At 62.2% G+C, this 114,601-nt stretch carries 100 protein-coding genes and 1 pseudogene; 49 read left to right on the plus strand and 52 right to left on the minus strand.

Annotation, left to right across the window (positions count from 1 at the left end):
* Positions 1–513: 513 nt before the first annotated feature.
* Entirely contained in the window at positions 514–1,497 is a 984-nt protein-coding gene (locus DC522_RS10655; protein ID WP_116528692.1) for a calcium-binding protein, read from the minus strand.
* Positions 1,498–1,787: 290 nt separating this feature from the next.
* Positions 1,788–3,659: an alpha/beta hydrolase gene (locus DC522_RS10660; RefSeq protein ID WP_116528693.1), complete on the minus strand. Its 1,872-nt coding sequence runs from the start codon at positions 3,657–3,659 to the stop codon at positions 1,788–1,790.
* Positions 3,660–3,834: 175 nt separating this feature from the next.
* On the opposite strand from DC522_RS10660, the gene DC522_RS10665 reads away from it, so the two are divergent.
* The gene (locus tag DC522_RS10665; RefSeq protein ID WP_116528694.1) at positions 3,835–4,668 is read left to right on the plus strand and encodes a universal stress protein; all 834 of its coding nucleotides are present in this window, start codon (positions 3,835–3,837) and stop codon (positions 4,666–4,668) included.
* Positions 4,669–4,701: 33 nt separating this feature from the next.
* The gene (locus tag DC522_RS10670; RefSeq protein WP_116528695.1) at positions 4,702–4,944 is read left to right on the plus strand and encodes a hypothetical protein; all 243 of its coding nucleotides are present in this window, start codon (positions 4,702–4,704) and stop codon (positions 4,942–4,944) included.
* Positions 4,945–4,956: 12 nt separating this feature from the next.
* Here DC522_RS10670 and DC522_RS10675 read toward each other — a convergent pair whose 3' ends face one another.
* The 3 genes from DC522_RS10675 to DC522_RS10690 all read right to left on the minus strand — a co-directional run bounded on the left by DC522_RS10675 (position 4,957) and on the right by DC522_RS10690 (position 9,761).
* Positions 4,957–5,199 carry a hypothetical protein gene (locus DC522_RS10675; protein ID WP_116528696.1) on the minus strand — a complete coding sequence of 81 codons (243 nt, stop codon included), beginning with the start codon at positions 5,197–5,199 and terminating at the stop codon, positions 4,957–4,959.
* 928 nt (positions 5,200–6,127) lie between these two features.
* Positions 6,128–7,024: a pirin family protein gene (locus tag DC522_RS10685; RefSeq protein WP_116528698.1), complete on the minus strand. Its 897-nt coding sequence runs from the start codon at positions 7,022–7,024 to the stop codon at positions 6,128–6,130.
* 997 nt (positions 7,025–8,021) lie between these two features.
* A complete protein-coding gene (locus DC522_RS10690) occupies positions 8,022–9,761 on the minus strand; it encodes a M2 family metallopeptidase (protein ID WP_205769601.1) in 1,740 nt (579 codons plus the stop codon).
* 711 nt (positions 9,762–10,472) lie between these two features.
* Here DC522_RS10690 and DC522_RS10695 point away from each other — a divergent pair.
* From DC522_RS10695 to DC522_RS10720, 6 genes and pseudogenes are all read left to right on the plus strand, one after another.
* Positions 10,473–11,182: pseudogene (locus DC522_RS10695) on the plus strand (murein L,D-transpeptidase family protein); the annotation flags it as partial.
* 65 nt (positions 11,183–11,247) lie between these two features.
* A complete protein-coding gene (locus tag DC522_RS10700) occupies positions 11,248–11,619 on the plus strand; it encodes a hypothetical protein (protein WP_116528699.1) in 372 nt (123 codons plus the stop codon).
* 215 nt (positions 11,620–11,834) lie between these two features.
* Positions 11,835–12,227, plus strand: coding sequence for a FixH family protein (locus DC522_RS10705; RefSeq protein WP_116528700.1), 393 nt, complete (start codon positions 11,835–11,837; stop codon positions 12,225–12,227).
* A complete protein-coding gene (locus DC522_RS10710) occupies positions 12,227–13,717 on the plus strand; it encodes an efflux RND transporter periplasmic adaptor subunit (protein ID WP_116528701.1) in 1,491 nt (496 codons plus the stop codon). Before DC522_RS10705 ends, DC522_RS10710 begins: the two co-directional genes overlap by 1 nt.
* Positions 13,714–16,890, plus strand: a complete 3,177-nt coding sequence (locus tag DC522_RS10715) for an efflux RND transporter permease subunit (RefSeq protein ID WP_116528702.1) — start codon at positions 13,714–13,716, stop codon at positions 16,888–16,890. The genes DC522_RS10710 and DC522_RS10715 overlap by 4 nt, the downstream gene beginning before the upstream one ends.
* A 7-nt stretch (positions 16,891–16,897) precedes the next feature.
* A complete protein-coding gene (locus DC522_RS10720; protein ID WP_245444087.1) occupies positions 16,898–17,383 on the plus strand; it encodes a c-type cytochrome in 486 nt (161 codons plus the stop codon).
* Here the strand turns inward: DC522_RS10720 and DC522_RS10725 are convergent.
* From DC522_RS10725 to DC522_RS10770, 10 genes are all read right to left on the minus strand, one after another.
* On the minus strand, positions 17,368–20,145 hold the full coding sequence (locus tag DC522_RS10725) for a galactose oxidase-like domain-containing protein (RefSeq protein ID WP_165820121.1): 2,778 nt from the start codon (positions 20,143–20,145) through the stop codon (positions 17,368–17,370). The two genes, DC522_RS10720 and DC522_RS10725, sit on opposite strands and share 16 nt — an antisense overlap.
* A 346-nt stretch (positions 20,146–20,491) precedes the next feature.
* Positions 20,492–21,862, minus strand: coding sequence for an adenylate/guanylate cyclase domain-containing protein (locus DC522_RS10730; RefSeq protein ID WP_116528704.1), 1,371 nt, complete (start codon positions 21,860–21,862; stop codon positions 20,492–20,494).
* A gap of 847 nt (positions 21,863–22,709) precedes the next feature.
* The gene (locus DC522_RS10735) at positions 22,710–24,353 is read right to left on the minus strand and encodes an adenylate/guanylate cyclase domain-containing protein (protein ID WP_245444088.1); all 1,644 of its coding nucleotides are present in this window, start codon (positions 24,351–24,353) and stop codon (positions 22,710–22,712) included.
* 255 nt (positions 24,354–24,608) lie between these two features.
* Positions 24,609–25,055 (minus strand): DoxX family protein, encoded by a 447-nt coding sequence (locus DC522_RS10740; RefSeq protein ID WP_116528706.1) that lies wholly within the window; start codon positions 25,053–25,055, stop codon positions 24,609–24,611.
* A 268-nt stretch (positions 25,056–25,323) separates the two neighbouring features.
* Positions 25,324–26,280 (minus strand): MurR/RpiR family transcriptional regulator, encoded by a 957-nt coding sequence (locus DC522_RS10745; protein ID WP_116528707.1) that lies wholly within the window; start codon positions 26,278–26,280, stop codon positions 25,324–25,326.
* On the minus strand, positions 26,277–27,254 hold the full coding sequence (locus DC522_RS10750) for an ABC transporter ATP-binding protein (protein WP_116528708.1): 978 nt from the start codon (positions 27,252–27,254) through the stop codon (positions 26,277–26,279). Before DC522_RS10750 ends, DC522_RS10745 begins: the two co-directional genes overlap by 4 nt.
* Positions 27,251–28,249 (minus strand): ABC transporter ATP-binding protein, encoded by a 999-nt coding sequence (locus DC522_RS10755; protein ID WP_116528709.1) that lies wholly within the window; start codon positions 28,247–28,249, stop codon positions 27,251–27,253. The genes DC522_RS10750 and DC522_RS10755 overlap by 4 nt, the downstream gene beginning before the upstream one ends.
* A 2-nt stretch (positions 28,250–28,251) precedes the next feature.
* Positions 28,252–29,100, minus strand: a complete 849-nt coding sequence (locus DC522_RS10760; RefSeq protein ID WP_116528710.1) for an ABC transporter permease — start codon at positions 29,098–29,100, stop codon at positions 28,252–28,254.
* A 2-nt stretch (positions 29,101–29,102) separates the two neighbouring features.
* The gene (locus tag DC522_RS10765) at positions 29,103–30,044 is read right to left on the minus strand and encodes an ABC transporter permease (RefSeq protein ID WP_116528711.1); all 942 of its coding nucleotides are present in this window, start codon (positions 30,042–30,044) and stop codon (positions 29,103–29,105) included.
* Between the two features lie 75 nt (positions 30,045–30,119).
* Positions 30,120–31,685: an ABC transporter substrate-binding protein gene (locus DC522_RS10770; RefSeq protein ID WP_205769602.1), complete on the minus strand. Its 1,566-nt coding sequence runs from the start codon at positions 31,683–31,685 to the stop codon at positions 30,120–30,122.
* A 230-nt stretch (positions 31,686–31,915) separates the two neighbouring features.
* On the opposite strand from DC522_RS10770, the gene DC522_RS10775 reads away from it, so the two are divergent.
* A complete protein-coding gene (locus DC522_RS10775) occupies positions 31,916–33,049 on the plus strand; it encodes an amidohydrolase/deacetylase family metallohydrolase (RefSeq protein ID WP_116528787.1) in 1,134 nt (377 codons plus the stop codon).
* 14 nt (positions 33,050–33,063) lie between these two features.
* A complete protein-coding gene (locus tag DC522_RS10780; protein WP_205769603.1) occupies positions 33,064–33,522 on the plus strand; it encodes a RidA family protein in 459 nt (152 codons plus the stop codon).
* A gap of 294 nt (positions 33,523–33,816) precedes the next feature.
* Here the strand turns inward: DC522_RS10780 and DC522_RS10785 are convergent, their stop codons facing one another.
* The 3 genes from DC522_RS10785 to DC522_RS10795 form a co-directional block, all read right to left on the minus strand.
* Positions 33,817–33,999 carry a hypothetical protein gene (locus DC522_RS10785; protein WP_116528714.1) on the minus strand — a complete coding sequence of 61 codons (183 nt, stop codon included), beginning with the start codon at positions 33,997–33,999 and terminating at the stop codon, positions 33,817–33,819.
* A 44-nt stretch (positions 34,000–34,043) separates the two neighbouring features.
* Positions 34,044–34,511, minus strand: coding sequence for a cupin domain-containing protein (locus DC522_RS10790; protein WP_116528715.1), 468 nt, complete (start codon positions 34,509–34,511; stop codon positions 34,044–34,046).
* 218 nt (positions 34,512–34,729) lie between these two features.
* Positions 34,730–35,275, minus strand: coding sequence for an FAD-binding oxidoreductase (locus tag DC522_RS10795; protein ID WP_205769604.1), 546 nt, complete (start codon positions 35,273–35,275; stop codon positions 34,730–34,732).
* Positions 35,276–35,509: 234 nt separating this feature from the next.
* On the opposite strand from DC522_RS10795, the gene DC522_RS10800 reads away from it, so the two are divergent.
* Positions 35,510–36,121: a hypothetical protein gene (locus DC522_RS10800; protein ID WP_116528717.1), complete on the plus strand. Its 612-nt coding sequence runs from the start codon at positions 35,510–35,512 to the stop codon at positions 36,119–36,121.
* 1,040 nt (positions 36,122–37,161) lie between these two features.
* Here DC522_RS10800 and DC522_RS10810 read toward each other — a convergent pair.
* Entirely contained in the window at positions 37,162–39,147 is a 1,986-nt protein-coding gene (locus DC522_RS10810; RefSeq protein WP_116528719.1) for a M10 family metallopeptidase C-terminal domain-containing protein, read from the minus strand.
* Positions 39,148–39,447: 300 nt separating this feature from the next.
* Positions 39,448–40,911: a sensor domain-containing diguanylate cyclase gene (locus DC522_RS10815; protein ID WP_165820122.1), complete on the minus strand. Its 1,464-nt coding sequence runs from the start codon at positions 40,909–40,911 to the stop codon at positions 39,448–39,450.
* Between the two features lie 352 nt (positions 40,912–41,263).
* Between DC522_RS10815 and DC522_RS10820 the strand changes: the two genes are divergently transcribed.
* The 5 genes from DC522_RS10820 (at position 41,264) to DC522_RS10840 (ending at position 45,893) form a co-directional block, all read left to right on the plus strand.
* Positions 41,264–42,127, plus strand: coding sequence for a MurR/RpiR family transcriptional regulator (locus DC522_RS10820; protein ID WP_116528788.1), 864 nt, complete (start codon positions 41,264–41,266; stop codon positions 42,125–42,127).
* A gap of 51 nt (positions 42,128–42,178) precedes the next feature.
* Positions 42,179–42,940: an ABC transporter substrate-binding protein gene (locus DC522_RS10825; protein WP_116528721.1), complete on the plus strand. Its 762-nt coding sequence runs from the start codon at positions 42,179–42,181 to the stop codon at positions 42,938–42,940.
* A 201-nt stretch (positions 42,941–43,141) separates the two neighbouring features.
* Positions 43,142–43,855, plus strand: a complete 714-nt coding sequence (locus DC522_RS10830; RefSeq protein WP_116528789.1) for an ABC transporter permease — start codon at positions 43,142–43,144, stop codon at positions 43,853–43,855.
* 4 nt (positions 43,856–43,859) lie between these two features.
* On the plus strand, positions 43,860–44,642 hold the full coding sequence (locus DC522_RS10835; RefSeq protein ID WP_116528722.1) for an ABC transporter permease: 783 nt from the start codon (positions 43,860–43,862) through the stop codon (positions 44,640–44,642).
* Between the two features lie 12 nt (positions 44,643–44,654).
* The gene (locus DC522_RS10840) at positions 44,655–45,893 is read left to right on the plus strand and encodes an FAD-binding oxidoreductase (RefSeq protein WP_116528723.1); all 1,239 of its coding nucleotides are present in this window, start codon (positions 44,655–44,657) and stop codon (positions 45,891–45,893) included.
* Between the two features lie 242 nt (positions 45,894–46,135).
* On the opposite strand, the gene DC522_RS10845 is transcribed toward DC522_RS10840, so the two are convergent.
* Both DC522_RS10845 and rocF read right to left on the minus strand, forming a co-directional pair.
* A complete protein-coding gene (locus DC522_RS10845; protein WP_116528724.1) occupies positions 46,136–47,194 on the minus strand; it encodes an ornithine cyclodeaminase in 1,059 nt (352 codons plus the stop codon).
* On the minus strand, positions 47,191–48,144 hold the full coding sequence (gene rocF, locus DC522_RS10850; protein WP_116528725.1) for an arginase: 954 nt from the start codon (positions 48,142–48,144) through the stop codon (positions 47,191–47,193). The genes DC522_RS10845 and rocF overlap by 4 nt, the downstream gene beginning before the upstream one ends.
* 124 nt (positions 48,145–48,268) lie before the next feature.
* On the opposite strand from rocF, the gene DC522_RS10855 reads away from it, so the two are divergent.
* Positions 48,269–48,706, plus strand: coding sequence for an Lrp/AsnC family transcriptional regulator (locus DC522_RS10855; protein ID WP_116528726.1), 438 nt, complete (start codon positions 48,269–48,271; stop codon positions 48,704–48,706).
* Between the two features lie 72 nt (positions 48,707–48,778).
* Here DC522_RS10855 and DC522_RS10860 read toward each other — a convergent pair whose 3' ends face one another.
* From DC522_RS10860 to DC522_RS10870, 3 genes are all read right to left on the minus strand, one after another.
* Positions 48,779–49,210 carry a hypothetical protein gene (locus tag DC522_RS10860; RefSeq protein WP_116528727.1) on the minus strand — a complete coding sequence of 144 codons (432 nt, stop codon included), beginning with the start codon at positions 49,208–49,210 and terminating at the stop codon, positions 48,779–48,781.
* 159 nt (positions 49,211–49,369) lie between these two features.
* Positions 49,370–49,651, minus strand: coding sequence for a hypothetical protein (locus tag DC522_RS10865; RefSeq protein WP_116528728.1), 282 nt, complete (start codon positions 49,649–49,651; stop codon positions 49,370–49,372).
* 170 nt (positions 49,652–49,821) lie between these two features.
* Positions 49,822–50,553, minus strand: coding sequence for a Crp/Fnr family transcriptional regulator (locus DC522_RS10870; RefSeq protein WP_116528790.1), 732 nt, complete (start codon positions 50,551–50,553; stop codon positions 49,822–49,824).
* A 325-nt stretch (positions 50,554–50,878) separates the two neighbouring features.
* On the opposite strand from DC522_RS10870, the gene DC522_RS10875 reads away from it, so the two are divergent.
* From DC522_RS10875 to DC522_RS10895, 5 genes are all read left to right on the plus strand, one after another.
* On the plus strand, positions 50,879–52,288 hold the full coding sequence (locus DC522_RS10875) for an amidase (protein ID WP_245444089.1): 1,410 nt from the start codon (positions 50,879–50,881) through the stop codon (positions 52,286–52,288).
* Positions 52,289–52,468: 180 nt separating this feature from the next.
* The gene (locus DC522_RS10880) at positions 52,469–53,227 is read left to right on the plus strand and encodes a rhodanese-related sulfurtransferase (RefSeq protein WP_116528730.1); all 759 of its coding nucleotides are present in this window, start codon (positions 52,469–52,471) and stop codon (positions 53,225–53,227) included.
* Entirely contained in the window at positions 53,220–53,441 is a 222-nt protein-coding gene (locus DC522_RS10885) for a SlyX family protein (protein WP_116528731.1), read from the plus strand. Before DC522_RS10880 ends, DC522_RS10885 begins: the two co-directional genes overlap by 8 nt.
* A gap of 66 nt (positions 53,442–53,507) precedes the next feature.
* A complete protein-coding gene (locus tag DC522_RS10890; RefSeq protein WP_116528732.1) occupies positions 53,508–53,873 on the plus strand; it encodes a helix-turn-helix transcriptional regulator in 366 nt (121 codons plus the stop codon).
* Positions 53,870–54,403 carry an SRPBCC family protein gene (locus DC522_RS10895; RefSeq protein WP_116528733.1) on the plus strand — a complete coding sequence of 178 codons (534 nt, stop codon included), beginning with the start codon at positions 53,870–53,872 and terminating at the stop codon, positions 54,401–54,403. The genes DC522_RS10890 and DC522_RS10895 overlap by 4 nt, the downstream gene beginning before the upstream one ends.
* Positions 54,404–54,649: 246 nt before the next feature.
* Here the strand turns inward: DC522_RS10895 and DC522_RS10900 are convergent, their stop codons facing one another.
* Entirely contained in the window at positions 54,650–54,871 is a 222-nt protein-coding gene (locus DC522_RS10900) for an alkylphosphonate utilization protein (protein WP_205769608.1), read from the minus strand.
* Between the two features lie 235 nt (positions 54,872–55,106).
* On the opposite strand from DC522_RS10900, the gene groES reads away from it, so the two are divergent.
* Positions 55,107–55,421, plus strand: coding sequence for a co-chaperone GroES (groES, locus tag DC522_RS10905; protein WP_116528734.1), 315 nt, complete (start codon positions 55,107–55,109; stop codon positions 55,419–55,421).
* 55 nt (positions 55,422–55,476) lie between these two features.
* The gene (groL, locus tag DC522_RS10910) at positions 55,477–57,105 is read left to right on the plus strand and encodes a chaperonin GroEL (RefSeq protein ID WP_116528735.1); all 1,629 of its coding nucleotides are present in this window, start codon (positions 55,477–55,479) and stop codon (positions 57,103–57,105) included.
* 271 nt (positions 57,106–57,376) lie between these two features.
* Here the strand turns inward: groL and DC522_RS10915 are convergent, their stop codons facing one another.
* Complete coding sequence (locus DC522_RS10915; RefSeq protein WP_133239259.1) at positions 57,377–58,084, minus strand: hypothetical protein; 708 nt, start codon at positions 58,082–58,084, stop codon at positions 57,377–57,379.
* Positions 58,085–58,438: 354 nt separating this feature from the next.
* Between DC522_RS10915 and DC522_RS10920 the strand changes: the two genes are divergently transcribed.
* Positions 58,439–59,527, plus strand: coding sequence for a TRAP transporter substrate-binding protein (locus tag DC522_RS10920; RefSeq protein WP_116528737.1), 1,089 nt, complete (start codon positions 58,439–58,441; stop codon positions 59,525–59,527).
* Between the two features lie 163 nt (positions 59,528–59,690).
* The gene (locus DC522_RS10925) at positions 59,691–60,689 is read left to right on the plus strand and encodes an LLM class flavin-dependent oxidoreductase (protein ID WP_116528738.1); all 999 of its coding nucleotides are present in this window, start codon (positions 59,691–59,693) and stop codon (positions 60,687–60,689) included.
* On the opposite strand, the gene DC522_RS10930 is transcribed toward DC522_RS10925, so the two are convergent.
* From DC522_RS10930 to DC522_RS10945, 4 genes are read right to left on the minus strand one after another with little or no spacing between them, the layout of a single operon-like run.
* A complete protein-coding gene (locus tag DC522_RS10930) occupies positions 60,686–61,528 on the minus strand; it encodes an ABC transporter permease (protein WP_116528739.1) in 843 nt (280 codons plus the stop codon). The genes DC522_RS10925 and DC522_RS10930 overlap by 4 nt on opposite strands.
* A complete protein-coding gene (locus DC522_RS10935; RefSeq protein ID WP_116528740.1) occupies positions 61,525–62,472 on the minus strand; it encodes an ABC transporter permease in 948 nt (315 codons plus the stop codon). Before DC522_RS10935 ends, DC522_RS10930 begins: the two co-directional genes overlap by 4 nt.
* A gap of 4 nt (positions 62,473–62,476) precedes the next feature.
* The gene (locus DC522_RS10940) at positions 62,477–62,932 is read right to left on the minus strand and encodes a hypothetical protein (protein ID WP_116528741.1); all 456 of its coding nucleotides are present in this window, start codon (positions 62,930–62,932) and stop codon (positions 62,477–62,479) included.
* A complete protein-coding gene (locus tag DC522_RS10945; RefSeq protein ID WP_116528742.1) occupies positions 62,920–64,401 on the minus strand; it encodes an ABC transporter substrate-binding protein in 1,482 nt (493 codons plus the stop codon). The genes DC522_RS10940 and DC522_RS10945 overlap by 13 nt, the downstream gene beginning before the upstream one ends.
* 172 nt (positions 64,402–64,573) lie before the next feature.
* Between DC522_RS10945 and DC522_RS10950 the strand changes: the two genes are divergently transcribed.
* Positions 64,574–64,867, plus strand: coding sequence for a DUF2218 domain-containing protein (locus tag DC522_RS10950; RefSeq protein WP_116528743.1), 294 nt, complete (start codon positions 64,574–64,576; stop codon positions 64,865–64,867).
* 212 nt (positions 64,868–65,079) lie between these two features.
* Here the strand turns inward: DC522_RS10950 and DC522_RS10955 are convergent, their stop codons facing one another.
* From DC522_RS10955 to DC522_RS10970, 4 genes are all read right to left on the minus strand, one after another.
* The gene (locus tag DC522_RS10955; protein WP_116528744.1) at positions 65,080–65,826 is read right to left on the minus strand and encodes an SDR family oxidoreductase; all 747 of its coding nucleotides are present in this window, start codon (positions 65,824–65,826) and stop codon (positions 65,080–65,082) included.
* A gap of 76 nt (positions 65,827–65,902) precedes the next feature.
* Positions 65,903–67,375, minus strand: coding sequence for an aldehyde dehydrogenase family protein (locus DC522_RS10960; RefSeq protein WP_371679321.1), 1,473 nt, complete (start codon positions 67,373–67,375; stop codon positions 65,903–65,905).
* Positions 67,372–69,129 (minus strand): ABC transporter ATP-binding protein, encoded by a 1,758-nt coding sequence (locus tag DC522_RS10965; RefSeq protein ID WP_116528793.1) that lies wholly within the window; start codon positions 69,127–69,129, stop codon positions 67,372–67,374. The genes DC522_RS10960 and DC522_RS10965 overlap by 4 nt, the downstream gene beginning before the upstream one ends.
* A 59-nt stretch (positions 69,130–69,188) precedes the next feature.
* The gene (locus DC522_RS10970; protein WP_116528745.1) at positions 69,189–71,234 is read right to left on the minus strand and encodes a sensor histidine kinase; all 2,046 of its coding nucleotides are present in this window, start codon (positions 71,232–71,234) and stop codon (positions 69,189–69,191) included.
* Between the two features lie 113 nt (positions 71,235–71,347).
* Between DC522_RS10970 and DC522_RS10975 the strand changes: the two genes are divergently transcribed.
* The 3 genes from DC522_RS10975 (at position 71,348) to DC522_RS10985 (ending at position 75,514) form a co-directional block, all read left to right on the plus strand.
* The gene (locus DC522_RS10975) at positions 71,348–73,159 is read left to right on the plus strand and encodes an ABC-F family ATP-binding cassette domain-containing protein (protein WP_116528746.1); all 1,812 of its coding nucleotides are present in this window, start codon (positions 71,348–71,350) and stop codon (positions 73,157–73,159) included.
* Positions 73,160–73,292: 133 nt separating this feature from the next.
* Positions 73,293–74,258: a DUF6454 family protein gene (locus tag DC522_RS10980; RefSeq protein WP_116528747.1), complete on the plus strand. Its 966-nt coding sequence runs from the start codon at positions 73,293–73,295 to the stop codon at positions 74,256–74,258.
* Between the two features lie 140 nt (positions 74,259–74,398).
* On the plus strand, positions 74,399–75,514 hold the full coding sequence (locus DC522_RS10985; RefSeq protein WP_116528748.1) for an NADH:flavin oxidoreductase/NADH oxidase: 1,116 nt from the start codon (positions 74,399–74,401) through the stop codon (positions 75,512–75,514).
* A 24-nt stretch (positions 75,515–75,538) separates the two neighbouring features.
* On the opposite strand, the gene DC522_RS10990 is transcribed toward DC522_RS10985, so the two are convergent.
* Positions 75,539–75,757 carry a dodecin gene (locus tag DC522_RS10990; RefSeq protein ID WP_116528749.1) on the minus strand — a complete coding sequence of 73 codons (219 nt, stop codon included), beginning with the start codon at positions 75,755–75,757 and terminating at the stop codon, positions 75,539–75,541.
* A 69-nt stretch (positions 75,758–75,826) separates the two neighbouring features.
* Positions 75,827–76,846: a fumarylacetoacetate hydrolase family protein gene (locus tag DC522_RS10995; RefSeq protein ID WP_116528750.1), complete on the minus strand. Its 1,020-nt coding sequence runs from the start codon at positions 76,844–76,846 to the stop codon at positions 75,827–75,829.
* 73 nt (positions 76,847–76,919) lie between these two features.
* Between DC522_RS10995 and DC522_RS11000 the strand changes: the two genes are divergently transcribed.
* On the plus strand, positions 76,920–78,008 hold the full coding sequence (locus DC522_RS11000; RefSeq protein ID WP_165820123.1) for a TRAP transporter substrate-binding protein: 1,089 nt from the start codon (positions 76,920–76,922) through the stop codon (positions 78,006–78,008).
* A 77-nt stretch (positions 78,009–78,085) separates the two neighbouring features.
* On the opposite strand, the gene hmgA is transcribed toward DC522_RS11000, so the two are convergent.
* Positions 78,086–79,453 carry a homogentisate 1,2-dioxygenase gene (gene hmgA, locus DC522_RS11005; RefSeq protein ID WP_116528752.1) on the minus strand — a complete coding sequence of 456 codons (1,368 nt, stop codon included), beginning with the start codon at positions 79,451–79,453 and terminating at the stop codon, positions 78,086–78,088.
* A 126-nt stretch (positions 79,454–79,579) separates the two neighbouring features.
* On the opposite strand from hmgA, the gene DC522_RS11010 reads away from it, so the two are divergent.
* The 4 genes from DC522_RS11010 (at position 79,580) to DC522_RS11025 (ending at position 83,834) form a co-directional block, all read left to right on the plus strand.
* Positions 79,580–80,080, plus strand: a complete 501-nt coding sequence (locus DC522_RS11010; RefSeq protein WP_205769609.1) for a MarR family winged helix-turn-helix transcriptional regulator — start codon at positions 79,580–79,582, stop codon at positions 80,078–80,080.
* Positions 80,077–80,703 carry a maleylacetoacetate isomerase gene (gene maiA / locus DC522_RS11015; protein WP_116528754.1) on the plus strand — a complete coding sequence of 209 codons (627 nt, stop codon included), beginning with the start codon at positions 80,077–80,079 and terminating at the stop codon, positions 80,701–80,703. Before DC522_RS11010 ends, maiA begins: the two co-directional genes overlap by 4 nt.
* Positions 80,704–80,790: 87 nt before the next feature.
* Complete coding sequence (hppD, locus tag DC522_RS11020) at positions 80,791–81,906, plus strand: 4-hydroxyphenylpyruvate dioxygenase (protein ID WP_116528755.1); 1,116 nt, start codon at positions 80,791–80,793, stop codon at positions 81,904–81,906.
* Positions 81,907–82,547: 641 nt separating this feature from the next.
* Complete coding sequence (locus tag DC522_RS11025) at positions 82,548–83,834, plus strand: porin (protein WP_116528756.1); 1,287 nt, start codon at positions 82,548–82,550, stop codon at positions 83,832–83,834.
* A 150-nt stretch (positions 83,835–83,984) separates the two neighbouring features.
* Here DC522_RS11025 and DC522_RS11030 read toward each other — a convergent pair whose 3' ends face one another.
* Both DC522_RS11030 and DC522_RS11035 read right to left on the minus strand, forming a co-directional pair.
* Positions 83,985–84,866: an alpha/beta fold hydrolase gene (locus tag DC522_RS11030; protein WP_116528757.1), complete on the minus strand. Its 882-nt coding sequence runs from the start codon at positions 84,864–84,866 to the stop codon at positions 83,985–83,987.
* Between the two features lie 41 nt (positions 84,867–84,907).
* Positions 84,908–86,950 carry a lytic transglycosylase domain-containing protein gene (locus DC522_RS11035; protein ID WP_116528758.1) on the minus strand — a complete coding sequence of 681 codons (2,043 nt, stop codon included), beginning with the start codon at positions 86,948–86,950 and terminating at the stop codon, positions 84,908–84,910.
* 185 nt (positions 86,951–87,135) lie between these two features.
* Here DC522_RS11035 and dapA point away from each other — a divergent pair, with 185 nt between their 5' ends.
* The 3 genes from dapA to DC522_RS11050 all read left to right on the plus strand — a co-directional run bounded on the left by dapA (position 87,136) and on the right by DC522_RS11050 (position 89,173).
* A complete protein-coding gene (gene dapA, locus DC522_RS11040; RefSeq protein ID WP_116528759.1) occupies positions 87,136–88,020 on the plus strand; it encodes a 4-hydroxy-tetrahydrodipicolinate synthase in 885 nt (294 codons plus the stop codon).
* Between the two features lie 8 nt (positions 88,021–88,028).
* On the plus strand, positions 88,029–88,502 hold the full coding sequence (gene smpB / locus DC522_RS11045) for an SsrA-binding protein SmpB (RefSeq protein ID WP_116528760.1): 474 nt from the start codon (positions 88,029–88,031) through the stop codon (positions 88,500–88,502).
* 140 nt (positions 88,503–88,642) lie between these two features.
* A complete protein-coding gene (locus tag DC522_RS11050) occupies positions 88,643–89,173 on the plus strand; it encodes a glycine cleavage system protein R (protein ID WP_116528761.1) in 531 nt (176 codons plus the stop codon).
* A 118-nt stretch (positions 89,174–89,291) separates the two neighbouring features.
* On the opposite strand, the gene DC522_RS11055 is transcribed toward DC522_RS11050, so the two are convergent.
* From DC522_RS11055 to rpoZ, 6 genes are all read right to left on the minus strand, one after another.
* A complete protein-coding gene (locus DC522_RS11055; protein ID WP_133239260.1) occupies positions 89,292–89,618 on the minus strand; it encodes a hypothetical protein in 327 nt (108 codons plus the stop codon).
* 329 nt (positions 89,619–89,947) lie between these two features.
* Complete coding sequence (locus DC522_RS11060; RefSeq protein WP_116528763.1) at positions 89,948–90,610, minus strand: NYN domain-containing protein; 663 nt, start codon at positions 90,608–90,610, stop codon at positions 89,948–89,950.
* Positions 90,611–90,851: 241 nt separating this feature from the next.
* Positions 90,852–91,436, minus strand: a complete 585-nt coding sequence (pyrE, locus tag DC522_RS11065; protein ID WP_116528764.1) for an orotate phosphoribosyltransferase — start codon at positions 91,434–91,436, stop codon at positions 90,852–90,854.
* Positions 91,437–91,527: 91 nt separating this feature from the next.
* Positions 91,528–92,226, minus strand: coding sequence for a gamma-glutamyl-gamma-aminobutyrate hydrolase family protein (locus DC522_RS11070; RefSeq protein WP_116528765.1), 699 nt, complete (start codon positions 92,224–92,226; stop codon positions 91,528–91,530).
* A 6-nt stretch (positions 92,227–92,232) separates the two neighbouring features.
* Positions 92,233–94,404 carry a bifunctional (p)ppGpp synthetase/guanosine-3',5'-bis(diphosphate) 3'-pyrophosphohydrolase gene (locus tag DC522_RS11075; protein ID WP_116528766.1) on the minus strand — a complete coding sequence of 724 codons (2,172 nt, stop codon included), beginning with the start codon at positions 94,402–94,404 and terminating at the stop codon, positions 92,233–92,235.
* 189 nt (positions 94,405–94,593) lie between these two features.
* Positions 94,594–94,998: a DNA-directed RNA polymerase subunit omega gene (gene rpoZ / locus DC522_RS11080; RefSeq protein ID WP_047192071.1), complete on the minus strand. Its 405-nt coding sequence runs from the start codon at positions 94,996–94,998 to the stop codon at positions 94,594–94,596.
* Positions 94,999–95,388: 390 nt separating this feature from the next.
* Between rpoZ and fabD the strand changes: the two genes are divergently transcribed.
* From fabD to gmk, 7 genes are all read left to right on the plus strand, one after another.
* Positions 95,389–96,336: an ACP S-malonyltransferase gene (gene fabD, locus DC522_RS11085; protein ID WP_116528767.1), complete on the plus strand. Its 948-nt coding sequence runs from the start codon at positions 95,389–95,391 to the stop codon at positions 96,334–96,336.
* A 13-nt stretch (positions 96,337–96,349) separates the two neighbouring features.
* Entirely contained in the window at positions 96,350–97,087 is a 738-nt protein-coding gene (gene fabG, locus DC522_RS11090) for a 3-oxoacyl-[acyl-carrier-protein] reductase (RefSeq protein ID WP_116528768.1), read from the plus strand.
* Between the two features lie 236 nt (positions 97,088–97,323).
* Positions 97,324–97,560 (plus strand): acyl carrier protein, encoded by a 237-nt coding sequence (locus DC522_RS11095; RefSeq protein WP_009764365.1) that lies wholly within the window; start codon positions 97,324–97,326, stop codon positions 97,558–97,560.
* Positions 97,561–97,626: 66 nt separating this feature from the next.
* Complete coding sequence (gene fabF / locus DC522_RS11100; RefSeq protein ID WP_116528769.1) at positions 97,627–98,889, plus strand: beta-ketoacyl-ACP synthase II; 1,263 nt, start codon at positions 97,627–97,629, stop codon at positions 98,887–98,889.
* 95 nt (positions 98,890–98,984) lie between these two features.
* Positions 98,985–100,382: an endolytic transglycosylase MltG gene (gene mltG / locus DC522_RS11105; RefSeq protein WP_116528770.1), complete on the plus strand. Its 1,398-nt coding sequence runs from the start codon at positions 98,985–98,987 to the stop codon at positions 100,380–100,382.
* Positions 100,383–100,678: 296 nt separating this feature from the next.
* The gene (locus DC522_RS11110; protein ID WP_116528771.1) at positions 100,679–101,566 is read left to right on the plus strand and encodes a YicC/YloC family endoribonuclease; all 888 of its coding nucleotides are present in this window, start codon (positions 100,679–100,681) and stop codon (positions 101,564–101,566) included.
* Between the two features lie 4 nt (positions 101,567–101,570).
* Entirely contained in the window at positions 101,571–102,221 is a 651-nt protein-coding gene (gene gmk / locus DC522_RS11115) for a guanylate kinase (protein WP_116528772.1), read from the plus strand.
* A 146-nt stretch (positions 102,222–102,367) separates the two neighbouring features.
* Here the strand turns inward: gmk and DC522_RS11120 are convergent, their stop codons facing one another.
* The 6 genes from DC522_RS11120 to lptF all read right to left on the minus strand — a co-directional run bounded on the left by DC522_RS11120 (position 102,368) and on the right by lptF (position 110,268).
* The gene (locus tag DC522_RS11120) at positions 102,368–103,480 is read right to left on the minus strand and encodes a D-alanine--D-alanine ligase family protein (protein ID WP_116528773.1); all 1,113 of its coding nucleotides are present in this window, start codon (positions 103,478–103,480) and stop codon (positions 102,368–102,370) included.
* A gap of 95 nt (positions 103,481–103,575) precedes the next feature.
* Positions 103,576–104,427 (minus strand): 16S rRNA (adenine(1518)-N(6)/adenine(1519)-N(6))-dimethyltransferase RsmA, encoded by an 852-nt coding sequence (gene rsmA, locus DC522_RS11125; protein ID WP_116528774.1) that lies wholly within the window; start codon positions 104,425–104,427, stop codon positions 103,576–103,578.
* Entirely contained in the window at positions 104,424–105,440 is a 1,017-nt protein-coding gene (gene pdxA, locus DC522_RS11130; protein ID WP_116528775.1) for a 4-hydroxythreonine-4-phosphate dehydrogenase PdxA, read from the minus strand. Before pdxA ends, rsmA begins: the two co-directional genes overlap by 4 nt.
* The gene (locus DC522_RS11135; RefSeq protein ID WP_116528776.1) at positions 105,440–107,980 is read right to left on the minus strand and encodes an LPS-assembly protein LptD; all 2,541 of its coding nucleotides are present in this window, start codon (positions 107,978–107,980) and stop codon (positions 105,440–105,442) included. Before DC522_RS11135 ends, pdxA begins: the two co-directional genes overlap by 1 nt.
* 39 nt (positions 107,981–108,019) lie before the next feature.
* Positions 108,020–109,105: an LPS export ABC transporter permease LptG gene (gene lptG / locus DC522_RS11140; protein WP_116528777.1), complete on the minus strand. Its 1,086-nt coding sequence runs from the start codon at positions 109,103–109,105 to the stop codon at positions 108,020–108,022.
* 2 nt (positions 109,106–109,107) lie between these two features.
* The gene (lptF, locus tag DC522_RS11145) at positions 109,108–110,268 is read right to left on the minus strand and encodes an LPS export ABC transporter permease LptF (protein WP_116528778.1); all 1,161 of its coding nucleotides are present in this window, start codon (positions 110,266–110,268) and stop codon (positions 109,108–109,110) included.
* A gap of 192 nt (positions 110,269–110,460) precedes the next feature.
* Between lptF and DC522_RS11150 the strand changes: the two genes are divergently transcribed.
* The 4 genes from DC522_RS11150 to DC522_RS11165 all read left to right on the plus strand — a co-directional run bounded on the left by DC522_RS11150 (position 110,461) and on the right by DC522_RS11165 (position 114,567).
* Positions 110,461–111,951, plus strand: a complete 1,491-nt coding sequence (locus DC522_RS11150) for a leucyl aminopeptidase (protein ID WP_116528779.1) — start codon at positions 110,461–110,463, stop codon at positions 111,949–111,951.
* A 147-nt stretch (positions 111,952–112,098) separates the two neighbouring features.
* The gene (locus tag DC522_RS11155) at positions 112,099–112,551 is read left to right on the plus strand and encodes a DNA polymerase III subunit chi (protein ID WP_116528780.1); all 453 of its coding nucleotides are present in this window, start codon (positions 112,099–112,101) and stop codon (positions 112,549–112,551) included.
* An 84-nt stretch (positions 112,552–112,635) separates the two neighbouring features.
* The gene (locus DC522_RS11160) at positions 112,636–114,183 is read left to right on the plus strand and encodes a S10 family peptidase (protein WP_116528781.1); all 1,548 of its coding nucleotides are present in this window, start codon (positions 112,636–112,638) and stop codon (positions 114,181–114,183) included.
* Between the two features lie 3 nt (positions 114,184–114,186).
* Positions 114,187–114,567 (plus strand): hypothetical protein, encoded by a 381-nt coding sequence (locus DC522_RS11165; RefSeq protein WP_116528782.1) that lies wholly within the window; start codon positions 114,187–114,189, stop codon positions 114,565–114,567.
* The last annotated feature ends 34 nt before the right edge of the window (positions 114,568–114,601 follow it).

Consider the following 114,601-nt stretch of genomic DNA (forward strand, 5'->3'; position numbering starts at 1 on the left):
CCTCGATGAAGCGCGTCATCTTGGCCTCCCACGTCGGAGAGCAAGTCTACCAAATCAGCCTGTTTCCACACAGCCTCAAGCGGTAAGCAGACGTCCCCGCGGGGCGGGGAAGTTCAGAGTCCGACCCATAACTGCCATTCAGTGTGTCCGCTTTTGGCGGCTCACTCCATGCACCGACATTCGGCCATTGTACACGCGACTGGACGATGTGCTCTGAGTAGGTAAGTCGTGATCAAAGTACCTTCGGCAACTCCTCCCGGCAGAAGCACCAATGTTTAACGTTACGGCAGACGACATCGCGTCATTGAACGGCCAGGACCCCCGCGCGCTTGCTGGTCTTCTATGCGAAGCGGAGCTAGAGCAGCACGGATCCTCATCAGCAGCAGCAACATGGGACGGCAGCAACCTCAGGTATCACAATCCAGGCCGAATGTGACGCTGGCCCAAATAGCTAAAACAAGGCGGTCGCCTAGGCCTTGCCGCGTGCCAAGTTCATGGGCCGCCAGACCTGATCTAGATGATGTTCGACCAGTCCAGTGCAGCGGCCGATCCTGCCTGGGCAAGGACAACACCGGTCTCGAAGGTATCATTGTTGTCGAGGTCCGAGAGAAGATAGCCCGTGCTCGTCGCTGCATTGAACAGGAACACGTGGCTGATGGACGGGCTCGTGAAGAGGTCATCGGCTACCACAGCAGCAGCTTCGATGGAGATTGCGTCTGTGGCGGCCTCGCCGTAGTTCACCTCCGTTCCGGCGATGGGCGTATCGATCCAGTCAAACGCGTCCCAATCGCCGACGACGTCGGTCGTCGCAGTGGTGATGCCAGAATCGCCTAACTGGAAGCGGAACGTGTCTCCCCCACCGCCGCCGGCCAGAGTGTCGCGTCCGGATCCACCATTTAGGGTATCGTTGCCGTCCCCGCCATCCAGGATGTCATTGCCGATACCGCCGCTGAGAGCATCAGCGCCGGATCTACCCGCCAGGAAGTCGTCGCCGTCGCCGCCGGTCAGCGTATCATGGCCGCGCCCACCATCGAGGCTGTCATCGCCGCCCCCGCCAATCAGGGTATTCCTGTCCGATCCACCATTCAGGATGTCATTGCCCGCCCCGCCATCAAGAGTGTCGAAGCCGAACCGGCCGCCGCTCAAGGTGTCGTTGCCGGCCCCGCCATCCAGGAAATCGCTGCCGATCGGGTCGAAGCCGCTGTCGCCGATCAACTGGTCGTCGCCGGCCCCGCCAATCAGGACGTCGCTAACGTCTCCTCCTGTCAGAGTGTCGTTGCCGCCGCCGCCATTCAAGGTGTCAGGGCCAAACCCGCCGCCGCTTAAGTTGTCGTTGCCGCCGCCGCCATTCAGAAGATCGCGGCCGCGCTCCCCACGCAGGGCGTCATTGCCACCCAGGCCACTCAGGGTGTCGTTGCCGTCTCCGCCGGAGATAGAATCGTCGTCAGCCGTGCCGTGTAGGGTGTCATCGAGAGGGGTTCCAATGATCACGGCCATGGTCTCGATCTCCTAGTCATTGGGCGGCTGAACGGCGAGCAAACTTTCATCTCGTCACGCCTTCAACGGCCGCGGCCAGCTTGGACAGAACGCAACAGCCTACGATCCATGTCTGACATCACTGACCAACTGTGCCCCCGGGTGAACTCACGGACGACCAGCATCGAGCGGCTCGTGTCGAGTCTACAGCCTCGGACGTGAAAAGTGGATTTGCACTTTTGGGACCCCTCCGATGCTGTCTCCTTGAATGAGAGCATCGCTGACGCGGACCTTCGGTTCCGCACGATGCTCTAGGTTTGCTGGACGTACGTGCCGGGGGCGTCGCACAGCGCAGGATAGCCACGGGATGGCGCTCCCATCGCCGATGGCATAGTGGGCTCTCCTGAGCGCGAGGCCAGCCAGCGGGTCCATTCCGGCCACCAGGAGCCCTCGAAGCGGGGGGCAATCCTGCTCCAGGTGTCCGGATCGAGGTAACGGCCGCTGGCGGATCTCGTCAGAACCTGGAAATTCGCTTTCGCGTTCTCGGGTCCAGCCACGATGCCCGCATTGTGGCCTCCCGTGGAGAGCAGGAATGTCACATCGGTATCCGCGAGAAGGTGGATCTTGAACGCCGAGCGCCAGGGTGCCACGTGGTCCCGCTCGGTGCCGACGGCGAAGATCGGCACGCGGATGTCGCTGACGGCGATGGGGCGACCGTCGACTTGGAAGCGGCCCTCGGCGAGGTCGTTGTTGAGGAAGAGCTTGCTCAGGTACTCGGAATGCATGCGGTACGGCATGCGCGTCGCGTCGGCGTTCCAGGCCATGAGGTCGTTCAGCGGCGTGCGCTCGCCCATCAGGTAGTGGCGGACGAGCCTCGACCAGATGAGGTCGTTCGAGCGCAGGAGCTGGAAGGCGCCGGCCATCTGCCGGGTGTCGAGATACCCCTGGCTGCGCATCAGGTCTTCCAGGAAGTGGACCTGGCTGTGGTTGATGAACAGGGTGAGCTCCCCGGCCTCCCGGAAGTCCGCCTGGGCCGCCAAGAGGGACATGGTCGCGAGACGCTTGTCGCCGTCACGCGCCATGGTGGCCGCGGCGATGGACAGGAGGGTGCCGCCGAGGCAATAGCCGACTGCATGAACCTTGCGGTTCGGGGCGACGGCGTTGACCGCATCGAGCGCGGCCATCACACCGAGCTTTCGGTAATCGTCCAGGCCGAGATCCCGGTCCTCCGCGGTCGGGTTCTTCCAGGAGATGATGAACACCGTGAAGCCCTGATCCGTCAGGTACCGGACGAGGGAGTTCTCGGGCGACAGGTCGAGGATGTAGTACTTCATGATCCAGGCCGGCACGATCAGGATCGGCTCGGGCCAGACCTTGTCAGTTGTCGGCGCGTACTGGATCAGCTCGATGAGACGGTTGCGGTAAATCACCTTGCCTGGCGTGACAGCAACGTCGCGACCGACCTGGAAGGCCTCGGTGCCGGCCGAAGGCTTGGAGCGAACGATCCGCTCCCAGTCCTCCACGAGATTGCGGAAGCCCTGCACGAGGCTCTGGCCGCCCGTCTCCAGGATGCGCCGCTGCACGGCCGGGTTCGTGGCGATGAAGTTCGACGGCGACACCACATCGAGGATCTGGCGCGAGACGAATTCGACCACGGCCTCATGCTGTTTGGTGACGCCGTCGATGTCGGTCGTGGCGTTGTGCCACCACTGCTGCTGCAGCAGAAAGGCCTGATGAATGATGTTGAAGGGCCATTGCTGCCACTCGCTCCCGGCGAAGCGCCGGTCCTGGGGCAGCGGCTCAATGCATGGCTCGCAAGCCCCTCCGGTCATGGCGCAGCGGGAGCCAAACTGCGCCAGCCGGGCCCATTTGCGGGCGGCCTTTGCCGCGAGTTCGACCTGCTTTCCCGGAGAGACCGCGAGATGAACCGCCCAATCCATGTAGGCGTCAGCAAGCGCGGCTGGTGACAATCCGCCCGTGAGGCGTGCCAGGCCGGCATGGGCGGCGTGATCAAGGGCATCCCGGAGCCGGTGGAGTTCGGCATCATCCGACAGATTGGCCGGGAGGGCGGGCGAGGGCACGATGGGAGAGGAGGGCAGATCGGGCTCCCGCGCGGGAAGCCGGACGACCGAGGCCTTGGGCGCGCGACCGCCTGCGAGAGCACCGGATGGACGGGACGGCATTGCAGCCTCCAAGACTTGCCTCGTATGCCGAGGCCGATGGATCATTTGACACTAACCCGAGGCATTCTCAGGCGAATTGCTCCAGGTCAAAGTATCCATTCCGGTTTCGGCCACATGATGATCAATAATATTGGGCGCGGATCATCTGTGTCCGCGCCCACGGAGGGAGAGAGCGATGATTAGGGACATCATGGTGCATCTCGATGGAAGTCCCGAGGACGAGATCCGGCTGGAGCATGGGCAGGCCATCGCGTCCGCCGGGCGGGCCCATCTGATTGGAATCTTTACCAACCTGCTGCCCAACTTCACGGCCGCCATCGGGATAGACGGCGGCGCGGCCGCAATGCAGGTGCTGACCGAGCTTGAGGACAAGGCCCGCCAGGACGGCGACGCCACGGCCAAGCGTCTGACGGAAAGACTTGCCGGCCTTCAGGTGCCAAGCGAGCTGCGCCGGTTCGACGCGACCCGCGGCACCCTGTCGGCGGGTGTGGCGGAGCAGGCGCGCTGCGCCGATCTCTTCATCGCCACGCGGCCCTATGGCGAGACCGAGACGCCGGTCTGGTCGGACTTGGTCGAGGCGGTGCTTTTCGGCAGCGGACGCGCGCTCCTGCTTGTTCCGCCCGGCCAGCACCGGCATGGGCCGATCCAGACCGTGCTGGTCGCCTGGAATGGCAGCCGCGAGGCGGCCCGCGCCCTGCGCGAAGGGTTGGACTTGATCGAGCAGGCGTCGCGCACCGTCGTCCTCGTCGTGGATCCCCCGCCGGACACCATGCCCTGGCTTGAGGTGGAGGTGCATCTCGCCCGCCACGGCGTGGTCGCGGAGGTCACCACGGCCGAGAGCCAGGACCGCCGCGTCGCCGACGTCATCCTCGACGAGGCGCGCCGCCTCTCCGCGGATCTCGTCGTCATGGGAGGCTACGGCCATACCCGCCTGAGGGAGCAGGTGTTCGGCGGCGTGACTCTCGACATGCTCAGCGCTGCGGAAAGCCCGCTGCTGGTGGCCCATTGAGGCCGGCCGTGCCGACCGCCCAGGGAGCAGGACATGCCCGTGCCGGCGCACGCCTCATCGAACGGCAATGAGACGGGCGCTGCAGCCGTTATGCCTGCGGGGCTGACGGGTCTCGACGTGGCCGAGGTGCGGCGCCGGCTAGAGCATCGTGCGGAACCGCAGGTCCGCGTCAGCGAAAAGTGGATCCGGTTTTCCGCTCTCAACGATGCTCTCATTGTAGGAGAAAGCATCGGAGCGGTCCCAAAAGTGCAAATCCACTTGGGTCCGATGCTGTAGCCCAGCATGGGCCTAATGCCGTCCTGGACAGACTGGAGGGTAAGCTGCTGCTCTCGGATCTCCTACCTGCTCCGCTGCTGTAGCCTTCTCCAGAGCGAGAAGAAGAACGCCGATGTCCTCGCCCAGCAGCTTGATGGCGTTGCGGGCATATTCCCGGAAGCGCTCCCTGCGGATCATAGGCTCGTTGTCCCACAGGCATGTCTCTTGCTCGGCTTCATGAAGTGCCCGGGCCACGAGCTCGACCTTGAAATCCATCTGCGCCTCAGGGATGAGAACAGCTTCTGTTCTCGCTGCGGAAAATGTGAAGGTTGGAGGCTTGTCAGATGCTAGCCAGCAGGAGGCTGGCTCCGATCAGCGCCCCAACGGAGACAATAAATTTAACTGCCGCGGTAGTGAGTTCTGCCGTAAGTAGAGGGGCGCCGGCGGATGCGGAGACTTCTGTCTGCTTCATGGCAAATACCTTGACTATATTCAGGATAGTTGGAACATAAACTTACATTACTATCGATAAGTTCAGATAACGGGCCGCTATCTGACTGATTCCAACGGCAATGGCTGTATCGGAAAGGACACAGAGGAGAAGCCTTGGCTGGCCTTGCCTTCCACGAACAAAAAGAAGCGCCCCGTTTGCGGCAGGGCGCCTGAAGGTCCCAGGGAGAATAAGCCCCCGCAGCCTCCCATTCTGGACATCAGGAGTTGTGCCTCCTTCACTTCCCGTTGGCTGTAACCTGATGGGCACACTGGCAGGCGAAACGTGCATTGAATTGCGCGCATAGGTGCATTGACGACACGGAATTCCAGAATCAGCCGCCGCAGTATCACTATCTTTCGCATCGGCGCGTTCTGGACGATGGACGCAACGGTTCTCTGGAAAAGAGGGCTAGTCCCTCTCAACTTTGGGCCGCTGGGAACAGCGGTCTTTTCTTTACCGGGCACCACGTCAGGGCGTGACTTGAATGGCGAGCATCGGACCAGATCAAGTGGAAGCGGAAGCGCGCGCGCTGCTGAAGGAAGCGATCGAGCGCTCCGGCTGGTATCCCATCCTCTCCCCCGCAGAGCGAGACAAGCGCATCGAGCAGGATGTCGAGCGCTATTGGCATGTCATGGCACAGGAAGCCGCACGGCGCCTCCTCGACCGCTTTGATGCGTGCTCTCGTGTCGCTCATCACAAAGCGGGTTTGGCTCAGGACATCGGTTCTGGAGCAGGTCTCGGGTCTTTGGGCAGGGGGATGAACTCCTGATCATCATTCAGGGGCAGATGAATGCGCCCGTTCTGCCAGTCAGCTTTGGCCTGCTCGATTCTCTCCTTGCGCGATGACACGAAGTTCCACCAGATGTGCCGCGGTCCAAGAGGCTCGCCGCCCAGCAGCATGACCGTCGAGGCCTCAAGAGCGGTCAGAACGGGATCCGAGTTCCCGGTGAAGACCAGCATTTGCCCCGGACCGTATTCCTGGCCATCCGCCTCCAGCCGGCCCGTCACCACGTAAGCGGCTCGCTCCGGATAGTCACTGGGAAGGCCGATCCGGCCGCCCGGCTGCAACTCGACATGAAGGTAGAAGAGAGGGGACTGCGTCCTGACCTGGTTTGTCAGTCCGAAGGCCCGTCCCGCAATCAGCCGCGCCAAGACACCAGGTTCATCGAACACTGGCAGTTCGTCGGCACCATGATGGACGAAGCTCGGCTCCATCTCCTCCTGGGCTTCTGGGAGGGCCACCCAGGCCTGGATGCCGTGCACCCGCCCGCCGCGCTGCCGGATGGGACCGTCGAACCGCTCGGAGTGACTGATGCCGCTGCCGGCCGTCATCCAGTTCACGGCCCCGGGCCGGATCGCCTGTTGCGCGCCGGTGCTATCCCGGTGCGTGATCTCGCCGTCGAACAGGTAGGTGACGGTTGAGAGCCCGATATGGGGATGGGGGCGTACGTCGGTTGTGCGGGGTACATTGGGAGGCAGGTCTACGGGACCCATGTGGTCGAAGAAGATGAACGGCCCGACCATGCGGCGCTTCATGAAGGGAAGCACACGGCCGACTTCGAAGCCGCCGAGATCCTTTCGCCTGGCGGCAATAACCAGATCCAGCATCCGACTCTCCGCTCTGCTGTGCCAACTCCGGCCCGATAGGGATGGTTGGCCCGCAGGGCGGCGTAAATATGTTCGAGGACCTCACAGGCCCACTCAATCCGCTTGGACCGATGATGAAGGACGACACCCGGGCATCTTGCCAGGGGCATTGCGGTAGGATCGTCCCATGCGCCGATGAGCATTGAGCTTACTTGCGCCTGAAGAGCACGGCCCGTGTGAGCAGGAGAGAGGCAGCCAATTTCGTCTACAAACGGAAGGGGTTATCTCCTGCTGTCCCTCAGCTCGTAAAGGGGCTGCGACAGGTCGGGCAGTTCAGCCCCGGCGGCACGCGCATCTGGCCTGATTGGCTTGCTCGATTGTCTGCTCCACGCCTCGTCGAGCGGATTACTGTTTTCTTTCGACCTAGCGCATCGTGCGGAACCGAAGGTCCGCGTCAGCAAAAAGTGGATCCGGTTTTCCGCTCTCAACGATGCTCTCATTCAAGGAGAAAGCATCGGATCGGTCCCAAAAGTGCAGATCCACTTGTGGGTCCGATGCTGTAGACCCATGCTACTTGTCCAACGAGGCCAAGGCTCGGCCGCTAGAGATCGTGCTGGCCCACCGACCCCTGCCTCAGGCAGACACCTTCCGAGAGATTCGTTCCGCCGGCGGCGCTTTCGGCTCTCGCCCCACGAAAGAACTCCCTCTCCAGCGACCGGCGAAGAGGGAAAGGGATCCAGAGGGAGGTACAACTCTGAAGTCTCTGCTGCCTACCAGATGGAGAAGCCTGGGCTATCATCTACGTTAAGCCCAGCGGCTATTCCCTGAGCGGTGGCAGGTCCGGTGCCGAGCTATCTTCCACGCCATCAGCAGAATGAGCGGCCGATTACAAGGATATTCCCGCGACACTCGTGGCATTGTCTCAACGGGTATGAGCGCCTGCGCTTAAGCCGTTGGAGCGCTTCATCGGGGGAGAAATCGAAGACCGCCTGACCGGCTGCAGCCATCAAGGGAATGATCACCAGCCGCATTGCCGTTGCGCATTCTGCTCCCGAAGCCACGCGGCCAGTGGGCGAAAGTATTCCACCAGCGCGTCGGCCGACATCTCGCGGGTGCCGGTGAAGGCTTCAACGACATCGGGCCATGGCTTGGATGCCCCCAGTGTCAGCATCACATCGAGCCGTTGCCCCACCTTTCGGTTCCCGTAGAAGGAGCAGCGATGAAGCGGCCCTGTCCAGCCGGCCTGATCGCAGGCGGCCTTGTATAGCTGAAACTGCAGAATTCCAGCGAGGAAGTAGCGGGCATAAGGTGTATTGTTCGGGATGTGGAATTTGGCGCCAGGGTCAAATTGCGCCTCGGTCCGCTCGACCGGCGCCCTGACGCCCTGATACTGCCGGCGCAGGTCGTTCCAGGCCGTGTTGTAGGACGAAGCCGGAATGCTGCCGTCGAACACGCCCCAGCGCCACCGGTCGACCAGCAGGCCGAACGGCAGGAACGCGATCTTGTCCAGCGCTTGGCGGAGCAGAAGGCCGATGTCCCTCTCGGGCGGTGGAACCCGGTCCTTGTCGAGGAGCCCGATCTGGACGAGGTACTCGGGCGTGACCGACAGGGCGACCATGTCGCCGATGGCCTCGTGGAACCCGTCATTCGCGCTGTCCCGGTACAGGTAAGGCTGCCGGTTGTAGGCCCGCTGATAGTAGTTGTGGCCGAGCTCGTGATGGACGGTCAAGAAATCCGTGGCGGTGATCGCGGTACACATCCTGATGCGCAGGTCCTCCTGGCTGTCCAGGTTCCACGCCGAGGCGTGGCAGACCACGTCCCGGTCGGCGGGCTTGGTGAACATCGAGCGCTGCCAGAAGGTCTCGGGAAGCGGCGCGAAGCCCAGCGAGCTGAAGAAGTTCTCCGCCGTCTTGACGATCCGGCGGGCATCGTAGTTGTGGCTGACGAGCAGATCCGTGAGGTCATAGCCGAGGTCGCCGGTCCCCTTCGGAGCAACGATGTCGTAGATCTCGCTCCATTCCTGCGCCCACATGTTCCCAAGAAGGTCGGCGCGGATCGGGCCGGCAGCCGGCTGGACGGCGTCGCCATGGTGCTCGTGGAGCTTGGCTCGCGTGTAGCAGTGGAGCTGCTCATAGAGCGGCCTCACCTGAGCCCAGAGCTGATCCGTCAGGGCGACGAACGCCTCGGGTGTAAGGTCGTACCGGGAACGCCAGAGCGCCCCGATATCGGCATAGCCCAGTTCCCGCGCTCCCTGGTTGGCGATCTCCACCAGACGCGTGTAGTCCGTCCGCATCGGTGCCCCGACACTGTCGTGCCAGCTCGCCCACATCTCCTGGAGTTCGGCCGGATCGCGGTTGGTGCCCATCGCGAGCTCGAGATCTTTGCCGGGGATGGGCTGACCGCGCAGGCTGCCGCGGCCCCGGCCATAGGCTGATGTCAGACGCGTTGCGATGGTGCTGAGCTCGGCGGCGGCTCCTTTGCCGGTTGGTGCCGGCAGATCGAGGCCGCTGCGCAGGATGTTGAGCTTGCGTCTGGCGTCGTCGCTCAGGCCTTCCATCTTGAGATGCTGGGCTGCCTCAAGGGCGAAGCGGACGCTCATCTCGGTTCCGAGAGCTCCGAAATAGGCGGCGAGCGCATCCGTATCGTCGGTGATATAGGTGCTGTTCACCCAGCCGGCGCGGGATTGGAGCACGGAGAGGTCCGCCAGCTGCTGCTCGGCGCGGGCCAGAAAGGCCTCAGCCTCTGCCGCAGGGGCCACCGGAGCGGCGGCAGCCGGAACTCCTGCCGCTTTTCCATGGCACGCGAGGCTGCAACGGCTGTCATCGGTAGCAATGACGTGCTGGTGACGAGAAGGACGACGAGCGCGGACACAGTGGATTGCATTGAGGGCTGCCTTGACTGTTCGTGCCCGCCACGGCTCGAGGTTCGCCCCGAACCCGAAGCTGGTCAAGCAGCTGGGGAGGTTCGGTTCGAAGAGCCATCCACCCCCCTGTCAGCCTCACCGGGTCTTCCGCTCGGCTGCCGCGTGATCAACATCCTGCAGGGCTCGGGTCATAAATCCCAGGCAGCCGCCGCAGGTCAGGCCGGGCACGTGGAAGAGATGCATGGCCGGGATCCTCGGATTCGCTCAGGTCCCAACCTGTCTGGACCTTCCCATGACGGCAAGGTCAGGCCCGTAGTGCTTGTGCAGATGGCGTGGGCGAACCAGAGTGGGGGCACAGGATCCCTGCTTGGTCCGCTCTGTGGATCGTGGGTGAACCCGAGCCGAACGCCTCAATCCTTCCGGACTTGGCGGCAAGCTCTGTGTCGGAGTGGCGAGGGCCCGGCACGGCGGATCCGAAGCCAACGAATACCGGAAAACGGGGAACTGTCCGGCACTCACCGGGCGGATCGGAATGCGGGATCCCATGATGAAGCGTATCGCATTGGCTGCGGGGCTCGCGCTCACGGCCTGCCGGGCCAGAACATGTCCACGCGCCACCTGGTGCCGATCCCGCCGGCGACCATGGCGCTGATGGCCAGCAAGGGCATGTCCCAGAACGACCCGATCCTGATGCGGGCTTTCAAGAAGGAAGCCGAGATCGAGGTCTGGAAGCGCGGCTCCGACGGCCGGTACGCGCTCCTCAAGACCTATCCGATGTGCCGCTGGTCGGGCCAGCTCGGGCCGAAGCTCCGCGAGGGCGACCGCCAGGCACCGGAGGGCTTCTACACGGTCACGCCCGCTCAGATGAACCCGAACTCCAGCTTCCATCTCTCCTTCAACCTCGGCTACCCGAACGAGTACGACCGCGCCCATGGCCGGACCGGAGCGCACCTGATGGTGCACGGCTCGTGCTCGTCGAGCGGCTGCTTCGCCATGACGGACGAGGCGATCTCCGAGGTCTATGCCCTGGCCCGCGAGGCGTTCGCCGGCGGCCGGCGCGGCTTCCAGTTCCAGTCGTATCCGTTCCGGATGACGGCCGAGCCTCCGCGATGGCGGCGGTCGCTCAGAAACGCCGGAACGATGAGCGGGCGATTGCCACGCTGGTGACCAAGGGCGTGCAGCCGGTCAGACTGGTCTATGCCGACGGCGGACAGCACCAGAGCTTCCGGCAGGCGCCGTCCACGGAATCCGTGGACGGCGCCTCGCTTGCGGTCGACGCCAGCGCCCGCAACCGCCTCGGCGACGTCAGCCGCCCGATAGGTCACGCCCTCGTGACGGTGTCACGCTTTGCAATTCGGGCTTCGTGTGAGAGTTTGGTCATATGAAGCTGTGGTTTGCCATCACGCGTCTGCTCTCGGTCATCGCGATCGTGGGGCTCGTGCTTGCTCCGTTCACCGCCCCCGCGGTGGCCGGCGGGATGGCTGCGCCCATGCATATGACGGACATGACGTCCTTGGATGGCGACATGGCGATGACAGACATGCCGTGCTGTCCGCCTGAGCAGCCGACCGTGCCGGACTGCCAGAAGGCTTGTCCGCTCGCGACCCTTTGTCTGGCCAAGATCGTCCAGGGCATCATGCCGATCGGCGCCGTTCCGGCCCGGCTCAGCGTCGCTCGAGCACTCCTGCCCGGAAATGATGCCAGCCTGGACACGCTCGACCCGATTCCGCCGCCTCGCCCTCCGCAAGCCTGAATTCAATACTGGCCCCTAGCGCATCGTGCGGAAAAGTGGATCCGGTTTTCCGCTCAAAACGATGCGCTCCTCTCAAGGCTGAGCATCGGATCGATCCCAAAAGTGCAAGTCCACTTTTCACGTCCGATGCTCTAGGCCGCATGGCACCGCGTGGCCTGTTGCCGCGCCTGCCGCAAGTCGCATCCGCGACCCTGTTGAATTGAGGAGAGTACCCAATGCCCCTGTCCACCCCTGCACGCGCCCTTGGGGCAGCGCTGCTTGGCTTTGCCCTTGCCGCACCGGCTTCGGCCGATATCACGGATTATGAATTCCAGCTCGTCCAGACAGAGATGCCGCAAGGCGGAGCGGTTGTGGCCGTCCGGCTCGTCAGCAAGCGCTCGGGCCAGCCGGTTCCGGATGCGGTCATCTTCGCCAAGCGCATCGACATGGCCCCGGACGGGATGCCGACGATGACATCCCCCATCGAGCAAGTGCCCTCGGCGGAACCGGGGACTTACCGGTTCAAGACCAACCTGACGATGGAGGGGAACTGGCAGCTCTCGCTCGCCGCCAAGATTCATGGGGAGACCGGGACGATCGTGACCAAGCTTGTTCTGAGGGCGCAGTGATGAGCCGGGTCGGATGGATGCTGGGGGCGCTGGCCATCGCAGTCATCGCCGGGGGTGGCGGCTACTGGGCGGGACAGAGCGGGCTGAAGCTGCCTGCGCTCGACACGTCGGGGATCGACCTCCATGCGCTCGCCGAGAGTGCGCGCACCTCCTTGGGAATGGAACAGCCAGCACCGGTGCGCGCGTCGGCGGCTAAGACCGCCCCGATTGGCCCGGTCGTCTATTATCAAGATCCGGACGGGAAGCCCTTGTACTCGCTCGAGCCGAAGCAGACCGAGGATGGGCGGGACTACCGCCCGGTCCATGCCAGCGAGGACGTAAGCTTCGAGGACAAGCCGGCGGCGACAGCGGATGCCCCCGCTGCGCCAGACAAGGGAGCCAAGCGAATCCTCTACTACCGCAACCCGATGGGTCTGCCTGACACATCGCCGGTGCCGAAGAAGGACTCGATGGGGATGGACTACATCCCGGTCTACGAGGGCGATGCCGATGCTTCGACCGTCACCGTCTCCCCGGGCAAGCTCCAGCGCACCGGGGTGCGGTCCGAGGCCGTCGGGCGACGCATCCTCACCATGCCGGTGCGGGCCCCGGGAGCCTTGGCCGAAGACGAACGCCGTATCTCGGTGGTCTCGGTTCGGTCGGAGGCCTTCGTCGAGAAGGTCGAGAACGTGACCACGGGCGACCCTGTCCGCAAGGGCGAGCCCCTGCTGCGGCTGTATTCTCCCGAAATCGCAGCCGCGGGCGCCCAATACCTGAGCACCTTCATGGATGGGGGCATCCAACCCGGCGGCCGTCTGGTGCTGGACGGGGCGCGTCGGCGTTTGGAGAATCTGGGTGTGTCGGCCGATGTGCTCGCCGAGATCGAGCGTACCCGCAGGGTTCCGCTCACAATCATTTGGACGGCTCCGCGGGACGGGGTGGTGGTCGAGCGCAGCGTGGCGGACGGCATGCGGGCCATGCCCGGCGACGTGCTGTTCCGCATCGTCGACCACTCGGTGATGTGGGTGCTGGCCGACGTGACAGAACGCGAGTTGGCCCTGATCCGCGAGGGCCAACCGGCCACCGTGCGGGTCCGAGGTTTTCCCGGCCGCGAGTTCACCGGGATGGTGTCACGGATCTACCCGCATCTGGCCACGGAGACGCGCACGGCCCGTGTCCGGATCGAACTCGCCAACCCGGACGGGATCCTGCGCCCCGCCATGTATGCCGATGCCGAGTTCGCCGCCGGGCCGCAGGACGCTGTCGTGGCTGTGCCCGACAGCGCCGTGATCGACACCGGCACCCGCCAGGTCGTGATCCTCGACAGGGGCGAGGGGCGGTTCGAGCCCCGTGAAGTCAAGGCCGGAGTGCGGGGAGCCGGCTTCACCGAGATCCGGGACGGCGTGGCCGAGGGCGATCGGGTGGTCGTGGCGGCGAACTTCCTGATCGATGCCGAGAGCAACCTCAAGGCCGCCCTCCAGGGCATGGCCTCGTCAGAGGGCAAGCCATGATCGCCCGCCTCATTGCCTGGTCGGCCCGCAACCTGCTGCTGGTCCTCATCGGCGCGGCGTTCGCCGTCGCGGCCGGCGTCTACGCGCTGCGCACCCTGCCGCTCGATGCCATTCCCGACCTCTCGGACGTGCAGGTGATCGTCTACACCGATTACCCGGGACAGGCGCCCCAGGTGGTCGAGGACCAGGTCACCTACCCGCTGACCACGTCCATGCTGACCGTGCCCAAGTCGAAGGTCGTCCGCGGCTTCTCGTTCTTTGGGGTGTCCTTCGTTTACGTGATCTTCGAGGACGGCACCGATCCGTACTGGGCGCGCAGCCGGGTGCTCGAATACCTGAATGCAGCCTCCCGTCGCCTGCCGGCTGGTGTGACCCCGAGCTTGGGACCCGACGCGACCGGGGTGGGCTGGGTGTACCAATACGCCGTCGTCGCCAAGCAGATGACCTTGGCGGAGCTGCGCTCGCTCCAGGACTGGGTCGTGCGCTATGCCGCCTCCAAGGCCGAGGGCGTCGCCGAGGTCGCGAGCGTCGGCGGCTTCGTCAAGCAGTACAACGTCGTCGTCGATCCGCGCCGGTTGCGAGCGCAAGGCATCCCGCTTCAGAAGCTGCGGGACGCGATCCGCACCAGCAACATGGACGTCGGCGGACGCACGGTCGAGCTCTCCGAGTTCGAGTTCATGGTCCGCGGCCGCGGCTATCTCAAGAGCATTCAGGACATCGAGGCCGTCGTCCTGAAGACCGACGCCGGCGTTCCCGTCCGTGTCGGCGATGTGGCCCGTGTCGAGCTTGGGCCCGACGAGCGCCGCGGCATTACCGAGTTGAATGGGGAAGGGGAGGTCGCGAGCGGCATCATCCTGCAACGGTTCGGTGCCAACGCCCTCAACGTGATTGACAGTGCCAAGGCGCGTCTGTCGGAGATCGCGTCCAGCCTGCCCAAGGGCGCCGAGATCGTCCCCGTCTACGACCGCTCACAGCTCATCAACGATGCCATCGCGACCCTCAAGAACACGCTGTTCGAGGAGAGCATCGTCGTCGCCCTCGTGTGCATCGTCTTCCTCCTGCACGTCAGGAGCGCATTGGTTGCCATCCTCATGCTGCCGGTCGGCATCCTCATGGCGTTCGGAGCCATGAAGCTCTTGGGGCTAGGCTCCAACATCATGAGTCTCGGCGGCATCGCCATCGCCATCGGGGCGATGATCGATGCGGCCATCGTGATGATCGAGAACGCCCACAAGCACTTGGAGCGGGCGCCCAAGGACAAGCCGAGGGTGGAAATCCTGATTGAGGCCGCGAGCGAGGTCGGCCCAGCGCTGTTCTTCAGCCTGCTGATCATCACCGTGTCGTTCCTGCCTATCTTCACCTTGGAGGCTCAGGAGGGACGGCTCTTCGGTCCGCTTGCCTTCACCAAGACCTTCGCCATGGCGGCGGCGGCGATCCTGTCGGTGACACTCGTCCCGGCCCTGATGGTGATCTTCGTGCGCGGGCGCATCATCCCGGAGCATCGGAACCCCATCAACCGCTTGCTGATCTGGATCTACCGCCCGATCATCCGAGGTGTCCTGAAGGCCAAGACCTTCACGATATTGGTTGCCTTGGTGGCGCTGGCCGCCACAGTCTGGCCGGCCCGCCAGCTCGGCTCGGAGTTCATGCCGGACCTGGACGAAGGCACGCTGATGTACATGCCGACGACCCTGCCGGGCCTGTCGGTGACCAAGGCGGCGGAGCTTCTCGCCACGCAGGACCGGATCATCAAGTCCTTCCCAGAGGTGGCGTCGGTCTACGGCAAGGCGGGACGGGCGGCGACCGCGACCGATCCGGCGCCGACCGAGATGTTCGAGACGATCATCAACCTGAAGCCGAAGAGCGAATGGCGGCCGGGCGTGACGCTGGCGAGCCTGAAGGCCGAGATGGACCAGGCGCTCCAGTTCCCCGGCGTGTCGAACGCCTGGACGATGCCGATCCGGGCCCGCATCGACATGCTCTCGACCGGCATCCGCACGCCCGTCGGCATCAAGGTGTTCGGGACGGACCTCGCCGAGATGGAAAAGGCCGCCCGCCAAGTGGAGGCCGTGGTCAATGCAGTGCCTGGCACCACGAGCGCCTATGCCGAGCGGGTGATCGGGGGCTACTACCTCGACGTCGTGCCGGACCGGATCGCACTCGGCCGCTACGGCCTGACCATCGGCGATGTGCAGGACGTGATCTCGACGGCGATGGGTGGGGAGGTCGTGACGACCACAGTCGAGGGCCGGGAACGCTACGGCGTGACCATCCGCTACCCGCGAGACCTGCGCTCGGACCCGCAGGCCATCGCGAGCGAGGTGCAGGTACCCTTGCCCGCGGGCGGCACGGTGCCGCTCGGCGAGGTGGCGGAGGTCAAGCTCACGCGGGGCGCCACCTCGATCCGCACGGAGAACGGGCAGCTCGTGACCTACATCTTCGTCGACATTGCCGGACGCGATCTCGGCGGCTACGTCGCCGAGGCCCGGCGGGCGGTCGCCAGCGAGGTGAAGCTCCCGGCGGGCACGTACGTCCAGTGGAGCGGGCAGTTCGAATACCTGGAACGGGCAGAGGCGCGCCTGAAGATCGTCGTACCCGCCACGCTCCTGATCATCTTCCTGCTGCTGTACCTGAACTTCCGCCGGATCACCGAGACGCTGATCGTCATGCTGTCACTGCCCTTCGCCCTCGTCGGCGGCGTGTGGCTGATGTGGTGGCTCGGGTTCAACCTCTCGGTCGCGGTGGCGGTGGGCTTCATAGCCCTCGCAGGCGTCGCCGCCGAGACTGGGGTGGTGATGCTGATCTACCTAGATCAGGCGCTGGAGCACCTGAGGGCGGAGCGTGTGGCTCAGGGACGGCCGTTCACCCGGGCCGACCTCTACGAGGCCATCATGGTCGGCGCGGTCGAGCGCGTCCGGCCCAAGATGATGACGGTGGTCGCGATCATGGCGGGCCTGCTGCCGATCCTGTGGAGCACCGGCACTGGCTCGGAGGTCATGCAGCGGATCGCCGTCCCGATGATCGGCGGCATGGTCTCATCGACCCTGCTGACCCTGATCGTGATCCCGGCGATCTATGGCCTGATCAAGGGACGCGGGCTTCCACGAAGGGCGGACGCGGAGACCCATGCAGCCGACATTGGTTTGGTGGAAGGCAAGCTGGCTGCGGAGTGATCAGGTCATGGCACTCAACATGATCGGGAAACCCCAACAGACAATCCTTCTGGCCGGAATGGTGGCGGTGGGAGGGGCCGCGGCGGTGCTCGGGTACTTATCCGGTGCCCCCTCCCGCCTCGACAACAGCGCCCAGGTTGCGTTGGGGCGCAGCCTGTACGGCCAGCATTGTGCGTCCTGCCACGGCGCGAACCTCGAGGGACAACCGAACTGGCAGGAACTCTTGCCGAGCGGTCGTCTTCCGGCGCCCCCTCACGATGCAACCGGCCATACCTGGCACCATTCGGACCACGAGCTTTTCACGATTACCAGCAAGGGGCTTGCCGCCGTCGTGCCCGGTCATGAGAGCAACATGCCTGCATTTGCCGGAATGTTGTCCGACGAGGAGATCCGGGCGGTCATGGCATTCATCAAGAGCACATGGCCCGAGAAGGAGCGCGAATATCAGGCGGCTCGCACCAAAGCTCAAGAGCCGCATTACCCCAAACGGTAGAATGGGTTCCAGGGACCGTTCCACCACACCCCGTGAACGGTCCGCATGAACGGACGCGGATCATCAGGGGCTACGCACCAGACCTCCATGTGGTCGTCGTTGCGAGACAGGGTTGCAAGCGGTGTCCGCTCCGGAATGGGCATCGGACCGACCGTGTACCAAGGTTCCCATGATCCATTCCACCACACGCCGTGCAGCCGATCATCGTCGCCGACACACCAGACCTCCATATAGTGTTCGTTGCGGGACAGGACCCCCAATGGAGCGCCCGGCGGGAACGAGAACGGTCCTGGGAGGGTGTACCAAGGCTGCCAGTTGTCATGCCACCAGACCCCGTGGAGCCGGTCGTCGGTGCCGATGCTCCAGACCTCCATGTGGTCTTCGTACCGACCCAGCATCGCAAGATGCCCACCAGGCACCAGGCCGAAGCCCCCGGGCGGCGTTGGTAGCGAATACCATCCGTTCCAGTTCCCGTTCCACCAGTTGCCGCGCAGCGTCCCGGTCCCGTCGATGCCCCAAATTTCCATGTGGCGGTCATGACGGCAGTGCGAGGCAAGCGGCGCACCCGCCGGGAAGGTCGCCCCAGGCAGCGCATACCAGCCCTGCCAGTTGGTGCCGTCCCACCAGATCGCATGGACCTGCCCATCGGCCGCCACGACCCACACCTCCATGTGATCCCTGACGCGGGAGCGGACGGCGAGCGGGGCTCCGGGGGGCAAGCCGGCGGCGGGCGCCCCGAGCGTGCCCCACTGCTGCCAGTTGCTGCCGTCCCACCAGATGTGTCGGAGCACGCCGTCCTCGGAGATGCCGAACACCTCCATGTGGTCCTCGTGCCGCCCGAGCACTGCAAGGTGCCCGCGCGGCGGGAACCGGACCCCTGGGTTAGGCAGGGAGTACCATTCGTGCCAGGCGCCGTTCCACCAGTTGCCGCGGACCGTGCCGGAGGCGTCCACCACCCACAGCTCCATGTGGTCATCATGGCGCTTGTGTGATGCGATCGGCGTGCGGTCGAGAACGGTGAACCGATGGGGGGAGATCAGGGCGATCCAGCTCGCCTCGGACGGGACGCCGTCGCGGTTCAGGATGAACAGCATGTAGTATCCCTGGGGCGCGAGGGAATGGGGGAAGCCTCCGTCCGGTGCCGTCACCTCGAGCCTGCCGCCGTGGCCGGGAATGCGCGAGAAGGACAGCTCAATGACCCGCTGTTCCGTGTCGGTCTGGTGCGTGACGGCCATGGGCCTCACCAGCACGACCTTCGCAATGGTGTCGGCCTGCCGCGTATCGATGTGGAAGGTTTCCCCATGGTGAACCGCTTGCGGGGCGGAGGAGATGACAGGTCTCGGACCATGAAACAGATACGGTGGACTGAAGATCTCGATCTGCGGAGTGCCGTCGCCCCCAGCCACCATCACTTTGCCGCTAGGGAGCAGGAGCGAAACCGAATGGTAGGTGCGGATGTAGAGCATCCTCTCCATCGGGAGCCAGTCGTCCTGATCCGGAAGGTACAGGGCGCAAGGCGAGAACTGCGTATCGATCCCGCCGCTGACGAACACGGTGCCGTCCGGGAGAAGTACCGCATTGCACTGCCGCCTGGATTGCTTGTCCGGCATCGGCTTCGGCATGTTCCAAGCGGACGATGGCGTTAGGTTGGAGACATCGATGATCTCGTAGGTGTCGTTGTCCGTGCTGCTGGCGCCACCGACGACGAGAATCCGGACATTCGTCGACATCGCCCGCAAGAGCATGACCGACATGCCCTTCACACGGTTGGTCGCTGCCGGCGTGATGTTTGTCCACGTGCCCGACTGCGAACCCGCGACAGGCGCTGAGAATGCGAAGAAGCCCGACTCGTTGTCCGGGGTGGCAGGCTGGGCGCCGGCGCTTCCCCATCCCGTGCGCGAGTAGAACACGGTGTGGTTGGGCAGCAGGTGGAAGCCGGGGTACAGGTTCGGGAAGCCACGGGAGTCGCCGGTGATGTCATCAAAACGGTCCCGCGCCTCGTTGTAGACCTCCATGTCGCCGTCGCCGTCGCCGCAGGTGATGAGACACCGGAAATCGCCAAGCGTCACGACGGTAGGATACCAGCGGTACCCGTGATGCATGTCTCCCGCCGTCCGGGTCCAGGACCGTGCCACGGGATCGAACTTGAAGCCTGCCACCGCGCCGGGGGTCACGTTCCGATCACCGCCGCCGCCGACGACCAGCAGCCTGCCGTCGGACAGGAACGAGTGGCCGCCGCAGAAGAGGGCATAGTCGGGATTCGAGACTGGATACTCGAACTTGGGACTCGACTCGTCGGTTGGATCCCAGATGGGAGTAGGCCATCCCTCGCTGTCATAGTCGGCGGGAATGAACAGGACCTTGCCGGTGTGCAGAAGGGCAGCGTGGGCCACATCCATGGCACGCCCGTCGGGGTGCCGTGTGTTGTAGTCGAGAATGCGCCACTGCCCGTAGGCTGCGGGCCCGAAGTGCTCATGAAGCGTGTGAATGTGCGCCGAGGTCAGTCCGTCGATCTCGAGAAGCTGACGAAGGTCGTGAAAACCATAGGCGCCGAGCGACTCCCTATGGTCGAAGACCGTTCTCGCGAGGCGCTCGTCGAAGATCGGCTGAGCTATGCGACGTCGACCCCGGCCGTGCGAAACCGATTGGATGGCCTCCATGAGATCGCTGGGTCGACCGGCCGAGTTGAGGAACTCCAGTATCCTGCGATGGACGCGCGGCGGGATATCGAGGCCCGCGAGGGCCTTCACCTGCATTTCCATGATCATCAGCTCCTCTGTGGCGGTCTCTTCGCGGTTGATGCCTCCTCGTCGGGATCATCGAGCCAGCGGCGGCGACGAGCCCCGGGTCCGAATCGAGCTGATGTTTGGGCCAGTGTGCCGCCGAATGGGTGCGGAATTGTGATTGAAAGCCAGCAAGGAGGAAGATATGCGACCGCTGCTGGTCAACGCTCCGCAATCCACGCCGTGGGTTCGCCTGCCAACGTCCCTCGCTTGCCGCGTGGAACGCGATTGCGGCTCCGGCAGGGGTATGGGCGATCCCGCCGTGGCCGGTCACGACCGCTGCCGAAGGTGCAATCTCATGACTTGCCCAATGAGGGTCGTTGCCTCACCTGCACCAGACCCCGACCGGGATGCTTCGGCCCCTCAACGTGCGTAGCCCAGCGAACCGAAAGGCATCGACAACGGACGGATCACCTGCCGCCTCGCGAGCTTTTGCCATGAGGGCCTCGCTGGCGACGACGTCACAGCCCAGTTCACGCGTGACGCCCTGGAGGCGGCTGGCCGTGTTGACCGTGTCGCCCACGACCGTGAACGCCATCGAGCGCTCGGAGCCGATGTCGCCCATAACGACCGGACCATAGTGAAGGCCGACGCCGATCTCGATGTCCTCTTGGCCACGGCGCGAACGCTCGTCATTCCACCGCTCGACCTCAGCCAGCATGGCCTGGGCGCAGGCGAGCGCCCGGACGGCGTCGTCCGAAGCGGGATCGGGAACGCCGAACGTGACCAGCAGGGCATCGCCGATGAACTTCTCCAGCGTCCCGCCGTGCGCGAAGACGATGCTCTCCATCCGGGCATGGAACCCGCGCAGGAGCTGCATGACCTCCTCGGGAGCAAGCCGCTCGGAAAGTGTCGTGAAGCCCTTGATGTCCGCGAAGAGCACGGCCACCTCCTGCCGCCGGTCCCCGCCGAATGGCTGGTCGGAACGGGCAAGCCGCTCCACGACGCGGGGCGAGAAGTAGCGGGCGAGGTTGGCTTGCCGACGCTCGGCGCTGGCACGGGTGAGCGCCAGACGGCGTGAGCGTTCGACCGCCGCCGTGAGCGCCGCCGCCACCAGAAGCAGTACGAGGGCTTCGGAGTACCATTGCCCGATATGCACAAAGGCGAGATCGCGAAACGCTTCGACGGAGTTCGCGACGATGCTCCCCGACATGCTCGGAACGCCGATGCGGATGTCGGGGTCAAGGAAGGCAACGACGAGGGGAATGGACCAGCCCAGCACCGCACAGACCCCGGACCACATCAACAGGAGGGGATCGAGAGCAAAGGCGCGCAGGGCCAGCAGGAACACGAACCAGAGGACCAGTCCCCCCTTGAGAGTCATGGTGATCGGGATCGTGCCTTCGAGCCAGGGGTTGGGCAGGGTCAGGACGACGCCAAGAATCACGCTGTCGAGCAGGGCAAACGCCATGGCAATGCCGCGTGGATGGCGGTGTCGCTTCAGGATCGCGAACTCGGCCAAACCGGAGGCGAGGACGGCTCCCACCGCCGCGAGGTTGAACACGGCGGCCCAGCCGACGTGGAACAGGTCGTGCCCGAGCCAAAGGAATGCCACCGCGAGAAGCCCGATGCGGACCTTGGCGGCAAGGCGGAGCCCTTCCTGCTCCTCGAGGCGCAGATAGGCAGCCACGCGATCCGGCAGGGGCGCAGCTCTGAATGTGCCCAGGAATGGCACCGCACCGGCGAGATTGATCATTGTGACGTCCTTACCTCGTTCGCCTCTGGAAGCATGGCTCCAGTACCCTGGATAGTACCTGAAGGCTGTGGTGTTCGTTCAGTTTTCGCCGGACGAAACCATTGCTTGCCTGGCGGAAAAGGGGCCCCGAACGACGCAAAGCCTGGGCTAGTTGCGTGTCCACTTCTGCGCCGACCCTCGACGTGCGGACGTAACTGTTGCCAGGCGGCTGACGCCAGAGGGCGATATCCTCTTCGTTCGCATGACGACACCAGGACTTCTGTCCGCCATCCGCCGTCCCGCCCCGGTTTCAAGGCTTCCGTGTAATCTATGAAACCGTAGCCGCGCTGAAAGTCGAATAGCCTGGACCTAGGCTTTGCCGAAGGAACCGCTAGGAAGGTTTTCGTGCTCTCTGTAAGAATTTCTCTTCAGAAGCACGATAAGGGCGCACGATATGTCTGAGACTGGACCTCATCGGCTGTTCAATCGGGCCAGGAGGATGATCGCCAGAGCATTTTTCGGTGAAGTGGCTCCGGTTCACCGTCAAAAAAAGCGGCCCGGCAAAGACGAGAGCTGATTCGAGGCCAATGGAAACAGCTCTACAGCCTCGGACGTGAAAAGTGGCTTTGCACTTTTGGGACCCATCCGATGCTTTCTCCTTGAATGAGAGCATCGTTTGCGCGGAAAACCGGGTCCACTTTTCGCTGACGCGGGCCTTCGGTTCCGCACGATGCTCTAATGTCCCTGAAGCGCGTCACAGGGGACCGCGGGCGCCTCTATGGATCTTGAACGAAATCGGGGACTTAAGCGGAAAATGAGAGAGACCCCTCCGTCTCCGCCACTTCCTTCTTTTAAGCTATGGCAACCTTCAGCCGGAACGTGGGCTCGAGAGGGGCCGCGTGTCGGGGATGATCCATACATCGAGGGGCGCCGTGCGCCCTCTCATGGTGAGCGTCCGCCGCTTGTACCCGACCAGACGGAGTGCGGCCAGCCTGGCTAATTCATCGGATATGACGAGTTCGGCATCGAGCTCCTTGGCCAACTCCTCCAGCCGGCTTGCAGCATTGAGCGTATCCCCAACGGCTGTCAGGTTCGTCGCGTTGCCGTAGCCCATCTCGCCGACGATGGCAGGCCCGGCATGAAGGCTCATTGCGATCTGAAGGGGCTCATCGAGCTCACTGCCATAGGCTGCATTCAGATCCGCGACTCCTTGGCGGACGCGCAGGGCAGCCTCGACCGCCTGTCTTGATGCCTCCTCCGGATCCGTGGACAAGCCGAATAGTGCAAGCGCCCCGTCGCCGATGAACTTGTCGAGATGCCCACCGGTCTCGTCCACCGCGTGACCGACCACCTCGAAGTAGCGGTTGAGGAGGAAAACGGTGTCGAAGGGCAGGCGCCGTTCCGTTAGGCTGGTGAACCCGCGCAGGTCGCAGAACAGGACGGCGATCTCGCGTTCCTGCCCACGCGCAGCCCGGCTGCTCCCCTCGGTCATGGTAAGCCTGGTGCGCGCGGCGGACAGGACGGGCACGACAGAGACGTCGCGGGCAGGCCGGAATTGGCACCCGAGCCTGACATCCGGACCGGCCTTAATCCGGGCCAGAGTTGCTCGCTCTTGAGGTGTCGGGTCGGGCTGACCCTCGAGGCCTTCAAGAACCCGGACACGGCAGGTCGAGCACCGGCCCCGCCCACCACACACGGACGGGTGCATGATCCCTGCTGTCCGGCTGGCTTCGAGGACGCTGAAGCCGCGCGGGACGCTGACAACCCGCCCTCCCGGATAGGTGATGCGAAGCCGCTGTGACCAGTTCCATGCCACACGGATTGCCCGTGCCGCGAGGGCTGCCCCAATCAAGGACCCAAAAGCGAGATAGAGGCTGGAGCGGATGGCGGACAGGCTCGCGTGGGCTGATGGCGGCCCCGGCGCGTTCAGCAGATCCGGATCGGCCGCAATGGTCTTGCCGGCCTCGGCGAACCCGAGCAAGGCCAGAAGAGGCACGAGAAGGGCGCCTGTGTAGGCTCCAAGAGCATATCGGTGGAACCAGGGCTTGGGGCGGAGCCAAAAGTAGACACCCAGGCATCCGTGCAGCCACGCGATGACGAGAGCGACCGCCTGACGAGCGCCGCTTTCGGGAGAAAGGGTCCACAGGTTCCGGATGACCTCAGGGTAGTCGGCTTCCCGCCCCGTGAGCGCCAGTTCGATCCGGGTCCCGGTCACGTGGGGAATGAGAAGAAACGGCAGCACCAGGCCGAGCGTCAGTTGCGCCGCCTCCCGGAACGGCATGCGCAGCGTCCGGCGGCGGTAGAGCGCCTGGAGCGCTAGCACGAAGTGCAGAAGGAGAGCGCCGTAAAGCAGGATTGTGCCGAGGGGGTTGCGCCAGAGCAGGTTGAACCACCGCCGCGCCTCCTCCATGGCGCCGACCGAGACGAGGCCGAGGGCATGGTTGCCGAAGTGGGTCACAAGGAATGCCCCGAGGATCAGGCCCGAGACCAGGCGCACCTCGCGCAGACGCACGGGGCTCTCGAAGGGGGGCGGGCTGGAGATTGGTCGCGTTGGGTTCAAACTCATGGGGCAGCCACGCGAGGAAACAAAGGAGACATAGTCTGCCGCTGTGGCCTGATCAGGACGGAGCCGTGCGTCGTGCGGCCTGGCGCCGGTTTGGCCCCCCAGCCGAGGCCCCTGGCTCTTTGCCGTGACATTGATGCCAAGGAACTCGAAATGGGCAGAGACCCGAAGCGCCTCTGCCCTTTTGGCCGGGGCTCGCCCGGCTCACTCCGCCGGAGCCACGATCCCGCGGGATGAACCTCGGGAACCGACAAAGCGTGAAATGCTGAACACGCCGGCGCCGCTGACAAAATAGAACAGCAGGCCGCCGATGATCGCCACGTTCTTGAAGAACTGGGTCTGCTGGGCCGCCTGAGCCTCTGCCGGGAACGTCCAGAAACTGTGGCTGATCAGAGTGGCAACGAGCGTGAAGGCGATCAGCAGCAGTGCGGTCAGGCGTGGAGCGACGCCCAGGATCAGCGCGATAGGCCCCAGGACCTCGGCCGCGACACCGAGGACGGCCAGGAGATCGGGATAGGGCAGCCCCTTGCTGGCCAGCATCGCCGTAAAGCCGGACAGACCGAACAATTTGCCGATGCCGGCGGGCAGGAAAAGGGCCGCGACAGCCAGGCGGGCGGCAAGCAGCGCCACATCGTTCGTACGGGTGGTCATGAGTTCTCCGTCACTTGTAGAAAATCAAGGCACGATGCCTAAAAGGGACAATCAGCGTCGCTGCATTGCAGCAAGGCACCTCTTGGGTAGCATACGGTGGCTGGTTGGCCAGACATCTGGGGAGACACGTTTGCGTGAGACAACGGTCTGCGCTGCCAATCCTCCTTTGCAAGGCTGCAAACACAAAGGACCGGCTCTGAGAGCTCCTCTTCTATTACGGACCGCTAGAGCATCGGCACAGCTCGCCTCAGAGTTTGATCGATGCGCTTCAACTCCTGTCGGGATTCTTGTTGCTCAAGACCTGCTTCCAGCCCCAATGCAGCAACGAAGGATCGTCACTATCGACGCCGTGGGTCAGCAGAATATCATGGATCTCGCCAAGGCGGCTCAGTGTTGCCGGGCCGCGCTTGAGACCGATGATCACCATCAGAATCTCGATCATCAGCAGCTGAACCACATAGGCATCACTCCCGACACGCATGGTCGCATCATGCGGAACGTCGATACCCAGCACGATGTCCGCCATGGAGGCGAGGGGAGTGTTTGTCTGGGTCAGCGCGATCACGGTCGCCCCATGCTCCTTGCCGACAGCGACAGCCTCCAGAAGGGCAGGCATGCGCCCGACATAGGAAATGGCGAACAGCACATCCTCGTCGGTCTGGGTGGCACCTGCGACCAACTGGAGATGCGCGTCCGAGAAGGCATTCGCAGTGATGCCGAGCCTGAACAGGCGCGCCTGCATGTCGACCGCAAGGAAATTCGAGGTCGCCCCGGTTCCGAAGCAATCGACCCGACGGGCACGATGCATGGCCTCCGCTGCCTGCTCAACGTGGGCCGGGACGATTTGATGTTGCCAATCCGCCAGAACGGAGGTCACGCTGCCGACAACGTTACGAACCACGTCTGCGGTGCTGTCGCTCGCGGTCACGCTGCGATGCAGGTATGGTGCGCCGACTGCAAGGGCTCCCGCCAGTTTCAGCTTCAGATCACGCAGTCCGTCGCAGCCGATCATACGGGCGAAACGCACGATGGTAGGGGCGCTGACGCCAGCCTTCGAGGCGAGTTCCTCCACATTGGCCTGCATAGCCCAATGCGGGTCTTCGAGGATCATTGCGGCGATGCGGCGCTGCCCGACCGACATGGCGCCGATATTGGCGTTGATGGATCGCAGAATATCGAAGCCCGCATCTGACGGTAGACCGGGGAGGGTGTCGGCGTGAGTCATGCGGCAGCAGGTCTTTCGTCATTTTCCATGTCATAGTGGCAGGCGAATTTGTGGTCGCCCTCCGCCGAGCGCAGCCTGGGAACGCTGCGGGCGCACTCCTCCGTCGCCATCGGGCATCGTGTGCGGAACACGCAGCCCGAGGGTGGGGCCATGGGAGAAGGAATGTCACCCTTCAGCATGCGTCGGATCTTGGGGGCGTCGGGATCGGCCTTTGGCGAGGCTGCGAGAAGAGCTCGCGTGTAGGGGTGGCGAGGTCGCGTCGAAATCTCTTGCGCCGACCCGATCTCCATGATGCGGCCGAGATAGAGCACAGCAATGCGGTCGCACATCAGCTCAACGACATCGAGGTCGTGCGAGATGAACAGCATCGCCAATCCGAAGCGTTGGCGCAGGTCCTGCATCAGGTTGATCACCTGGGCCTGAACGGACACGTCGAGCGCGGAAACGGGCTCGTCCGCGACGATCAGCCTCGGCTCCACGGCCAGGGCGCGAGCTATCCCGATACGCTGACGCTGACCGCCGGAAAACTCATGCGGGAAGCGCGACATGTGTGCGGCCGGCAGGCCGACGGTCTCCAACAGTTCTCCGATCCGTTCGGTGCGCCGGGCGCCGGTGGCGAGCCGATGGGCATCGAGCGCCTCACCGATGATGTCGCGCACGCGCAATCGGGGATTCAGGCTCGCATATGGGTCTTGGAAAACCATCTGCGCGTCGCGGCGGAGCGTTTTCAATTGCCGTTCGGGTTGCGTCGCGATGTCCTTGCCGTCAAACCGGATCGCACCGGAAGTCGAATCGATGAGCCTCATGACAAGGCGACCGATGGTGCTCTTGCCCGAGCCGGACTCGCCAACCAGCCCCAGCACTTCACCGGGTGCCACATGGAAGCTGACATCCTCGACCGCGCGTACGAGATGCGGCGCCCGGCCAAAATGTTTCGTCAGGCCTTCAACGGCCAGAAGCGGCAAGGCGCTCATGCGAGGGTCTCCCTCCATCTCAGGCAGCGCACGCTGCGATCCATCTCGGCTTCCAGCATGACCGAGCCGATACGACAGGGATCGGCTGCCTGGCTGCAGCGGGGCGCGAAGGCACAACCTTCGCTGACCTTGCCGATCGAGCCGGGAATCGACTGCACCACACGGCGCCCGTCCTCTCCACGCCGGGCGCGGGCCGGAAGGCAGTTCAGCAGCGCACTTGTATAGGGGTGGCGTGGCGTGCGGAAGATCTCTCCAACCGAGCCGGTCTCGACTACTTGCCCGGCATACATCACGGTCACCCGGTCGGCGATCTCGGCGACGACGCCGAGATTGTGCGTAATGAACAGAACGCCCATGCCGATCTCCCGCTGCAGCCGTTGGATGAGCGCGAGAATCTGGGCCTGAATGGTCACGTCGAGCGCCGTGGTCGGCTCGTCCGCAATGAGCAGCGAGGGATTGCAGGACATGGCCAGCGCGATCATTACCCTCTGGCGCATCCCGCCGGACATCTGGTGCGGATACTCGTGGACGCGCCGCCGGGCATTCGGGATCTCTACGAGATCAAGCATTTCTTCGGCTCGCTTAAGAGCGGCCGAATGGCCGAGGCCCATGTGCAGGCGAACGGATTCGGCGATCTGCTCACCCACGGTCAGAACCGGGTTGAGGCTCGTCATCGGCTCCTGGAAGATCATCGCGATCTCGGCGCCGCGCAGCTTGCGCAGGTCCGGCAGGGGCAATGTTGCGAGGTCGACGGTCTTTCCGGACCGCTGGCGAAACAGAATTTTGCCTCCCGAGACACGTCCGGCTGGGCGAGGAAGCAGGCCCATGGTGGCGAGGCTCGTCACTGATTTTCCGGAGCCGGACTCTCCCACGAGAGCAACGGTTTCTCCCGCGGAGACGGAAAGCGTTACGCCACGCACCGGAGCGATTTCTCCGCCCTCGGTGCGAAAGCGGACTTCGAGGTCCTGGATGGAGAGAAGAGAAGGCGCATCCATGCTCACAATGCCTTCCGCAGCTTGGGATCGAGCATATCGCGCAACCCGTCGCCGACGATCTGGAGTGAAAGGGCAGCCAGCACGATGGCCACCCCCGGGAAGAGCACAACCCAGAAGGCCTGGTCCGCATATTGCTGACCGGAGGCGATCATGGTTCCCCAGGTCGGCAACTCAGGCGGCACGCCCGCGCCCAAGAAGGACAGACCGGCCTCGGCCAGGACCGCATAGGCGAAAATGAAGGTCGCCTGCACCAGAACCGGGGAGGCGACGTTCAGGAGAATATGCACGGACAGGATCCGGCGTGTCGAAACACCCAACGCGCGGGCTGCCTCGACGAAGGGCAGTTCGCGGATCACCAGGGTCGATGCGCGCACCACACGGATCACACGCGGCGTGTAGACGATGGAGAGGGCCAGCACGACGTTGAAGGCGGAGGCCCCGAGGACGGCCACTAGGAAGATCGCCAGCAGAATGTCAGGGAGCGCCATCAACGCATCGACCACACGCATGATGATACTGTCGAGGGTCCGGAAGTAACCTGCCAGGAGCCCGCAAAGAGTGCCGACCGTCATCGAGGCAACCACCACGGCGAAGCCGATACCGATTGAGGCGCGGGCGCCATAGATGATGCGGGACAGAATATCCCGGCCAAACTCGTCGGTGCCCAGCCAGTTCAGTTCGCCCGGCGGCTTGAGACGGCGAATGACTTTGATCGCGGTCGGATCGTAAGGAGCGACCCACGGAGCCAGGAGCGCCATCAGTGCGATGGCGCACAGCACGATGAAGGCGACGAAGACGAGCTTGCGCCGGAACATGCGGCGGAAGAACAGGAGAAGGGTGGATTGTTCCATGTTCAGTACCGCACGCGAGGATCGACGAAGGTGTAGATGATGTCGATCAGCAGATTGATCAGCACATAGATCGCGGCCACGATGATGAGCGCTCCCTGGATGACCGGGTAGTCCCGCCGCAGCACGGCCGAGACCACGAGGTTGCCGATACCGGGAAGCCCGAACACGGTCTCGGTGACGATGGCGCCGCCGACGAGAAGGGCTGCCGTGAGACCCACGACGGTGATGATCGGCACGAGCGCGTTGCCGAAGGCATGGCGCAGAACCACACGTGCTTCGGACAGACCCTTCGAGCGTGCGGTGCGGACATAATCGTCGCTCAGCACGTCGAGCATGCTGGCTCGTGTGAATCGAATAATCAGGGCTGAATTGACGATCCCGAGAACGGTTGCGGGCAGTGCCAGATGAAGGATGCGTTCCATGAATGGCGCGCCCGGCTCACCATATCCGGCGACGGGAAACCAACCAAGGCGGACGGCGAAGAGTTGAATGAATATGAGACCGAGCCAGAAACTCGGGATATTGGCCGCCAGCATGGCGAGACCGCTGACGATCTGGTCCGCCAGACGCCCACGCCACACGGCCGAGACAATGCCGGCCGGAATACCGACCAGGGTGGCGATGGAGACGGAGAAGAGCGCCAGAAAGAAGGTGGGCTCGGCGCGTTCTGCGATGGCCTGAATGACAGGACGCTGCAGGAATATCGACTCTCCCAGATTGCCGGATGCGATTTCCTTGAGCCACAAGACAAACTGAACAAGAATCGGTTTGTCGAGTCCGTAGACCTGACGCAAGCGGGCGATATCCTCAGCCGTCGCCTGATCTCCAAGCATCAATGCCGCTGGATCACCAGGCGCGAGCCGCGTCAGAAAAAAGACCATTGTGGCCACCAGGAACATGACGATGAGAAGACTTCCAAGGCGTCGACCAAGCTTCAGCCACATTGCTTCCGGCTCCGAAAAAGAGGCAGAGGCGCATCTTTCGCCTCTGCCGATGCCTATTCGAGGAATGTCTGCCGCCTATTTGGTCAGTTCAACGTTCCAGAAGGCGGGCATCATCATCGGCGTATAGCCTTTCATCTTCTTCGAGAGGCCACTCAACGAGGCGAAGTTCCCAGCCCGGATGTAAGGGACTTCATCATAGATAACCTGCTGCACCTTGCCCCAAAGCGCACCCCGCTTTGCTGTATCCGGTTCGCTGTTGAAGGCCGAAAGGGCCGCATCCTTCGCAGGGGTCTTCCACCAGCCCGGAGCACCGTCGCCGAGTTGCGGAGGCGAGAGCATTGGATCCGGCATGAATGCCGAGTGGGTGATATAGACATCCCAGAGAGCCGGATCGCCGCGGCGCTGGACCAAAGTAGCCCAATCGACAACGTCGAGCGTGACGTTGAAGCCCGCTGCCTTCAACTGCTCGGCCATGACGAGCGCCATGCGGTTGTGGAAGTCATACTGCTTGGAATTGAGGATTCGAATGGGCGTGCCGTCGTATTTGGCCTCGGCCAGGAGCTTCTTGGCACCCTCGGCATCGCCTTTGTTGTACTTGTCGGCGCCCGCGGTGGAGTAGAAGGGAGACCCTTTCGGGAAATGCTCGCCGGCGACCTGATAGAATTTCGGATCGCCAAAGCCTGCGAGCAGAAGCTCCTCCGCGTTCAATGCCATCTGAAACGCCTGACGGATCTTCACGTCCGCCATTGGACCCTGTTTGGTGTTGGTCGGGAAGTAAGGAAACCCGTAAGGCATTGTCAGCACGGCCGTCGCGGATGGAGCCGTCGAAACTTTCTTGAAGCTCTCGACCGGAAGCTGGTCGGCAAATTGGTATTGTCCCGCCAACACGCCCTCGACGCGCGTATTTGCGTTCGGGACAGGGATAAAGCGCAGTTCGTCGATCTTCGCTTCGCGCTTGCCGGCATAGCCACTCGCAGGCTCGCTGCGCGAGGAATACGCGTCGTTCTTCACGAGAACCACGTACTGATCCGGCTTGCGCTCCCGGAATTTGTAGGGACCGGTGCCGATGAACTCGACGAGGGGATTGGCGATCGATTCCTTCGCCATAATGACGGCAAACCCCGAGGGCAGGGCGAGGTGTGCCAGCAATGCGGGCTGAAGCTCATTCAGCTTGATTTCGACTGTTGAGGGGCCTTTCGCGGAGATCGAGTCGATGCTCTTGGCGAGCGCCTTGCCGCGTGGGGTCATATCGACCCAGCGTTTGAGGGAGGCGACAACGTCTTCGGAAGCGAGTTCGCGGCCGTTATGAAACTTTACGCCTTTTCGCAGCTCGACGGTGTAGGTTTTGCCGTCTGGCGAAATGGTCGGCATGCCGGCAGCCAGCATGGGCTGGACTGCAGAATTGCTGTCGAAGGTGAACAGCGGCTCGTAGACATGCTGCATGATGATGCTGACGAGGTCAGCCGTCGATGCCATGGGGTCGAGCGACTGGGGCTCACCGATCATGGCGAGATTGGCGCTTGTCGTCGTTTGCGCCCAAGCCGGGAACGTCCCAAACAGTGTTGCCGCGGCCAGCCCTGTTGCAGCCAGTCCGAGCCCGCGGCGCGTGAGAGCGCCCGTGCAATGCCGACGATCCTTCATACAGTCCTCCATTGATCCCACGCCCACGATTGCGTTCCCTTATGGTTCATGCAGGCGGCGTTGAAAGTTTATTAAGCGATCTTTTCTGGTGTCAATTCCCTTGACCCAAAATACCGCGGATACTAGGCATTATTACTGGTGGATTGAGAGTGGAATTACGTGGCGGGCCGTCCTTCATGTAATTTTTTTTCAAAACCAACGACAAATATGCCGAAAGGGGCTTGCTCGCCATGAGTTTTGATCTGGTTCTGCGCGGAGGGCGCGTCATCGATCCGTCGCAGTCGATCAATCGAGTGACGGATGTTGCGTTTTCCGCCGGGAGGGTCGTTGCGACCGGCGACAATCTTGCAGAGAGTGCTCGTACGGTTCAGGACGTCGGCGGCAAGATTGTTACGCCTGGTCTGATTGATCTGCATACTCACGTTTATTGGGGCGGAACTTCGCTGGGCGTCGATCCGCTCGTCCTGGCCCGCGGCGGATGTACGACCCTCGTCGACACGGGAAGCGCCGGCCCAGGCAATTATCCGGGTTTTCTCGAGCATGTGATCAAGCCCTCGCCGGTGCGCATCGTCGCTTATCTCAACGTTTCCTTTGCCGGGATCTACGGCTTCTCCAAACGTGTCATGGTAGGAGAGAGCGGTGATCTGCGCCTCATGGCGCCCATCGACGCAGCCGAAGTCGCCGAAGCGAACCGCGATACGCTCGCGGGCATCAAAGTCCGGGTCGGCTTCCACGCCTCAGGTAATTCAGGGGTCGTTCCGCTGGATATCGGCCGCCAGGTGGCGGAGCGCGTGAACATGCCCATGATGGTGCATATTGATCACCCGCCACCGACGTTGCCCGAGGTGCTTGAGCGTCTGCGTGAGGGCGATGTTCTCACCCATTGTTTCCGTCCATTCCCGAACACGCCCGCCACTGCCGACGGCAAGGTGCACCCAGCCGTGATCGACGCCCGTCAGCGAGGCGTTATCTTCGACATTGGACACGGCATGGGATCCTTCTCATTCCAGACAGCACGGATCATGCTGGAGAATGGCTTCATGCCGGACTGCATCTCCAGTGACGTGCACGCCCTCTGCATCGACGGACCGGCTTTCGATCTGTTGACCACAATGTCGAAGTTCCTCTGTCTGGGCATGCCTCTGGACGAAGTGATCAGGGCCGCAACTCAAAATCCAGCCCTGGCTCTCAGGCGTCCGGAACTTGGCACCTTCAAGTCCGGCAGCGCGGGCGATGCCTCGATTCTGGAGCTTCAGGACGGCGCATTCGATTATGTGGATTCCGTCGGGGAACATCTTCCTGGAACGATGCGCTTGGCTGCACGAGGCGTCGTCATCAACGGCCAAATATGGCATCAAGCATGAGAGGAGCTTCAATCATGACGCCTGAAGAGAAACTTGCGTCTCTTGGTCTGGTGCTGCCGGACGCGCCGGTGCCGGTGGCCAACTATGTTCCTTATCGCCTGGCCGGCAATCTTCTCTACCTCTCCGGCCAGGGTCCCAAGCGCGTCGACGGCACCTACCGGCCGGGCCGCCTGGGGCGGGACACGACGATCGAGGAGGCTTATGAGGACGCCCGCCTGACAGGGCTCAACCTGCTGGCCGTCGCGAAATCGGCCCTTGGCGAATTGAGCCGTATCGAGGCGGTGGTCAAACTGCTCGGCATGGTCAACGCCGAACCGGATTTCTCCGACCATCCCAAGGTCATCAACGGTTGCTCCGATCTTCTCGTCGAGGTGCTGGGCGAGGCGGGCCGGCATGCCCGTTCGGCCGTCGGCATGGGCTCGCTGCCCAACCGCATGACGGTCGAGATCGAAGCCATCCTTGTTCGCGACTGATTGGGTGCCGTCAGCATTAAAACCCTGAAAGCAGAGGTCGCACGGCAATTCGGGACGCCCGCCCGGGGCGGTTCGAGTTCGACCTGACCGCCATCTGTGTCCACCCGCAGCTCTAACTGCGGGCTCTTCTCAGCCGTAGCGCCTGATCACTTGTGCCGCGTCTCTCCAGTTCTGTGATGAGGGGAGATGCTGGTGGAGGACAAGCCTCTTGGCGCCTGAAAAGATGGTACCCCGCTCTGGCGGGGTACCGTACCTGCATTCGCTTTGTAAGGGAGCAGGCACAAGGGGTAGTTCCTACTTTGCCGGGATGCTCTCTCTGACCGGAGCGGGGCTGGAGTTTGCCTTCAGGGCCTCCTTGTCAGCCTCGTGCAGGAGCTTGTCGACGGTCTGTGTCCGCTTGGCCTCAAGCTCCTTCTGGCGATCAGCCTCGGCCTTCATCCTGTTCTCGGATGTATATGATCCGCGATAGTAGCACATCGTTCCCTCCATCTCTTGGACATTCAGTAACCCGGCAGGATGGGCTATTGAGATTTGCTCGGGTCATCTGCAGGGTTCGCATACTTGATGGCAAACGGCCCTTCCGAGTCGATCTGCACCACAGAGTCCATGCTCGTAAAGGCAAAGTGATTCATGTTGGCCGGGAGATCGACAAATCCGCCGCTGCCGAGTTTCTCAGCTTTGGCTTCATCCAGCTTGTCGCCCATGCCAAAGTGGAAATCACCCGAGATGACTGTTATGCGCTCGGCCGTGGGATGGCTGTGGGCCGGAACCTTATAGCCTGCGGGCGTCTTCAATCGGATCGTGAACGGGCCCGCCTTGTGGGGATCGCCTGACAAGACAGCAATCTGTGCCCCTTTTGGCAGAACGGGCGGGGCCGGCTCCCACCGGAGTTGATCTGCTCTCATGGCCTGCACGGCCTTGTGGTCCTGAGCCAGCAGCGTGCCGGTGGCAGCAAGGAGAAGCGCAGTGGTGGCAATGATTGGGCGCATGACGAAAACTCCCTTGTTCTGAGACGAAGGGCTTGGCCCTGATGAAGCCTCGGAGCGGATGCTGGGAGGGGCTGAGTGGAGTCTTGCCTTACTGCTGCGGCTCCTGGACTCGCTCCCAACCCGCCGTTCGTGGGGAAAGCCGCTCTGCTGCAGCCCGTTCGGATGCCGCAGCGGTCATCGCGGCAAAGGTCGGAGGTGGTGCCATGGCGGACCTCCTCTCAGCTGGTCGTGCGCACCTCTCGAAATCGGCACGCTGCCATCAAGAGCAACGCCTCAAGGCTCTGCCTATGTCGGCAATCTGTCAAGCGGAAGAACGGACGTGGAGCAAAGGAATTGACGAGCCTCTTTGCTCCTCGACGGATTGTTCCATGGAGCCAGCAGGAGAACGTGACGATATTCGCCACGGGTACGACCGGAACAGTTGGACGAAAGGTGGCGTGCTTAGGCTCGTAATCGCAGTCGATATCGAACTTTTTGACCCATTCCTTGATCGTTGCGACGGCATTGCGGTTTGCATCCGCATAGGCTTGAGCAATTTCTTCGCCAGCTATATCGGCGAGATATCTGTAGATCAGGCTATGCTGAGTTGTGACCTTAGCTGATGAGCGCCCCGTGACCTGTCGTCCTACCCGACGCGCTTCGAGCACCACGACCGACTTGCCTGCATCAAGAAGGCATAAGGCAGCTGTCAAGCCGACTATATCGGCTCCTACGATTACAACGTCACAATCCTGTACGCCCTCGAGTTCCGGATAATCGGTCATCGGAGCATTGGCTAACCAGCAGCAATCAGGTGTCCCGGCTAGTTCCGCCACGGCAAAACCTCCATGAGGGCTTCGGCAAGCCTGCTCCACAGGCAGCCCATCGGAAGAAAATGCCCAAGCTCTGATCAGGTTCTCCCTTTCGGCCTTATTACAGCGCCTCTGGGCGTCAGGAGCTCTGACCGGAACTATTCCACTTGGGATGCGATTGCTCTGTAAAGTTTGACGGAGGTTCCGATGCCTGACGACAAGATCGATCAGAAGCGCCCGGCTGAGGCGGAGAACGAGCCCAAGCCGATCCAGCAGCGGCACGTGGATGACACGGTCGACGACAGTTTCCCGGCGAGCGATCCTCCTGCCTGGACTACGTCGGGGACAAAGAGTGTTGCCGCGGAATGCGAGCCTGACGCCTTGAACGAGATTCCCACACCGCCCGGACAGGGGCTTGAAGGCAAGTCCCCAAATACTGCACAATCCAAAGCCGAGCAGGCTACAGATCTCGCCCGTGATCTCTACCGTCGCGGCCAAACATACCTGGAGCAGGGCAGGCGTTATCTTCCAGAGGCCGAGCGTTACTATCGGCAAGGGGCTGATGTCGTGAGCCGGCCTGTGCAGGAGCATCCTCTCGCCACCGTTTTGGCCGTGGGAGCGCTGGGCTGTATGTTGGGCTGGATGCTGGGCCGCCGGATGGCAGGTCATGCTCCGGCGCGGCAGTGGCATCCTGGCTCAAACCAACGGTCGACAGAGATTGAGACTTGGCGGCCTACTCCGAATAGAGTCCGTCGAGCAGGGCACTTTTCCGCTCGCGATGAGATTGATGCGGCAAGTCACACGAACAATAGCTTCTGATCAGCTCACGCTCGCTACCACGCGAGCCTGATTTTGCGCGAGGGGTATGCGTGTTGAACTCGCCTCATGGATGATCGCATCGTGCCCGATGATGCGATCCTCCGGCGCGGCGGAGATCGACGCCTCCAGCAATACGTTGGTGAGACGCTCATGCAGTACGATACGGTAGGGAATGGTTTAGCCAACGGAAGCGGACCTTCTTAAAGGCAGCGCTTAAGGACCGGGTTACCTGGGCTGACACGGTTACGAGCACGTCATCCTCGAGCGACACGGAGTCGCGGAACGATGGCGGAGTCAACATTGGGAAACACTGGTCTTCCGGCCTCCCAATTGGACCCGGCAGCTGCCAGGCTACGGCTATCAGAGATCAGACCCAGATGGATTCCCGCCTCTCGATGAGGCCGTTCGCTTGATCGGGGCGCTAGCGCATCGTGCGGAACCGAAGGTCCACGTCAGTGAAAAGTGGATCCGGCTTTCCGCTCGAACGATGCGCTCTCTAGAAGGGAGCATCGGCCCCAAAAGTGCAGGTCCACTTGTGGGTCCGAGACTCTAGCCGATTTTGTCCGGGCGCCATTGCGCTGCGGTACCTCCGTGATCGCCCTACGACAGCAAGCAGGATCTCCTCGCTCCCTGATCAAGACAGAGACGGCAACCATTGAGGCGCAAGTGTAGTGATCGCGACGGGTCCTTATCAATGCCCGGCCGTTCAACAGGTCGCCTTTCGGCAAGGTGAACAAACGCGCGCAGACCATCAATAAGCAGCATCCTCTGATCAGCCGCCAGGTTCCTGCCCTCGGTCAGGGACGCTGGGGCTTTGGGATCGGTGCAGAGTGGCGTGGCTTGGGCTCTTGCACAAGCCGAAACTGCACCGGGGCTGAGGTCCAGTCCCAAGGTGTTTGCAGCGGATGAATGCAGCGTGTGATCAGGCTCTGCCCAGCCGCATTCTTCACTTCAAAAACAATGCCAGGCCGCTCCATCCGGGCGCAGTCTTTCCACTGATCGAAATCTATCCACTCACTCATCGAGACACCCTCACTCGCTCAGAGATAGAAATCATCTTTAGCGAGGGCCGACAGGCCTGAGACATTGATCTGGAAATCAGCCACCTTGTCGCCATTGAAATCTCCAGCCAGGACACCGCTGGCAAACTTCAGCTGACCCGCTTGGCCAGTGAATGCGTTGCTGCCGATGAAGACAAAGGCCTGATCTCCAGCGGCTACAACGTTGGCGTCGATCGTGCGCAGATCAATGTGATCAAGCCCGCGTACAAAATCCTTGATCGTATCCCGCGCGCCTGGCAGCGAATCCTTGCTGATGTCGAAGTCGAACACATCCGCGCCAGCACCCCCGAACAGCATGTCGGCGCCGACGCCGCCACGCAGCACATCGTTGCCGCCGCGCCCGTACAGGGAATCATTCCCTGCGCCACCCCGGATCACGTTGGCTGCATCATTGCCGCGCAGGGAATCGGCATAGCCGCTCCCCGTCAGGTTTTCGATGTTCGCATAGGTGTCACCGTACGCGTCTTGGGTATTGTTGGATGCAAACATCAGATCTGCGACAAGGCCCTTCACGGCTGTCGCATAACTGGCCGTGTCCGCGCCAGCACCGCCGTCGAGATAGTCGCGGCCAGCCCCGCCCGCCAGCACATCGGCGCCGTCCTTGCCGTAGAGCTTGTCGCTGCCACCTTTGCCGTCGAGTGTATCATTCCCGGCACCGCCAGAAAGTGTGTCGTTTCCCGCTCCGCCACTAATGCTGAGGTTCTGTGGGGCGGTGGCGATCGAGCTGCTGGTCATCTCGGACAGGGAGTAGGTTTTGTCAGAGAACTGGAACCACTCGGCGCTTTTGACGAGATCCTTGCCGTCCGGTGTGCCGGAGCGCAGATCCGTGACCTGGAGCGAGCCGTCCGGTAGCGCTGAGACGCTGTAATTCGAGCGCGGGCCGCTAAACACAATGGTATCGATTCCGACACCGCCATCCAGGGCATCGTTGCCCTTTCCGCCAGTGAGTCGGTCATTGCCGGCCCCGCCGGTCAGTGAGTTAGCTGCTTCGTTTCCGGTCAGGGTATCGCTGCCCGAGCCACCGACGGCGTTCTCGATGAGTGAGCGAACATCACCCTTGTAGAGCAGCGCGTTGGCAATGTTACCAACAGCAACCTTCGAGCCGTCATAATGCAGCTTCGCGAGCTGGGCCGTCGAGGTAGTGGTCCATTGTCCCGGCCGAAGATCAACCTTCAGGTTGCTGGTGTAGTTCGAGAAGTCGTACGTGTCGGCGCCGCCGCCGTCCCACACGGTCAGCAGGATCTTGTTGCCGCCGGGCGCGCCCTGGCCGACACCATTCACCATCATCTCGCCGGTGGCCGGGTTCCACTTGTAAGTGGTGTTGCCGCTGTTGGTCGTGAAGTTGGCGCCGTACATATGCTGGAGAGCAGCAATGTCGTACATCATCAGTGACTGCGCATAACCCCAGGTCTCATTGACATAGCCGCTGGTGGTGGAGGCGCCCACGTATGAGCGGTAGCTCATCACCGTGTACTCCATCGAGTCCCGGTCTGCCGGCATGACAAAGTGCTCATGCGCATGCTCCAGGCCGAGCGCATGGCCGATCTCATGCATGAAGGTGAGATAGGCGTAGTTGCCCTTCACAGGAGTATTGTAGTCGGTGCTGTTGAACCAAGCGTCCCCACCGACGGCACTGGTGGTTGGAAAGTATGCCCAGGCCGTGCCAGGCAAATCAGACTCGGCAAAGCGCAGGTCTGCATGCTGCGTGGACGTTTCGGTGATCTCGGTGAAGGTGAGATTTGCGACCGAGGCATACATCTTCAGGGACGAGCGGACCGCCGCCTGCTGCGTCGTGTTCAGCGCACCAAAATTGTCTGCCGTCTCGCCGCTGCCGTAGCCGGAACCGTAGAAGGAGGCGTTGGTTGGAAAGCTGTAGGTAAAGCTGTTGACCGCCCATTTCAGGTCCCCCAGGACACCGTCAATGTAAGCGTTACCGGTCGGGCTGTACGAAGCAACCGCAGGCATGAAACCATCCAGTTCGAGAAATATGGGTCTGTTCTTCCGCAGCTCAGCAGGCGGAATGCTGCAGAGAGCCGTGCCAACAGACGGGCTCTGGTCGCCTACGTCCGTTTGAGGCTGATATAACTGATCTGACGAGCCATTCTATTCGGGCAGATAGATTAGGCCATTTGGATGAGGGCTCCGGTCGAAGGAGCCCAACCCAGCGGCAGCACCATTCTGCTGGCATTCTGCCTACACCGGCAAAACAGCACTCACGTGCTCGCTGGACTGATATTCCACGGGTATCCTCAGACGGGCCGGTTCTCAGAGAGTGACATCCTGAAATGGCCGCTCAGGCGAGCGGATCTCATCTGCGGCAGGTTCACGAATGCAGTTCCGGCCTGCTGCCTTGGCAGCGTAGAGAGCTCTATCTGATGCCTCTTGGAGATATGCGCCATTGCTTCCGCGAAAGGGTTGGGCCGAGGCGACGCCGATGCTGACCGTCACGAGCTGGTAGGGGCTGCCCTCATGAACAATGCCCAGTGCCAGGATGGCCTTGCGGATGTTCTCGGCAATCATCCAAGCGCCCGTCAAATCGGTTTCAGGAAGTATTACGGCGAATTCTTCACCGCCGTGACGGGCGGCGACATCCCGCGGACGGCGAATATTGGCATCAAGCGTGCTGGCGATCGTGCGGAGTACTTCGTCGCCCCTTCCGTGACCATAGCGGTCATTGAAGCTCTTGAACCAGTCGGCATCGACGTACAGCAACGAGAGCGATGAACCCGAGCGGATCGCCTGACGCCACTCGCGCTCGAACGCCTCCCGAAAGCCGCGGCGGTTCGGCAATCCCGACAGATCATCTGTTCTGGCTATTCTTCTGAGCTTGGTCTCGGCCCTTGTGCGGCGGCGCAATTCGCCCTGGAAGAGAAATGTCAGGCCCACGACAGCAGAGCAAAGCGCGGCCGTGATAAGGCCCAGAACGAGGGCCTTTCGTCTCCAGGTCGCAAAGATCTCGTCCACGGATAAGGCGACTGTCAAAACGAGAGGATACCTGTCCAGCCGTTCGAAGGAGATGATGCGGCGCACTCCGTCGATGGGTGAGATGGACTCGAAGGTTCCCGATTTTTCCTGCAGGAGGCGCTGCACATGCGGGGAGTTGCCAAAATCCTGGTTGACCTGGTTTGCATCAAAAGGGTGCCGGGTAATCAGAATGCCGTCGCCGCGGAAGAGATTGATCGCCCCCTCCTGGCCAAGGCTCAGGTCTTTGAACACTTGGCTCATGTCAGACAGAGAGAGCGACCCCATCACAACGCCTTCAAAACTTCCGTCAGGATGAGAGAGCCGGCGGCTGATGCCGATGCTGAAATCGTCCTTTCGGATTCTGCTCTTGAAGGGACGGCTGACATACAGGCCGATATGATTGTTCTCTTTATGAATTTTGAAGTAGTCGCGGTCGGCAACATTCAGGTTGCGGGATGCAATGATCGGACCTGCATCTGCTACGAGGTCGCCAGTCTCGTTAACAACCAGGAGTGATCCCATGAAGGTCGCCGAGGCCGCACGATCGAACAGCAGTCGATACTGAATATCGGGTGCAAGTTTCTGGAAGCCGACAGTGCGCCGCGCTTCCATGACGCCCTTCAAGGATAGATCCAGCAACTCAAGATCACTGGTGAGGTCGCGCGCGATGGCAGTCAGGACGTTACGGGATGACCGTTCAGCCTCCTGCCATGTATCCAGCCGGTCGATCCACAGCGTGTAGGCTGAAATGGCAAGGATGCTCAACGCGATAACGCCTGCAATTATGTTCAGAAATATTTCTGAGAACAGACGTTTCATCGAGTAGCGCCACGCAACCTTAGTTGAAGTCAATTCTATAGGCAGAACGTAGGGAGATAGACAATAGAGTAAGAGATTATTCCGCAGGTTTTACATCTGGTCGACAGTTATTTGAGGCTTCTTCATCGGCAGGAATGCTCTAATTGACGGAGTTCAATGTATTTAAATGTCATATCGTTAAACTTCGTGTTCGGCTGTCAGACCCCGGAAGCCTCATGTTGATGTCGCGTCGGACAGAAAAGTAGCAGAGATTGCTTTTATGTCAGAGAGCTGTCTTAATGGCCATGCGGGGGATTTCGTGAGCCAGCACGTGAAGCAGCGCCTTGAAGAGAGCCTGAATACGGCGACCGCGTCCGGTAGGGCGGTGGCGAGCTACATGCTTGCGAACCTCAACGATCTCCCCTTTGAAACCTCCGCCTCCATTGCCTACAAGATCGGTGTCAGCGAGCTGACAGTAGGGCGCTTCTGCCGCTCCATCGGCTACCGGCACCTGAAGGACCTCAAGGACCATCTACGGACGGATCTGGGAGGAAGCCCTTGGCTCATCGGGGATCGGCTGAAAGAGTTTCGGAAGCGCAGCCGGCAGGACATGGGGGAACTCACCAAGAGCTTTGAGCTGGAGGTTGGCGCTCTTGTCCGGGTTTACGAATATGCCCAGTCGGCCGCCTTTCAGGCAGTGAGCCGGCGTTTGGCGACGGCCCCTCGGGTCTATGTCGCCGGCTTTCAGACGGAGAGGGGGCTTGCCGCCTCGCTTGCCCATAACCTTCAATACCTGCGCGATGGCGTCCAGTTGCTGGATGGAGCCTCCGGTCATTTCGGAGAGGCCATCCTCGGCGGCAATGGCGGGTCCGCCCTTGTGATGTTCGAGGCGCGCCGCTATTCGCGGCAGGCCAAGCTGTTGGCGCGCAAGGCGCACGAGCGCGGCATCCCGGTCACCCTGGTGACTGACGCCTATTGCGATTGGGCGGATGATTGCACCAGCGAGGTGTTCCGCATTCCCACAGACCTGAACCTGTTTTGGGAATCAACGGCGCCGATGCTCTCCCTGGTGCATCTGCTGCTGAACGCGGTGTTCAATGAACTCGGCCCGAAGGTCGAGGAGCGGCTGAATGCCACGGCTGCGCTTTATCATGAATTCGTCGGCTATACGGAGCATCCGTGAGGGCAGGCGTGGAGAGGACCGGACAGGTCGAAACAACAGAGGGTACAGGAAATGTACAAGACGCTTCTGGCAGCAGGTATCTGCATCCTGAGCATGACATCCTTGGCATCGGCCCAGGAGAAGAAGGAAATCGTGATCGCCTCGGAAGGCGCTTACCCGCCCTTCAACTTCATGGATTCCAACAACAAGCTCCAGGGCTTCGACATCGATATCGCGAATGCGCTGTGCGAGAAGATGCAGGTGAAGTGCACCATCGTGGCCCAGGACTGGGACGGCATCATTCCGGCGCTGCTCGCCAGAAAATATGACGCCATCGTCGCCTCGATGACGATCACGGAAGAGCGCAAGAAGCAGATCGATTTCACCGACCGCTATTACCGCACGCCGCTCTCCGTCGCCGTGCCGAAGGACTCGCCGATCAAGGACACCACGGCGGCTTCTATGAAAGGCAAGACCATCGGCGCTCAGTCCTCCACCACTCAGGCGATCTATGCCGAGGACGTGTACGGCAAAGCCGGTGCTTCCGCGAAACTTTATCCGACGCAGGATGAGGCGAATGCCGACTTGGCGAACGGTCGTCTGGACGCTGCGGTCGCCGACAAGTTCGTGCTCGTCGAATGGCTGAAGAACGCCGGCAAGGATTGCTGCAAGATGCTCGGCGACATTGAGGGCACCACCTCCGAGGCCGGCATTGCGATCCGCAAGGAAGACAAGGAACTGAAGGAAAAGTTCAACAAGGCGATCAAGGACATCGTCGCCGACGGCACGTACAAGAGGATCCAAGCCAAGTACTTCGCGTTCGACATCTACTAGAGCATCGGACCCAAAAGTGGACTTGCACTTTTGGGATCGATCCGATGCTCATTCCTGAGAGGATCGCATCGTTGTTGGCGAAAAACCTGGTCCACTTTTCCGCACGATGCGCTAAGACGCTCGAACCGTTTGCATGACGCCGGAAGGCGGCAGCTCATTCCTGCTGGCGCCTTCCGCGAACCCTGCTTAAAGGTCAGCCCATTGCAGGATATATTTTCACTTCTTTCCTTTTCCGGAGGCGGCTGGGGCAGCGCGCTCGCGGCGGGCACTTTCGTGACCCTGAGCCTTGCGCTCACGACGCTTCCTGTCGGCATTTTTCTCGGCCTCGCCGTCGCATTGATGGCGCGCTCCCGCAGCCCCCGCGTGCGGGCCATTGCTACGGTTTTTACCACAATCTTCCGTGGGCTGCCGGAATTGCTGACCCTTCTCATCGTCTATTACGGCGGTCAGATTCTCATCCAGCGCCTGATCGCGGCGATGGGTTATGAGGGGCAAGTGCAGATCAATGCTTTTCTCGCCGGCGTGATCGCCTTCGGCCTCGTGCTCGCAGCCTTTTCGAGCGAGGTTTGGGTCGGTGCGCTCAACACGATCCATAGAGGGCAATACGAAGCCGCAAGCGCGCTGGGCCTCTCCAAATGGCTCTCCTTCCGCCTTGTTGTCTTTCCGCAGCTCATGCGCGCGGCCCTGCCGGGTCTGTCCAACAACTGGCTGACGCTGCTCAAGGATACTTCGCTGATCTCGACGATCTCGCTTGTCGACATCATGCGCCAGACGAACCTCGCGGTGGGCGCCACGAAGCAGCCGATGGTGTTCTATCTGACGGCCTGCTTCATCTACCTTTTCCTATCGGCGGGATCGGGCCTTGCCTTCACGTTCCTGGAGCGCCGCGCCAATCGCGGCCATGTGAGGGGCTAGAAGAATGTTCCGCGATCTTCTGGGCCTTGTCATCGATCTCGATCTCCTCGACCGCTATGGCTGGCGCTTCCTTGAAGGCGTCGGTGTCACGGCGCAGCTGGTGGTGATCTCGTTCACGCTCGGCGGCATCCTCGGGCTTCTGCTAGGGCTCGCGCGTATCTCGAGCAGCCGTGCTCTGCGATGGTTCTCCGGCGCGTATATCTATTTCTTCCGCGGCTCGCCGCTGCTCGCGCAGCTGTTCCTGCTCTATTATGGCCTCGGTTCGCTGCGCACCTTCTGGACGGATCTCGGCCTCTGGTGGTTTTTCCGTGAGGCTTGGTACTGCGCGCTCCTCGCCTTCACCCTGAACACGGCCGCCTATCAGGCCGAGATTTTCCGCGGCGGCATTCGGGCCGTGCCGAGAGGTCAGCGGGAGGCCGCTGCAGCGCTTGGGATGCATAAGGTCATCACCTTTGTGAAGGTCATTTTCCCTCAAGCCATGATCGTGGCTCTGCGTCCGCTTGGGAACGAGCTGATCCTCATGGTCAAGGCCAGTGCCATTGCTTCGCTTGTGACGATCTACGATCTCATGGGCGTGACCAAGCTCGCCTTCTCGCGCTCGTACAATTTTGAGCTCTACCTCTGGGCGGCTGTCCTCTACCTCCTGATCGTTGAGTGCATCCGGCGGCTCTGGGTGGTGCTTGAAAGGCGGCTGACGCGGCACCTGAGGGCAGGGGAGTTGCAGCCTGTGCAAAAGACCTGGTTGAGCCGCATGACGAAATCCGTTCTCAAACCCAATGCCCAGTAAAGATCACCCATCATGCGCTATGACGTCATCGTGCTCGGCGCAGGGATCGTCGGGGTCTCTGCCGCGCTTCACCTGCAATCGCGCGGCCGCTCCGTCTGCCTCGTCGACCGCCGCTCGCCCGGCGAGGAAACGAGCTACGGCAATGCCGGCCTCATCGAGCGCGCGAGCGTTATCCCATATGCGATGCCGCGCCAGCTCTCAGTGCTGCTGCGATATGGCCTGAACCGCTCGCCGGAGGTTCGCTACCGTCTCGCGCATCTGCCGAAGATGGGCACATGGCTGTTCCAGTATTGGCTGCACTCTTCGCCGGAACGGTTGCTTGAGGCGACTAACGCCATGCTGCCACTCATCGAGCGCTGCGTGACGGAGCACGACGAGCTGATCGACAAGGCTGGCCTGACGCATCTCCTGCGCCGCAGTGGCTGGATCGAGACGTTCCGCACCCCTGAAGGAAAGAAGAAGGCTCTTGCCGCGGTGAAGGACGTGGAGCAATACGGGCTTCGCCACGATGTGCTTGACCCTGCAGAGTTGAAGGCCCGTGAGCCTCACCTGCTGGGTGCCCCCATCGGCGCCATTCACTGGCGCGATCCCACGACGGTGTCGGACCCTGAGGCTCTCACGAAGGGATACGCCGCGCTCTTCACCAAACAAGGCGGGCGCTTTGCCTCCGGCGATGCGCGCACGCTTGCGCAGAGCGGAGGCAGCTGGGTTGTGACAACGGAGCAGGGGCCCGTCACGGCAGGACAGGTGGTCGTGGCCCTCGGCCCCTGGTCCGATCAGATCTTCAAGCCGCTCGGCTATCGCATCCCGCTTGGCGTGAAGCGCGGCTACCACATGCATTACGGCTCGAAAGGCGGGGCCAGGCTCAACCAGCCGGTTCTCGATTTCGAAGGCGGCTATGTGCTGACCCCGATGACCAAGGGCATCCGGCTCACAACAGGTGTCGAGCTTGCAGGCTTCGATGCCGCGGAGGATGCCCGCCAACTCGGTCAGGCCGAGGCTCTCGCCCGCAACCTTTTTCCGTTGGGCGAGCGGCTCGAACCGAAGCCGTGGCTCGGGCGCAGGCCCTGCCTGCCCGACATGCGGCCAGCGATCGGCGCAGCACCCCGCCATCAGGGCCTGTGGTTCTGCTTCGGCCATGCCCATCACGGGCTGACGCTTGGGCCCGTCTCGGGCCGCCTGCTCGCCGAGATGATGACGGGCGAGGCGCCGTTCTGCGATCCGTCGCCTTATCGCGCGGATCGGTTCTAACTAAGGTCGTTCAACAACGCTCTCCCTCATCCTGAGGAGCAGACGCAGTCTGCGTCTCGAAGGAGGATCCCGTGCACTCTGGAGACGCCTCGCCCTTCGAGACGGCCTGAAGGCCTCCTCAGGATGAGGCTTCGAGACGCTACGCTCCTCAGGGTGAGGCTCAGGGCAGCTTCGTTAGATGCTTCATGAGACGCATCTAAAAGCCAAGGACCGATCATCGGTTCGGTGTGACCCTTTTTCTCTCAAGCCGCAGTCGGAGCCGCGACTGCGGCGCGAAGCAGCATGCCGAAGAGATCGCGCGGATCGTCCGGATCGGCCAGCAGGTCGAGTTCCTCGTAAAGGCCGGTCTGCTCGATCTGATGCTTCACGTAGCGAAGAGCCGAGAAGTCCTCGATGGCGAAGCCCACGGAGTCGAACAGGGTGATCTGGCGATCGTTCGCGCGGCCTGTCTCTTGGCCCGCGATCACGCGCCACAGCTCCGTCACCGGGTGGTCGGGCGCGAGCTGCTGGATCTCGCCTTCGATGCGCGTCTGCGGCGGATATTCCACGAAGATGTCGGAGCGCTTCAGGATGTCGGCGTGAAGCTCCGTCTTGCCTGGGCAGTCGCCGCCGACCGCGTTGATGTGCAGGCCCGAGCCGACCATGTTGTCGGTGAGGATCGTGGCGTTCTGCTTGTCGGCGGTGACGGTGGTGACGATCTCGGCACCCTCCATCGCTTCCTCGATGGTGTTGCAGATCGTCATGTCGAAGCCGTGGCCTGCGAGATTACGCACGCATTTGGTGCTGGCCGTCCGATCGATATCGTAGAGTCGCAGCTTGTCGATGCCGAGAAGCGCCTTGAAGGCAATGGCCTGGAACTCTGCCTGCGCGCCGTTGCCGATGATTGCCATGGTGCGCGCATTCTTCGGCGCGAGATACTTGGCAGCCACAGCCGAGGTCGCGGCGGTGCGAAGCGCCGTGAGGATGGTCATCTCCGTGAGCAGCACGGGATAGCCTGTTCCCACATCCGCCAGCACGCCGAAGGCCGTCACGGTCTGGCGTCCCTCGCGCGTGTTCTTCGGATGCCCGTTCACATACTTGAAGCCATAAACCTCGCCGTCGCTGGTGGGCATGAGCTCGATCACGCCCTCGCGGCTGTGCGAGGCGACGCGCGGGGTCTTGTCGAACAGCTCCCAACGGCGGAAATCGGTTTCGATGTACTCGGCCAGTTCGATCAGGAAGCGCTCCACGCCGACGGCGAGGACGAGCTTCATCATGTGATCGACGCTGACGAAGGGGACGATGTTGAGTTTCGCAATCATGACGTCACTTTGGGGGTGTGGCGGTAACTCTGAGTCGGGCGGTCGAGGACGCGGCGGCCCATGAGGCTGGAGGCGAGATCGACCATGAGCAGGGCGGTGCGGCCGCGCTCGTCCAGGAAGGGGTTGAGTTCGACGAGATCGAGGCTTCTCACGAGGCCGCTGTCGTGCAGCATCTCCATGATGAGGTGCGCTTCTCGGAAGGTAGCGCCGCCCGGCACCGTCGTGCCGACGCCTGGCGCGATGCCAGGATCGAGGAAGTCAACGTCCAGGCTCACGTGAAGAATGCCGTCTGCCTCCGCGACGCGCTTGAGAAACGCATCGAGCAGGGGCGCGATGCCGTTCTCGTCGATGGCGCGCATATCGTGGATCGTTACGCCCGTGATCGCGAGCGCCTTGCGCTCTGCCGGATCGACACTGCGGATGCCCATCATGCAGACATTCTCAGGCTTGATCGGCGCATGAATTTTCGGGAAATAGCCCTCGAAGCCGTCACGACCCGTGGCATAGGCCATGGGCACGCCATGCAGGTTGCCGCTGGTCGTCGTCTCGAGGGTATGGAAGTCCGGGTGCGAGTCGAGCCACAGCACGAAGAACTCGCGGCGTTCCTCCGCCGCGCGGCGGGCGAGGCCCGTCATCGAGCCAGCCGAGAGGCTGTGATCGCCACCCATGAAAATCGGCATGCCTTCACCGCTGGCCCTATAGGCCGCCTCGGCAATGGCCTCGGTCCAGGCGACCGTTTCCGCCAGCGCCTTGATGGCTCCGTTCTCATGGCGCAGCTCACGCAGTGGCGCGGGCACGATATTGCCGCGGTCTTCAACTGCGTAGCCCAGATTGATCAGTTCCGTCGCCAGACCCGCCGTGCGAAAGGCGCTGGGGCCCATATCGCAGCCTAGCCGGCCGGCGCCTTCCTGAACGGGCACTCCAAAAAGGATGCAGGGCTTCTGCGTCATTCGTTATCTCCACAATAGGAATCTCAAGCTAGGCGAGGGGCTTGGCGATTTGAACAGTCTAGTTTGACAAATAGGGCAAGATGATCGACCACTTTGCAACATCTGCTTTTTCAAAGTGGTAGTTATGGACGATCTCGACCAGCGCCTCATCACCCTTTTGCGCCACAACGGCCGGCGCAGTGTGTCCGACCTCGCCCTTGAACTGGATGTCTCCCGCGCGACAGTGCGTTCGCGGATGGAACGCCTGGAGCGTTCGGGCGATATCGTGGGCTATACGGTGATCCTGCGGGCGGATGCGGTTTCACTGCCCGTGCGCGGCATCATGCTGATCGAGGTGGAGGGGCGCGCCGCAGATCGGGTGGTCGATGCTCTGGGCGGTTATCCAGAGGTCAGCGCCATTCACACCACGAACGGGAAATGGGATCTCATTGTCGAACTCGGCGCGGCCAATCTGTCCGATTTCGATGGCATCCTGAGGCGCATTCGCCTGATCCCGGGCGTGATAGCCTCGGAAACCAATCTGCTGCTGGCGACCCCGCGTAGCACCCGTGCCCGGCTGTGAGGCACCAGCTTTGCAAGAAGACAGTTCCCGGCGGGAATGAGCCCTCACGCCGGAAACCCTTGGGTAATGCCGTTAATTCTTGTCCCGCGAGCTGAACTGTTGAACCTCACCCTGAGGTGTCAGGTATTCGATCGAAACCCAATCCGTGCAGGCCCGCAGGATGGGGGCCAAATAAGCACGGCTGCCTTCGATCTCCACGACGCGGCAGGAATAGGCCCGACGATCACCTGGAGGACGATAAACCACCGTGCTGCCTGGCCTGATCTCGTCCTTGTTGGATTCCGTATATGGCGTATGGGGCTCGCGGTGGCCGTTGTCCTGAACAACGGACGCATTTTTGCTGGCCCGATAGCGGTCGAGCGCTTCGATGGCGATACGGGCCCGATCACGATAGCGGTCGGAGACCACCCGCATCAGGGTTCCCTTTTCGCGTCCCGGATACCAGGAAACGCCACCGATTTTCGCAAGTTCTTCCGCGACGATCTCAATTTCTTCTTCGGTCATTGGCTCATTCCCTCAAGGAGATCGGAAAACAGGCTCAGATCTCTGGGTGGCACCCATGATCCGATGCTTTTACTTTTGGCCCCGAAGAGTCGCTTTCGTTATGAAATTATGAATTCTGACTCTGTACTAGTATCGAGTTAGTCGTATTGCTCGCCGTGCTTACCTGGGCGATATCATGCGCTCCTGCAGAATAGCCAATTGCTGAATATAGGGCGTCCGCCGTTCCTGATGTTGTGCCTTCAGCTTCTCAAGAACTCGGATCTTCAGGTTCAGATCCGGCGAACTCTTGCTGATCTTGTCCCTAGCTTGCTCGTACTCGAAATCGATATCGGCCAGGGTCGAGAGGAGGGACTGAAGTAAAGGCTTGGTGTTAGGAGAGTACATTGGGGCGGATTTCAAATCGCCCGGGAATTTATTGTTATAGTATTTAGTATCATCCATCCGCGGCCTCGTATTAACTTTGCATTAACATCGCCAACGATAATGACGTAGGGTTACTCCGTCTGTTGGGTATCCGACAAAGCTGCAAAAAGTTTTTGCATTTCTCTCCGATGGCCGCTCGAATTCGGAGCTTTTGGCCCACGAGGGAGCTTTGGACAGCGAAGGACCTTTCAATCGCTATCGTAAGTGGCGGGCAGCAGCCGTTCGAAACTTCTGCGAATCGTTCGGTAGCATTCGCACGACATCTCTTCGAGACCGGCGCGGTCGGTGATGGTGATGACACCTCGGCCCTGATTGATCAGACCAGCAACCTGCAGGGCACGAGTCACGCTGCTGACCGTCGAGCGCTGCACGCCCAGCATTTCGGCAAGCGTCTCATGCGTGAGGGGCAGCGCGTCGTGATCGACGCGATCGCGCGTGCTCAAGATCCAGCGGCAACAGCGGGCTTCGACGCTGTGCACGGCATTGCAGGCAACCGTCTGCAGAGTCTGCGCCAGAAGCGCTTCCGTGAAACTCAACATCAGCTGGCGGATCTTCGGACGATCACGGGCTGCTTCGTTCAATTGCTCGACCGTAACACGAGAAGCAGTGCCCGCGAATTGCGTGACATAGCGTCCGAATGATTGTCGCGTGACGAGCGCGCTGACGAAACCGAACATGGCCTCACGCCCGAAGACAGCCATCTCGACCGAGCCGCCATCCTCCAAGACGGTTGTGAGCGACACGATGGTGTTGTGCGGAAAGTAGGTGTGGCGAACGGCCTCGCCGATCTCGTAAACGACCTTGCCCTTCGGCAAGTCGACGATTTCAAGATGAGGTTCGAGAAAACTGAAGTCCTCGGGCTCCAGTGCGGCAAGGAGCCGGTTCTTCCGGTGGGTGATCGCCTTAGAACCATGCTGCATGGCAAGGTGTACCGATCCGCGCAGATGTCCAAGCCCGGTAGGGGTTGGATCCATGTACAAGATGGCTGTGCAACTTCAGGTGGTCAACTTGAGTCAAGAACGTTGTAAACAGCCTTTCAGCCTCAATCCGTGTGTTAAAACACTCGCAAGCGAAAGAAGTCGAGGGGCTTCTACATTCAAAGGCGATCCTAAAGAGGTATCAGATGATTCACTGTATCAGCAGCCTGACTTTGTAGGCTGGCTCGGAGCTACCCCTGTTTACGTAACCAAGGGGATAGCGCAGCATTGGCTGCAAGCGAATCCATGTTGCATCGAGGCCAGTCACGTGAGCGCACCAACATCCTCTCAATTGCCGGCGGATCTGGCCGATTGGTCGGCTTCTGACCTGCTTGAGGCTTATTCCCGCAAGACAGTCTCGCCCGTCGATGTCACGAAGGCTGTCATTGCACGCATCGAGGCTCATGAGCCGCGCCTGCAGGCGCTTTATGCCTACGATCCCGATGCTGCGATCACGAGCGCTCGAGAATCCGAGCGGCGATGGATGAAAGGCGAGGAGAGGGCGCTCGACGGAATCCCCGCGACCATCAAGGAAAACATCGCGACCAAGGGCACGCCCGTGCCGCTTGGTACGGCGACGCGCCCGCTGACGCCGGCGACGGAAGATGCGCCGCCCGCCGCGCGCCTGCGCGAGGACGGTGTCGTCATTCTCGCCAAGACCACGATGCCGGATTACGGCATGCTCTCATCCGGCCTGTCGAGCTTCCATCCGCTCGCTCGTAACCCGTGGGATCTGTCCAAGAATCCAGGCGGCAGCTCGGCGGGGGCCGGTGCTGCGGCAGCCGCCGGTTATGGTCCCTTCCATGTCGGCACGGATATCGGCGGCTCCATTCGCCTGCCGGCTGCGTGGTGTGGCGTGTTCGGATTGAAGCCCAGCTTCGGCCGCATTCCCATCGACCCCACCTATTACGGACGCGTGGCCGGACCGATGACGCGAACGGTGCGGGATGCCGCGCTGATGATGACGAGTCTCACACGGCCTGATATGCGTGATCCCATGAGCCTGCCTTATCAGGATTGGCCCTGGCTAGATCTCGACATCGACATCAAGGGTCTCAGGATCGGCCTCATGATGGATGCAGGCGTCGGGCTGCCACTCGATCCTGAAATTCGCGCAGCCGTGGAGAAAGCTGCGAAACTCTTTGAGCATGCGGGCGCAACGATCGAGGAAGTGAAGCCCTTCATCACCCGCGAAATGCTGGACGGTCTCGACGATTTCTGGCGCCAGCGTGCCTGGATGGATATCGGCGCCTTGAGCGAAGAGGAGCGCGCGCGGGTGCTGCCATACATCCTGCAATGGGCCGAGGGTGGACGGAACCTCACGGGGGCTCAGGTGTATAACGGCATGAACCAGATGATGGTGATGCGCCACGCGGCGGTTGCCGCCACCCATCGCTTCGATTTCGTGCTCTCGCCGGTCGCTCCCAACGTGGCCTATGAGGCGGAGCTGGCGTCACCCATCCATGATCCCGAAAAGCCATTCGAGCATATCGGCTATACGGTGGCCTTCAACATGTCCGACCAGCCGGCGGCCTCGGTGAATGCAGGCTTCACGAAGGCCGGTCTGCCCATCGGCCTGCAGATCGTCGGCCGGCGCTTCGACGATCTCGGCGTGCTGCGGCTCTCGAAGGCATGGGAGGAGATGTGTCCTGACAAGCGGGCGTGGCCGAAGTTGTAGAGACGGGATCCTTCCTTCCGTCATCACCGGCCTTGTGCCGGTGATCTCGCTTTAGTGGACGCAGTGCCTCCGACATCGGGATGGCCGGGACAAGCCCGGCCATGACGTGAAGGGGAAGAGCGACGCCAGGAAGCGTTAGAGCGGGTTTTCCTGAAAGCCGCCTGCTGGTAGAGAACGGCCATGACGTACAAAGTTGCCGCCCTCTATCAATTCGTTTCGCTTCCCGACTTCCGGGAGATCCGCGACCGGCTTCATGCCATCTGCACTGGTCTTGGGGTCAAGGGCACGCTTCTGCTTGCCCAGGAGGGGATCAACGGCACCGTGGCCGGAACGGAGGAGGGGATCGACGCCCTGATGGTCGAGCTGCAGCGGGGCTCGCTCTTCCGTGGCCGCCTTGATAATCTGGAGCTGAAGTTCTCGACCGCCTCCGAGATGCCGTTCGGCAAGATGAAGGTGCGCCTGAAGAAGGAGATCGTGACGCTGGGCGATCCGCAGACCGACCCGACGAGGCAGGTAGGCACCTATGTGTCGCCTGCGGAGTGGAACAAGCTCATCGAGAGCCCGGACGTCATTCTGCTCGACACCCGCAATGATTTCGAGGTCGAGATGGGCACCTTCGAGGGGGCCGTCGATCCGCGCATCAGGAAATTCAGCGAGTTCAAGGATTTCGTGAAGAAGGAGCTCGACCGGTCCAAGCACAAGAAGGTCGCCATGTTCTGCACCGGCGGCATCCGCTGCGAGAAGGCCAGCTCCTACATGCTCGCTCAGGGCTTCGAGGAGGTCTACCACTTGAAAGGCGGCATCCTGCAATATCTGGAGGATGTGCCGGAAGCGGAGAGCCGGTGGAACGGCGGCTGCTTCGTGTTCGACGAGCGCGTGTCGCTTGGCCATGGCTTGGTCGAGCGCCTGGAGGACAGGAGCCTTTTGGCCGATGAGTGACGTTGACGGCATCAACGCCCGTTTGGAGGCTCTGGAGGTGCGCGTCGCCTACCAGGATCAGGTCATCGAGGATCTGAACCAGACCGTCATCGACCAGTGGAAGAAGATCGATGCGCTCAAGCGCCAGCTCGCCGAATTGCTGGACCGCGTCCAAGAGGTCGAGGACAGCTCGGCCGGACCCCGCGCGCCCGAGCCCCCACCGCCGCATTACTGAGATTCTTGGACTGGTTATTCAACCGATCGGTTGACTATCAAAGCGTGCGCGCATATATTCAACCACATGGTTGAATTACAGACATCTCAGCTGGATTCGGTCTTTCACGCTCTCGGCGATGCCACACGCCGGCGGATGCTTCGCGAACTCGCGGGGGGAGCGCGAACGGTCAGCCAGCTTGCTGAACCCTTCGAGATTTCGCTTGCGGCCGCCTCGAAACACATCAAGGCGCTGGAAAACGCCGGCTTGATCCGTCGCGAGGTGCGCGGCCGCACCCATGTATGCCGCCTCGACCCTGGGCCGCTTTCGAGTGCCCATGAGTGGCTGAGCTTCTACGAACGCTTCTGGACCGACCGTCTGGATGTGCTGGAGCGGCTCCTCCGTGAAGAGGATGCCCGCAAAACCCCAACCCCGAGAGGAGACGACCCATGACTGATCTCGCGACCCTTGACGCCTATGGTGTGCTGACCGAGCCTGCCACGTTGACGATCCAGCGCCTTCTGCCCGGTCCCATCGAGCGTGTTTGGGCCTATCTCACAGAAAGCGAATTGCGCCGGCAGTGGCTGGCAGCCGGTCAGATGGAGATGAAGGTCGGTGCCCCAGTTGAACTCGTCTGGCGCAATGACGAGCTGACCAACCCACCTGGTCAACGGCCTCCCGGCTTCTCCGAGGAACACCGGATGCAGAGCCGGATCACCGAGCTCGATCCGCCCTACAAGCTCGCTATCGCCTGGGGAAGCACCGGTGGCGTCTCCTTCGAGCTGGAGCCTCAGGGCAGCGAGGTGCTGCTCACCGTGACCCACCGCCGCCTACCGGATCGCGCAACGATGCTGAACGTCAGCGCCGGCTGGCACATGCACCTCGATATTCTGGCAGCGCGCATGGCGGGCAAGGAGCCGGAGGCGTTCTGGGACGGCTGGGCTCGCCTGAAGAGCGAATACGACCGGCGGCTCCCGGCCTAATCGAAATCGCGGTGAGGCTCCGCCGCCGCATTATCGAGAGATGCAACCTACTTGATATTATGGCCGGGACAAACCCGGCCATCCACGCTTTGGGGATCGCCAACGCACAAACCTCATGCTGAGGAGCAGACGAAGTCTGCGTCTCGAAGGGGGGTCCAGTGTACGCTGGAGACGCCCTGCCCTTCGAGATGGTCGCTGCGCGACCTCCTCATGATGAGGGCAGTGGGTGTATAAGGCGAGAAAGCATCAAACCTTCTTCACGAAACAGGTCTTGAGCACGAGGCCTTTGATCTGCGCTGACCGGCACTCGATCTCTTCCGCGTCATCCGTCAGGTGGATGTTCTTGAACACGGTGCCCCGCTTGAGAGTGGTGGAGGAGCCCTTCACCTTCAGGTCCTTGATGACCTGCACTGAATCGCCCTCGTTGAGCTGGGCCCCGTTACTGTCCCTGACAACCATATCGGTCATGTTGATCTCCTTAGGCGCATCTTGCGCTTGGCCGAACAGGGGATAGCCGTCAGGCTGATACTTTGTCCATCAGGGTTCTTACGGACCAGCTTGGCACTCAAGCTTCACGAGTGCCAAAAAATTTCATCTCCCCCTCTTGAACGGTGAAGCTTGTTCAACCAAATTCTCGACCGTGGAGGCCCGGAAGGGCTCCGCGTATGGCAGTTAACGCACTGAAAACATTGGAGGAAGCTTCATGAAGTTCCGTCCTTTGCATGACCGCATCCTGGTCAAGCGCATCGATGCGGAAGAGAAGACGGCGGGTGGTATCATCATTCCCGACACCGCCAAGGAAAAGCCTCAGCAGGGCGAAGTCGTCGCCGTGGGTCCTGGCGCCCGCAACGAGGCTGGCCAGCTCGTCGCCCTCGACGTGAAGGTCGGCGACCGCGTGCTCTTCGGCAAATGGTCCGGCACGGAAGTGAAGATCGATGGCGAGGATCTCCTCATCATGAAGGAGAGCGACATCATGGGCGTGCTGGAAGTAGGTGCCGCCCAGAAGAAGGCCGCTTAAGGCCAAACGCAATTTCAGAGTCACATATCGTTACGTCTCGAAGGAGTGACGAACAATGGCTGCTAAGGAAGTCAAATTCTCATCGGATGCGCGCGAGAAAATGCTGCGCGGCGTCGACATCCTCGCCGATGCGGTGAAGGTCACGCTGGGCCCGAAGGGCCGCAATGTCGTGATCGAGAAGTCCTTCGGCGCTCCGCGCATCACCAAGGATGGTGTCACGGTCGCGAAGGAAATCGAACTTGCCGACAAGTTCGAGAACATGGGCGCCCAGATGGTGCGCGAGGTCGCCTCGAAGCAGAACGATCGCGCCGGTGACGGCACGACGACCGCGACGGTGCTCGCCCAGGCCATCGTGAAGGAAGGCGCCAAGGCTGTGGCCGCCGGCATGAACCCGATGGACCTCAAGCGCGGCATCGACATGGCTGTCGAGGCTGTCGTGGCGGACCTCAAGAACAACGCCAAGAAGGTGACCTCCAACGAGGAGATCGCTCAGGTCGGCACCATCTCGGCCAACGGCGACGCCGAGGTCGGCCGCATGCTGGCCGAAGCCATGCAGAAGGTCGGCAACGAGGGCGTGATTACCGTCGAGGAAGCGAAGTCTCTCGCCACCGAACTCGATGTGGTCGAGGGCATGCAGTTCGACCGCGGCTATCTCTCGCCGTACTTCATCACCAATGCCGAGAAGATGCGCGTGGAGCTTGAGGATCCCTACATCCTCATCCACGAGAAGAAGCTCTCCGGCCTCCAGGCGATGCTGCCCGTGCTCGAGGCTGTGGTGCAGACCGGCAAGCCGTTGCTCATCATCGCCGAGGACGTGGAAGGCGAGGCGCTCGCCACCCTCGTGGTCAACAAGCTGCGGGGTGGCCTGAAGATCGCCGCCGTGAAGGCTCCGGGCTTCGGTGATCGCCGCAAGGCCATGCTCGAGGACATCGCCGTTCTCACCAAGGGCCAAGTCATATCCGAAGACCTCGGCATCAAGCTCGAGAACGTCACCCTCCCGATGCTCGGCCGCGCCAAGAAGGTGGTGATCGAGAAGGAAAACACCACCATCGTGGATGGTGCCGGCGACAAGAAGGACATTGAAGCGCGCGTCCAGCAGATCAAGGCGCAGATCGAGGAGACCACCTCGGACTACGACCGGGAGAAGCTGCAGGAGCGTCTGGCCAAGCTCGCCGGCGGCGTCGCGGTGATCCGCGTCGGCGGTGCGACCGAGGTCGAGGTGAAGGAGAAGAAGGACCGCGTGGACGACGCCATGCATGCCACGAAGGCTGCGGTCGAGGAGGGCATCGTCCCCGGTGGCGGCGTCGCGCTTCTCCGTGCGCTGAAGGCGCTCGAAGGCGTGAAGCCTGTCAACGACGACCAGAAGACCGGCGTCGAAATCGTGCGTCGTGCGCTCCAGGCTCCGGCCCGCCAGATCGCTCTGAATGCGGGTGAGGATGGCTCGGTGATCGTCGGCAAGGTGGCCGAGGCCAATGATTACTCGGCTGGCTGGAATGCCCAGACCGGCGAGTTCGGCGACCTCTACAAGTTCGGCATCATCGACCCGGCGAAGGTCGTGCGCGTGGCTCTTGAGGACGCGGCTTCTGTTGCCGGCCTCCTCATCACCACGGAGGCCATGATCGCCGAGAAGCCGAAGAAGGAAGCCGCGGCTCCCGCTATGCCTGGTGGTGGCATGGACTTCTAAGCAACTTGCTTTCGCCCGACATGGACGGCGCCGCAGCAACGCGGCGCCGTTTGTTTTGCTCGCGCATTGTGCGGACCCGGAGACCGGCGCCATCCTCCCACGTCATCACCGGCCTTGTGCCGGTGATCCCGATCTATTGGAGCGCCGCACCCTTTGCATCGGGGATGGCCGGGACTGATCCCCGGATCACGTCCGGGGACGGCCATAACGAGGGAGAAGGATCGACCCCAAAAGTGCAAGTCCACTTTTCAGGTCCGATGCTATAGGAATATCAAGGCGCCGGTTGCGCGACTTCTGTCGTGACGGAGCCGGTCGTCTCTTCAGGCGCTGCTTTGCGAAGCTGGTTCACGAAGGTCATGAGGCTGTTCGCCTGTCCCTGTTCTGGCACCAGGTGAGCCAATACGCTGCTGTCGAACGGCTCTTCCTCGACTGCACCGTCGACCATGATGATCGTCTTGATGCCGGTCTCGACATTAAACGAGATAGATCTGACCTTGGCCTGATGCGGTGTGCTGACTGGCTCGGCAACAAGAGGCAGAGCAACAGCGGCCAATGCCTTGGGCAATGCTGGCTGTTGGGTCGCCAGGGCAGTGGCCGACTCGCGCTTCTTGTCATCCTTCCTGGGGTCTTGCCGCTTGTCGCTCTGGTCCGCCCGGCGCTCCGGAGGAGATTGCGAGGACCTCGTGGTCGAGGTTTCTTCGGGAAGAAGCTGCTTGAGCTTCTCCTCGGCCTGTCTGGCTTCTCGCTGCGTTGTCGAGCCGAAGGCCGCGACCAGAGGGTGCTTGGACTTCTCCTCGTCGGCCTTGGCCTTTGCGGTTTCCGCTGCTTTGGCAGCCGCAATCCGCTTTTTGGCCTCCTCCATTTGGGCGCGATTGTTGGTACTGTACGAATACCGCTTGCCGTTGATCTCGTAATAGACCTTTCGGGCTTCGGCGCCGCTGCTCATAGCTGCGAGCATGACAGCTGACGCTACGAGCAAAATCCCAGTCCTGTTCATCCGCTTATAAGAGCCGTTCGGCTCCTCCCCTTGTTCAGGTAAAGCTCAGTTAGTGAATGAGACGACTCTGTGGCGTAAGTTGAAGTACGGCAGGCTCGTTGGGGGTATTTTATATAACTATCGAGAAAATTCGGATTACAGGATTATTGCTCTTGTGTTTGGGAGCCGACCTCAAGAGTCGTCGGGCCGATGTTTGTTATATATTACATAACTTTATTTTCCTCTGGGCCGTGGCGAAATTAATGGTGTGAAATCCGGGGGCTTGGTCTTCTGGAGAATTGCTCAAGAGGGTGCTGTCGCGTAAGCAGCGGCGCAACCCAAGACAGGAGGGAAGTCATGAAACGCCGCAATTTTCTCGCTACGGCCGGTGCTGGCATCGCTGCTGGCGCCATCGCCAAGCCGGCCATTGCCCAGTCCAATCCTGAAATCCGCTGGCGTCTGACCTCGGGCTTCCCGAAGTCGCTCGACACGATCTATGGCGGTGCGGACTTCCTGGCGAAGTACGTGGCCGAGGCCACCGAGGGCAAGTTCCAGATCCAGCCTTTCGCGGCCGGTGAAATCGTCGGTACGTTCCAGGCCGCCGATGCCGTCTCTGCCGGCACGGTCGAGATGGCTCATACGGCTTCTTACTACTATGTCGGTAAGGATCCGACCTTCGCTGCCGCCGCGGCACTTCCGTTCACCCTCAATGCCCGTCAACTGAACGCCTGGAACTATCACGGCGGCGGCATCGACCTCGTGAATGAGTTCATGGCCAAGCATAACCTCTATGCTCTCCCGGGCGGCAACACCGGCACGCAGATGGGCGGCTGGTTCCGCAAGGAGATCAAGACCGTTCAGGACCTGCAGGGCCTGAAGATGCGCATCGCCGGCATTGCCGGTCAGGTGATGCAGAAGCTCGGCGTCGTTCCGCAGCAGGTGGCAGGCGGCGACATCTATCCCTCGCTCGAGCGCGGCACCATCGACGCGGCCGAGTGGATCGGACCCTACGATGACGAGAAGCTCGGCTTCCAGAAGGTTGCCCCGTTCTACTACTACCCGGGCTTCTGGGAAGGCGGCCTGACGATCCACTTCATGTTCAACAAGGCCAAGTGGGAATCGCTGCCGAAGAACTATCAGGCGATCCTGCGGACGGGCTGCATGGCCGCGAACATGGACATGCTGTCCAAATACGACGCCAAGAACCCGGCGGCGCTCCGTAGCCTCGTGAGCTCCGGCGCTCAACTGCGCCCGTTCTCGGCGGAAATCCTCGATGCTGCCTTCAAGGCCACGAACGAGGTTTATGCGGAAATCTCTGCTCAGAACCCGGATTTCAAGAAGGTCATCGAGTCGATCCGGGCCTTCCGCAACGAGGAATATCTCTGGTTCCAAGTGGCCGAGTATGCCTTCGACAGCTACATGATCCGGGCCCGCACCCGCGGCTAAGCTAGAGCAGTCGAAGACTTCGAAACCCGGCGCCGCAAGCGCCGGGTTTTTCTTATGCAGAGCTGCTGTGCCTTGGGCGAGGAGCTTCGGGGGTTGTATCAGGAGCGCAGCGTGCTGATCTGAAGCCTTCCTGTCCCCGGCCTCGTTTGAAAGATCTTTCCCCATGCCTCCGCTTTCCATCCTCGACCTCGCGCATATCACGGAAGGCTCCACGGCTTCTGATGCTCTGCGCAACTCGCTCGATCTGGCACAGCACGCAGAGAGCTGGGGCTACACCCGCTACTGGCTCGCCGAGCACCACAACATGATCGGGATTGCGAGCGCGGCGACGAGCATCGTGATCGCGCATGTGGCCAGCGGCACCAAGACGATCCGCGTCGGCGCGGGCGGCATCATGCTGCCGAACCATGCGCCGCTGATCATCGCCGAGCAGTTCGGAACGCTCGATGCGCTGTTTCCTGGCCGTATCGATCTCGGGGTCGGCCGTGCTCCCGGCACTGACCAGCGCACCATGCGTGCGTTGCGCCGCGATCCGACGAGCGCCGATACCTTCCCGCAGGATGTGCTGGAGCTGCAGGCTCTGCTCGGACCGCTGCAGCCGGGTCAGGCGATCCAGGCGGTGCCTGGCACCGACAGCAATGTGCCGATCTGGATTCTCGGCTCCAGCCTCTTCGGCGCGCAGCTCGCGGCGATGCTGGGGCTGCCGTATGCGTTTGCCTCGCATTTCGCTCCGAACGCGCTGTTCCAAGCGCTGCAGGTCTATCGCGAGCGCTTCCAGCCTTCGGCCCAGCTCGACAAGCCGTATGCGATGGTGGGCGTGAATGTGATCGCCGCAGATACTGACGAGGAGGCGAAATATCTCTTCACCTCGGCGCAGCAGGCCTTCACCAACATGTTCCGCGGCACGCGCGGCAAGCTCCAGCCGCCCATCGACGACATCGAGACCTATTGGACGCCAGCCGAGAAGGCGCAGGCCTCCAACATGCTGGCCTGCTCCTTCGTCGGCTCGGCTGAGACCGTGCGCGAGGGTCTTGAAGGCTTCATCGAGCAGACGGGTGCGGACGAACTGATCGTTGCCTCAGCTATCTATGATCACGGCAAGCGCCTGCGTTCCTATGAGATCCTGGCAGACGTGCAGAAGGCGACGAGCAAAGCCGCTTAAGCTGAAGCGCCACGGCTCTTCAATGTGGGGTCCAGCGCATCGCGCAGGCCATCGCCCAGGAGGTTCAGGCCCAGCACCGAGAGCGCAATCGCGATGCCCGGTGCGATGGCGAGGTGAGGGGCCTGCGAGAGATAGGTCTGCGCATCGCTCAGCATGCGGCCCCAGCTCGGGTTCGGCGGGCGCACGCCGAGGCCGAGATAGCTCAAGCCCGCTTCGGTAAGGATCGCGAGTGCGAGCTGAATCGTGACCTGCACGATGAGCGCGCCCGCGATGTTGGGCAACACGTCTTCCCAGGTGATGCGCAAAGGATGCTTGCCGATGGCGCGGGCGGCGGCGATGTAGTCGAGGGTCCAGACCTGCAACGCCACGCCACGCGTGACGCGCGCGAAGACGGGCACGTTGAACACGGCAATCGCGAGAATGGCGGAGAGCGGGCCGGAGCCCACGAGAGCGCCGATCATGATGGCCGAGAGCACGGCCGGGAAGGCGAAGACCACGTCTGACACGCGCATGGCGATCTCGTCGGCAATACCTTTCCATGCGGCGGCCGCCGTACCGATGGCGGTGCCGATGGCGGCTCCGAGAAGAACCGCGGGCCATGCGATGGCGAGCGAGTTCCAGGCTCCCACCATGAGAAGCGAGGCGACATCGCGCCCGAAATGATCCGTGCCGAGAAGGCCCACTTCCAGCGGCGCTTTCAGGCGCATGGCGACGCGCACGCGGGTGGGTACCTCCGGCGTCCAGACAAGCGAGAGGAGCGCGGTGGCGATCAGCAAAGCTGTGAGGATCCCGCCGATCAAGAGGGCGGCGTTGAGGCGGATGGAGGAGCGCTTCGTCATGCCCGGCTCCTAAGGCGCGGATCGAGGATCGTGTAGCCGATATCGACCAAAAAGTTCACGACGATCACGAGGCCGGAAAAGATCAGCACGATATCCTTTATTACCACGAGATCGCGCTGGTTCAGCGCCTGGTAGGCGAGCCGCCCCAGACCCGGCAGGTTGAACACGTTCTCGACCAGGATCGCGCCGCCGAAGAAGAAGGAGAGCTGAAGCCCCAGGATCGTGGTGACGGGGATGAGCGCATTCGGCACCACATGGCGACGCAACGTGGCGCGTTTGTCCACGCCCTTGGCCCGCGCGGTGCGCACGAAATCAGCGCCGATCACTTCCAATGTGGCCGAGCGCGTGACTCGGGTCAGCACGGCGGCTTGCGGCAGGGCGAGGGCTAGGGCTGGCAGCAGCAGCGCTTGGAACGCAGGCCATAATCCCGCGCCCCACCCGGGAAAGCCGCCAGCCGGAAACCAGCCGAGCCAGGTGGAGAAGAAGAGAATGAACAGAAGGCCGATCCAGAAATTCGGCACGGCCACGCCCATCTGGCTGAACACCAGCACGGCACGATCCACCGGCCCGTCGCGGCGCGCGGCTGCGGCGACGCCGAGGGGCAAGGCGAGCGCGGTCGAAATCAGAATGGCAAGCAAGCTCAACGGTAGCGTCACGCTCATGCGCTCGGCCACCAGCGTCGAGACCGGCATCTTGTAGGTGATTGAGGTGCCGAGATCGCCGTGCAACAGCCCGCCGATCCAATCCAGGTAACGGAGGAGCGCCGGTTGATCGAGCCCCAGTTCCTGCCGCAATGCCGCAAGCGTATCCTCACGCGCGGCAGTTCCTAGCATGATCGCCGCCGGATCGCCCGGCAGAACCTCCAGGATCAGGAAGATCGCCAGCGAGACGAAGAGCAGGGTAGTGGCGAGCGAGGCCAACCGGGAAATGACGAGGCGCAACATCAGCCTAGCGTGGCCCGAAACGAAGCGATTTTACAATATCTTCGCAGGTGGAAAGCTCGCGATTCTGTTCGCCCCATTCACAGACGTATGTGACGAAGGCTATGCTTCGCCCGTCTGATACGTACCAGATGCGAATAAAATCTTCTTCCCAGCGAAAGCTCATAGCGGCTCCCCGCAGCGACTCGTTCATGAAAACCTGCTCTTCAAACGCTTCGTCTAAGCCTCTCTGTTCTCCGAAACGCAGCGCCATATTCCGCAGGTCGTCTTGGGAGGGGGCGGGCGCAACTCCTCCCTGATAGAGCGCTATAGAGAGTTGAAGTGCGCCTATTCCCTTATCAGGCTCGGCGAGGGTGTAAGGGGGATCGTCCGCCTCGACCTCATCAGTGATGTCATACCAAGCGTCGGGTACGATGACCTCACCTCCTCCAAGTTCGATCAACTTTTGCGTCACTCCGTCCACGAAACCTCCGTCACGTCATTCGACGGGATCGGCGAGTTCTCCCAAAGGCCCTGAACTTTCGCATTCCACACGCCGAGCTTCGGCAGCTGGAAGAGGAAGAGGGCGGGCACGTCCTCGGCCAGGATCTTTTGCGCTTCTGCATATTTTGCAAACCGCGCCTTCTCGTCCGTGGTCTTGCCGGCTTCCGCGACCAGCGCTTTGAAATTGTCGTTCTTGTAGTTGAAGTAATAGTTGTCGCGGGCGAAGATCTCGATATCGAGCGGCTCCGTGTGGGAGACGATGGTGACATCGTAATCCTTGGCCTTGAAGACCTCCTCGATCCATTTGGCCGGGAACTCGGTGGGGATGATCTTCATGTCGACGCCCACTTCCGCGAACATCGCGGAGAGCAGCTCCGCCGAGCGGCTTGCATAAGCCATCTGCGGCGTCTTGATGGTGATCGACAGGCCGTTGCCGTAGCCCGCCTCCGCGAGTAGCGCCTTTGCCTTTGCCGGATCGTAGGGGATGATATTGGTCATATCCACGAAGGCCGGGTGGTTCGGCGAGAAGAAGCTTCCGATGGGCTGTCCGAAGCCGGAATAGGCGCCCTCAATGAGCGCCTTGCGATCCACCGCATGCATCAGGGCGCGGCGCACCCGCACATCGTCGAAGGGCTTCTTGGCGCTGTTGAGACCGGCGACAGTTTCGCCTTCCGTGTTGCCGGCTACCGCCTTGAAACGGGAATCCTTCTGAAATTCGGCGAAGAGTTCGGGCGCGCTGATATTCGGGAAAGCGTCCACGTCGCCGGAACGCAGAGCTGCGACCTGAGCCTGTGCGTCGCTGATGAAGCGGAAGGTGACGCTGTCGAGCTTCACCTTGTCCTTCTGCCAATAGTCGGGATTCCTGACGAGCTCGACCTTGTCGCCGCGCATCCAGGACTTGAACTTGAACGGTCCCGTGCCGACCGGGTTGGCTTTGTTGTTCTCGGCCGTTTCAGGCGCCACGATCACGGCATCGCCCCAGCCGAGATAGTAGAGGAAGTTGCCCGAGGTCTCCTTCAGCTTGATCACCACGGTTGCGGGATCGGGTGTCTCGATGGATGAGATGGGCGCGAAGATCTGCTTCTGCGCATTGGTGGATTTCGGATCGCGGGCGCGATCGAAAGCGAACTTCACGTCAGCGGAATCGAAGGTGGTGCCGTCGTGGAACTTCACACCTTCCTGCAGGCGGAAGGTATAGGTGAGGCCATCGGGTGAGATTTCCCAGCTTTTCGCCAGCAGCGGCTGCACCTTGCCGTTCCGGTCGATGCGCACAAGGCCCTCATAGAGATTGACCCAGGTCACTTCGCGGATGGCAACAGGCGCGGCAATCGTCGGGTCGAGGCCGGGAGGCTCGATGGGCATGCCGACGACCAGGGACGTCTTGGCGGCAAGAGCCGGAATAGCGCTGACGGAGAGGAGCAGGGCGGCGGTCAGGAAACGCTTCGACATGGGCGGATCTCCATCCGGTAGGGAGCAAAGCTCGCGGGTGACGTTAGCTTACGCGGAGTGACGCTGGAGGGAAGATGTTCCTTACCGATTTTTAACGTGCCGGCGGGGTTTCGAACGCATAAATCTCTGGAAGTGAGCCTCTCGTAGGGAGGGGCGGTATGAAAGGCTAACGATGGCTCGTGAGACAGCACAGGTGCCGACCGGCAACGGTGCCCGGTATCTTCAGCAGCTCTGCAAGCATTGGAGCCATAAGCTCGATGTATACTTGAGCGAGAACGAGGGCGTCGTCCGCTTCCCGAACGCCGTCGCCACCATGAGGACCGATGCCGACAGGCTTACGGTGACGGTGGAGTCGGAGGATGACGAAACGCTGGAGCGGGTGAAAGGCGTGGTCGCCTCTCATCTTGACCGGTTCGCATTCCGCGAAGCTCCGCTGCCGTTCGAGTGGGTGAAGAACGGCGATTAGTCCGACCTCGAGACCGTACCATCTTCGTCATGGCCGTCCCCGGACTCGATCCAGGTATCTGTGCCGGCCATCTCCGCCTTTTTTGCTCTCTCGTCATGGCCGCAACAAGTGCGGGGATGACGGCGGGAGGATACCCGGCACAAGGCCGGGCATGACGTTGGAAAGCAGGTCCCGCATCCTCACTGGTGGAAGGCAAGTTCCGACCCGTGGGATCAAATGCAGCGTCCGCCGTCAACCTCCAGCACCACGCCGGTGATCATGCTGGCTTCGTCCGAGGCGAGATAAAGCGCCGCGTTGGCGATGTCCTGCGGCGTGGAAAAGCGGCCAAGCGGGATCGAGTTGACGAATTGCTGACGTCTCTCGGGCGTGTCCTCGCCCATGAAAGTAGCGAGCAGCGGCGTCTCGCCAGCAACGGGCGCGAGAGCGCAGACGCGGATCTTCTGGGGCGCTAACTCCACCGCCATGGACTTGGTCATGGTGTGCACCGCACCCTTGGTGCTGTTGTACCAGGTGAGGCCCGGGCGCGGACGTAATCCCGCCGTGGAGCCCACATTGATGATGACGCCGCCCTGGCCCTGCATGAGCGGAATGGCAGCCTTGGCGAAGAGATAGATCGACTTCACGTTGACGGCGAAGATGCGATCGAACTCGTCTTCCTCCACCTCCAGCATGGACCGGTTGCGGTGGGTGATGCCCGCGTTGTTGACCACGATGTCGAGCTTGCCAAAGGCCGTGAGGGTCTGAGCCACAGCCTTGTTCACATCAATAGCCTTCGATACGTCGGCGCCCACACCGATCGCCGAGGCTCCAATGTTTTCAGCTGCGGCCTTGGCAGCGGTCTCGTTGACGTCGATGATGGCGACCTTCGCGCCTTCGCGGGCGAATGTTTCCGCAATGCCCAGACCGAAGCCCGAGCCGGCGCCCGTGATCAGCGCCACTTTGCCTTCGAGGCGTTTCATCAATTTTTTCCTTCTTCAGAACCCGGATTTTCCATCCTCGTCCTCTTCAGGAAGAGGGCAGAGGAATGATTGCTTCCTATCCGTGGGCGATGACGAGGGTCTTGGTGGTCGTGAACTCGATCAGGCCCTCGAAACCTTTCTCGCGGCCATGGCCCGAGCGGCCGAAGCCGCCGAAGGGCAATTCGATACCGCCGCCTGCGCCGTAGCAGTTCACGAAGACTTGGCCTGCTCGCATGGCGCGAGCCACGCGTGTGGAGCGCATGGCATCGCGGGTCCAGACGCCTGCAGCAAGGCCATAAGGCGTGCCGTTCGCTAGCCGGATCGCCTCCGCCTCGTCTTCGAAGGGTGTTGCCACGAGAACCGGGCCGAACACTTCTTCCTGGGAGAGCATGCTCTGGTGAGGCACGGGCGCGAAGAAGACCGGCGGCACGTAGAAGCCTTCAGCCGGCGCATCGATGGCCACCACGCCTTCGCCCAGGATGGTAAGGCCCTCGTTGCGCGCGCGCTCCAGATAGCCGAGAACGCGGCGCTGCTGGGCCTGGTTGATCATGGGGCCGAGATCGGGCTCGCGCTCCGGATGGCCTGCGCGGAGCGCGCGGAAGCGCTCGGCAACCGCATTCACCACATCGTCGAAGATGCCGCGCTGGATCAGGAGGCGGCTGCCTGCCGAGCAGGTCTGGCCGCCGTTCTGGATGATGGCGTTGACGAGGGTGGGCAAGGCGCGTTCGATATCTGCATCGTCAAAGACAACCTGCGCCGATTTGCCGCCGAGTTCGAGGGTCACGCCCACATGGTTCCTGGCCGCAGCCGTCTGCACGGCGGTGCCGGTCTCGGGGCTGCCGGTGAAGGACAGAAAGTCGATTCCGGGGTGAGCGGCGAGCGCCGCACCTGCGGTCCGGCCAAGACCCGTCACGATGTTGATGGCGCCATCGGGGAAGCCGACCCCGCGAGCAAGGGCGGAGATGCGCAGAATGGTGAGCGACGCATCCTCGGCAGGCTTCACGACGGTGGCGTTGCCGGCAGCAAGCGCTGCGCCCACGGAACGGCCGAAGATCTGCATCGGGTAGTTCCAGGGCACGATATGCCCCGTCACGCCATGCGGCACGCGCTCGACGCCGATGAAATGCGTGTTGAGATAGGGAATGACATCGCCGTGCAGCTTGTCGGCGGCACTGCCGTAATATTCGAAATAGCGGGCGAGCGCGATGGCGTCGGCGCGGGATTGGCGCAGGGGCTTGCCGTTGTCGCGGCTCTCAAGCGCTGCCAGCTCATCCGCATGCGCCTCGACGATGGCGGCGAGCTTCATCAGCAAACGTCCGCGCTCAGTCGCTGTCAGCTTGCCCCAGGCCCCCTCGAAGGCACTGCGCGCAGCCTTGACCGCAGCGTCGACGTCCTGCGCCGTGCCGGAAGCGATCTTGGCGAAGAGCGCGCCATCCACCGGCGAGACGACATCGAGCAGCATGCCGTCAGAGGCCGGTATGTCCTTGCCGCCGATGAGATTCTTGAAAACCATGTTCGGTGCGATGTTCGAGCTGATCTGGTCGTTCACCGGTTCTGCACTCCCTGAAATATTCTTGCCCTTCCTGGCACCGCAGCCAGGAGCTGGCGCGTATAGGCATCGCGCGGGTCGGCGAAGAGTTGCGCAGTTTGGGCCATTTCGACAATTCGACCTTTTTGCATGACAGCCACGCGATCACAGATCTGGGCAGCGACGCGAAGATCGTGGGTGATGAAGAGAATGGAGAGGCCCAGCTCTTTCTGCAAGCTTTTGAGCAGCTTCAGGATCTCGGCCTGCACGGAGACGTCGAGGGCGGAAACGGCCTCATCCGCCACCAGCACGTCGGGTTTCATGGCGAGCGCCCGGGCGATGCCGATGCGCTGGCGCTGGCCGCCGGAGAACTCGTGGGGATAGCGCTCGGCGGCCTGGGCGGGCAGGCCCACTTTCTCGAGCAGGATGCGCGCGTCCTCGAAAGCCTTGGCAGGATCGACGCCTTGCGTGATCGGGCCTTCGGCAATGATGTAGCCCACCTTGCGTCTCGGATTGAGCGAGGCGAAGGGGTCCTGGAACACGATCTGGATCTTGCGCCGGTGAGGACGCAGGTCAGCTTGCGAGAGAGCGCTGAAGGGCAGGCTTCCAATCTCGATCTTGCCGCCATCCGGCTCGATCAGCCGCAGCACGCAGCGCCCGACGGTGGATTTGCCCGAGCCTGACTCGCCTACAAGTCCAAGGGTTTCGCCGCGGCGGATGTCAAAGCTCACCGCATCGGCCGCCTGGACCTCGCGACTTTTCCTGAAGAGGCCACGTCCGCCGTAAGATTTGGTGAGGGAATCGACCTTCAGGATGATGGGCTCGTTCTGCAATTCTTTCGGCGGCGGCGGGGTCAGCGAGGGCACGGCAGCCAGAAGCCGATTGGTGTAGGGGTGCTGCGGATTGTGGAGCACCTCATCCGCCGTTCCCTGTTCCACCAGCTCTCCATTCTGCAGCACCGCGACGCGGTCGGCGATCTCGGCCACGACGCCGAAATCGTGCGTGATGAAGAGAACGGCCGTGCCTTTCTTGCGGCGCAGGTTGTCGATGAGTTTCAGCACCTGCGCCTGTGTGGTGACATCGAGCGCCGTCGTCGGCTCGTCGGCGATGAGGAGCTTGGGCTCGAGCGCCAAGGCCATGGCGATCATCACGCGCTGCCGTTGTCCACCGGAGAGCTCGTGCGGATAGGCACGGGCGATGAGTTCGGGGTTCGGCAGGTTGACCTCGGTGAGCAGCTCGACGGCGCGCTTATAACGTTCGGCGGGGCTCAGGAGGCGATGCGCCTGGAAGGTTTCGGCGATCTGGTCCGCCACCCGCATGACCGGGTTGAGCGAGGTCATGGGCTCCTGGAATACCATGCCGATCTCCCGCCCGCGAACGTCGCACCATCCTTCCTCGTCGAGAGCGAGCAGATCGAACCCGCCTAGCTTGACGGTGCCGGAGAGCACCCTGACCGCAGGCGGCAGAAGGCCAATGGCCGCCATGGCCGTCATGGACTTGCCGGAGCCCGATTCCCCGACGACGCAGAGCGTCTCGCCTGGCAGGATCGTGAGCGACAGATCCTTGATCGCGTGCTGCCGGTCGGCCAAGGCAGGCAGACCGATGGAGAGGTTTTCAATCGACAGCACGGGGGAGGGGCCGGTCACACACGTTCTCCTGCTGCGGACTTGAGGGGCCAGACGGAGAAGGAAGCATCTTCGCCCGGTAGCCCTTTCGTCAATCCATTCCGGCTCTTTGGCGTTTGAAAACCCGCTTGGTTGAGAACAGGCCCGCATCGACGGCGCCGGCATGACGAAGCCGCCTTACGGCAGCCGCATGGATCGCATGCTGTCCTTTATCCGGGCAGCGGAACGGAGATGTCATAGGAAACGCCCGTCACCGCGAAATTGAGCACCATGTAGCCGTCCAACTCCCCCTCGATGCTTCGGCGGATCAGGCGCGATCCGAAGCCCTGGCGCTTGGGAGGCTGCACCGGAGGCCCGCCCGTTTCGGTCCAAGTGATGCGCAATTGCGTTGGGCGGTCTCCGGCGGGAATAACGCTCCACGACACATCAAGCCGTCCCGTCGGAACGGAAAGGGCGCCATACTTGGCGGCGTTCGTCACCAGTTCGTGCAGAACGAGGCCGAGATTGATGGCATAACGGGGCGGCAGATTCACCCTTGGCCCATCAATCGTGACCCGATCATCCGATTCCCGCTTGTAGGGAGCGAGCTCCTGCTCGGCGATATCGTGCAGATCCGCTTCACGCCAGGATTTCAGGGTCAGCAGATTGTGGGTCATGGAGAGGGCGAGCAGCCGTCCCTCGAACGCTTTCTTGAACTGCGCGGCACTGTCAGCGGAACGCAGGGTCTGCGCGGCGATGGATTGCACGGTGGCAAGGGTGTTTTTCACGCGGTGGTTCAACTCGTCGAGGAAGAAGCGCTGCTGCTCGTCGACCTGCTTGCGCTCGGTGATGTCCTGAATGATGCCGACAAGGGATGTAGGGTTCTTCTGAGTGTCGAAGGATACCTTGCCTTTGGAGCTGATCCAGCACACGCGTCCGTCCGGGCGTCGCACTCTGTACTCGTCCTCGTATTCGCCATTGCCACGGATAGCCGCTTTCAGTTTCTCGACGACGCCGGGTTCATCCTCAGGATGGATCAGAGATCTCCATTCCTGCGGCTCGACCGTGGTTTCCCGAGCGGGGAAGCCGAGGAGCAGGGCTGCCTGACTCGACCAGCCGCCAATCCGTTTCCGGTGATCGTACCACCAGGTTCCCATGTGGCCCGCCTCCAGCGCCAGCCGGGCCCGCTCCTCGCTGGCTTTCAGCGCTTCCTGACGCTCGGCGACATCGTCCATGAGGTCGTTGAAGGCTTTCGCCAGAATGCCGAGCTCACCCGAGTTCTTGGGAAGGTTGATGCGCGCCTGATAATCGCCGCGCCGCCAATCCTTCACCGCATTCGTCATGATCTCGAATGGTTTCGTGATGAAGGCGCGGCTCGCCAGCCATGAGAGCGACAAAGCCAGGACGAGCGCCGCCGCGATCAGCATGAAGCCTCGCTTGGCTGCCTGATTGATCGACGCGAAGGCGGCCTTCGTTGACAGGCCGACATTGATGTAGATGTCTTTCGGGGGAAGTTCGAGCGGGATGTAGCCCACGACGCGCTTGACTCCGTCTACGCTGACGGTCTCGGCCGTTCCCACCTCGTTTGCCCTGGCTTGAGCCAGGTGATCCCATGGCAGCAGCTTTCCGACCAAGCGTTCCGGAGAGGGTTCCTGTACGATGGCGATACCCCTCCGGTCCGCGATCGTGACCGAGCCATCCTTCGGCACAGTCCGTTCCTTCAGTTTCTGGCTGAGCCACTTCAGATCGAGAGCCGCGGCCAACACACCCACCACATCGCCCCTATCGTTCCAGATCGGCAGGGCGAGTGGCAGCACGGGATGGGGTCCGAGCCCGCCTTCGTCGAAGACCGGCGTATACTCGCCCACGACGAAGCCCTTCACGCCGAGTGCATTATGGAAATAAGGGCGGTCGGCATAGTAGTGTTGCGTATCGACGGTGCCGGTCGGCCGGCAACGGATATGTCCACTGATGTCCATAGCGACGAAGGACAGGACATAGGGCACTTTTTCCTGAATCGCCTTCAGATACGGACTGCAGGCTGCGGTATCGAACGTGCGGATGGACGGGGCTTCATCCACAGCGAGCAGAAGGCCCTTGATCCCGTCGAAAATTCTCTCGAGTTCCGCCCCCACCAGTTGGGCCTGCCGGACGGCCAGGTCGTTTACCTCGGCCTCACGGGCGCGCCGGAGCGAGACTTCCGTAAAGGTCCAAATGACGATCGCCGGCAGAACGGAGATCAACGCCAAAAGGAGCAAACGTCTCGTCAGAGTCATGCAGGGGCCCAGCCAGATCGGAGCAAAGGATCATAAAGATCGTTGAGCGTCCACCCCGTAACAACCACAGAGTGGTCTTGCATCCTCAGGCAAGAGGTGTCAGGGGAGCAGGAATGGCTCTTCCTCCTCTTCTTCTTCTCCAGGACATCGCGCTCACCTTCGGCGGAACGCCCCTGATCGAGAGCGCGGAACTTTCCGTCTCGCCCGGCGAGCGCGCCTGTCTCGTGGGCCGTAACGGCTCGGGCAAATCCACCCTGCTCAAGATTGCCGCAGGCATGATGGAGCCGGACAGCGGCAAGCGCTTCGTCCAGCCCGGCGCGACCGTGCGCTACCTGGCGCAGGAGCCGGATCTGAGCGCCTTTCCGAATACCCTGACTTACGTGGAATCAGGCCTCGGCCCGGGCGATGATCCTTACCGGGCACGCTACCTGCTGGAGCAGCTCGGTCTGACCGGCGAAGAGAAGCCTGACGATCTCTCGGGCGGCGAGGCCCGCCGGGCGGCGCTCGCCCATGTGCTGGCGCCGGAGCCCGATATTCTGCTGCTGGACGAGCCGACCAACCATCTCGACCTCCCGGCCATCGAGTGGTTGGAAAGCGAACTGAAGAGTATTCGTTCCGCCCTCGTGCTCATCAGCCACGACCGGCGCTTCCTGGAAAGCCTCTCCCAGTCCACCATCTGGCTCGACCGGGGACGCACCCGCCGCATGGACCAAGGCTTCGCCCATTTCGAGGAATGGCGCGATCAGGTGCTGGAGCAGGAGGAGGCCGAGCAACACAAGCTCGGTCGCAAGCTCGTGGCCGAAGCCGATTGGCTGCGCTACGGCGTGACCGCCCGGCGCAAGCGGAATGTCCGCCGTCTCGGCAACCTCCACGCCATGCGCCAGCAGTATCGCGACCGCAAGCGCGCCGTCGGAACGGTCAATATGACTCTAGCCGAGGCGGAGCAATCCGGCACCCTCGTCGTGGAGGCGGAGGGCATCTCGAAGGCTTATGGCGACCGTTCCATCGTCTCGAACCTGTCCTTGCGCATCCTGCGCGGCGACCGGCTCGGCATCATCGGTCCGAACGGCGCGGGCAAGACCACGCTGATCAACCTGCTCACCGGCAATCTCGAGCCGGATTCCGGCCGGGTGCGCTTAGGCTCCAACCTGCAGATGGTTCACCTGGACCAGCGCCGGGCGAGCCTCGATCCCAATGCCACCGTAGCGGAGACGCTCACCGGCGGGCGGGGAGATTCTGTCACCATCGGCGGGCAGACGAAGCATGTGATCGGCTATATGAAAGACTTCCTGTTCTCGCCCGAGCAGGCCCGCACCCCCGCAGGCGTGCTCTCGGGCGGCGAGCGCAACAGGCTCATGCTGGCCCGCGCCTTGGCGCAGCCCTCGAACCTTCTCGTGCTCGATGAGCCGACCAACGATCTCGATCTCGAGACCTTGGACCTGCTGCAGGAGATGATCACGGATTATTCCGGCACGGTCATCCTGGTCAGCCACGACCGCGACTTCCTCGACCGCACGGTGAGCTCCGTCCTCGTCTCGGAAGGCGAGGGGCGCTGGATCGAGTACGCGGGCGGCTATTCCGACATGGTGGCCCAGCGCGGACAGGGCGTTCAGGCTCGCATTGTCGAGAAGGAGGCCAAGCCCAAGACCACGGACAAGCCCGCAGCCGCGCCCGCCGCTCAGGCCAAACGCAAGCTCAGCTTCAACGAGCAGCACGACCTCAAGACCCTGCCGGGCCGCATGCAGGAGCTGGAGGCCAAGATCGCGAAGGTGCAGGAGATCCTCGCCGATCCGGAGCTTTATTCCCGCGACCCAGCCCGCTTCCAGAAGGCGATGGATGCCCTCACACAGCTGCAGGCGGACCTGCACGCGGCGGAAGAGCGGTGGCTGGAGCTGGAAGTGTTGCGCGAGGAGCTGGGGGAATAAGGGCGATCCATCGCACGCCTGTCCGCACAATGAGCGTTCGGTATGACCTAACGGCATTGCTGAGGATGGGAACTCGACACTAAAGTGACATCACCCGCTCGCTAGAAGCGGATCGTCACCGAGGAGGAGTGTGATGAACTGCTTTTCACGAAATTGCCTGACCGTATTTCTGACGATGCTCAGTGTCGGGGCCGTGCCCTCGGTCCTGCAGGCGGCCGATCTTGATCGGGATCTCTTGGCCGAACGAGTCACCAAGCTGTCTCGCGGCACGCAATGGAAGCCGGTCTCCGCCGTTCCGATCAGCTTCGTGACCTATCATCCGCAGGGCATGGTGAAGATCGGCGATACGCTGTTCGTGTCGTCTGTGGAGATCAAGGAACCGACCAAGCGCTTTCCGCAGCCCGTGGATGGCTATGACCGGGACACGGGTGCGGGCGTGGGTCATCTCTTCAAGATCGACATGAAGGGCAACCTCATCTCGGAGATCACCCTCGGGGAGGGCTCGATCTATCATCCGGGCGGGATCGATTATGACGGGCGCTATATCTGGGTGCCGGTGGCGGAATATCGGCCGAACAGCCGCTCCATCGTCTACCGGGTCGATCCGGAGACCATGAAGGCGGAGGAGATGTTCCGCTTCGCAGACCATATCGGCGGCGTGGTTCACGATACCGACGACAATTCCCTGCATGGCGTGAGCTGGGGTTCGCGTCGGTTCTATCGCTGGACTCTCGATGCCAGCGGCAAGCCCACCAATGGGGATGAATCTCCTGAGAAGCTGAGGAAGCTGAACACGTCGCACTATCTCGACTATCAGGACTGTAAATACACCGGCAATCACCGCATGCTGTGCTCCGGCGTCACGGAAATGCGGGTCACGCCCGATGCGGCTCCGTTCCGGCTCGGCGGGCTCGATCTGGTCGATCTCACCGATGGACGTCCGCTCTTCCAGACGCCGGTGCTGCTCTGGACCGCTTCCGGATTCGACATGACCCACAACCCGGTCTGGATGGAGACGAGCGAGGCGGGGATCCGCGGCTACTTCATGCCCGAGGACGACAGGTCCGTGCTCTATATCTACGAGGCCGAGGTGAAGTAGCGACTTGTCACCTGATGGGCGACGGTGTTTCTGACGGACATTGTCGCCCGTCTCGGCTGATCGTTCCGCTCAGACCTTTTGGATTGCTTGCGCGTTTAGCTCGGTGACTCCAAGTCCTGCCGCTACCTGGGAGACAGCCGATGGCGCCTGCGAAACTGTTCACACCCTTCCGGGTCGGAGAGCTTGAACTTCCCAATCGGATCGTGATCGCGCCCATGTGCCAGTACTCGGCGGAGAACGGGTGCATGACCGACTGGCACACGATCCATCTCGGTCAGCTCGCTCTCTCTGGGGCCGCGCTCCTCACCATCGAGGCGACCGCCGTCGTGCCCGAAGGGCGCATCACCTATGCCGATGTGGGCCTCTATTCGGATGAGTGCGAAACCGCCATAGGGCGCGTTCTGGACAGCGTCCGTCGCTGGTCGGACATGCCGATTGCCATTCAATTGGCTCACGCCGGACGCAAAGCTTCCACGGAGGTGCCCTGGAAAGGGGGACATCAGATCTCGCCTGATCACTCCAATGGCTGGCAGACGGAAGCGCCCTCAGCCATCCCATACGCGACAGGTGAGATCCCTCCGACGGCGCTGGATCGGGATGGATTGGCGCGCGTGCGCGATGCCTTCGCCGAAGCAGCCAGACGGGCCTCGCGGCTAAGCATCGATGCGGTGCAGATCCATGCGGCTCACGGCTATCTGCTCCACGAGTTCCTCTCGCCGCTGTCCAACCAGCGTACGGATGAATACGGCGGATCGCTCGAGAACCGGATGTGCTTTCCGCTTGAGGTGTTCGAGGCCGTCCGCGCTGCCTTTCCGGCGGAGCGGCCCGTCACGGTGCGGGTCTCGGGAACCGACTGGGCCGAGGGCGGGTGGACGATCGAGGAGACCGTCGCCTTCGCACAGGCACTCGAAGCGCGCGGATGCAGTGGGATGCACATCTCGAGCGGCGGGCTTTCCGCGGCGCAGCAGATCCCGGTGGGGCCCAGCTATCAGGTGCCGCTGGCTCGCGCGGTCAAGGCAGCCACCAGGATGCCGGTCATCGCAGTCGGCCTCATTACCGATTATGTGCAGGCGGAAGCCATTCTCGCTACGGGAGATGCGGATCTCATCGCGCTTGCCCGCGCCATTCTCTACGATCCCCGCTGGCCTTGGCACGCGGCCGCGTATTTCGGCGCTTCCGTCAAAGCGCCCAACCAGTACCTGCGCTCACAGCCCCATCAGTATCCCCGTCTCTTCGATGTTCGTGCGGATGACTGACGATTCACGAGGGCGGCGCTGGGATTACTGGCTGCCCTCCTCCAGGGTGAAGCCTGCCTTCAGCACGACCTGGTAATGGCGCACCTCGCCATTCTCGATATGCCCACGGGTTTGCAGGACCTCGAACCAGCGCAGGTTTCGCAAGGTCTTGCCCGCACGGCTGATCGCCGTCTCGATGGCATCCTCGATGCTCTCCGTGGATGAGCCGGCGAGCTCGACAACTTTGTAGACGTGATCGTCCATGGGGCGCTCCCTGCGTTGCTTGCAAGCAGAGTTGTAGAGCGCCCCGGATGGCTGCCTATGGGAGACGCATCAAGTCTCCTTCCGATAAGCCACCACCTCCTGCTCGATCGCGCCGAAGATCGAGTGGCCTTCCTTGTCCTTCATCTCGATGCGGATCGTGTCGCCGAAGCGCATGAAGGGCGTGCGGGCCTCGCCGTGAAGGATGGTTTCCACCGTGCGTAGCTCTGCGAGACACGAATAGCCGAGGCCTCCATCGGCAATGGGCTTACCCGGTCCGCCACCCTCGTCCTTGTTGGAGACGGTGCCCGAGCCGATGATCGTGCCGGCCCCGAGCGGGCGGGTCTTGGCCGCGTGTGCGATGAGCGTCGGGAAGTCGAAGGTCATGTCCACCCCGGCATTGGGCTTGCCGAAGGGCTTGTCGTTAAGGGTGGAGAAGAGGGGCAGGTGAACCTTGCCACCGTCCCAGGCATCCTCCAGTTCGTCGGGCGTGACGGCAACCGGCGAGAAGGCTGAGGAAGGCTTCGATTGGAAGAAGCCGAAGCCCTTCGCGAGTTCGCCAGGGATCAGGTTTCTCAGCGAGACATCGTTCACGAGCATGACGAGACGGATCGCGTTCGCGGCTTCCTTCCGGGTCGAGCCCATGGGCACATCCCCCGTGATCACGGCGATTTCGGCCTCGAAATCAATGCCGTGCGCCTCGCTGACGGCGATGATCGGGTCGCGCGGCCCGAGGAACGAATCCGAGCCGCCCTGATACATGAGCGGATCGGTCCAGAAGGATTCTGGCATCTCCGCCCCGCGGGCTTTGCGCACCAGCTCTACGTGATTCACATAGGCCGAACCGTCCGCCCATTGGTAAGAGCGGGGCAGGGGCGAAGCGCAGTCATGCTCGTGGAAGCGGAAGGAGGGCACGGATCCGTGCTCCAGCTGTTCCGCGAGGTCACGCAGGCGAGGCTCGACTTTTTCCCAATCGTCGAGGGCTTGCTGTAGCGTCGGAACAATGAAAAATGCGTCCGTCGCGCGGGTCAGGTCCCTCGAGACGATTACGAGCCGGCCATCACGGCCCTGTTTGAGCGAGGAGAGCTTCATAGCCACCCACCTGGTTGTTGTGGTTTATTGAGCTTGCAACGAAAGAGTCTGCGGGGAAACGCCAATGACGACAATGAAGAGAAGAAATTTCCTGAAGGGCGCCGGCCTTGCGGCCGCAGCCACCACGGTGGCGGCCCCCGCCATCGCTCAGTCCAGCCCCGAAATCCGCTGGCGTCTGACCTCGAGCTTCCCCAAGTCGCTCGACACGATTTTCGGCACGGCCCAGACCTTCGCCAAGTACATGGCGGAAGCGACCGACAACAAGTTCCAGATCCAGGTCTTCGCCCCGGGCGAGATCGTCGGCGGCCTCCAGGCCATGGACGCGGTCGAGAACGGCTCCGTCGAACTCGCTCACACCCCGACCTATTACTACATCGGCCGCGAGCCGGCGCTCGGCGTCGCGACCGGGCTGCCGTTCAGCCTCAATGCCCGTCAGGCCCATTCCTGGTGGCACTTTGCCGGCGGCAAGGAGATCATCAACGAGGTGCTCGCGAAGTATAACTGCACCTCGCTGGTCTGCGGCAATTCCGGCGCGCAGATGGGCGGCTTCTTCCGCAAGGAGATCAACACGGTCGATGACCTGAAGGGCCTCAAGTTCCGCATCGGCGGCCTCGGCGGCCAAGTGCTCGCCAAGCTCGGCGTCGTGCCGCAGCAGATCGCTCCGGGCGACGTGTATCCCGCTCTCGAGCGCGGCACGCTCGATGCGGCCGAGTTCGTCGGCCCCTATGACGACGAGAAGCTCGGCTTCCTGAAGGTCGCGAAGTACTATTACGCGCCCGGCTTCTGGGAGGGCGGCGCCATGCTGCACCTCGTCATCAACAAGGCGAAGTGGGACGAACTGCCGAAGCACTACCAAGCCATCATGGCCCAGGCTTCGGAAGCCGCAAACAACTGGATGCTGGCGAAGTACGACGCCGTGAACGGCCAGGCGCTGCGCCGCATGGTTGGCGCGGGTGCTGAACTGCGCACCTTCTCGCCCGCCATCATGGAAGCCTCGCTCAAGGCGGCCAACGAGCTCTACGACGAGCTCTCGGCCAAGAACGCCAATTTCAAGAAGGCCTATGACTCGATGGTGGCCTATCGGAACGATGTGCTGCCCTGGTGGCAGCTCAACGAATACGCGTTCGACACTTTCATGATCCGCACGCGCGGCAGAGCGTAGGCCTCGGAAGCCTTGAATATCTAAGAGAGGCCGGTGCTCTGCGCCGGCCCTTTTCTTGTGCGTGTCGAATATGGCTCTCACTTCAGCTCGCGCTGGTTCGGATCGAAGTGCTTCTTCAGATCGCGCCAGCAATCGATGTAGTTGTCCTGAAGCGTCGGCAGTTCGGCTGCGTATTTCGTCACGCGCTGCGGGAAGCGCGTTTCGAACATGAAGGCCATGGTGCCGGTTAGCTTCACGGGCTTCAGCTCCACATTGCTCGCATGTTCGAAGGCCATGGCGTCGGGGCCGTGCGGCAACATCTGGTTGTGGAGCGACATGCCGCCCGGCACGAAGCCTTCGGGCTTCGCGTCGTAGACGCCGTAGATCAGGCCCATGAATTCGGACATCAGGTTGCGGTGATACCAGGGTGGACGGAAGGTGTTTTCCGCCACCATCCAGCGCTCGGGGAAGATCACGAAATCGACGTTCGCCGTGCCGGGTGTCTCCGATGGTGCGGTGAGCACCGTGAAGATCGAGGGATCGGGATGATCGAACATGATCGCGCCGACCGGTGAGAAGTGGCGAAGGTCGTATTTGTAAGGTGCGTAGTTGCCGTGCCACGCCACCACGTCGAGCGGCGACTGGCTGATTTCCGTGCGATAAAGTTCGCCGCCCCATTTCACGAAGAGGAAGGAGAGGGCTTCCTTGTCTTCATAGGCCGCAACGGGCGTGAGGAAATCGCGCGGATTGGCGAGGCAGTTCGCGCCGATGGGGCCGCGATCGGGCAGGGTGAACGCCCCGCCGTAATTCTCGCACACATAGGCGCGCGCCACGCCATCGACGAGCTCGAGCTTGAAGATCACGCCGCGGGGAATGACGCAGATCTCGCCGGGCTCGATGTCGATCACGCCGAACTCGGTGCGGAAGCGCAAATGACCCTGCTGCGCCACGATGAGATACTCGCCGTCCGCATTGAAGAAATACTCGTTGTCCATGGAGCGGGTCACGAGAAGCACATGCGCCGCCATGCCGGTCTGCGTGTCGGAGTCGCCAGCCGTCGTGATGGTGCGAAGGCCTGAGACGAAGGTAATGGCCTCGTCGGGAATGGGCGTCGGGTCCCATCGCAACTGGCCAAGGGGAAGATCGCTCTCGTCGCGCGCCGCAGGGGCAGTGCGCATGAGGCCCTTGTCCACTTTCACGTAGCGGCCGGAATGCTTCACGGAAGGCCGGATGCGGTAGAGCCAGGAGCGCTGGTTGGTGGCCTGTGGGGCCGTGAAGGGGGAGCCGGAGAGCTGCTCGGCGTAGAGGCCGTAATTGATCTTCTGCGGCGAGTTGCGCCCGATGGGGAGCGCCCCCTCCAGCGCCTCCGTCTCGAACGAGTTGCCGAAGCCCGACATGTAGCCGGGCACGATGGCGCTGGAGCGCGGCTGCTGAGATTGGAAGCCTGAGACGTTCTGAACGTTCATAGGCGTTCTCCCTGGAACGGAGCCGATTGCGGTCTCGTTTGATATTGACCGGACAGCTTGTAAATCTAGTTGCTAGTGCAACGAATTTATCCTATTAGTTGCACTAGCAACGAATTATTGTCAACCATGGCCCCACGTTCCGCAGCAAAGAAACAGGAGGCCTCCAACCCCATGGTGGTCCTGGAGCGCTTCCTGCCTTACCGCCTCAATGTGCTGGCGAGCCTGACCTCGAATGCGCTGGCGCAGATCTATGCCGAGAGGTTTGGCCTTTCGATTCCCGCTTGGCGGGTCATTGCGACGCTTGGTCAGTACGAATACCGCACGGCCCGGGACATCGCGGCTCATGGCGTCATGCACAAATCCACCGTCTCGCGGGCGGTCTCGGCCCTTGAGCAGCGCGGTTTGATCGCGCGTCGTCCAAACGAGGATGATCGGCGGGAGGAACTGCTGGAGCTGACAGAGGAGGGGCAGGAGATCTACGAGGCCTTGGCTCCGGAGGCGCTCGCCTTCGAGGAGCGCTTCGTCTCCGTGCTCACGGAGGAAGAGCAGAAGGTTCTCGCCTCCCTCATCGATCGCCTGAGCGGCCATGCGCGTCTGATGGTACCTGAGGGGGAGGTGGAGGGGTGAGGCTCTATACCTATTTCCGTTCCTCGGCGGCCTATCGGGTCAGGATCGCTCTCAACCTGAAGGGAGTGCCTTACGAATCCGTGGCCGTGAACCTTCTCAAGGGCGAGCAGCGGGAGGAAGCATACCGCGCCATCAACCCTCAGAAGCGCATCCCCTCTCTCGACATCGGTGGCACGACACTGATCCAGTCTCCCGCCATTCTCGAATATCTCGACGAGGTTTACCCGGAGCCGCCCATGCTGCCCGTGGGCGCCGTGAATCGCGCGAAGGTGCGCGCCATCGCCTCGATCATCGGCTGCGATATTCATCCGCTCAACAATCTCGGGTCTCTCAGTTATCTCAAGAAAAAGCTGGGGCACGATCAGTCCACGGCGGATGCCTGGTATGCCCATTGGGTGCGCGAAGGATTCGATGCCATCGAGGCGCTGATTGAGCCTGGCCCTTATGCTTGCGGTTCGCGCGTCACGCTCGCCGACCTCTATCTCGTGCCTCAGGTCTTCAATGCGCGGCGCTTCAACATCTCGCTCGATGCCTATCCGAAGATCGTCGCGGTGGATGCGGCCTGTGCTGACCTCCGCGCCTTTCAGGATGCCGCGCCGGAACGCCAGCCGGACGCGGTGTGAGAAGGGGCGCATCCTGCGTGTGAGGCATGCGCCGACGAAAAACCGGCAGGCTCTCAATGAGCCTGCGTTCATGACAGGAGGAAAGCCATGGGACCGTTCCCGCACGACGCACCGCCGCCGGCCATCAGCGAAGACAACCCGATGGGAACCGACGGCTTCGAGTTCGTGGAGTTCTGCCATCCGGATCCGCAGGCGCTGGATAAGCTGTTCAAGACGATGGGTTTTTCCGTCGTCGCGAAACATCGCTCGAAGAACGTGCTGCTCTACCGGCAGGGCGACATCAACTTCATCGTCAATGCTCAGCCCGGCTCCTTTGCCGAGCGCTTCGCCAGCCAGCATGGGCCGTCGGCGCCGGCTATGGCCTTCCGCGTGGTCGACGCGAAATATGCCTATGAGCGCGCTCTCTCCATGGGCGCCAAGCCCGCGCAGACGCAGGTCGGTCCGAATGAACTCGAGATCCCGGCCATCGAAGGCATTGGTGGCCTGCAGATCTATTTCGTCGACCGCTATGGTGCGAAGGGCTCCATTTATGACGTGGACTTCGAGTGGTTCGGTGAGAAGGATCCGAAGCCGCGTGGCCTCGGCCTCTATTATATCGACCATCTGACCCATAACGTTTATCGCGGCCGACTGAACGAATGGGCGGGCTTCTATGAGCGCCTCTTCAACTTCCGCCAGATCCGCTACTTCGACATCGAGGGCAAGCTGACAGGCCTGCATTCCCGCGCGATGACGAGCCCCGACGGCAAGATCCGCATTCCGATCAACGAGGATGCCGGCGAGACCGGGCAGATCGAGGAGTATCTGCAGGAGTACAAAGGCGAGGGCATTCAGCACGTGGCCTTGGGCTCGCACGATCTCTACGAATCCATTGAGGCGCTGATCGCAAACGGGCTCGAATTCATGCCCGCGCCGAATGACATCTACTACTCGCGTATCGACAAGCGCCTCCCCAGCCACGGCGAGCCTCTCGATCGCCTTCAGAAGAACGGGATCCTCATTGATGGCGAAGGCGTCGTGGAGGGCGGGTTCACGAAGGTACTGCTCCAGCGTTTCGGCAAGACCGCCATCGGCCCGATCTTCTTCGAGTTCATTCAGCGCAAAGGCGATGAAGGATTCGGTGAGGGCAATTTCAAGGCACTCTTCGAGTCCATCGAGGAGGATCAGATTCGCCGTGGTGTCCTGAAGCCGAAAGTGGCTTGAGGCTTGCTCTAGCGCAACGTGCGGAACCGAGGTCCGCGTCAGTGAAAAGTGGCCCCGGCTTTCCGCAATTCACGATGCGCTCATCAAAGAGGGGAGCATCGGATGAATCCCAAAAGTGCAAATCCACTTTTGGGTCCGATGCTCTAGGGTCACGATTCGACGAAGGCCGGGCATGTCCCCGGCCTTCCTATTTCGAGCTTCAGAGGCCCGGTTCTGCCCAATATGTGGACAGACTTATTCACAGGCTCACCCATTCGTGATTTCTGAATTCGGGCTGAGAGGCGCGGTTCGAGGCGCCATTCCTAGGATTGGAAGCCCTTGAATATTAAGGGTTTGTTAGGAATCGACCTCAAAGTTTGACGGAAAGTAAACGGGGCAGGGTGAAAACGTTGCGTTTGTGCAACATGCCCCTGAAAAGCCCCCCCGATTGCCCATTTTGTGCCTTCATTCGGTTGCTTGCGGGACCGCTCTAGCTAATGTGACAGCAGCGACGGGGGCACCCCAGTCGTCATTTGGTGGGCCCAGCCGAAAGGCGGGCCGCCAGATCACTAGGGGAAAAGGGTGTGTTTGGAGCTTCATCGAAGCCTTCAAAGCACAAGAGCCCGACCCCCCAAGGGTCTCGAAACTTTGGAGGTTTAACCATGAAGCTCGTTAAGAGCCTTCTGCTCGGTTCCGTTGCGGGTCTCGCCGCCGTTGCCGGTGCTCAGGCTGCTGACCTTCCCGCGAAGAAGGCCGCTGCTGTCGAATACGTTCGCGTCTGCTCCACCTACGGCGCAGGCTTCTTCTACATCCCCGGCACGGAAACCTGCCTCCGCGTCGGCGGCCGCGTCCGCGCCGAATACCGCTACCTCGAGCCGCAAGCTCGTGAGGATGACTCGATCGGCTTCCGCGCTCGTGGCCGTCTCAACCTCGACGCCCGTACCGCCACGGCCTACGGCCTGCTGCGTACGTTCGTCCGCTTCGAGATGACCCGCGACACCGGCGTGTACGGCTTCTCGTCCACCTCGGCCAACGTCGACCAGGCCTTCATCCAGTTCGGCGGCCTGACTGCTGGTCGCGCCGTGTCGTTCTTCGACAACGGCGACCTGCCGACCGGCCACTTCGGCACGCTCCGCTTCTCGGACGCTCCGACCGTGAACCTGCTCGCCTACACCTTCTCGTTCGGCAACGGCTTCTCGGCCTCGCTGGCGCTCGAAGAGGGCCGCTTCGCTCCTGCGGCTGATGACGTGATCATCGGCAGCGGTGTGCCTGGCGTTGAAGCCGGTCAGCGTACGCCCGACCTCGTCGCAAACCTGAAGTACGCCGGCACCTGGGGTTCGGCGATGCTCTCCGGTGCGGTTCACCAGATCCGTAGCGCGGTTCTCGACCCGGCGATTTACGACCCGGCTATCGCTGGCACGGTCCCGGACAGCGAGTACGGCTTCGCCGTGTCGTTCCAGGGCCACGTGAACCTGCCGATGCTCGCCGCCGGCGACGCTCTGTGGATTGCCGCCACCTATGCTGACGGCGCTCTCGGCTATCTCGGCGCTACCAGCAACATCACCATCGGCGGCCTCACCGGTGACGTGATCGACGCCTTCATCGACGCCGATGGCGACATCGAGACGGGCGAAGGCTGGTCGATTGCCGGTGGTCTGCGTCACTACTGGACCCCTGAGATCCGTCAGAACGTCTTCGGTTCGTACGCGAGCATCGAGTACAGCGGCGTTCCGGCTCTGGCTGCTCCGGGTGTCGTCGCGAGCGACTTCGACTTCACCGAGTGGCGCCTTGGCACGAACGTGATCTGGACGCCGGTTTCCGGCCTCGACATCGGTGTTGAGGTTATCTACGCCAACATCGACACGGATCAGCCTCGGGTCGTCGAGGGTGACCTTCGCGACAGCGACGATGTTTGGGAAGGCCGTCTGCGCATCCAGCGCGACTTCTAATCGGCTCATCCCGATTGGTTAGAGGAAACCCCGGTGCTTTCACCGGGGTTTCTTTTTGCGTCTATGGTCTGCAATGTGAGGTTATGCCGTCAACAGCATGACAATGGTCCGCTCCTCAGTTTCCTAAAGGATGAGGAAATGCGCTGAAACTCAGAGAGAGGTTTCAGCGTGGGCAATCAAATCTTTAATCGATTGAATGATCGGTTCCTCGATCAATGGGGCGTGGCCCTGTCCCGGCACGGTGATTGCCGTCAGGCGCGGATGACGTTCTTGCATGGCGCTGAGAGTTCGGGCCGACAGGAGATCCGAGTTCTCCCCGCGAATGGCGAGAACCGGGAATGGGTTCAGTCCACCGAACAGGCTCCACAAATCCGGCATCGGCATCTCCAGATCGAGCGCCTGCAAAGGCTTCATCAGGCTGGGGTCGTAGCTGAACGCAAGACGGTCGTTCTTCTCGTGCCAAGTGCCTCGTGCCATGCTCTCCCACTGCTCCTGTGTGAAGGCGGGAAACTGCGTGTCCGAAACATGCTTCAGGATCTGTGCCCCTTCCTGCATCGTGTTGGGTGTTGGCAATTTGCCTACATAGCTTCGGATACGGATCAACCCTTTGGGTTCGATGACGGGGCCGACATCATTGAGCACAGCCCCGGCCAGCAGGGTCGGCCTCGTCGCACTCAAGGCCATCGTGAGAAGGCCGCCACGGGAGGTGCCGACGAAGACCGCCTTCTCGATCCCTGCAACCGTCAGCACCTGCAAGAGGTCATTGAGTTCGGTTCCGATCTCATATTGACGCCAGTCTGAAGCCCATTCCGAGCGTCCGCGTCCGCGATAATCGAGGGCGAGAACGCGGCGAGGGCGGGCAGTATCCGTGCTGAGCGCTTTGGCAAGATCGTGAAAATCCTCGGAGTTTCGCGCAAGGCCGGGCAAGCACACGACAGGCAGCGCACTCCCGTTCAGGGGGCCGTAATCACGCGCATAGAGACGCAAGCCGTCGGAGGCCGATACGAAAAGATCCCGGTAGGAGCTGCTCATGTGAGACTCGACTTGAGACGCCAGATGAGCAGCATCTTGCCTCAATACGCGGTCTTTGTCGCATCCGCCGTTTCAGCTGTCGTCGGAGCCGGCGCTGGCTTCTCTTTCAGCCGTGCCCGGTAGACATGCAGGTTTTCCATGACACGCTGCACGTAGTTGCGGGTCTCATAGAACGGGATGCGTTCGACCCAGTCGATCATGTCGACCTGGGGTTTGCGTGGATCGCCATAGGTATCGATCCATTTCTTCACATTGCCGCCACCGGCATTATAGGAGGCAAAGGCGAGGATGTAGGAGCCCTTCCAATCCTCCATCAGCTCTCCCAGGTGAGCAGAGCCGATTTTTGCATTGTAGGACGGGTCCTCCACCAGTCGTTTCAAGTCGAAACCGAGGCCGAAGCGCTGTGCTGTGCGCTTGGCGGTGGCGGGCATGAGCTGCATGAGGCCGCGCGCGCCCGCATGCGAGACGGCCTTGGGATTGAAGGCGCTCTCCTGCCTGGCGATGGCATAGACCATAGCAGGCTCAACCTCGTCGCCGACCGGCTGGAAATCCGGAATGGCCGCAAGCGGATAAGCGTGTTGGTCGAGCGGGAAACCCCGTTGCAGGGCAATCTTGCCGACCGCCAGAACCGCGCGCGGATTCTGCTGTGAGGTGGCGAGCGCCGCGAGGGCATCGAGCTGTCCTGGATCGTTTATGGTCTGGGCAAGGTCAATGTAGAGGCTGATCGCCAATTCCGGTTCACCGGCTTGGTGCAAAAGGCTTAACGCTCGGATGGGGATGAGAGCCTCGAAAGCCTTGCGTTCCTCGTCCTTCAGAGGATCCACGGATCGTAGAGACACGCTCTCCCCGAGCTTCTCGCGGGCGAGCTGCCCGTAATAGGTGGTCGGGTGATCGGCCGCCCGGGCGTAGAAGATCTTTGCGTCAGCCGATGCTCCGGCAGCTTCCGCGGCTCGCGCTTGCCAATAGGCGATGCGGGACTGGGAGATCGGCGTGGAGGCCGTCTTCGCAACCGTCGCGAAGTGCTTCGCAGCTGCTGCCGGATCATTCAGGAAACGAAGCGCGATCCAGCCGGCATGGAACTCCGCCTCGATCAGCTGCGCGGGGGATTCGGCGGCGTGGTGGCTTGCTACCTTGTAGGCTGTCTGAGTATCGCCCTTGTCGAGAAGCTCCCGGGTGATGAGGCGCTGCTCGGCCCACCATTCGTCTCCGTCCACGCGAAGCTCATGATCCCGCGGTGCCTGCATGATGATATTGGCGGCCTCGACCAGGTTCTTGCTCCGGCGCTGAAGGAGCGCACGGGAGAACAGGTACGACGGGTCGCTCCGCAGGGCAGCGGGGACAGCCGCGAAAGCCTTCTCGGCCTTCTTCTTGCCCTGGAACACGCTCATGCGCGCCTTCACCAGGGTCACGTAATCCTTGCCGGCATAGCCCGCCGCGCGCAGGGCCGCGCCCCAGTTCTCCTTCAGGAGGTGACGCTCCATACGAAACCGATGATCGGCTTGCGTCAGCAGGTTCGGGAGGCGGTCGCGAATGCGGCTTTCGGTTTCGCTGCCGAAGGTGTCCTCCCGCCAGGAATGGCGGATCAGGTCCGCGGTCTCCTGGTCGAGGCCATCACTCTTGAGCGCGAAACCGAGCGCAATGCGCCCGGAAGCCGTGGCTGGGCGCTGCTTGTCGAAGAAAGCGCGGATCTGGGCGGTCGAGGGGCGCTGCGCGAGGAAAGTATCCTCCATGCGCCGTCGGAGCTGCGCGGTCGCGGGCCAGTCCGGATAATCCTTCCGGAAGGCCATGATCCTCTCATGGCCGATGGGCAAGCCGCTGCGGATGGCGAACCATTCCGCCACAGCCTGCGCTGCCGGGTCGGAAAGCTTCGACTTCAGGATCGCGGCTTCCGTCAGATCGTTGTCCCGGTAGGCCTTGAAGATCAGCGGCAGCTGTTCCAGGTCTTCCATGGCCTTGGGGGGCGGTGTGAAGCTCTCCAGGGTCGTGGCTTCAGGTGGGCCAACCGGCATTTCGTTGGCGTGAACAGTGAGGGCGGACAATTGGAGCACGGCGACAGACGCCAGAAGCCGTATGGAAAGGCGCATTGTGAGGTTCACCCGCTAACCCCCGTGCCGTCGCTTGCCTGTTATTGCGACGTTTCTCTTGAGAAAACACCAAGTGCCGCGCTAGGACAACACCCTAAAGGTTCGTTTGCGCCCATGCGACGCACCTCTTATGTGTTAAGCCCTTGGGCTGCTTCAGATCTGCCGCTTCTAATTCGAGGATTATCATGACCCGCTTTTCAGGCTCCATCACGGCTCTGGTGACCCCCTTCCAGGATGGCGCCGTGGATGAGGCCGCCTTCCGGGGCTTCATCAACTGGCAGATCGAGCAGGGCACTCATGGCCTAGTTCCGGTCGGCACCACCGGCGAGAGCCCCACCCTCAGCCACAAGGAGCACGACCGCGTCATTGAGATCTGCGTGGATGAGGTGAAGGGCAGGGTGCCCGTGATCGCGGGCGCCGGCTCCAACAGCACGGAGGAGGCCGTCGGCTTCTCCAGGCATGCGGAGAAGGTTGGCGCCGATGCGGTGCTGATCGTCACACCCTATTACAACAAGCCGACGCAGGAAGGCCTCTATCAGCACTTCAAGGCCATCAACGATGCCATCGGCATTCCGATCATCATCTACAACATCCCCGGCCGCTCGGTGATCGATATGTCGGTGGAGACGATGGCGCGGCTCTATGAACTCAAGAACATCGTAGGCGTGAAGGACGCCACCGCGAATCTCGCCCGCACCAGCCTGCAGCGCCAAGCCATGGGCCCCGACTTCATCCAGCTCTCGGGCGAGGATGCGACGGCCCTCGGCTTCATGGCCCATGGCGGCCATGGCTGCATTTCCGTGACTTCCAATGTGGCTCCGCGCCTATGCGCCGATATGCAGGAGGCCTGCCTGAAGGGCGATTACGCAACCGCCCTGAAAATTCAGGACCGCCTCATGCCGCTCCATACCAACCTGTTCCTCGAGACCAATCCGTCGCCCGTGAAGTATGCCGCGTCCGTTCTGGGCCTGATGAAGGACGATGTGCGCCTGCCGCTCATCCCGGTCTCCGAGGGCACGAAGCAGGCGGTGCGTTCGGCCATGGTCCATGCGGGCTTGATCAACGCTTAAAGAAACGAATGGCAAAAGATCCGAAGAGCGCCTTCCGCGTTGTCGCCGACAACAGGAAGGCGCGGTTCAATTACGAAATCGTCGATACCTACGAGGCGGGCATCGCGCTCACCGGCACGGAGGTGAAGTCCTTGCGCACGGGCAAGGCCACCATCGGCGAGGCATATGCCGGGCCGTCTGGCGAGGAGTTCTTTCTCTTCAACGCCTATATCCCGGAATACATCCAGGCCAACCGCTTCAACCATGAGACGCGCCGTCCGCGCCGCCTTCTGCTGCACAAGAACCAGATCAACAAACTGATCGGCGCGACGCAGCGCGAGGGCTTCACCGTGATCCCGCTCAAGATCTATTTCAACGAGCGCGGACGGGCGAAGGTGGAACTCGGCCTCGGTCGTGGCAAGAAGCTCCACGACAAGCGCGAGACGGAGAAGGAACGCTCCTGGAACCGCGAGAAGGCGCGCCTCATGCGCGAGAAGGGCTGACACGGCGTCCTCGCGCTCTAGAGCTGTTTCCATTGGCATGGAATCAGCTCTCTTGTTTGCCGAGCCGCATTTTTGACGGTGAACCGGATCCACTTCACCGAAAAATGCTCTAACTCCCTGCTGCAATCGGAGGGATCAGCATGGCGTCCGTGGCTCTCGTTTCCGTTCTCGGCCCCGACCGCGTCGGGCTCGTCGCCGCGATTGCGGAGCACCTGTTCAATATCGGCGTGAACCTGCGCGATACGACCTTCGCCTCGCTGGGGTCGGGCGCCGAGTTCCTAGCGATCTGCGAGCTGCCGTCAGGTCTTGAGGCGGGCGATTTAGAGGCCGGCCTGAAGCAGCTGCCGGAGTTGGAAAGCGCGGAAGTCCGGGCCGTTCCCTACGCCTTCGATCCCAGTCCCGGCCCTGCGGGCAGCATCACGCACCGCATCACCATCAGCGGCGGCGATCAGCTCGGCCTTGTGGCGCGGCTGGCGGAGGTGTTCAGGCAGTATAACGCGAATATCGTGCGCTTGGAGGCCCGCAAGCTCTCGGATGTCGAGGGTGGGCTCTACGTGACGCGCTTTGCGGTCTTCATTCCAGACGAGCAGGTGAACCTGTGCCTGGCCACCGTCAGCAATACGGCCGGCGCGCTCGGGCTCGACTGTGATGTGGAGGCGAGCACGCTCTAGCTCGCACTCGAAACAATAATGGCCGGGGCGAGCCCGGCCAAGTCAGCATTCAGTTGAACCGCGATCGTGGGTGGGGGTTCAATCAGGGATGAGCAACCGGTTTGTCTTGAGTATATACTCAGGTCCCCGTCCCCCTAAGGATCGCCTCATCACCGTTGTTGAGCATGGCGCTGAGCGCAATCCGAAATTGATCGAGGGCAGCATACTCGGTCAGGAAGCGAAGAAGCGCGCTTTGCTGAACGTCACTTGGGCGCGTAGCCGGAGGATCGCTCGCCAATTCCACACACACCAGCAGTGTCCCTGTGACACCCGCTGGAGCAATGGTGAGGCCGACCTGCACATGCTCAGGCCGGTCGCCCGTAATGGCACCTAGACCGCCGAAGATTGTCACGGGCGCGTGCGGCGGGAGTGGATACTGCTCGAGAGCGCGGCTGAAGCTGATCAAGGCCTCACGACTGAACCATGCCGCGCTTCGCCCGGTAAAATCGGAGACTTGTGCGAACGCGTGCAACTCCCCATGCCACTCATCCTCGGGCTCATAGGTCCTCGGGCTCATAGGTCAAACGCAGCACACTCATTTGATCTGTCCGCAGGTCGGGTCGAAAGTAGGATGACGGGAGTAAGAACACCGCTGAGGCAAAATTAACCGCAGGCTTGTCGTAGCGGGTGGCTAGGCCCGGAAATTTTTGAGGCGGCAGAACGCCGCCTGCCCCTCGAACCGAAGCAATATAAGAACAGTCACTCCCCGCGCAAGCACCTGATCGTGTTCAGATTTCAAAGATCGAACTCGTCGTCCGATCCCTGCTGACGGATCCCGTAGCGGCTTTCCAGGGCGCCGTTGCGCGGCTGCTGCTGTTGCTGCTGCGTTCGCGGGCGGTCATTGCCTTCCCCAGCGGGACGCTGCTGACGATCCGACGGATCGCGGCCGATGCGGGAGGCCAGCTGCGAGAGATCCAGAAATTCGTCGGCCTGACGGCGCAGCTCGTCGGCGACCATCGGAGGCTGGGTGGTGATGGTGGACACCACGGAGACCCGCACACCCCGGCGCTGCATGGCCTCGACCAGCGAGCGGAAGTCGCCGTCGCCGGAGAACAGGACCATGTGGTCGATATAGGGAGAGAGCTCGAGCGCATCGATGGCGAGCTCGATATCCATGTTGCCCTTCACCTTGCGGCGGCCGGCGGAGTCGACGAATTCCTTCGTCGGCTTCGTGACCACGCGGTAGCCGTTGTAGTCGAGCCAGTCGATGAGTGGACGGATGGAAGAGTATTCCTGATCTTCCACAAGCGCGGTGTAGTAGAACGCACGCACCAGGGTGCCACGGCCCTGGAATTCCTTCAGCAGGCGCTTGTAGTCGATATCGAAACCAAGCGTCTTAGTCGTAGCGTAAAGGTTGGCTCCGTCGATGAAGAGCGCAATCCGCTGCTGGCCTGACATAAGTATTCTCTGTCTGTGTCTGCCTGGGCGGCGTAACAACCTGAACTGTCAAAGCGACATCTATTATTTATGCCAACAATATACTTGAGCAATAAAAACAGGCGCGCCCAGGGACAGGCTGCTATCAACCCTTTAGACGAGTAAAAACCGAAACTTCAAATACTTAATGGCGAGTAAATAAAAAGAGTCAAGTTGGCGGAAAGGGGGCAGTCAATCCTCAAGGTGAGAAATAAACAGATTTTTACGATTTAAGACTCCGGCTGCCTGGCTTGATAGCGGGAAGGGCGGCCAGTTCGGGTGGCAGCTTGTCCGGCTCGTAGGCGGGGATGTCGAGCTGGACGAGGGAGACGAGCGGCACGCCGAGATCCGCCTTACCGCCGGAGCGGTCGATGAGGCAGGCCGCACCCAGGATCGTTCCCGGATGTTCCTTGAGGGCTGTCAGGCACTCGCGAGAGGACAGGCCCGTGGTGACAATGTCCTCCACCATGACAACCCTTGCGCCCTCAGGGATCGTAAAACCGCGCCGCAGGGTGAAGAGGCCGTTCTCGCGCTCCACGAAGATCGCCTTGGCGCCGAGATGCCGGGCGGTTTCATAGCCGGGCACGATGCCACCCACGGCAGGCGAGACCACATAATCGACGACCCCGAACTTCTCCTTGATCTTCTCCGCCAGCGCCCGGCAGACCCGCTCCGTGCGGGCCGGATCCTGGAACACGAACATCTTCTGCAGAAAGACCGGGCTGTGCAGCCCCGACGAGAGAATGAAATGCCCTTCGAGCAAAGCACCGGCGGAGCGGAATTCTTCAAGGACTTCGTTCGGGGTCATGGCTCAAGTCTCCTGCGTCAGGGCTGTGTGGCAGGAGGGACGGCGAGAGGCAAGAGACAAACGCAGGCCAGTGTCAAATAGGTCGTTGTTGTCAGGCTTGCCCAGCCGCTTTTACGAAGGCCTCGAAAATCGCGTTTCCAGGATGATCCTGTCTGGCGAACAGCTCTTGGTGCCATTGCACGCCGAGCGCGAAGCGTCGGGACGGGACTTCGATGGCTTCGATGACCCCGTCCTTTGCGTAGGCGCTTGCCACCACGTTATCCGAGAGCTCGACGACAGCTTCCCGGTGGAAGGTGTTCACGGAAAGCTCGTGCTGGCCGACGATGCCCGAGAGCAGGGTGTTCTCCCTGATCGTCACAGAATGCTCATGGCCGCGCTTGTCGTGCTCCATGATATGGGGGCCGATCGCGCGCACATCGGGCGACAGGCGACAGCCGTGGAGGCCGGCCAAAACCTGCATGCCGTTGCAGATGCCGAGAACCGGCTTGTCGCATTCGAGGAAGCCTCGCATGAGCGCGAGCTCGACACCGAGACGCTCAGACTGGGGAGCCTTCGAGACCTGTCCGCCGAGGAACCATTCATCAGGAAAGGCGAAACGGCCACCCACATTCACGAAACCGTCGAACTCATCGACCACGGTCTCGACCATATCCATGAAATAAGGGATGCCGAAGGGCATGCCGCCCGCGCGCTGAATTCCGATGAAGTAGTTCTTCGTCATGTCGTAGCGTGTGCCGTCGACACTGGTGTTCTCGTCCATGATGACGGCAATGCGCGGTTTGGCGGGCATGTTGTCTTATCCGGTGACGCGGTCCACACGGCTCACGACGCGCTTGGCGCGCAGCTCTGCGATGATGGCGTTGAGGTGCTTCAGGTCCCACACCGTCAGGTCGATGGTGATATCCGTGAAGTCCTGCGTGCGCCGCTTCATGTTGACGTTGTCGATGTTGCCGTCGTGATCCGCGATCACCTGCGCGATCTGCGCGAGCGAGCCCGGCTCGTTGATCGATTGCAGCTTGATGCGCGCGGGGAAGCGCTGGGTTGACCCGGATTCGAGATCCCAGCGCACGTCGATCCAGCGGTCGGGCTCGTTGTCGAACGCGGCGAGCGAGGGCGATTGGATCGGGTAGATCGTCACGCCTTCGCCTGGCGTCAGAATGCCGACGATGCGGTCGCCCGGAACCGCGCCGCCTTCCGGCGCGAAGCGGATCGGCATGTCCTTGTTGAGGCCGCGGATTGGAATGCCGGTCGGCTGCTCACCGGTCGGCTTCGCGCCTGCGCCGTCCGGCTGGCCCGTGCCTTTGCCATCGCTGCCGGCGCGCCGCTCGTCCTTGTAGTCTGGATAAACCGCACGCACCACGTCGCCGGAGAACATCTCGCCACGGCCTACAGCGGCAAGCACATCCTCCGCGGATGCGCGTGCCAGACGGGGCAGGGCGCCTTTCAGCTTCTCGTCGGAGAAGGCACGTCCCGCGCGCTCGAAGGCGCGCTCCAGGATCTGATGGCCGAGGCCCGTATATTGCCGCCGCACGGCCGCGCGTGTGGCGCGGCGGATCGAGGCGCGTGCCTTGCCGGTCACCACGAGGGATTCCCATGCGGCCGGCGGCGTCTGGCCCTCGGCGCGCACAATCTCGACCTCGTCGCCGTTTTGCAATTCAGTCAGCAGCGGCGACATGCGGCCGTTGATCTTGCAGCCGACCGCCGTGTTGCCGACATCGGTGTGCACCGCATAGGCGAAGTCGATGGGCGTCGCGCCGCGCGGAAGCGCGATAAGGCGACCCTTCGGCGTGAAGCAGAAAACCTGGTCATGGAAGAGCTCAAGCTTCGTATGCTCCAGAAACTCTTCAGGGTTGTCGCCTTCGGCCAGAAGCTCGATGGTGCGCCGCAGCCATTGATAGGCACGGCTTTCCATAGCAAGGCGCGAATCATTGTTCACGCCTTCCTTGTAGAGCGCATGCGCGGCGATGCCGAATTCCGCGACTTCATCCATCTCTTGAGTGCGGATCTGCAGCTCCACGCGCTGGCTGCCAGGGCCGATCACCGTGGTGTGGATCGAGCGGTAATCGTTCTGCTTCGGCGTCGAGATGTAATCCTTGTAGCGACCCGGCACCATCGGCCAGCTCGTGTGCACGATGCCGAGCGCACGGTAGCATTCATCGACCGTGCCGACGATGATGCGGAAGGCGAAGATATCCGACAATTGCTCGAAGGAGACGGACTTGCGCTCCATCTTGCGCCAGATGGAATAGGGCCGCTTCTGGCGTCCCGACACCTGCGCGTCGATGCCCTGGGCCTTGAGCTTGGTGGTCAGCGTCCGCTCGATCTCTTCGACGAGCTTTTCGCTCTTCGTCGTCAACTCGTGCAGGTGGCGGTTGATGGCCTCGAAGGCTTCCGGATCGAGGTTCTGGAACGACAGTTCCTCCAACTCCTCGCGCATTTCCTGGATGCCCATGCGTCCGGCGAGCGGGGCATAGATCTCGAGCGTTTCCTGCGCGATGCGCTGGCGCTTCTCCGGCGGCATGAAGCCGAGGGTGCGCATGTTGTGGAGGCGGTCGGCAAGCTTCACCAGAAGCACGCGCACGTCGTCCGCGACAGCGAGCAGCAGCTTGCGGAAGTTCTCGCCCTGAGCGGCGCGCTTCGAGACAAGGTCGAGGCGCTTGATCTTGGTAAGGCCGTCGACGAGGGCACCGATCTGGGGACCGAAGGTCCTGTTGATCTCCTCCAGCGTCGCCTCGGTGTCTTCCACAGTGTCGTGGAGGACCGCCGCGGCGATGGTCGCCTCGTCGAGCTTCATATCCGTGAGTATGGCCGCGACTTCGAGAGGATGGCCGAAGAACAGGTCGCCGGACGCGCGCTTCTGGTTGCCATGAGCCATCATGGCATACACGTAAGCACGGTTGAGCAGCGCCTCGTCAGCCGAGGGGTTATAGCGCTTTACCCGCTCGACAAGTTCATACTGGCGCATCATATCCGCCGCCACCCCCTTCGAAACCGGTCTATCTGGCTGAAATCAGAAGACTTTAGAAAATATTGTAATACGTCTTCTGACCGCAAGCTGAATACCTTGCCGCAGGCGGTAAAACCGCACCGTGGTTAAGGCCCTTACGAAAAAGCCCGGCTCTGGGCCGGGCTTTTCTGAAAATGCGGTGCTGAGCGCTTATTCGCGGTCGTCGTCGTCCGAGCTGTTGTTGCTCGGGGGGACGAGGCCTTCGAGGCCGCGCAGCAGGTCTTCCTCACTCATACGATCGAACTGGACATCCGTGTCGTTGTCGGCACCCGAGGCGGCCGCCGTGTTGCCCAGCATGGGAACGGCCTCGGCCTCCGGCTCGTCCACCTCGACATACTTCTGCATCGAGTGGATGAGCTGCTCCTTCAGGTCGTCGGGAGCGATGGTCTGGTCCGCGATCTCGCGGAGGGCCACGACGGGGTTCTTGTCACGGTCGCGGTCGACGGTGAGCGGCGAGCCCGAGGAGATCAGGCGGGCGCGGTGGCTGGCCAGCAGCACGAGCTCAAACCGGTTGTCGACCTTGTCGATGCAGTCTTCGACGGTCACGCGAGCCATGCAGGGGCTCCTTCTTCAGGTTCATGAGAATATCGGAAGGTGGGGTAGATACATCGCCTGGATCGAGAAAACAAGAGGAAGCGTGGTTTTCCATAAGGTTATCGGTGGCGTGCCCTGGCACTCCGGCCCCATCTGCCTGGCATTACGCTCTCAAGGCTCAAATCGGGGAGGCTGCCATTCAGGCACTTGGCTTGGTTCTGCTCGCCTTGCCCCTTATATTCGAATGCCGGGAACCTATACCGAATCCGGGCGGATCGACGCCTGCATGGATAACGGCGGGCTCTGGGACTATGAACAATCCAAGTGCCACGGGGAGCGTTCTTCGCCTTGACTCCTCGGCCTTTGAGTGCGAGTCCCGCGCGGATTTTCGCAACAAAGGTTCCGCTCCCGATGAAGCGCGCATTCATTTTCCCGGGCCAGGGAAGCCAGGCTGTGGGCATGGGCAAGGCCCTCGCCGACAACTTCCCCCAGGCCAAGGCCGTATTCGACGAGGTGGACGAGGCCCTCTCCCAGAAACTCTCCGCCATCATGTGGGAAGGCCCCGCCGAGGAGCTGACCCTGACCGCCAATACCCAGCCGGCCCTGATGGCCGTGAGCCTGGCCGCCATCCGCGTGCTGGAGGCCGAAGCTGGGCTCGATCTCAGGAAGCATGCCGCATTCGTTGCCGGCCACTCGCTCGGTGAATATTCGGCGCTCGCCGCTGCCGGTAGCCTCTCGATCGCCGATACGGCCCGCCTGCTGCGTATCCGCGGCAATGCCATGCAGAACGCCGTACCCGTGGGGCAGGGCGCCATGGCGGCTCTTCTCGGCCTTGAGTTCGACGCCGCCCTCGAGGTCGCCCGAGCGGCGGCTGAAGGCGAGGTCTGCGATGCAGCCAACGACAATGGCGGCGCCCAGGTCGTGGTTTCCGGCCATAAGGCCGCTGTAGAGCGTGCGGTCGCCATCGCCCAGGAAAAGGGCGCCAAGCGCGCCGTGATGCTGGCTGTGTCCGCTCCCTTCCATTGCGCCCTCATGCAGCCGGCCGCCGACGCGATGCGCGAGGCTCTGGCCGGTGTGGCCGTGAATGCTCCCGCCGTTCCGGTGGTGGCCAATGTGGAGGCTGCTCCAATCACCGATCCGGCAGCGATCAAGGACGCCCTGGTTCGCCAGGTCACCGGCACGGTCCGCTGGCGCGAATGCGTTGCCTATATGGCGGCCCAAGGCGTTGAATCGTTTTATGAGGTTGGATCGGGTAAGGTCCTGACCGGACTCGTGAAACGCATCGCGGCGGGCACCACGTCGAGCGCCATCGGCACCCCTGAGGATGTCGCAGCCTTCAAAGCTTCCCTGCAAGGATAAGAGGAGAGCCTCCATGTTCGATCTGACTGGCCGCAAGGCTCTCGTGACCGGCGCCACTGGCGGTATCGGCGGCGCCATCGCCCGCTCCCTGCACGCCCAGGGTGCCACCGTGACCATCTCCGGCACCCGCCGCGCCGCCCTCGACGAGCTGGCGGCTGCGCTGGGTGAGCGGGTCCACGTGGTCGAGGCGAACCTCGCCGATAAGGATTCGGTCGAGGCGCTCGTTCCCGCTGCGGAAGCGGCCATGGACGGGCTTGACATCCTCGTCAACAACGCGGGCGTGACCAAGGACAACCTGTTCATGCGCATGAAGGACGAGGAGTGGGACACGGTGATCGCCGTGAACCTGACGGCGGCCTTCCGTCTCTCGCGCGCCGCCGTGAAGGGCATGATGCGCCGTCGCTACGGTCGTATCATCAATATCGGCTCGGTCGTGGGCTCCACCGGTAATCCCGGGCAGGGCAACTACGCCGCCTCCAAGGCGGGCCTCATCGGCATGACCAAGGCGCTCGCCGCCGAGGTTGCCAGCCGCAACATCACCGTGAATCTGGTCGCTCCGGGCTTCATCGAATCCCCCATGACGGACGTGCTCAACGAGAAGCAGCGCGAGGGAATCCTGGGCACCATTCCCATGGGAAGGCTGGGCCAGGGCGATGAAATCGCCTCGTCCGTTGTGTATCTCGCATCCAGCGAAGCCGGTTACGTGACGGGCCATACCCTGCACGTAAACGGCGGAATGGCTATGTTCTGAAAGTACTTAGCGGCGGTTGCAGAATCTGTTCGCAGGCGCCGCTGGCCTCTCGCCAGAGAGGATAAGCTTGTGTTAAGCATGAGCCCGATCGAGCCAAAGGGGTTGACCGGCGCTTAAAAATGCGGCTTTGCACGGCGCAAGGTAGCCGTTTCAGCGTTGTCAGCTGAGCAGCTGATCTAATTTCGATTTTTAAATCCGCCCAATTCCTGAGGCGGCAGCCACTGAGGAAGAGAACGATGAGTGACGTCGCTGATCGCGTGAAGAAGATTGTTGTCGAGCACCTCGGCGTTGAGGCCGACAAGGTGACGGACAATGCCAACTTCATCGACGACCTGGGCGCCGACAGCCTTGACACCGTCGAGCTGGTGATGGCTTTCGAAGAAGAGTTCAACGTCGAGATCCCGGACGATGCCGCTGAGACCATCGTCACGGTTGGCGACGCCATCCGCTTCCTCGAGAAGAACGCAGCCTAAAACGCTGACGGGCGTCGGGTGAGTCACCCGACGCCCGATTTTTATTTAACGATAGGGTAGAACGTTATGCGCCGGGTTGTTGTTACAGGTCTTGGCATGGTCACTCCGCTGGGCAGCGGGGTCGATACCACATGGTCCCGCCTGATCGAGGGACAAAGCGGCGCTAACAGGATCACCGATTTCCAGGTCGACGACCTAGCCTGTCAGATCGCCTGCCAGATCCCGGTCGGCGATGGCTCGAACGGCACCTTCAATCCCGACGAGTGGATGGAACCCAAGGAACAGCGCAAGGTCGATCCCTTCATCGTCTATGCGATGGCCGCCTCCACCCAGGCTCTCCGGGACGCTGGCTGGGCCCCGAAAACCTACGAGGAACAATGCGCCACCGGCGTGCTGATCGGCTCCGGCATCGGCGGCATCGGCGGCATCTACGAGGCTTCCGCGACCCTCATCGAGCGCGGCCCGCGCCGCATCTCGCCCTTCTTCATTCCTGGCCGCCTGATCAATCTCGCCGGCGGCTACGTCTCCATCGAGCACGGCCTGAAGGGGCCGAACCACGCCGTGGTCACGGCCTGCTCCACCGGCTCGCATGCCATCGGCGATGCGGCCCGCCTGATCGCGCTCGGCGATGCAGACGTGATGGTGGCCGGCGGCACGGAATCTCCGGTGAACCGCCTCTCGATTGCAGGCTTCGCCGCCTGTCGCGCATTGTCCACGAGCTACAACGACACGCCCGAGAAAGCCTCGCGCCCCTATGACAAGGATCGCGACGGATTCGTCATGGGCGAGGGTGCCGGCGTCGTGGTGCTGGAAGAATACGAGCACGCCAAGGCGCGCGGCGCGAAGATCTATGCCGAGGTCATCGGCTATGGCCTGTCGGGCGATGCCTATCACATCACCTCGCCGTCCGAGGACGGCGACGGTGCCTATCGCTGCATGGCTGCCGCTCTGAAGCGTGCGGATATCCCGGTCTCGGAGATCGACTACGTCAATGCCCACGGTACCTCGACCCCGCTCGGCGACGAGCTCGAGCTGAAGGCCGTCGAGCGCATCATGGGCAATGCGACGGGCAAGCTCTCCATGTCATCCACCAAGTCGGCCATCGGCCACCTGCTGGGCGCGGCCGGTGCGGTCGAGGCGATCTTCTCGGTTCTCGCCATGCGCGACGGCATCGTTCCGCCGACCATCAACCTCGACAATCCGTCCATCGAAACCGCGATCGACCTCGTGCCGAAGGTGGCCAAGCGCAAGGAAGTCAACGTGGTCCTGTCGAACTCCTTCGGGTTCGGCGGCACCAACGCTTCGCTGATCTTCCGTCGCGTTGCCTGAGGATAGCTGTTCTACGTTACGGCTTTTCGCCATAATCCCCGTTAGGGTGTCGGACGAGCCATCGAAAACGAGGCCGACACCAGAAAAGCAGCGTGATGTTCGGACGCAAAAAGAAAAACACCCTTCTCTCTGAGCACGAGGCCGAAACCCAAGGTGCGGAGCAGCCGCGCCTTGCGCCGCGCTCTCCAAGCGAGGCCATCAAACCGACGCTTGCTCCCCCACCGCCGCCTCGTCTTCGCCGCCGTCGCGGAGGCATGCTGTCGCTCTTCAGCGGCCTGCTGACGCTGTTCGTGGCCCTGGCTCTGGCAGGTGTTTTCGGCTTCACGATGCTGGAGCGGGAGGTGACCGCGAAGGGTCCGCTGCAAAGCGACAAGGTGGTGCTCATTCCGCGCAATACCGGCACGGGTGAGATCGCGCGCATCCTGAAGGAAGAGGGCGTCATCGATCAGCCCTTCCTGTTTGAGGCCTATGCGCTCCTCAACCGTCAGCGCGGCCAGCTCAAGGCAGGTGAGTTCCAGTTCAAGGCTGGCACGAGCATCGAGGATGCCATCGATACCCTCGTGCAGGGTAAGGCGATCCTCCACGCCCTCACGGTTCCGGAAGGCCTGACGAGCGATCAGATCGTGGCGCGCCTTTACGAGAACGAGATTCTGAGTGGCGACATCGCCGAGACGCCGCGCGAGGGAACGCTGCTACCCGACACCTACAAGTTCGAGCGCGGCACCACGCGCCAGCAGATCGTCAGCACCATGCAGGCGGCGCAGCGCCAGGCGCTCAACCAGATCTGGCAGCGCCGCTCGGCGGACCTGCCGATCAAGTCGCCGCAGGAACTCGTGATCCTCGCCTCCATCGTGGAGAAGGAAACGGGACGCGCCGATGAGCGCACGCGTGTGGCGGGGGTGTTCATCAACCGCCTGATGAAGCGCATGAAGCTCCAGTCGGATCCCACCATCGTGTATGGCCTGGTTGGCGGGAAAGGCACGCTCGGCCGCGGGATCATGCGCAGCGAGATCGAGACGGCGACGCCCTACAACACCTACGTGATCGAGGGGCTGCCGCCCGGACCTATCGCCAATCCGGGACGGGCCGCGCTCGAAGCGGTGGCCAATCCATCGCGCACCAAGGATCTGTACTTCGTGGCCGATGGCTCGGGCGGTCACGCCTTCGCGGAAACCTACGACCAGCACCAGCGCAACGTGACCCGCTGGCGCCAGATCGAGAAGACCAAGGCGACGCCCGACAGCGACAACGTCGATCGTGTCGTCGATCCGGTGACGCCCGGTCAATCCGGCGCGGTGGACGATGGCTTGTCTGAACTGCGCGGCACGGCCAACGCCATGTCGACCCCCGGTATCCGTCCGGTGGGCGCGAATGGAAAGACAGGGCGCGCTCGCGGCTTCGATGCCAGCGAGGGGACCGAAAAGGATCCGCTCAAGAACAAGACGTTCGACCTGACCAATCCGAAGAACGTTCCGGCGCTCAAGCAACCCTGATTGTTTTTCGCTCAGTCATTGCAATCGACTTCAGCCGGCGCGCATTCGAGCATCGGACCCGAAGTGGAGGGCACTTCTGGGTCCGATGCTCTCATTGTAGGAGAAAGCATCGGATGGGTCCCAAAAGTGCAAATCCACTTTTCACGTCCGATGCTGTAGATGCTCTCTTTCTAGAGGAGCGCATCGTTCGAAGCGGAACCGGAGATCCGCGTCAGCGAAAACCGGATCCACTTTTCCGCCTGATGCGCTATGGTCGCGCCGATTTTGTTTTCTGATGAACGCCTGAGGTTCAGTGCATGGCGATTGCAAGCATGACCGGCTTTGCCCGCGAGGCCGGTGTGACCGACTCCTACCAATGGGCCTGGGAGATCAAGACCGTCAACGGACGCGGGCTCGAGATCCGCGTGCGCACGCCATCCGGCCTCGACGCCATCGGCGAGGAGGCGCGCGGCCAGATCCTCAAGGCTCTCAGCCGTGGCCAGGGCCAGCTTAATCTTTCGCTCTCCAGGACCTCCTCCGCGCCGAAGCTGCGCGTCAACCAGGAGGTACTGCAATCGCTTCTCTCCGCCATCGGCGGCCTGACACTGCCGGACAATGTGGAGCCGGCCTCCCTCGATGGGCTTCTTTCCGTCCGGGGTGTCGTGGAACTCGATGAGGATATGATCGATCCTGCTCAGGACGAAGCGCTCGCGGCAGCACTCAGGGGCGGTGTGACCAAGCTCATCGAGGCATTGAGATCCGCGCGGCGGAAAGAGGGCTTGGCGCTTGCCGGCGTTCTGAACCAGCAGCTCGATACCATTGCTGCGCTCGTGACCGATGCGGAAGCCTGTCCCGCCCGCCAGCCGGAGGCCATCCGCGCGCGCCTCGAAGCACAGATTGCTGAGCTTCTCGACGGCAAGGCGTCTCTCGATCCGGCGCGCCTGCATCAGGAGGCTGTGCTCATTGCCGCTCGCGCCGATATCCGTGAGGAGATCGACCGCTTGCGCGCCCACGTGGATGCCGCGCGTGCGCTGCTCAAGGAAGGCGGGCCGGTGGGACGCCGTCTCGATTTTCTGGCGCAGGAATTCGGCCGCGAGGCGAATACCCTGTGTGCAAAGGCCAATGATGTGGCTCTTTCACGGATCGGTCTTGAATTGAAGGCCGTTATCGAGCAATTCCGCGAGCAGGTTCAGAACGTGGAGTGATGCGGTGAGCCAAGATCCGAAGCCCCTGGTCGGCCGTCGCGGCCTCATCCTCATTCTGTCCTCACCCTCCGGTGCCGGAAAGACCACGCTCACCCGCAGCCTCGTGGAAGAGCAGGCAGGCGTTCTCTCGATTTCCGTCACCACGCGCCCCAAGCGCCCCTCCGAGATCGAGGGAAAGCACTATCACTTCATCGATGTGGAAGAGTTCAAGGCGATGCGCGATCGCGATGAACTCCTGGAATGGGCCGAGGTGCACGGCAACTTCTATGGCACACCGCGCAAGCCGGTGGAGAAGACTCTCGCTGCCGGCCAGGACATGATCTTCGACATCGACTACCAGGGCACCCGTCAGGTGCGTGAGAAGCTGCCCGACGACGTGGTGACCGTGTTCATCCTGCCGCCGAGCTTCAAGGAGCTGAAGGCCCGTCTGGAGCGCCGCGCGGAGGATGCGCCCGAAGTCATCGCCAAGCGCCTCGCCAATGCCCGTGTCGAGATGGAGCGTTGGATCGAATACGACTATGTGATCGTCAACGAGGATCTCGGTCGGTCCTTCCAGAGCCTCAAGGCCATCCAGGCAGCCGAGCGCCTCAAGCGCGACCGCCTCGTGGGCCTGCAGGAGTTCGTCGACGGACTGCTCTCGGAGAAGGTCGGCTAAAGCATCGGACCCACAAGTGGATTTGCACTTTTGGGACCCATCCAATGCTTTCTCCTTCAATGAGAGCATCGTTGAGTGCGGAAAACCGGATCCACTTTTCGCTGACGCGGACCTTCGGTTCCGCACGATGCTCTAGGGTCGGCTCGTTATACCAGCGCCAATCCGTTCCGGCGCTCGTGACGGGCGAAGGCGTGGCCGAGCAGCACCTCCATCAACTCCCGCTGGGATAGGCCGCCGGCTTCCCAGAGCTTGGGATACATGCTGATGGCCGTAAATCCTGGAAGCGTGTTCACCTCGTTGACGAAGAGGGTCTTTTCCCGGTTCGGGTCGACGAAGAAATCGACCCGAGCCAGGCCTTCGCAGCTCAAGACCTTGAAGGTCTCGATGGCGAGATCCTGGATCTTTCGCGCCTGCTCGGCTGAGAGTTCTGCTGGAATGCGCAGCAGGGCGCCGTCCGCATCGATGTACTTCGCATCATAGCTGTAGAAACCGTGGCTGCTCGCAGGCATGATCTCGCCGAGCAGGGAGGCACTGACCTCGCCGGAGGCATCCTCCAGCACGGAGCATTCGATTTCCCTGGCACCCGTAATGCTTCGCTCCACGAGCAGTTTTCCGTCATAGCGGAAGGCGCGCTCGCAGGCTTGTCCGAACTCGCCTGCGGACGTCGCGCGCGATACGCCGACGGAGGAGCCCATATTGGCGGGCTTGACGAAGAGATCGGTGGTGCCGAGCGCGTCGACGGCGGCCTGATAGTCCATTTGATTGCGCTCCGTCAGGGTCAGGAACGGCACCACGGGAATGCCGCTGTCGCGTAACAGACGCTTGGCGACATCCTTGTCCATGCTGGCGGCGGAGCCCATCACGCCGGAGCCCACATAAGGAACATTCGCAAGCTGCAAGAGGCCTTGAACCGTTCCATCCTCTCCGTTCGGCCCATGGAGAACCGGAATGATGGCATCGAGCCGAAGAGAGCCGGGGGAGACTTTGCCGCCGAGGACGATCATCTCGCCATTGCCGCCAGGAAGGAGCGCGACCTGCGGCGCGCCCACGGGGATCTCGAGCGATCGCACGCCTCTGCCGGCACCATTGCCGGTGTCGCACAAAAGCCAGCGCCCATCCCGGTCGATGCCGATCAGGACGATATCGTAGCGCTCAGCGTCCAGGGCGCGGAAGACATTGGCAGCCGACAGCTTGGACACCTCATGCTCCGCAGAGCGGCCACCGAAGAGAAGTCCAATGGTCTTGCGTGGTTGTGTCATGCGCTCCTCCCGTCACAGCCGGTCAGAGGCTGCCGAAACCATCTCATCATTGGGATGGCGAGGTTAAGGTCTCCTGAAGAGCGAGAGGAGGTTCGTCAACGCCGCGCCGCGTCGAACGCATTGGCGAGAGCGACGTAACCTTCCACGGGCACGTTCTCGGCGCGGATCGTTTCCTCAAGGCCTGCAGCGGCGATGATGGAGGAGGGATCGGGCGTTATCGCCTTCAGGCTCTGGCGCAGCATCTTGCGGCGCTGGCCGAAGGCTGCGCGGGTGACTGCTTCCAGCGCGCCGATGCGGCAGGGCAGAGGCGAGGCCTTGGGTGTCAGATGCACGATACTTGATGTGATCTTCGGCGGCGGCACGAAGGCCGAGGGCGGCACGTCGAAGAGAATGCGCGCATGCGTGCGCCAGCCGCAGAGCACGCCAAGCCGCCCGTAATCTTTCGGATCGTCCTCGGTTGCGACAATGCGCTCGGCCACCTCGCGTTGGAACATGAGGGTCAGCGAGGCCCACCATGGCGGCCAGTCCTCGCCCGCGAGCCAGCCGGTGAGCAGGGCCGTTCCCACATTGTAGGGAAGGTTGGAGATGATGCGCACCAGGCCGTCGCCGACCATGGGGCGCGGGTCGAATTCGAGCGCGTCGGCCTCGATGACTTCCAGGCGTCCCGGATAGTAATCGGCAATTTCGGCAAGCGCAGGCAGGCAGCGGCTGTCGCGCTCGATGGCGATGACCTTCTTGGCGCCCGCTGCCAGGATGGCGCGGGTGAGGCCGCCCGGACCGGGGCCGACCTCGATGACCGTGGCGTCTTCGAGAGGCCCGGCGGAGCGGGCGATGCGGCTCGTGAGGTTGAGGTCGAACAGGAAATTCTGGCCGAGGGACTTCTTGGCCATCAGGCCGTGAGTGCGGACGACCTCGCGCAACGGGGGAAGGTTGTCGATCTGGCTCATAGCTTCTTCGCCCCTGCGCCGAGGCGCGCTGCCAGCTTGATCGCAGCCATGAGGCTGTCGGGACGCGCGATGCCTTGGCCTGCAATGTCGAAGGCTGTGCCGTGATCCGGTGATGTGCGCACGAAAGGCAGGCCCAGGGTCACGTTCACCGCCTCGTCGAAGGCGATGGTCTTGATCGGGATCAGGGCCTGGTCGTGATACATGGCAAGCGCCGCATCATAGCTCTTGCGGGCGCGGGCATGGAACATGGTGTCCGCGGGAAGAGGGCCGGATGCCGCAATGCCCTCGGCCTGCAATGTGGCAATAGCCGGGGCGATAATCGCTTGGTCCTCCGTGCCCATGGCACCATTCTCGCCGGCATGCGGATTGAGACCGGCGAGAGCGAGACGGGGATTGGCGAGACCGAACCGCTCCTTCAACTCCCGCGCTACGATCCGCCCCGTCATAACGATCAGCTCCGTCGTCAGAGCCGAAGGCACAGAGGAGAGGGGGATGTGAACGGTGACGGGGATTACAGCGAGCTCTTCGCTCCAGAGCATCATCACCGGATGGTACGTGTTCCCATCCTGTGCTGCGAGAGCCGCCAGAAATTCCGTATGTCCCGGATGCCGGAAGCCCGCATCGTAGAGCACATGTTTGGCAATCGGATTGGTGACAACGGCGCTGGCTGTACCGCTGCGCACAAGGCGCACCGCCGTCTCGATGGATTCGATCACGGAGGGAGCGGAAGCCGGATCCGGCTTGCCCGGATCTGCGGATACTTTCGCCTTCAGCGGAATGACCGGGAGCGCCTGAGAAAAGGCGGAGGACGCCTGCGCGGCATCCACCGGCATGATGGGAACAATCCAACCCTGTGCGCTTGCAACACGCTCCAGATGCGCGGGATCGGCCAGAACCGCGAAAGGAGGGAGCCTCTCCTGATCGCGCTGGAGCCAGGCTCGGAGGGTCAGTTCCGGCCCGATGCCGGCCGGGTCGCCCTGGGTCAGGAGGAGAGGGCGCTCAAGCCCGGCCACTAGTCCGCGATACCTTCTTCGGAGGAGTCGCCGGCAATGCGCTGGCTGATCGTGGCCTCGCCCAGGGTCCGCAGCTCAAGGCTGAGCATGACCGTGTGGTTACGATCCTTCTCACCCGAACTGGTCGAGATGGAGCGTGGTGTCATGATGTACTTGACCGACAAGGTCGTGCATTCGTCGATATAGCCCACACCGAGAGACATGGAGCTGACATAGGCACGATCCAGACGGTTGTAGACCGCCGTCTCCGGGTCGGTGGCGAGCGCCAGCTCATAGGTCTCCCGGGCAAGCAGATAGCGGTCGAGATCCAACAGCACCGAGCCTGTCACGTACCAGTTCGGGGTCAAGTTCCAAGTGGCGGCTCCGAGCAGGCCTTCGCGACGGCGTGTGAAGCCGATATCCGGCTGAGCCTCATAGCGGGCGTAGGTCAGTGAGGTGGAAAGCGGCAGGTAGGGATTGAAGTTCGCCCGAACGCTCGCCTCGATCCTGTTGACGTTGAAATCCTCCTGATCGAACCGCGCGCGAGTCATGAAGGCGAAGTTCCTGTTCGGAGAGACTTGGACGCGGCCAACATAATCGGAAGCGCGGGTATCCAAGCCGGAATCAAGGCCCACATTGGCCAGATCGCCCTGGCGGAACGAGTTGCGCCCGGCCACCTGATAGGACTGACCGAACAGCGCGTTAGCGTAGAAGTCGTTGGCGCCCGTGACGGTGTATTGCACGCCGAGATTCGCGCGGACGCCGCCTTCTACGCGGTCATAGCCGGAGAACTTGTCCCAATCAAACAGAGACGTGTCGTCGAAGACCAGGCTCTGCGCATCCTCGTTGGGAAGATGGCCGATCCTGGTTTCATTCGGACGGGCGATGATCTGCGCGATCGGCTCGATAACTTGACGCCCCGAGGTGCCGAGGTCGGCAACGAAGGGATAGCGGTATTCCAGACCGGCGGCCGGAGTCGCGCGGAAGAGATAATCGTCGTCGCCCCCGAGATAATTGCCCAGGTTGGCGTTCTGATAGCCGTCCAAATCCGGAGAGACCCAGAAGTTGTCGGCCCGCACATAGGCGAACGGCGTCCAGACCTGGCCGACGGGGTCGATGAACTCCCGGCGCCAGGAGGCGGTAATCGAGGCACGGGACATCGTGCCGCTGGCACCACGCACCAAGCAGCTTTCGGGATCGAAGATCACGCAGGTCTGGTAGATGCTGTAGGTGGTCTTGTTCGCAGCTGTCAGCGGCTCGAACTGGGCCGCCTCCCGCGACAGGCTCGTCAGATTGACGTTGATGCCGAACTCACCGCCCAACGCAGACGGAGTGACCCGCTTGTCATAGTCGAGGACCGGATGAACGACCGGCTGCTGCTTCTGCCAGTCTCGGGTGGACAGGCCCTGGAAGTAGTAGCCGCGCAGGTCGAAGAACGAGCGGTCGCCCTGACCCTGCAGATAAAGGGTCGAGATCGATTCCTTCAGATAGAGGGAGCTGATGCTCTCACTGCGGATGTTGTAATTCTCCAGGAACCATTTGTCCGACACGAGCGTGATGTCCCAGCCCCATTTCCAGCGCTCGTTCAGGTAGAACTGACCTGCGGTCTCGATCGAACCGCGGAAATCGCGATCTCCCGGACCACGAGGGCTGGGGAGGAAGGCGTCCGGATCCTGCTGCGAGATGCCTGCCACGCGGATGTTGTAGGCGCCGGTCTCAAGCCGGTGCCGCCACTCGGCCTCGCCAAGAACACCCTGGCGGGTCAGGAAAGTGGGGGCGATGGTCAGATCGTAGTTCGGGGCGATGGCCCAGAAGAACGGGATCGATACCCCGAAGCCCAAGGTATTCGAGGTCACATAGCGGGGCGCAAGGAAACCGGTCTTGCGCTTAACGGTCGGATCCGGTGTCCAGAAATAGGGCAGATAGGCAACGGGCAGGCCGAGAATTTCGAGGGTCGCGTCCTCGTAATAGATCGTCTGCTCGCTGTTGTTGTGGATGATCCTGGCGGCCTTGACCTGCCAGAGCGGCGGCCGCTCCGGGTTGTCCTTACACGGCTCGCAGGCCGTGTAGGTGCCGCGCTCGAAGGTGGTCGTCTCGCCCGCAGCGCGCTCTGCGCGAGGCGAGGAGAAACGGGTCGTAACCGTCCGGCCGTTCTCGACCGTGGTCTGGACCACCCGGAGCGAATCGATGAAGCCGTTCTTGAAATCGTCCGTCAGCTCGAAGCGGTCGCCGGTGACGACCGCCCCGCTGGCATCGGTGAGACGGGCATTGCCCTCGGCATAGACGCGGCCGGTGTTCCGGTCATAGGTGACGCGGTCGGCCTGAAGCGTCCGGCCCTGGTAGTTCATCTGGACGTCGCCGGCTGCCGAAATGGTGTTCCGGTCGTTGTCGTAGATGATTTCCTTAGCATCAACGAGGAGCCGATCCCCGTTCTGATTGGCTTGGAGACGGGAGCCGATGGCCTCGTTAAGGGACTGGGCAAGCGCAGGCATCGATCCAGCGGCACACAGAAGCGCCGCTGCGATCGCAGACGTTGCGACCGTTGCCTTGAGCCGATGCATCCCCACTTCTAAACCCTACGCCCTTTATGTGAGGACGGGTTAGCCGTCCTCTTGGTATAATAATGCCAAGGTCCCTAATAGACTGCCTACTACAGCAGGGAACCAGGCCGCAACAATCGAGCTGATGATGCCCGAAGCTCCAAGCTCCGCCATTAGCTCCGTGGCGACATAAAGCATGAACCCGGCAGCGACGCCACCCAGAACCATCGTTGCTACACCACCAAATCGAAAGAATCTTAACGATACGGATGCGGCCACGAAAACCATGGCGATGAAAAGCAGGGGACGGGCCAGGAGAATGTCGTAGTGAAGCCGGTAGGCCGTGGTGTTCATGGCCGCCCGTTCCATCCGCTGGATGGTCTCCCGCAAGTCCCAGAAAGGCACGGAATCAGGAGCGATGAAGCTCTGTCTGAGCTGGGAAGGCTGAAGGTGGGAGGCGATTAGGTACCGGTCGTGAGATTCGGGCTCTTCTGTTACCGAAAGGACACGGGCTTCCTTCAGCTCCCAGAATCCCTCGTGAAGGGTCGCTTCCTTGGCCTCGATTCGATGCGTGAAGGCGCCATCCAGATCGAATGTGTAAACGGTTACGCCGACCAGGGTTGCCGTATCGGTACGGGATCCATCCGCCCGGAGGACCGCATGCCCGTCCTGGCTCTTCTGCCGCAACCAGATGGTTTTGCCCGAAGTCTGAGTGGTGCGTGAGAAAATCCTGGTTTCCAGGGTTGCGGCCCGCTGCTTCAGGTGGGCCGACATCGGGTTGTAGATGATGACGGACCCAATACCGATCAGGAGCGCCACGAAAAGGCCGGGCTGCAGGAATTGCCAGGCGGAGATGCCGGCGGCACGCGCCACCACCAGCTCGAGCTTGCGACTGAGCTGCAGGAGCGCGGCCATGCTGCCGAAGAGAATGGCGAAGGGCATAACCTGCTCGGCAATCGCGGGGGTGCGGAACAGGGCGAGCTGGGCAACGATCCCTGTCGTCGCCTGCTCCGCATCGCCTGCGCGGCGCATCAGCTCGACGAAATCGAGGGTATAGACGAGGGCAAATACCGTTGCGAAGACGATGAAGATCGTCTTGATGAACTGGCGCGCAAAATAGAAACCGAGCGTCCGGCCGATCAGCATGCTCAAACCCCCTGAGTGGCCGTCTTACGCGACGGGCGCAAAGCCAGGAGAGTGGAGCGGATCCTGGCATTCAGGGATCGGATCTTTGCACCCTTGAAAATCAGCAGGAGGCAGACGGCGACTCCACCCAGAGGAACGCCATAGATGGCCACTATGGCCAAGGGTGTCCGGGCCACGGCGCTGGAGGCGGCAAAGCCCAGAACCCGGAGCACCACGACCGCCGCGATGGCGGTCGCAATGGCAAGGCCACGCCCCTGCCGGGTCGTTCGCGCTTCGCCCAAAGCGGCGAAGGCAATCGCCATCATGGCAAGGGGATAGAGCCAAGCCGAGAAGCGATCGTGAAGCTCGGCCCTGAACCGGCCCGTCTGGACCTTGTAAAGGTATTCGTTCTTGTCGGGGAACAGGAGCTGCATAGTGCTCCGCTCGCGCGGCTTGTAGACGATTTCGTTGTTCTCCTGGTTGAAAGCGGCCAAGTCGACGGCATAGCGCTCGAAGGCGACGATGGACGAGTCGCGGCTCTTGGGATCCTTGCGCTGCACGCTGCCCTTCTCGAGCACGAGATAGGCCTGTCCGTTCTGTTCGACGGTCTGGCCGCGCTCGGCGAGATAGACAATGGGCTTCGCCTTGTCGCGCTGGTCTTCCATAAAGATGCCGAGCAGGGCATCGCCCGCGCGCTCGCGGTAATGAAAGGTGATGCCGTTATCCAGGGTGATGAACTGACCCTCCTTGGCCATCGACGCCACGAAGTCAGCCCTGATCCGCGTGAACAGCATTCGCATTTCCTGGAGGCTTGCCGGCATCAGGTAGAGGGAGATCATGCCCACCACGATGCTGATGAAGGTTGCCAGTGCGATGAAGGGGCGCAGCAGGCGCTGCGGAGCCATGCCGCCCGCGCTCATGACAATGAGTTCGGAATCACCGTTCAGCTTGTTGAGTGTATAGATCGTCGCCATGAACAGAGCGACAGGCGCGATGACGCTGATGAGCGCCGGCAGGGAGAGACCCGTCACCGTCAGGAAGATAAGGATCGTCTGACCCTTGCCCGTCAGAAGATCGAGCTCGCGCAGGGCCTGCGTGATCCAGATAACGCCCGTCAGGGCGACCAGGCACGCGGCAAAGCTGCTGAATGCGATTTTCAGGATGTAGCGTTCGAGAAGTGTCATGAAGCCCTTCGCCCCCGGGCGCGAAGGCCCAGGGTTACCTTGTCGCCCGGTGTTAAGGCAAGACGGGCGTTTTCAACAGCCCGAGATTGCGCCTATTTCACGGCGGGGCCCGGCATGCCCTATATGAAGGCGGTCAGCGGAGCAGGGGCGTCCCAAGTCCAACGCCCGCACAGTCCAAACCAAGAGGATTTCATGGCCGACAGCTTCAAGATCGACTTCCAGCCGCACGGCAAGGTCGAGTCCGGCGATCTGATCGTTTTCGTCGGGGATAATCTCAAGCCAACACCTGCGGTTGCAAAGCAGATTGGCTCCAAGGCCGTCGATCTTATCGTCAAGGCTGCGGCTGCGGAGAACTTCAAGGGCAAGCCCAAGTCCGCCATGACCATCGTGGTGCCGAACGGCCTGACGGTCGATCGCCTGATCGTGATCGGCGTCGGGGGCGAGAAGGACCGGAAGGATGTGGATTTCGTCCAGCTGGGTGGCCTGATCTCCGGCAAGACCAATGGCAAGACGGCAACCGCCGTGCTCGACCTTCCAGGCATCGAGGTCTCGCCCGAGTCGGTGGCCGACATTGCGCTCGGCGTCCAGCTGCGCCGCTACAGCTTCGACCGCTATAAGACCAAGAAGGACGACAACGAGCAGAAGGGCATCGCCCGTCTCGTCCTGAGCGTGGCCGATCCGGCTGCCGTGAAGAAGGTCTACAAGGCCCGCGATAGCGTGCTGCAGGGCATCACGCTCGCACGCGATCTCGTCAACGAGCCGCCGAACGTGCTTGGGCCCCAGGAATTCGCCGCCCGTGCTCAGGCCCTTACCAAGCTCGGCGTCGAAGTCGAGATTCTTGATGACAGGGCCATGAAGAAGCTCGGCATGGGCGCTTTGCTCGGCGTGGCGCAGGGCTCCGCGCGCGGCGGGCGCGTCGCCATCATGCGCTGGAACGGCGGCAAGGCGAATGACAAGCCCATCGCCTTCATCGGCAAGGGTGTGGTGTTCGACACCGGCGGCATCTCGATCAAGCCGGCGGCCGGCATGGAGGATATGAAGGGCGACATGGCGGGCGCGGCCTGCGTGGTTGGCCTCATGCATGCGCTTGCGGCCCGCAAGGCGAAGGCGAACGTGGTCGGCGCCATCGGCCTCGTGGAGAACATGCCCGACGGCAATGCCCAGCGACCCGGCGACATCGTCACCACCATGTCGGGCCAGACCATCGAGATCATCAACACGGACGCGGAAGGCCGCCTCGTGCTGGCCGATGTGCTCTGGTACGTGCAGGACCGCTTCAAGCCGAAGTTCATGATCGATCTGGCGACGCTCACCGGTGCGATCCTGGTGGCTCTGGCGCAGGAATATGCTGGCCTGTTCTCGAACAACGACGAACTGGCCGAGCGTCTCACCGCTGCCGGCAAGGCGACGGGCGAGCGCGTGTGGCGCATGCCGATCGGGCCGGAATTCGACAAGATGATCGAATCCAAGTTCGCCGACATGAAGAACACCGGCGGCCGCTTCGGCGGTTCGAGTTCGGCGGCAGCTTTGCTCCAGCGCTTCGTCAACGATACCCCCTGGGCGCATCTCGACATCGCGGGCACCGCCATGGGCTCGCCGCAGACCGAGATCAGCCGCGGCTGGGCTTCCGGTTGGGGCGTGCGTCTTCTCGACCGTCTCGTGCGCGATCACTACGAGGGTTGAGGGCAAGATGGGCAAAGGATTTCGCCGTGAAGAACGTCATCCCGGGGCCGCATCAGCGGAGCTCGGGATCGCCGGACGAGAGTGGCGCGTGATCCTGTCAACGATCCCGGATCTGCGCTACGCTCCGTCCGGGATGACGATAAGATAATGGCCGAGATCCTTTTCTACCATCTTCAGCAACAGCCCCTTGAGGCGGTGCTGCCCACGCTCCTGCAGAAAACACTGGAGCGTGGCTGGCGCGCAGTGGTGCAGGTGACCACCGAGGAGCGCATGGCTGCGCTCGACGATCATCTCTGGACCTTTTCGGACGAGAGCTTCCTGCCGCATGGCACGGACCGCGAGGCCCATGCGGCGGACCAGCCGATCCTGATCACATTGAGCGGCGACAACCCCAACGGCGCCGCGATCCGCTTCCTGGCGGAAGGGGCAAGCCTGCCGGAGGATATCGGCTCCTATCAGCGCATCGCCATTCTCTTCGACGGCAACGACGTGCAGGCGCTCGCCACTGCGCGCGATCAGTGGCGGGCGGTGAAGGAGGGTGGCCACGATGCGACCTATTGGCAGCAGGACGATTACGGCCGCTGGCAGCGCAAGGCGTGAGCAAAACACGAAGTCGTCATCATCCGAACGCTTGCAACCCTTCTCCGGCTCTCCAGTTTCCCGAAGGCCATAAGGATAAAAGCCATGCTTCGCGCCTTCCGTCTGCTCACCTCAGCCGCTCTCTGTCTATTGTTGGCCATGCCTCTCGCGGCCTTGGCACAGGAAAGGCCGCAGCAAAACGAGCAGCAGGAGGCACGCAGGCCACGCCCCGAGCCTCAAACGCAGGCGCTTCCCCCGGAATCGGTAACACGCCATACGCTCGAACTGCCGGGACGGACGCTCCGGTTTACCGCAGCAGCGGGGCATCTGACGCTCACCGATCAGCAGGGCGCGCCGCAGGCTGAAATCGGATTCGTGGCTTACACGAAGGATGATGCCGCTGTCGCATCGCGGCCGGTGACTTTCGCGGTGAATGGTGGGCCGGGAGCATCCTCTGCCTATCTCCATCTCCTTGCCGTCGGCCCCTGGCTGTTGCCGCTCGATGGCCCGGCCATCAGCCCATCGACCTCGCCGGCGCTCGTGCCCAACGCGGAGACCTGGCTCGACTTTACGGACCTTGTCTTCATCGACCCGCCTGGCACCGGCTACAGCCGCGTGATCGGTGGCGATCAGGTGCGGGAGCGGTTCTACTCCGTTCAGGGCGATATCGACGGGTTGGCCGCCTTCGTCACGCGCTGGCTTAAGGAAAAGGGCAGGCTGACCTCGCCGAAATTCTTCGTGGGTGAAAGCTACGGCGGTTTTCGTGGGCCGCTGCTGGCGCAAAAGCTGCAGAGCGATCAGGGCATCGGCTTCAGCGGTCTTGTGCTCGTTTCGCCGGTCTTCGACTTCGACTGGCTCGATCAGGGGGCAGGAGCGCCGTGGGTCAATGCTGCGCGCCTGCCGTCGCTGGCTGCCACCGCACAATCGCGCAATGGACCGGTGTCGAGGGAGAGCCTTCGCGAGGCTGAGGCTTACGCCTCCGGCGAGTACCTTGTCGATCTCATGCGCGGTCTGCAGGACAGAGAGGCTGTCGAGCGCGTGAGCCGCCGCGTGGCCGAACTGAGTGGGCTCGATCCCGAACTGACGCGGCGTTTGGCCGGCCGCATCGATATGCGCACGGTCCAGCGGGAGTTGCGGCGCGCCTCATCCGAGATCGTCAGCGCCTATGACACCAATGTCGCGACCGCCGACCCCAATCCCACGAGCCCGGCTCCTCGTTTCGAGGACCCGGTCCTCGATGCGATGACCGCGCCCTTGTCGAGCGCCATCATCCATCACATGATTGACACGCTGAACTACAAGGCGGAAGGTCGCTACAACCTGCTGAACGGTTCCCTCGGCGGCTCCTGGCGTTGGGGCAACGGGCGGAGCGGGCCTGAAAACCTCGAAGAGCTGCGGCAGGCACTGGCGCTCGACGGCAAGATGCGCGTGCTCGTCACCCACGGCTTCACCGATCTGGTGACGCCGTATTTCGCCTCCAAGCTGCTCCTCGATCAGCTTCCCGATCTCGGTCCCCGGAAGCGTGTTGCTTTGAGTGTTTACGAAGGCGGCCACATGTTCTATTCGCGGCAAGCGTCGCGGCAGGCGTTCCGCACGGACGTGCAGCGGCTCTTTGAAGAAGCCCTGCAGGCCAGGGCCGCCAACGGGGATTGATCAATGCGTCTGAAGGTCTTGTCGTGCGTGGCTCTCGCCGCCTTGAGTCTGTCCGCCTGCAACAGCACGAGTTCCGCACCGCCTGTTGCCGCGCCTGTTGCGCCGGCACCCATGGCCGCGGCTCCGTCAGGTCCGACCTTCGACGGCCCTCTGCTCGGACCTGATGGGCGCTGCACCGGCCCTTCGACCGGCACCGCCGCCGTCATCGAGCCCGGCATCAGCGAATGCGATCTCGTGCACCTCAAAGGCAAGCCCGCGACGGACGTGCTCGTCGGCGAAAGCGGCAAGGGCCAGCGCGAGGTGCAGGTGCTCTATTCCGAGCCCGGCGGACGCGAGCTGTATTTCTTCGTGAACAACCGGCTCGATCGGATCGCGAAGCCGTAAGCCCAACCCTCATGCCCGCACTTGATTCGGGCAT

It is taken from the genome of Microvirga sp. KLBC 81 (assembly GCF_003075415.1).
Lineage (GTDB): Bacteria > Pseudomonadota > Alphaproteobacteria > Rhizobiales > Beijerinckiaceae > Microvirga.

Bases quoted from the DNA above. Each gene is read 5' to 3' on its own strand.
- DC522_RS10780 (WP_205769603.1), top strand. From the start codon at position 33,064: ATGACGCCTGAAGAGAAACTTGCGTCTCTTGGTCTGGTGCTGCCGGAC.
- DC522_RS10810 (WP_116528719.1), bottom strand. From the start codon at position 39,147: ATGCCTGCGGTTGCTTCGTACAGCCCGACCGGTAACGCTTACATTGAC.
- DC522_RS10985 (WP_116528748.1), top strand. From the start codon at position 74,399: ATGGCGCCTGCGAAACTGTTCACACCCTTCCGGGTCGGAGAGCTTGAA.
- DC522_RS10745 (WP_116528707.1), bottom strand. From the start codon at position 26,280: ATGACTCACGCCGACACCCTCCCCGGTCTACCGTCAGATGCGGGCTTC.
- hppD (WP_116528755.1), top strand. From the start codon at position 80,791: ATGGGACCGTTCCCGCACGACGCACCGCCGCCGGCCATCAGCGAAGAC.
- smpB (WP_116528760.1), top strand. From the start codon at position 88,029: ATGGCAAAAGATCCGAAGAGCGCCTTCCGCGTTGTCGCCGACAACAGG.
- DC522_RS10800 (WP_116528717.1), top strand. From the start codon at position 35,510: ATGCCTGACGACAAGATCGATCAGAAGCGCCCGGCTGAGGCGGAGAAC.
- DC522_RS11095 (WP_009764365.1), top strand. From the start codon at position 97,324: ATGAGTGACGTCGCTGATCGCGTGAAGAAGATTGTTGTCGAGCACCTC.
- groL (WP_116528735.1), top strand. From the start codon at position 55,477: ATGGCTGCTAAGGAAGTCAAATTCTCATCGGATGCGCGCGAGAAAATG.
- DC522_RS10840 (WP_116528723.1), top strand. From the start codon at position 44,655: ATGCGCTATGACGTCATCGTGCTCGGCGCAGGGATCGTCGGGGTCTCT.
- hmgA (WP_116528752.1), bottom strand. From the start codon at position 79,453: ATGAACGTTCAGAACGTCTCAGGCTTCCAATCTCAGCAGCCGCGCTCC.
- DC522_RS10670 (WP_116528695.1), top strand. From the start codon at position 4,702: ATGCCCGTGCCGGCGCACGCCTCATCGAACGGCAATGAGACGGGCGCT.
- DC522_RS10980 (WP_116528747.1), top strand. From the start codon at position 73,293: ATGAACTGCTTTTCACGAAATTGCCTGACCGTATTTCTGACGATGCTC.
- DC522_RS10715 (WP_116528702.1), top strand. From the start codon at position 13,714: ATGATCGCCCGCCTCATTGCCTGGTCGGCCCGCAACCTGCTGCTGGTC.
- DC522_RS11030 (WP_116528757.1), bottom strand. From the start codon at position 84,866: ATGAGCAGCTCCTACCGGGATCTTTTCGTATCGGCCTCCGACGGCTTG.
- DC522_RS10930 (WP_116528739.1), bottom strand. From the start codon at position 61,528: ATGACGAAGCGCTCCTCCATCCGCCTCAACGCCGCCCTCTTGATCGGC.
- lptG (WP_116528777.1), bottom strand. From the start codon at position 109,105: ATGCTGATCGGCCGGACGCTCGGTTTCTATTTTGCGCGCCAGTTCATC.
- rpoZ (WP_047192071.1), bottom strand. From the start codon at position 94,998: ATGGCTCGCGTGACCGTCGAAGACTGCATCGACAAGGTCGACAACCGG.
- fabD (WP_116528767.1), top strand. From the start codon at position 95,389: ATGAAGCGCGCATTCATTTTCCCGGGCCAGGGAAGCCAGGCTGTGGGC.
- rsmA (WP_116528774.1), bottom strand. From the start codon at position 104,427: ATGAGCCAGATCGACAACCTTCCCCCGTTGCGCGAGGTCGTCCGCACT.
- DC522_RS11050 (WP_116528761.1), top strand. From the start codon at position 88,643: ATGGCGTCCGTGGCTCTCGTTTCCGTTCTCGGCCCCGACCGCGTCGGG.
- DC522_RS10710 (WP_116528701.1), top strand. From the start codon at position 12,227: ATGAGCCGGGTCGGATGGATGCTGGGGGCGCTGGCCATCGCAGTCATC.
- DC522_RS10755 (WP_116528709.1), bottom strand. From the start codon at position 28,249: ATGGATGCGCCTTCTCTTCTCTCCATCCAGGACCTCGAAGTCCGCTTT.
- rocF (WP_116528725.1), bottom strand. From the start codon at position 48,144: ATGACGCAGAAGCCCTGCATCCTTTTTGGAGTGCCCGTTCAGGAAGGC.
- DC522_RS11110 (WP_116528771.1), top strand. From the start codon at position 100,679: ATGGCGATTGCAAGCATGACCGGCTTTGCCCGCGAGGCCGGTGTGACC.
- DC522_RS11060 (WP_116528763.1), bottom strand. From the start codon at position 90,610: ATGTCAGGCCAGCAGCGGATTGCGCTCTTCATCGACGGAGCCAACCTT.
- lptF (WP_116528778.1), bottom strand. From the start codon at position 110,268: ATGACACTTCTCGAACGCTACATCCTGAAAATCGCATTCAGCAGCTTT.
- DC522_RS10885 (WP_116528731.1), top strand. From the start codon at position 53,220: ATGAGTGACGTTGACGGCATCAACGCCCGTTTGGAGGCTCTGGAGGTG.
- DC522_RS10990 (WP_116528749.1), bottom strand. From the start codon at position 75,757: ATGGACGATCACGTCTACAAAGTTGTCGAGCTCGCCGGCTCATCCACG.
- DC522_RS10675 (WP_116528696.1), bottom strand. From the start codon at position 5,199: ATGGATTTCAAGGTCGAGCTCGTGGCCCGGGCACTTCATGAAGCCGAG.
- DC522_RS11135 (WP_116528776.1), bottom strand. From the start codon at position 107,980: ATGCATCGGCTCAAGGCAACGGTCGCAACGTCTGCGATCGCAGCGGCG.
- DC522_RS10720 (WP_245444087.1), top strand. From the start codon at position 16,898: ATGGCACTCAACATGATCGGGAAACCCCAACAGACAATCCTTCTGGCC.
- DC522_RS10795 (WP_205769604.1), bottom strand. From the start codon at position 35,275: ATGACCGATTATCCGGAACTCGAGGGCGTACAGGATTGTGACGTTGTA.
- DC522_RS10775 (WP_116528787.1), top strand. From the start codon at position 31,916: ATGAGTTTTGATCTGGTTCTGCGCGGAGGGCGCGTCATCGATCCGTCG.
- fabF (WP_116528769.1), top strand. From the start codon at position 97,627: ATGCGCCGGGTTGTTGTTACAGGTCTTGGCATGGTCACTCCGCTGGGC.
- DC522_RS10845 (WP_116528724.1), bottom strand. From the start codon at position 47,194: ATGATTGCGAAACTCAACATCGTCCCCTTCGTCAGCGTCGATCACATG.
- pyrE (WP_116528764.1), bottom strand. From the start codon at position 91,436: ATGACCCCGAACGAAGTCCTTGAAGAATTCCGCTCCGCCGGTGCTTTG.
- DC522_RS10995 (WP_116528750.1), bottom strand. From the start codon at position 76,846: ATGAAGCTCTCCTCGCTCAAACAGGGCCGTGATGGCCGGCTCGTAATC.
- DC522_RS10890 (WP_116528732.1), top strand. From the start codon at position 53,508: ATGGTTGAATTACAGACATCTCAGCTGGATTCGGTCTTTCACGCTCTC.
- mltG (WP_116528770.1), top strand. From the start codon at position 98,985: ATGTTCGGACGCAAAAAGAAAAACACCCTTCTCTCTGAGCACGAGGCC.
- DC522_RS10860 (WP_116528727.1), bottom strand. From the start codon at position 49,210: ATGACCGAAGAAGAAATTGAGATCGTCGCGGAAGAACTTGCGAAAATC.
- DC522_RS10855 (WP_116528726.1), top strand. From the start codon at position 48,269: ATGGACGATCTCGACCAGCGCCTCATCACCCTTTTGCGCCACAACGGC.
- DC522_RS10730 (WP_116528704.1), bottom strand. From the start codon at position 21,862: ATGATCAATCTCGCCGGTGCGGTGCCATTCCTGGGCACATTCAGAGCT.
- DC522_RS11165 (WP_116528782.1), top strand. From the start codon at position 114,187: ATGCGTCTGAAGGTCTTGTCGTGCGTGGCTCTCGCCGCCTTGAGTCTG.
- DC522_RS10945 (WP_116528742.1), bottom strand. From the start codon at position 64,401: ATGTCGAAGCGTTTCCTGACCGCCGCCCTGCTCCTCTCCGTCAGCGCT.
- DC522_RS10920 (WP_116528737.1), top strand. From the start codon at position 58,439: ATGAAACGCCGCAATTTTCTCGCTACGGCCGGTGCTGGCATCGCTGCT.
- fabG (WP_116528768.1), top strand. From the start codon at position 96,350: ATGTTCGATCTGACTGGCCGCAAGGCTCTCGTGACCGGCGCCACTGGC.
- DC522_RS10975 (WP_116528746.1), top strand. From the start codon at position 71,348: ATGGCTCTTCCTCCTCTTCTTCTTCTCCAGGACATCGCGCTCACCTTC.
- DC522_RS11070 (WP_116528765.1), bottom strand. From the start codon at position 92,226: ATGCCCGCCAAACCGCGCATTGCCGTCATCATGGACGAGAACACCAGT.
- DC522_RS10865 (WP_116528728.1), bottom strand. From the start codon at position 49,651: ATGGATGATACTAAATACTATAACAATAAATTCCCGGGCGATTTGAAA.
- DC522_RS11025 (WP_116528756.1), top strand. From the start codon at position 82,548: ATGAAGCTCGTTAAGAGCCTTCTGCTCGGTTCCGTTGCGGGTCTCGCC.
- DC522_RS11160 (WP_116528781.1), top strand. From the start codon at position 112,636: ATGCTTCGCGCCTTCCGTCTGCTCACCTCAGCCGCTCTCTGTCTATTG.
- DC522_RS10665 (WP_116528694.1), top strand. From the start codon at position 3,835: ATGATTAGGGACATCATGGTGCATCTCGATGGAAGTCCCGAGGACGAG.
- DC522_RS11035 (WP_116528758.1), bottom strand. From the start codon at position 86,950: ATGCGCCTTTCCATACGGCTTCTGGCGTCTGTCGCCGTGCTCCAATTG.
- DC522_RS10835 (WP_116528722.1), top strand. From the start codon at position 43,860: ATGTTCCGCGATCTTCTGGGCCTTGTCATCGATCTCGATCTCCTCGAC.
- DC522_RS10790 (WP_116528715.1), bottom strand. From the start codon at position 34,511: ATGCGCCCAATCATTGCCACCACTGCGCTTCTCCTTGCTGCCACCGGC.
- DC522_RS11150 (WP_116528779.1), top strand. From the start codon at position 110,461: ATGGCCGACAGCTTCAAGATCGACTTCCAGCCGCACGGCAAGGTCGAG.
- DC522_RS10770 (WP_205769602.1), bottom strand. From the start codon at position 31,685: ATGAAGGATCGTCGGCATTGCACGGGCGCTCTCACGCGCCGCGGGCTC.
- DC522_RS10725 (WP_165820121.1), bottom strand. From the start codon at position 20,145: ATGGAAATGCAGGTGAAGGCCCTCGCGGGCCTCGATATCCCGCCGCGC.
- DC522_RS10825 (WP_116528721.1), top strand. From the start codon at position 42,179: ATGTACAAGACGCTTCTGGCAGCAGGTATCTGCATCCTGAGCATGACA.
- groES (WP_116528734.1), top strand. From the start codon at position 55,107: ATGAAGTTCCGTCCTTTGCATGACCGCATCCTGGTCAAGCGCATCGAT.
- DC522_RS10870 (WP_116528790.1), bottom strand. From the start codon at position 50,553: ATGCAGCATGGTTCTAAGGCGATCACCCACCGGAAGAACCGGCTCCTT.
- DC522_RS10740 (WP_116528706.1), bottom strand. From the start codon at position 25,055: ATGACCACCCGTACGAACGATGTGGCGCTGCTTGCCGCCCGCCTGGCT.
- DC522_RS10880 (WP_116528730.1), top strand. From the start codon at position 52,469: ATGACGTACAAAGTTGCCGCCCTCTATCAATTCGTTTCGCTTCCCGAC.
- DC522_RS10705 (WP_116528700.1), top strand. From the start codon at position 11,835: ATGCCCCTGTCCACCCCTGCACGCGCCCTTGGGGCAGCGCTGCTTGGC.
- DC522_RS11075 (WP_116528766.1), bottom strand. From the start codon at position 94,404: ATGATGCGCCAGTATGAACTTGTCGAGCGGGTAAAGCGCTATAACCCC.
- DC522_RS10895 (WP_116528733.1), top strand. From the start codon at position 53,870: ATGACTGATCTCGCGACCCTTGACGCCTATGGTGTGCTGACCGAGCCT.
- DC522_RS10785 (WP_116528714.1), bottom strand. From the start codon at position 33,999: ATGTGCTACTATCGCGGATCATATACATCCGAGAACAGGATGAAGGCC.
- DC522_RS10950 (WP_116528743.1), top strand. From the start codon at position 64,574: ATGGCTCGTGAGACAGCACAGGTGCCGACCGGCAACGGTGCCCGGTAT.
- DC522_RS10760 (WP_116528710.1), bottom strand. From the start codon at position 29,100: ATGGAACAATCCACCCTTCTCCTGTTCTTCCGCCGCATGTTCCGGCGC.
- DC522_RS10935 (WP_116528740.1), bottom strand. From the start codon at position 62,472: ATGTTGCGCCTCGTCATTTCCCGGTTGGCCTCGCTCGCCACTACCCTG.
- DC522_RS11000 (WP_165820123.1), top strand. From the start codon at position 76,920: ATGAAGAGAAGAAATTTCCTGAAGGGCGCCGGCCTTGCGGCCGCAGCC.
- DC522_RS10955 (WP_116528744.1), bottom strand. From the start codon at position 65,826: ATGAAACGCCTCGAAGGCAAAGTGGCGCTGATCACGGGCGCCGGCTCG.
- DC522_RS10655 (WP_116528692.1), bottom strand. From the start codon at position 1,497: ATGGCCGTGATCATTGGAACCCCTCTCGATGACACCCTACACGGCACG.
- dapA (WP_116528759.1), top strand. From the start codon at position 87,136: ATGACCCGCTTTTCAGGCTCCATCACGGCTCTGGTGACCCCCTTCCAG.
- DC522_RS10765 (WP_116528711.1), bottom strand. From the start codon at position 30,044: ATGTGGCTGAAGCTTGGTCGACGCCTTGGAAGTCTTCTCATCGTCATG.
- DC522_RS11010 (WP_205769609.1), top strand. From the start codon at position 79,580: ATGGCCCCACGTTCCGCAGCAAAGAAACAGGAGGCCTCCAACCCCATG.
- DC522_RS10900 (WP_205769608.1), bottom strand. From the start codon at position 54,871: ATGACCGATATGGTTGTCAGGGACAGTAACGGGGCCCAGCTCAACGAG.
- DC522_RS10965 (WP_116528793.1), bottom strand. From the start codon at position 69,129: ATGCGGGCCTGTTCTCAACCAAGCGGGTTTTCAAACGCCAAAGAGCCG.
- DC522_RS11120 (WP_116528773.1), bottom strand. From the start codon at position 103,480: ATGACACAACCACGCAAGACCATTGGACTTCTCTTCGGTGGCCGCTCT.
- DC522_RS11155 (WP_116528780.1), top strand. From the start codon at position 112,099: ATGGCCGAGATCCTTTTCTACCATCTTCAGCAACAGCCCCTTGAGGCG.
- DC522_RS10700 (WP_116528699.1), top strand. From the start codon at position 11,248: ATGAAGCTGTGGTTTGCCATCACGCGTCTGCTCTCGGTCATCGCGATC.
- DC522_RS10685 (WP_116528698.1), bottom strand. From the start codon at position 7,024: ATGCTGGATCTGGTTATTGCCGCCAGGCGAAAGGATCTCGGCGGCTTC.
- DC522_RS10925 (WP_116528738.1), top strand. From the start codon at position 59,691: ATGCCTCCGCTTTCCATCCTCGACCTCGCGCATATCACGGAAGGCTCC.
- DC522_RS10970 (WP_116528745.1), bottom strand. From the start codon at position 71,234: ATGACTCTGACGAGACGTTTGCTCCTTTTGGCGTTGATCTCCGTTCTG.
- DC522_RS10750 (WP_116528708.1), bottom strand. From the start codon at position 27,254: ATGAGCGCCTTGCCGCTTCTGGCCGTTGAAGGCCTGACGAAACATTTT.
- DC522_RS10660 (WP_116528693.1), bottom strand. From the start codon at position 3,659: ATGCCGTCCCGTCCATCCGGTGCTCTCGCAGGCGGTCGCGCGCCCAAG.